This window comes from Nocardia sp. NPDC055321 (genome assembly GCF_053645575.1).
In genome coordinates this window covers 173015-288357 of record NZ_JBSHMS010000006.1, presented here as the reverse complement: position 1 = coordinate 288357, position 115343 = coordinate 173015, and the positions used below count along the sequence as shown (strand labels likewise).

Here is a 115343-nt window from a genome sequence, read left to right as displayed (position 1 = left end):
GAGCCGCGGTGCAGCAGGGTCGGCCTGCCCCACATGTCCAGTGGCCCGCTCGCGGCGGAGCCGGCGGGCGCGCCCGCGGCGGCGGCGACGACCGCGACCAGGGCGGCCAGTTCGATATCGGTGGGATTGCCCTTCAGAACCTGAACGATCGGCCCTGTGCTGGACTGTTCGGCATCGGCTACAGCCGTTTCGACCGCTTCTTCCGCCAGTCCATCGACGGCCAGATCCAGTTCGGCGGCGCGCAGTACTTCTTCGTCAGCCATGGTCGTCACAGCGCCAGTCCTCCTGTCCAATTGCCACGCGGGTAGCGCGGCGGGTTCACGGATGGTTGTTCGGATCCGCGAACGGTATTCGTTACGTCCCCCGAGGGGCGAGGGACGATTCCTACCATCTTTGCTCGGATGGGGCGATCTTGCGCGGTACGAGGGCCTCGGCACGAGCCGTACCGGGGCCCTGTCCACAGTGTGCGCCGCATACCGCGGTTATCGCCGATTCAGAGCGGAATGTTGCCGTGCTTCTTCGGCGGGAGGGTCACCATCTTGCGCTCGAGCAGCCGCAGCGCCGACACGATCTGGCCGCGGGTGTGCGAGGGCGGGATGACCGCGTCGACGTAACCGCGCTCGGCGGCCACGTACGGGTTGACCAGCGTGTCCTCGTATTCGTTCTGCAGTTCCAGGCGGAGCGCGTCGACGTCGGCGCCCTCGGCGGCGGCGTCCTTGAGCTGCTTGCGGTAGACGAATCCCACCGCGCCGGAGGCGCCCATGACGGCGATCTGGGCGGTCGGCCAGGCAAGGTTCACATCGGCGCCCATGTGCTTGGAACCCATGACGTCGTAGGCGCCACCGTAGGCCTTGCGGGTGATGATTGTGATCTTACCCACAGTGGCCTCACCGTAGGCATAGAGCAGCTTGGCGCCGCGGCGGATGATGCCGTTGTATTCCTGGCCGGTGCCCGGCAGGAAGCCCGGGACGTCCACCAGGGTGATGATCGGGATGTTGAAGGCGTCGCAGGTGCGCACGAAGCGCGCGGCCTTCTCCGAGGCGTCGATGTCCAGGCAGCCCGCGAACTGCGAGGGCTGGTTGGCCACGAAGCCGACGCTGCGGCCGTCGATGCGGGCGAAGCCGACGATGATGTTCATCGCGCGCTCGGCCTGGACCTCGAGGAACTCGTCGTCGTCGACCAGGGCACGGATGACCTCGTGCATGTCGTACGGCTGGTTCGGGGAGTCCGGGATGATCGTGTCGAGCGAGAGGTCGTCCTCGGTGAGGGACTCCTCGATGGCGCCGACGATCGGGTCCGACGCCGGGTGGCGCGGGGCCTCGGCGCGGTTGTTGCTCGGCAGGTAGCCCAGCAGGTCCTTCACGTAGTCCAGGGCGTCCTGCTCGCCGGAGGCCACGTAGTGGGCCACACCGGACTTCACCATGTGGGTCTGGGCGCCGCCCAGCTCCTCCATGGTGACCTCTTCACCGGTGACGGTCTTGATCACGTCGGGACCGGTGACGAACATCTGCGAGGTCTGGTCGACCATCACGACGAAGTCGGTCAGGGCCGGGGAGTACACGTGCCCGCCGGCGGCCGGGCCCATGATGAGCGAGATCTGCGGGATCACGCCGGAGGCCTGGATGTTGCGGTGGAAGATCTCGCCGTAGAGGCCCAGGGAGACGACGCCCTCCTGGATGCGCGCGCCGGCGCCCTCGTTGATGCCGACGAGCGGACGGCCGGTCTTGAGGGCCAGATCCATGACCTTGACGATCTTCTCGCCGTAGACCTCGCCGAGCGAGCCGCCGAAGACGGTGACGTCCTGGGAGAAGATGCAGACGTCGCGGCCGTCGATGGTGCCGTAGCCGGTCACCACGCCGTCGCCGAGCGGACGCTGGTTCTCCAGGCCGAAGTTGACGCTGCGATGGCGGGCCAGCGCGTCGAGTTCGACGAAGGAGCCCTCGTCGAGCAGGGCGAGGATGCGCTCGCGCGCGGTCATCTTGCCCTTGGCGTGGACCTTGTCGACGGCGGCTTCACCCATCGGATGCTGGGCTTCATCGAGCCTGTTCCGCAGATCAGCCAGCTTCCCGGCGGTCGTGTGGATATCTGGGGCGCCCGCCGACCCCGGCGAAGGCTGCTGCTGGACACTCGTCATGCCGGGGAGTGTAACCAGTACCAGTGCCGTCTGTTAATCCCGTAGGGGCTACTCACGAGTACGGTTATTGACTGACCGCCAGTAAAAAGGCGCAGGTGGGGCCCGGTTTCCGCGCCGCGCGCGACCGTTCTGCCGGAAAAAATTCGATACCCGGGGTCACCGGACCATCACCCCGCCGTGACCGGGTGTACAGCCCGGGCGCGACCTGATGAACCGGACGAACCCGGCGCGGAGAGCCTATCCGCGCCGGGCGTCCCGGGTGGTCGGTTTCGAAATCCCGGCCGGCGGACCGGGATTCGGCTCAGGACAGGACCCGCCCCAGGGCGGCGACGGCCTCGTCCAGTTCCTCGACGGTGACGGTGAGCGGCGGCCGGAAGCGGATACCGCGCTCCCCCGACCCCAGGATCAGCACCCGTTCCTCTTCCCGCATGCGCTCGACCACGGTGTCGCGCAGCTGTCCCGATTCGAGTGTGATCGCGCACATGAGCCCGCGCCCACGCGGTTCGGACACCCGCGGGTCCGCCGCGGCCAGCGCGGTGAGCCGGTCCAGCAGATGCGGCCCGAGCCGCGCGGCGCGCTCGACGAGACCTTCGCGGTCGATGACCTCGAAGACCCGCCGGGCCCGGACCATGTCGGCGAGATTGCCGCCCCAGGTGGAGTTGAGCCGGGAGCTGACCCGGAACACGTTGTCCGGCACCTCATCCACGCGCCCGCCGGCCATGATGCCGCAGACCTGGGTCTTCTTGCCGAAGGCCACCACGTCCGGTTCGACGCCCAATTGCTGATAGGCCCACATGGTTCCGGTGAGGCCGACGCCGGTCTGCACCTCGTCCATGATGAACAGGGCGTCGTTGGCGTGACACAGCTCCTGCACCGCGCGCAGGAACTCGCCGCGCAGGTGCCGGTCGCCGCCCTCGCCCTGGATCGGCTCGGCGATGAAACACGCTATGTCGTGCGGGTTTTCGGCGAAGGCGCGGGCGATCTGGTCGAGCGCGCGCCGTTCGGCGGCCTCGATGTCGGGATGGTCGGCGCCGACGTACGGGGTGTCGATCCGCGGCCAGTCGAACTTCGGGAAGCGCGCGGTCTTGACCGGGTCGGTGTTGGTGAGCGAGAGGGTGTAGCCCGTCCGGCCATGGAAGGCGCCGGTCAGGTGCAACACCTTGGTGCCGAGTTCCGGTGCGCGCCCGTGCATTTCGTTGTGCCGGGATTTCCAGTCGAAGGCCGCCTTGAGCGCGTTCTCCACCGCGAGGCCGCCGCCGTCGATGAAGAACAGGTGCGGGAGCCGGGGGTCGCCGAGGACGCGGGCGAAGGTGTCCACGAACCGTGCCATCTCCACGGTGTAGACGTCGGAGTTGCTGGGCTTGTTCAAGGCAGCGGCCGTGAGGTTGGACAGGAACCTGCGGTCCCCGACCAGAGCCGGATGGTTCATGCCCAGCGCCGAGGAGGCGAAGAAGCCGAACATATCCAGGTATGCCGTGCCGTCGCGGGCGTCGACCAGCCTGCGGCCACGCGATTTGCGTAGATCCAGGACCAGATCGAAGCCGTCCGCGAGGATGCTCGCGGACAGGATTTCGTGCACCCGGGCGGGGGTGACCAGTGGCGTTTCGGCTACCGCCCCGAGCCGATCGAGTTCGAGGGTCACCGCCCCAGCGTAAATGAATTTTTACGGTCTTGCCCGCAACTTCCGAAGTAATTACGGAAGAGACCTACTTGTCATAGAATGTCTGCAGAATGATGGTGCTTCGTGTCCGGACGTTGGCCGTCGCGCGGATTTCCTGCAGCAGCTGCTCCAGATGCCGGGGCGAAGCCACCCGCACCAGTAGCATGTAGCTCTCGTCACCGGCCACCGAATGGCACGCCTCGATGCCCGGGATGTGCTGGAGCAGTGCGGGTGCGTCATCGGGTTGCGAGGGGTCGAGAGGAGTGATCGCGACGAATGCCGACAGCAGCTGCCCGAGCGCTTCGGGATCCACGTTGGCGGTGTAGCCGCGAATCACCCCGCGCGCTTCCAGGCGCCGGACCCGGGACTGCACGGCGGACACCGACAGGTTGGCTTTCTCGGCCAGATTCGACAGGGTGGCGCGCCCATCGGCGATCAGCTCACGGATCAGCAAACGATCGATGTCGTCGAGTACGGGTTTCGCCGGTGTATCCGCCATCAGCGAAGGCTAACGCAGCGAACCGAACTCGTGGCCGGAACCCGGCACGCGGAGCCCTCGTTCCGGCCGATCTCACCGTCTCCGCGACTCTCCCGCACACCCGCGGCCCGCGTCGGCCGATCATCGGATTCGACGCGGACGCGCGAACTTCCGCCCGCGACCATGTACGGAGCTGCCCATGACTTCCGCGCTCACCGCCGACACCACCGGCGATCTACGCCTGCGCACCGCCGCGCTGCTGCACGCCCTCGGCGCGAAATCGCCTGAATCGGGCGCACTCTCGGTCCGTACGCCGATCACCGGCGGCGAGCTGGCCACCCTGCGACCGGACACCCCGGCGGAGGTGGACGCGGCGATCGAGCGCGCCGCGACCGCCTTCCGCGACTGGCGCACGGTGCCCGCGCCACAACGCGCCGCGGTCGTGCGCCGGCTGGCGCAGCTGCTCACCGAGCATCAGGCCGAACTCGGCGAACTGGTCACCCTGGAGGCGGGCAAGATCGGGGCCGAGGCGCGCGGCGAGGTCCAGGAGATGATCGACATCTGCGAGTTCGCCATCGGGCTCTCGCGCCAGTTGTACGGGCTCACCATGCCTTCCGAGCGCCCGGGGCACCGGCTCATGGAGACCTGGCATCCGCTCGGTGTGGTCGGGGTGATCTCGGCGTTCAACTTCCCGGTCGCGGTGTGGGCGTGGAACACCGCGCTGGCCCTGGTGTGCGGGGACACGGTGGTGTGGAAGCCGTCCGAGGCGACGCCGCTGACGGCGCTGGCGTGTCACACGCTGCTGCGCCGGGCGGCGGCCGATGTCGGCGCGGATCCGCAAGTGCACCAGTTGATTCAGGGCGGCGGCGAGATCGGCGAGCGCCTGGTGGACGATCCCCGGGTCGCGCTGGTGAGCGCCACCGGGTCGGTGCGCATGGGGCAGCTCGTCGCACCCCGGGTGGCCGCGCGCTTCGGGCGCGCGCTGCTGGAGCTGGGCGGCAACAACGGCGCGGTGGTGACGCCGTCGGCCGATCTGGATCTGGCCGCGCGGGCGATCGTGTTCGCCGCGGCGGGCACGGCCGGGCAGCGCTGTACCACGCTGCGGCGGCTGATCGTGCACGCCGATGTGGCCGGGCCGCTGCTGGATCGGGTGGCGGCGGCCTATCGCCAACTGCGCGTGGGCAATCCGCTGGAGGAGGGCGTGCTGGTCGGCCCGCTGATCAACGAGCGGTCCTACGCGGGGATGCGCGAGGCGCTGGAGCGGGCGCAGGCCGACGGCGGCGAATTGCTCTGCGGCGGCGAACGAGTGGAGGGACCGCACGCGGACGCGTACTACGTGCGCCCCGCCCTGGTGCGGATGCCCGCGCAGACGGCGGTGGTGCGCGAGGAGACCTTCGCGCCGATCCTCTACGTCCTCACCTACCACGATCTCGACGCCGCGATCGAGCTGCACAACGCGGTGCCGCAGGGCCTGTCGTCGGCGATCTTCACCACGAATCAGCGTGAGGCCGAACGGTTCCTGGGCCCCGACGGCTCGGACTGCGGCATCGCGAACGTGAACATCGGCACGTCGGGCGCGGAGATCGGCGGCGCGTTCGGCGGCGAGAAGCAGACCGGCGGCGGCCGCGAGTCCGGTACGGACTCCTGGAAGTCGTACATGCGCCGGGCGACCAATACGGTCAACTACTCGACCGAACTCCCACTGGCCCAGGGCATTCGGTTCGAGTAGAGCGCGAGTGCGGGGAGACCGGCTCGGGTGCATCGCGTCCCGTCGCCGGGATCGAGGTCGCGAGACTGTCCGCGCTGAGCCGGGCGCACGCACGTCCTGTCCTTCGGGACGACGTCGCGAAGTCTCCCCTGCCGACCGCCGCAGCGGGGCGGCCCGAACCCCCCGTGCGGTTCGGGCCACCGACGGACGCTGTCAGTCCTCGCTGATGGCGCGGATCTGGGCCTCGTAGCGGGCGCGGGTCGTCTCGTCCGCGGGGTGCAGGGCGCGGTCGCCGTTGAAGAGGCGGCGGACCAGGCGCACGGCGGCCTCGGGGGCGGCGGCCAGGGCCACCTCGACGGGGGCGAGGTAGTTGGGCACGGCGACTTCGGCTCGGCGGCTGCGCACGGTGCCGACGATGGCGGCGGCGACGTCCTCGGGGTCGACGGTGGGCAGACCGGCGCCCAGGGTCAGGCCCGAGGACAGGCGGGTGCGCACGGCGGAGGGCATGACGCAGCTGACGCTGACGCCCTGCGGTTCGAATTCCAGGCGCGTCGCCGCGGACAGTCCGACGGCGGCGAACTTGCTGGCGTTGTAGACCGCCAGGCCCGGGATCGGGACCTTGCCGGCGAGGGAGGCGACGTTCACCACGTGGCCGCGGCCGCGCTCGATCATGCCGGGGACCACCGCGCGCATACCGTGGATGAGGCCCCACACGTTGATGTCGATGCTGCTGCGGCCCACCGCGTCCGATTCCTCGAGGAACGCGCCGGCGGGCATGACGCCCGCGTTGTTGATCAGGATGTCGACGGCGCCGAAGTCGGCGACGACCTTGTCCCACTGGCCGCGATCGCGCACGTCGAGTTCGTAGGCGCGGCCGTCCAGCGCGGCCGCGGCGGCCTCGCCGGCGGCGAGATCCACGTCGGCGATGGCGATCCGCGCGCCCTTGGCGGCGAAGAGTTCGGCCGTGGCCTGGCCGATGCCGCGGCCGCCACCGGTGATCAACACCCGGGCGCCGTCGATATCGATTGCCGGATAGTTCTTTCCGAGAACGCTCATTGCTGACTCCTGTGTCGTGCGGGGGTGGCGTGCCGGGCACCGCGCAGGTGCGGGCGGGGCGCGGCGGGCTGCCGCCGGCGCGGGTGACTCATTCGAAAGCGGCCTGGGACAGCGCTTTCCGGGTGCTGACCAGACTGTGTTCGAAGGTGGCGCGGCGGCGGCGGCCGTCCATGAAGTTGGGTCCCATGACGGCGAGATCCTCGGCCGAGGCGCCCAGGTACAGCACCTTGGTTCCGGTCGCGCGCAGCTCGGCGATCTCGGCGTCGAGCTCGGCGCTCATGCGGTTTCGCAGCTGGCGTTCGAGGAAGTGCCCGGCGCCGGTGGCGGGCAGCCGCCCGGGCGAGGCCATGGGCGCGATGACGACGACCTCGTCGAGTTCGGCCGGGATGAGCAGATCGACCGAGGCGGTGGAGGCCGCGCCGCCGTCGATGAAGGTGCGGCCCGCGATCGGCACGGGCGGGAACCAGCCGGGCACGCCCCACGAAGCCCGCAGGGCCGCACCGAGACTCGCCTCGGGCGCGCCCGGGGAGCCGAAGGCCACGCGTTCGCCGGTGGCGTCGTCCATGGCGACCAGCCAGGTCGCCGGATGCGCGACCCAGCCGCCGCCCGGGTTCAGGCGGTCGGCGAGGCGTTGCAGCCAGCCGGGATCGCCGCCGCCGATCGGCAGCAGGCCGCTGCCCGCGGTGAGCAGGGCATGCCCGTTGCCGGGGCGGGCCAGCAGTTCGCGGGCCGCACGGCCGGGCGCGCCGAGTCGCGGGCGCGGCAGGGGCGGGAAACGCCCGGGTTCGCATCGCATGTGCGAGGTGAGGATGGGATCGGTCGAGGTGCCGTCCTGCATGGCGACCAGTTCGTCCACGCCGACGCCGCTGCCCAGCATGGTCAGCATTTCCGCGCCGGCCGAGGTGCCGATCATGACGTCCGCGGTGCGCGGATCCCAGTCCAGCACGTCGCGGGCGGCGGCCAGCGCCGCCACGATCCACGCCGCGCCCAGCGTTCCCCCGCAGCCGATGGCCAGGCCACGTCGCTGTGCCCCGTTCCTAGTACTCATGGTTTCAGACACTAGCAGTTTTTGGATACCGGCGGTATCCCGAATCCGGAGGTACATAGAATTGACCGCATGGCACGACTGACCCGGACCGAAACCCAGGCCCGTACCCGCGCTGACCTGCTCGCGACCGCCCGCGATCTATTCCTGACCGAGGGGTACGCCAAGACCAGCCTGGAACGGGTCGCCGAGGAGGCCGGGTACTCCAAGGGTGCGGTGTACTCGAATTTCAAGACCAAGTCCGCGCTCGGGCTGGAAGTGATCGAGCTGATTCACGCCACCAAGTTCAGCGAGGCCGGTGAGCTGCTCGAGGGCGGCGGCAGTCTCGACGAACGGCTCGAGCGATTCCGGCAGTGGGCCGAGCACACCCTCGGCGACGTGGGCTGGACCATGCTGGAATTCGAGTTCGCGATCGTGGCGCGCGAGGATCCGGCGCTGCAGGCCGGATTGGTCTCCAGCCTGTCGATCGTGCGCGGAGCCATTGCCGCGCAACTGCAATCGCTGGCCGACTCCATGGCCGTGCACCTGCCGCTGCCCGCCGAGGATTGCGCCAACGCGATCCTGGGTCTCGGTGTGGGACTGGGCATCATGCGCGCCATCGATCCGAGCATCTCGGCGCAGTTGATCACCGACGCGGTGCGCGGGATCTTCGTCGGATCGTTGCGCGTGGACGCGGTGCCGGGGACCTCGGGCGCGACGGCCTGACGCTCACGGGCGGAAGTGCAGCGTCCATTCCCCGCGGTAGTGCAGGCTGGTGATGTTCACCGGCGGAACGTCTATGCGCCAGAACGATTTCGCGGGCGCGTCCAGGGTCACCAGCAGGGCCGCGCGGATGACGGCCGGGTGGGTGATGGCGATGGTGGGTTCGCCGTGGGCGGCGATGTCGGCCAGCCACTCCCCCGTGCGCTCGATGACGTCCACGACCGATTCGCCGCCGTGCCCGCGATAGCTCGGGTCGGTCAGCCACAGGTACAGGTCCTCCTTGGGGACCGACATGAGCTCGCCGCCGCGCCAGGCACCGGCGTCGAGGTCGCGTAATCGGTCGTCCTCGGCGCCGAGCAGACCCATGAGCGCGGCGGTTTCGACGGTGCGGCGTTCGGGGGCGGTGAGCACGCGCGCGTCGTGCATGCGGCCCCGGGCGGAGACCGCGCGGCGGCCGGCTTCGGTGAGGGGTTCGTCCACCGGGAAGCGTGCCTTACGCATCGCCTCGGTCATTCCGTGACTGACCAAGTCGAGTCGAAGCACCTTCTGCACGGTTGGAAGCGTACGCGCGGGGTCGGCGGGCGTAATCCGATTGCCCGCCCTTCGCTCGGCTCGACCGACCGGTTCGCCGCCGTCACCGCCGGGAACGGCCGCGCCCGCCCCGGGCTGTCGGTGCCGGGGTGCAGACTGGGGCGATGGATCGGTTCTCTCCCGCGACCCGGCAGTGGTTCGACGGCGCGTTCCCCGCGCCGACGTCCGCCCAGCTGGGGGCCTGGCAGGCCATCGCCGCGGGTGAGCACACGCTGGTCATCGCGCCGACCGGCTCGGGCAAGACGCTGTCGGCGTTCCTGTGGGCGATCGACAGGCTGGCCACCCGGCCGCCGGAGCCGCCCGCGCCGGCCAGGACCGGGCGCGGGGCCCGGGGCAAAAAGGCCGAGGAGTCTGCGGAGACCGCGAAACGCACGACCTCTGTGCTCTACATCTCGCCGCTGAAGGCCCTGGCCGTGGACGTGGAGCGCAATCTGCGCGCACCGCTGGTGGGGATCACCCAGACCGCGAAGCGGCTGGGGTTGCCCGCGCCGGAGATCAGCGTGGGCGTGCGATCCGGTGACACCTCCCCGGCCGCGCGCAGGCTCCTGCAGCGCACCCCGCCGGACATCCTCATCACCACGCCCGAATCGCTGTTCCTGATGCTCACCTCGGCGTCGCGGGAGGCGCTGCGCGGGGTGCACACGGTGATCGTGGACGAGGTGCACGCCATCGCGGGCTCCAAACGCGGTGCGCACCTGGCGCTTTCGCTGGCCCGGCTGGACGTGCTGACCGAGCGGCCCGCCCAGCGCATCGGGCTGTCGGCGACGGTGCGCCCGCCCGAGGAGGTGGGCCGCTTCCTGGTGGGAGCCGCGCCCATCACCATCGTGCATCCGCCCGCGCCCAAGACCTTCGATCTGTCGGTGCGCGTTCCGGTCGCGGATATGACCGAACCCGATGCGGGCGGCGCGGATTCGGACCAGCCGGGGTCGATCTGGCCGCACGTGGACGAGGCCATCGTGGACCTGGTGCTCGAGCATCGGTCGTCGATCGTGTTCGCGAATTCGCGGCGGCTGGCCGAGCGGCTGACCGCACGCCTGAACGAGGAGTACGCGGGCAGGCTCGGCGAGCCGGTGGACACCGAGCACGCGCCGCCCGCGCAACTGGGGCCCTCGACCGAGGTGATCCACGGCGCGGCGCCGTTGCTGGCGCGGGCGCATCACGGGTCGGTGAGCAAGGAACAGCGCGCGATCATCGAGGACGATCTCAAGAGCGGGCGGCTGCGCTGCGTGGTGGCGACCAGCAGCCTCGAACTCGGAATCGACATGGGCGCGGTCGAATTGGTGGTGCAGGTGGAGGCCCCGCCGTCGGTGGCGAGCGGGTTGCAGCGGGTGGGGCGCGCCGGGCACCAGGTGGGTGAGATTTCGCGCGGTGTGCTGTTCCCGAAGCATCGCACCGATGTGGTGCACTGCGCGGTGGCGGCGCAGCGCATGGTCACCGGGCAGATCGAACGGCTGCGCATTCCGGCGCATCCCCTGGACATCCTCGCCCAGCAGACGGTGGCCGCGTGCGCCCTGGAGCCGATCGACGCCGAGACCTGGTTCGAGACGGTGCGGAGCACGGGCAGCTATGCGGCGCTGCCGCGTTCGGCGTTCGATTCGGTGCTGGATCTGCTCGCCGGCCGCTATCCCTCGGACGAGTTCGCCGAGCTGCGCCCGCGCATCGTGTGGGATCGCGACGCGGGCACCCTCACCGGCCGGCCCGGTGCGCAGCGCCTGGCGGTCACCTCCGGCGGCGCGATCCCCGATCGCGGCCTGTTCCCGGTTTTCATGGTCGGCGAGAAGGCTTCGCGCGTAGGCGAACTCGACGAGGAGATGGTCTACGAGTCGCGGGTGGGCGACGTGTTCGCCCTGGGCGCGACGAGCTGGCGGATCGAGGAGATCACCTTCGACCGGGTCCTGGTGACCCCGGCGTTCGGCCTGCCCGGCCGACTACCGTTCTGGCACGGCGATTCCCTCGGCCGCCCGGCCGAGTTGGGCGCGGCGCTGGGGGAATTCGTGCGTACGGCGGGCAAGGCCGTGGAACAGCACGCCAATTCGCGCGCCGGGCTCGACGGGTCCGTGGATCGGCGGCGGGAGCCGTCGACGCCCGTCGCCCTCGCCACCGCGATGGCGGAACTCGAGCTGGGTGACAGAGCGACGGACGTGCCCGACGCCGCCGACGCCCAGGTCTCGAAGCCTCGCGGCACGCGCGGGAAGAAGGCCGCCGCGGGTAAGGATGTGGGTGGCGCGCCGGTCACCGAGCTGGAGCGGGTCACCGCCGCGGCCGGGCTGGACGCCAACGCGACCGGGAACCTGGTGGCGCTGCTGGCCGAGCAGCGGGAGGCCACGGGGCAGCTGCCGACCGACAAGACGCTGGTGGTCGAGCGGTTCCGGGACGAGCTGGGTGACTGGCGGGTCGTATTGCACTCGCCGTACGGGATGCCGGTGCACGCGCCGTGGGCGCTCGCCGTGGGCGCGCGGTTGCGCGAGCGGTTCGGGGTGGACGCCGCTCCCACCGCGTCGGACGACGGCATCGTGGTGCGGTTGCCGGACACGACCGACGATCCGCCGGGTGCGGAGTTGTTCGTCTTCGAACCGGACGAGATCGACGACCTGGTGACCGAGCAGGTGGGCGGTTCGGCGCTGTTCGCCTCGCGGTTCCGCGAATGCTCCGCGCGTGCGCTGCTGCTGCCGCGCCGGGATCCGGGGCGGCGGGCGCCGCTGTGGCAGCAGCGGCAGCGGTCGGCGCAGCTGCTGGACGTGGCGCGCAAGTTCCCGGATTTCCCGATGCTGCTCGAGACCGTGCGCGAGTGTCTGCAGGACGTGTACGACCTGCCCTCGCTGCGGGATCTGCTGGGCCGCCTGGCCCGCAGGCAGTTGCGGCTGGTCGAGGTCGAGACCGCGACGCCCTCGCCGTTCGCGAATTCGCTGCTGTTCGAATACGTCGGGCAGTTCCTGTACGAGGGCGACAGTCCGCTCGCCGAGCGGCGGGCGGCGGCGCTGTCACTGGATTCGAGCCTGTTGGCCGAGCTGCTGGGGCGGGTGGAGCTGCGCGAGCTGCTCGACCCCGAGGTGCTCGCGCAGACCGAACGGGAGTTGCAGCGGCTCACCCCCGAGCGGCAGGCGCGCGACATGGAGGGGCTCGCGGACCTGCTGCGGCTGCTGGGGCCGGTGACCGCCGCCGAGGCGGCCGATCGCAGTCTCGAGGATCCGCGGCCGTGGTTCGCCGAGCTGGTGAAAGCCCATCGGGCGCTGGAGGTCTCGTTCGCGGGCTCGGCGTGGTGGGTCGCCGTCGAGGACGCCGCGCGCCTGCGGGACGCGCTCGGCGTGCCGCTGCCCATCGGTGTTCCGGCCGCGTTCATCGAACCGGTCGCCGATCCGCTCGGTGACCTGATCGGGCGCTACGCCCGCACGCACGGCCCGTTCACCCTGGCGGTGGCCGCCCATCGGTTCGGGCTCGGCACGGCCGTGGTCGCGACCGCGCTGCATCGGCTGCACGCCGAGAAGCGGGTGGTGGAAGGCGAATTCACGCCCGGGTCCACCGGCACCGAATGGTGCGACAGCGAGGTGCTGCGCCGCCTGCGCCGCCGGTCGCTGGCCGCCGCGCGCAAGGAGGTGGAGCCGGTCGCCACCGCGGCGCTCGGCCGGTTCCTGCCCGCGTGGCAGCACATCGGCACGGGTGAGCTGCGCGGCGTGGACGGTGTCGCCGCCGTCGTGGAACAGCTTGCGGGTGTGCCGATTCCGGCATCGGCCTGGGAGTCGCTGATCCTGCCCGCACGCGTGCGCGACTACTCCCCGGCGATGCTCGACGAACTCATGGCGACGGGTGAGGTGCTGTGGTCCGGCCACGGCTCCATCACCGCCAAGGACGGCTGGATCGCCCTGCATCCCGCCGAACAGGCGCCGCTGACCCTGCCCCCGGCCGACGCCATCGACCTCACCGAAGCCCAGATCAGCCTGCTCGTGGCCCTGGGCGCCACGGTGATCGGCGACGGGCAGAGCCTCGGCGCCGCGGCCGCGGCCGGCGGCAGCTCGTCGGCCGGTGCGTCCTCGCCGGGGGATTCGAACGATGTCGCTGCGCCGCAGGCCGACTCGGCGGTCGATCCCGGAAGCCTTGCCTCCGAAAATGATTCGGCGCGCGGCCGGTCGACAACGCACGGCGAGTCCGGATATCAGGTGGTGTCACCCGCCGGCGGTGGAGCGTATTTCTTCCGGCAGCTGCTGGAGGCTTCCGGTATCGAGGGCGAGAGCGCGGTGGTCTCCGCGCTGTGGGAGCTGGTGTGGGCCGGCTACGTGGCCGGTGACACCTTCGCGCCGGTGCGGGCCATGCTGTCCGGGACGACGCGAACCACCACCTCGCATCGCACCCCGCGCCGCGCCCCGCGGGGCCGGATGTATCTGCCGCGCACCGGGGTACCGGCGCGCACCAGCCCACCGAACACGGCCGGGCGCTGGTCCCTGCTGCCGGACCGCGTGTCGGACAACACGATCCGCGCGCACGCCACGGCCGACATCCTGCTCGAACGCTACGGCGTGCTCACCCGGGGCGCTGTGCAGAGCGAGGGCGTGACCGGCGGGTTCGCGCTCATGTACCGGGTGCTCACCGAGTTCGAGGATCGCGGCCGGTGCCGCCGCGGCTACTTCGTGGATTCGCTGGGCGGCGCGCAGTTCTCGACGACCGACGTGGTGGATCGGCTGCGCTCGTTCGATTCCGACCGCACCCCCGGCGAGGGCGAGCCGGCGGGTCGGGGGCTGGCCCTGGCCGCCTGCGATCCCGCGAATCCCTTCGGCGCGGCGCTGCCCTGGCCCAAGTCGGCGGCCGAGGGCGCGGGCCATCGCCCGGGCCGTAAGGCCGGCGCGCTGGTGGTCTTGGTCGACGGTGAGCTGGCGCTCTACCTCGAACGCGGCGGCAAGACGCTGCTCACCTTCACCGAGGACCCCGCCGTCCGCACCGCCGCGGCGGCCGAGCTCGCCGCCCTGGTCACCGGTCGTCGCGTGGATTCGCTCGTCATCGACCGCGTGGACGGGGAGTCGGTGCACGGCAACACGTTCGCCGATTTCCTCACCGGGGCCGGTTTCGCCGCCACCCCCAAGGGCTTCCGTCTCCGGAGCCGGCCGTGATCGGACAACCGAGCCGGCGGCCGGGAATCCGGAAGGACCGCCGTGCCCGAGGGTGACACGGTCTTCCTGGCCGCCGCGCGGCTGCGTACGGCCCTGGAGGGAAAGACGCTGACGCGCAGTGACTTCCGGGTGCCGCGCTACGCGACGCTGGACCTGCGCGGCCAGCCGGTGGAGAGCGTCGGCAGCTACGGCAAGCACCTGTTCGTCCGCACGCCCACCCTGAGCGTTCACACCCATCTGAAGATGGAGGGCACCTGGCGGGTGTACGAGCCCGGACAGCGCTGGACCAAGCCCGGATTCACCGCCCGCCTGATCCTGGGCGCCGAAGACGCGGAGGCCGTGGGCTTTTCGCTGGGCCTGGTGGAGGTGCTGCGCCGCGCGGACGAGCACACCGCCGTCGACCACCTCGGCCCCGACCTCCTCGGCCCGGCCTGGGATCCCGCCGAGGCGGTCCGCCGCCTGTCCGAACGCCCCGACCGCCCCGTCGGCCTGGCCCTGCTGGACCAGACGAACCTGGCGGGCATAGGCAACATCTACCGCAGCGAGGTCTGCTACCTCCGCCGCGTCCACCCCGCGACCCCCGTGGGCGACATCGACGACCTCACCGCCCTGGTGGAGGAGGCGCACCGCATCCTGCTGCAGGCGGTGACCACCCCGCCCCGCCGGGTCCTGGTCTACGGCCGCCAGCGCCAGCCCTGCCGCCGCTGCGGCACAGGCATAGTCGTCCACCTGCTGGCCGACGACCCCACCCTGGCCCGCGCCGATCGCGGCATCTACTTCTGCCCCCGCTGCACTCCCCCACCCGCGACCTGATCTCCGCTGCCGCTCCCGGCGGTCGCGTCGGCGGCGGCGTCGCCATCCATCTCCCGGCTCCCGAATGCCCCCGATTCCGGGGGCAGGCGTTCCCAATTGGGAACACACTTATTTCACCTACAGTCCGGGGATGTTCACGAAAGCCTCTCTCGCAACCGTGTTGGCAGCCGCCGCACTCACCTGCGGTGCGCATGCCGCGGCCGCCGCGCCGGCGGAATCGCCACGGCCGGTCGCCGAGCAGGCCGGCAGCAGCGGCAGCGCGTCCACCGGCAGCCTCGGGATCCTGCTCCCCGGCAACTTCGAGGGCGGCCTGACCGGCAGCGCCGGGATCGACGTGCCGATCGGACTCGTCGCGCAGCTGCTCACCTGCCGCCTGCCGGAGGCGCTCGGGTTCCCGCAGCTCTCGCAATGCCTGATCAAGGATTAGTCGCCGCCGGAGCGTGAGCCGCGACGTCCCCTGACCAGGCCGGGGCGGGCGAGATGCGGTACGTGACACCGCGATCGAGCAGGGCGTCCAGGAACGGCGCCGGGTCGAGTAGCTCCGCGGCGGCGAGTGGGCCCGCAGCGGCGAAGCCGGGGGTGAGGGTGTGGGCGGCCACGCGGGCCGCGATCGGGCCGGTGATGTCGAAGATGCCGGGGCCGGACAGGAGTGCCGTGTGAGTTCCGGACCGGGTGCGCAGGTGGGCCACCAGGTCGAAGCGGGTCGGATCGGCGTGCACCCGAGTCGGGGTGCCGGTCAGGCCCGCCGCCAGTATTCGTTCGACCAGTCCGGCCGCGGGGGTGTGGCGGGCCAGCGCGGCCAGGGTGCCGACGTGGGGAACCAAGCGGCCCAAGGGCTTTCGGATCAGGGTCGAGGTCGTCATCGAGGTGCGGACGCGCGCGACGTCGACGTGGCGGGGGATGGTGAGGACCTCGGGCGCGGGATACATGGTCACCCGGCGGGAGCCGAGCTCCGGGCCGAAGGAGACCGTGCGGGTCGCGGGCAGGCGGGTCACGTCCACGAATCCGTTGTCGTACTGGATCATCGGCTGCCCGATGCCTTCGAGGCGGTTGACGAACGCCGCGCCGCTGGGCACCCAGCCGGTGACGCGGTAGGCGATGTCGAGATCGTCGATCGGTCCCGCGTCCCGGGCCGCCAGCGCGACGAGCAGATCGCACAGGGTCGCGTAGTAGGCGCTGGCGGGCAGGAGCGCGACGCCGTTCACGGCGGCCGTCGTTCCCAGGGTGTCGAAAAGCCAGCGGATGGTGTGCTGTTCGCCCGTGATGTCCACGTAGTGACTACCGGCCGCCACCGCCGCGCGGGCGACCGGCGCGCAGGTCCGGGAGAAGGGTCCGGCCGCGTTCACCACGGTGCGCACGCTCGCGGCCAGGTCGTGCAGACCGGCGGCATCGTCGAGGCCGGCCACCACCGGCCGCACCGCGCCACCGAACTCGCCCGCCAGCTCGGTGAGCGCGTCCCGGGACCGGCCCGCCACGGTCACCTCGTGGCCCATCTCGACCAGTTCCCGGGTGATGAGCCCGCCGGTGTAGCCGGTCGCGCCGTACACCGCGATGCCGGTCCGTGCGTCACTCATCGTCGATACTCCCGTCGTTCCACGCGGCGGCGAGCCGCGCGGTGAGCGTGATGGCGTCCTCGACCGTCTCCCAGACGACATTCTCGATCGTGTCCGAGCGCAGGTGCAGGTTGCTGATCCACCCGTCCGCGTAGGACAGCAGCGAGATCGCTCGCATGCCCGCGTGCCTGGCGATGCTGGTGTCGCACACGTTGGGAAAGGTGACCGCCCGCAACTCGATACCCGTGCGCGCCGCGGCGGCGCGCGCGGCGTTCACGTCGCGCGCCGCGAGCCAGCCGGTCATGCCCTCGCGCCGGGCCACGACCAAATGTCCTCCGCTGCCCAGCGAGTCGAGATTGACCACGAGCGTCCTACTCGGATCGAGTGCCGCGCGCGCCTCCCGCATCCAGGCGACCATGCCGAGGTTTCCTGCTTCCTCCCCGCCGGGAAACAGGAGCACGACGTCGGTGTCCGGGTATTCGGCCGCCCGCAGCCCGCGCGCGAGTTCGAGCACGGCCGCGACCCCGGTGGCGTTGTCGTTCGCGCCGGGCGTGGTGTACGTCCGCATGGATTGCGCCATCGCCAGTCCGGCCCCCGCCAGAACGACCCGCGATCCCCTGCGAATCCACTTGGGGGACAAGGCCGTTGCCGCCATGGCGACGAGCGCGATGGCGTGACTCGGAACGGCGCGTCCCGTCCGGCTCGAGCGGCGGCGGTTCGCGGCGACCGTGCGCGGATGCCACACCATGCCGTTGTGCGCCGCGTCGTGATGCGCCACCAGCACCAGCGTGCGGCGCGCCGGACCGGTCGCCGGTATGCGCGCCGATACCGAGACGCCCCGCCCGGCGGGCAGCACGCGACGCAGCCACTGACCGCGCCCGCTGACCTCCAGCTCGTACGACAGCGCGACGCCGGCGTTCGCGATCCTGGCGGCGCGGCCGGATCGCGCCCCCAGCGCGAGCGCGGCGATCGTGTGCGCGAGATGCACCGGCGCCCACGATGTTTGCGCACGGAACGTGGAGAGGCGGACGTCGCCGGCGCCGAGCTCGCGCAACTGCCCGGCGATCCACTCCGCCGAACGCCGCTCCCCCGACGACCCGGTGCGCCGGTCCAGCGCCGTCAGCGCACCGACGGCCTCGACCAACCGCTGCCGCGGGGCGGTGGGTTCCGGTGGTGTGTCCGGCGGATCGAGCGCCGCCGTTCGCTGCTGGTCCGAGATCATGGCCTCACCCGTCGAATCGTCGTAGTCCCCTGTGCCACCCCGCATCCGGAGAGGCCGGGGCGGCACGGAGGTAGCCTCACAGACATGGGCGGGTCAGCACTTTCAGAAACGTGCCATCGGCCGGAGCGGCCGGTGATCTGGATTCGGCCGGACCAGGTCGGTTATCTGGGGCCGGCGTTGCGCATCGACGCGCACTCCACCTCCGTCGCCTGTCTGGCCGTCGGCCTGGACGCGCCGTTCGTGTTCCGCGCGCGGGACACCGGCGCGGTCACCGTGCGCAGCGCCTTCGCTCCCGCCCGGGTGGTGCACGCGGTCGAGGCGACCGAGGGCAGGCTGCTGTGCCTGCTCATCGACGCCGCGTCGACCCGGACCGCACGCTGCCGGGCCCGCATGCGGCGCACGATCGGGCCGTTCGGGTTCGAGCACGACCGCGAGCACGACCTCATCGCGGCGGCCACGGATCGGACGCTCGACGTCGATCGGGTGCTGCACAGCGCGGCGGGCATGGCGGCGGGCGCGATCGACGCCCGGATCGCCGCCGCCATCGAGCTGATCCGCGCCGATCCCGCGAGCGAGGCGAGCGCCACCGACACCGCCGCCGCCCTGGACCTGTCGCGGGCCTACTTCCTGCGCCTGTTCGCCGAGCACACCGGCACCAGCTTCCGCCGGTATCGGCAGTGGGCGCGGATACTCCATGTGGCGGAGGGTATTTCGGCGGGCCACGATCTGACCCGGTGCGCCGCCGACGCGGGGTTCTCGTCCCCGTCGCACCTGAGCGAGATCTTCCATCGCATGTTCGGGCTCTCGGCGACCGCCCTCGCGGGCACCGGCGTCCACCTCGATATCGAGATGAGCCGCGGCACGGTCGAGTCGGTCGCCTGAGCGGGGGCGATCACGCACCAACGCGCAGACCGCGCCCCGTGCGCAACGAACGCGCCCTTGCGATGAACTCGCAAGGGCGCGTGGCAAACACAGGGCGAAGCGGCGCGGGCGCTACTTCTCCGCGGGCACCGGGACCGGCTCCAGAATCCTCGGGCGAGGTTCGGGGGCGGCGGCGCGCAGGGCGTCGGCCGAGGCGTCGTCCTCCCGGGCCTGGGACTCGATCTCGGCGGTGACGCGGGCGTTGTAGGTCGCCACCTCGCGGGCGATGTCGGACTCGTCCCAGCCCAGGATGGGCGCCGCCAGGCGGGCGACCTGCTCGGCGCACTCCGCGCCGCGATGGGCGTACTCGATCGAGATGCGGGTCCGGCGGGCCAGGATGTCGTCCAGGTGCAGGGCGGCCTCGGCGGCCGCCGCGTACAGCACCTCGACCTGGAGGTAGCCGGGGGCGGCGGTGATCGGTTGCAGCAGATCGGGTTTGCCCTCGGCCAGGGCGAGCACCTCGTCGATGAGCGAGCCGTACCTGTTGAGCAGGTGCTGGATTCGGTACGGGTGGATGCCGTACTTCTCGGCCAGATGCGGCACCTGGTTCATGAGCGCGTGATACCCGTCGGCCCCGAGCAGCGGCACCTTGTCGGTGATGGTCGAGGGCACGTTGCGCGGAATGTCCTGCAGCGCTTCGTCGAGCGCGTCGTACGCCATGACCCGGTAGGTGGTGTACTTGCCGCCGGCGATGGCGACCAGCCCGGGCGCGATGCGCGCGACGGCGTGTTCGCGGGAGAGCTTGGAGGTCTGATCGCTCTCGCCCGCCAGCAGCGGCCGCAGGCCCGCGTAGACGCCGGTGATGTCCTCGTGCGTGAGCGGGGTGACCAGCACCGAATTGACCTGCTCCAGCAGGTAGTCGATGTCGTGCTTGGTCGCCGCGGGATGCGCCAGGTCCAGGTTCCAGTCGGTGTCGGTGGTGCCGATGATCCAGTGGTCGCTGTGCCACGGGATGACGAACAGCACCGAGGTCGGGGTGCGCAGGATCAGCGCGGTGTCGCTGGCGATGCGGTCGCGCGGAACCACGATGTGCACTCCCTTGGACGCGCGCACATGGAATCGGCCGCGCAGATGCGACAGCGCCTGGATCTCGTCGGTCCACACGCCGGTCGCGTTGATGACCACGCTGGCCTTGACCTCGGCGGTCCGGCCGTCCTCGCTGTCGTGCACCTTGACCCCGGTGATCCGGTCGGCCTCGCGCAGGAAGCCGACGACCTGGGTCGAGGTGCGGATGACCGCGCCGTAGTGCGCGGCGGTGCGCGAGAGCGTCATGGTGTGCCGGGCGTCGTCGACCACGGTGTCGTAGTAGGTGAGCCCGCCGGTGAGCGCGGTGTGCTTGAGACCCGGCGCCAGCCGCAGCGCCCCGGACTTGGTCAGATGATGCTGTCCGGGAACCGATTTCGCGCCGCCCATGGTGTCGTACAGGGTGAGCCCGGCCGCCACGTACGGCCGCTCCCAGCCGTAGTGGCTCAGCGGGTACAGGAATCGCAGCGGCTTGACCAGGTGCGGGGCCAGGGTGGAGAGGGAGAGCTCACGCTCGTGCAGGGCCTCGCGCACGAGACCGAACTCCATCATCTCCAGGTAGCGCAGGCCGCCGTGGAACATCTTCGACGAGCGGCTCGAGGTGCCCGAGGCCAGATCGCGCGCCTCCACCAGGGCCACCTCCAGACCGCGGGTGGCGGCGTCGAGCGCGATACCCGCGCCGACCACCCCGCCGCCGATCACCACGACGTCGAAGGTGTCCTTGCTCAGCCGAGCCCAGGCAGCTTCGCGCTGCTCGGGGCCGAGAAACTGTGATCGCGGGTGCTTCGCCATGCTCGACTCCTCCGGGCCGCGCCGTGTCCGACGACGTGGAATTGGTATCGATGACGCTCTCGGTCTCGGATCAGCTACTCGATAGCAACCGTAGTCCACGGCCGACACCGACCGTGCGACCCGCACCCCTGGTGTCCGCCGCCGCGCGCACCCCCACGATCGACCGGCCGACCCGCCCGGCGGGCAGGCGCGCGTCATCGCCACATCGGCGTGGCGGCGTCTAGTAGCCTGCTCGAATGCGTCGCTATGTGGCCGCCATCGATTCCGGCACGACCTCCAGCCGGTGCATCGTCTTCGATCACCACGGACTCATCGTGGGAGTCGCGCAACGCGAGCACGAGCAGATCTTCCCGCAGCCGGGCTGGGTCGAGCACGATGCCGAAAGTATCTGGCGCAACACCGAATCCGTCATCGCCGAGGCCCTGGACAAGTGCGGCATCACCGCGGCCGACGTGGCGGCGGTCGGTGTCACCAACCAGCGCGAGACCACCGTGGTGTGGGAGCGCGCCACCGGCAAGCCCATTCACAACGCCATCGTCTGGCAGGACACGCGCACGGCGGAACTGACCGTGGAGCTGGGCGGATCCGACGGGCCGACCCGCTACGCCGATCGCACCGGGCTGCCGCTGTCGACCTACTTCGCCGGGCCCAAGCTGCGCTGGATCCTGGACCGGGTGCCGGGGGCGCGCGAGCGCGCCGAGGCCGGCGAACTGTGTTTCGGCACGATCGACAGCTGGATGCTGTGGAACCTCACCGGCGATCACATCACCGACGTCACCAACGCCTCGCGCACGATGCTCATGGATCTGCGCACGCTGCAATGGGATTCGGCGATCTGCGCGGATTTCGGGATTCCGGAGGCGGTGCTGCCGCGGATCCGCAGCTCCTCGGAGGTGTACGGCGCGATCACCGGCACCGCGCTGGCGGGCGTGCCGGTCGCGGGCATCCTGGGCGATCAGCAGGCCGCCACCTTCGGGCAGGCGTGCCTGTCCCCCGGCGACACCAAGAACACCTACGGCACCGGCAATTTCATGCTCATGAACACCGGGGAGACGCCGGTGTTCAGCGAGCACGGCCTGCTCACGACCGTGTGCTACCGGCTCGGCGACCAACCCGCGGTGTACGCCCTCGAGGGGTCGATCGCGGTGACCGGATCGCTGGTGCAGTGGCTGCGCGACAACCTGGGCATGATCGCCTCGGCGGAGGAGATCGAACCGCTGGCGCACACCGTCGCCGACAACGGCGGACTGTACATCGTCCCCGCCTTCTCGGGCCTGTTCGCGCCGCGCTGGCGGCCGGACGCGCGCGGGGTGTTCGCGGGCCTGACCCGATTCGTCAATCGCGGGCACATCGCGCGAGCGGTGCTGGAGGCCACGGCTTTCCAGACCCGCGAGGTCATCGACGCCATGCGCGCCGACGCCGCCGCGCAACAGCTGGACGTGGCGAAGGTGACGCTCAAGGTCGACGGCGGCATGGTGTCGAACGAGCTGCTCATGCAGTTCCAGTCCGACATCCTGGACGCGCCCGTGGTGCGGCCCGTGGTCACCGAGACCACGGCCCTGGGCGCGGCGTACGCCGCCGGGCTGGCGGTCGGCTACTGGGCCTCCCCCGACGACATCCGCGCCAACTGGGCCGAGGACAAGCGCTGGACCCCCGGCATGGACGCGCAGACCCGCGAACACCTGCTGCACGAGTGGAACAAGGCCGTGGAGCGCACGTACGACTGGGCCTGAGCCCGCGAGTCCACCGCCCGCCAGATATCGCGCACACCGGACACCGTGGTGATGCCGGCCGCGCAGGCCGCGTCCGGCGTCAGACCTGGGCGGGCGTCGCGGCGCGGGCCAGGCGGCCGACCGCCTCGGTCAGCACGTCGGCGTCGGAGGTGGTGAAGCACAGGCGCATGGAGTGGCCGTAGTCGGTGTCGACGGCGAACGCCGCGCCCGGCACGTAGGCCACGCCCGCGTCCAGGGCGCGCGGCAGCAGCGCCTGCGTGTCGGTGCCGTCGGTGAAATCGACCCAGACGAACATGCCGCCCGAGGCGTCGGTGGCCACGACCCGGTCGCCGAAGGTCGCGCGGACCGCGCCGACCAGGGACCGGGCGCGGGCGCCGTACACCTCGCGGACCGAATTCACATGGGTGGCAAGCCAGTCGGTGTCGGCGAGCAGGTCGGCGGCGATCTGCTGGGTCAGCGCCGAACCACACAGGTCCGCGCCCTGCTTGAGCAGTTCCACCGCGCGGCACACCGCGGCGGGGGCCACCATCCAGCCCACGCGCAGGCTCGGCGCCAGGATCTTCGAGGCGCTGGACAGGCGAATCACGTTGGGCGAGTACGTGGCGACCGGCGCGGGCGCGGGTTCGTCGAACCACAGTTCGCCGTACGGATCGTCCTCGATCACCCAGAAGCCGTGCGCGGACGCGAGTTCGGCGAGTTCGGCCCGCCTGGCCGGGCTCATGGTGACGCCACCGGGATTGTGGAAGTTGCTCACCGTGTGCACCACCGCGGGGCGCTCGCCCCGCGCCAGCAGGTCGCGCAGCGCGTCCACGCGCATGCCCTCGGCGTCGAGCGGGACGGCCGCGATGCGCGCTCCCGCGGCCCGGAAGACCTGCAGCGCACCGACATACGCGGGGTCCTCCACCACGACCAGCGCGCCCGGGTCCAGCAGCACCTCGGACAGCAGCGAGAGCGCCTGCTGCGATCCGTGCGTGACGAAGACCTCGCCGACGGGCACCGCCCGCCCCAGTCGCCCGGATTCGCGCGCGGCGAGCACCTCCCGCAGCGGCCCCCACCCCGGCGACTCGGTGTACTGCAGTCGCCCGCTGTCCGCCAGCGCCGCCTCGGCCGCTACCGCGATCCGCTCCCGCGGCATGAGCGCGGCGTCCGGCAGCCCCCCGGCCAAACTGATGATCTCGGCGCGCGCGGTGAGCTTGAGCAGGTCACGAATGGCCGAGCTCTGCAGCCCGTCGAGCCGCCGGGACAGCGGTGGGGTGATCGCGGACATGGGACACCTCCGAGGAAAGCCGGGGTTTACGTTCTCCCACTGTGTCACACCGCTACCAGCATATGAAATTCGATTCCCACATAGTGATACACGAGACAAAGACGAAGGGCGCCCGGCACGATGCCGGACGCCCCTGCGCGGTGTCGGTGATCAGCGTTCGTCGATGGCGTAGATCAGGTGTTTGCCGTTGCGGGTCACCGTGGTGATGTACTGCTGGTAGACGTCGGTCGCGCCGTCGGGGCGGTAGACGGTGAGGTCGACCACGTAGGCCTCGGGGCCCATGGCGAAGATGCGCAGGCAGTGCATCGTGCCGACGGGGGTCGGGTCGATTCCCGCGGTCTGGATGACCTCGGCGGGCGAGACGTTCGGCGCGTCGGGGGCCACGAAGGACCGGGCCTTGGCGCCGTCGCGATCGATGTAGAAGGCGTGCTGGAAGCCCAGGATGGCGTCCACGCCCGCGGTCGTGCCGCCGGTGCCGTTGCCGATCGTGAGGCGGCCCTCGCGCTTGGCGGCGCAGCTCGGCGCGGCGGGCACGGTCACCGGCGCACCGGGCAGCGCGGGGGTGGTACTCGTCGCGGTCGTGGTCGCGGCCGCCGTCGTGGTCGGCGCGACCAGTGGATCGTTGTCGTCACCGCCACCGCGTGTCACGGCGACCACGATGAGCCCGGCGACGATCAGCACCGCGAGCACGCCGCCCACGATGGTCGAGATCCGGGCCCAGGGCAGCGACCCGTCCTCGTCGGACTTCGGCGCGGCGGCGGCCTTGGGGGTCAGTCGCTTGGCGATCGGATCGTCGGACCACGCCAGCGACTCCTGTTGCGGCGCGGGCTTCTTCGGGGTCAGCAGCTTGCCGATGGGGTCGTCGGCCCAGGCCAGGGACTCCTGCTGCGGTGCGCGCGATTCCGGCTTGCCGGACGGCATTCCGGCCTCGGCGTTGCGCAGCCACGCCGATTCCCGGCCCGCGTTCGCGGTCTTGATGCCGCCGCCGGTCGCCCACCCGGACGCCTTGGGCGCGGGCGGATCGGCCAGCGGGTGGCGCACGGTCTCCTCGGGACTGCCGCCGAAACCGTTGTCGTGCTGCGTGTCCGCGTACCACTGCGCATCCGGAGCGGTGCTCGAATCGGGCGCGCGATACTCCGGCGGGACGGCCGGGGTGGTCGGCGAGCCGTCGGCGGGCCGCCAGGCCAGCTCCGGGGCGGCGGGGGCGGGCGCGGGCGACCAGCCCTGCGCGCCCGCCTCGGAGCCGGCGCCGAACGCGCCGAACGCGGGCGGCTCGTATTCACCGGTGGGCGGGCCGAATTCGGTGTCGGCCGCACCGAATTCCGATGCCGGGGCGCCGAAGACGGTGGCCGCCTCGGACCCGGCCACGGGTGCGCCGAACACCGCGCCCGCGTCACCGGCCGCGGTGTCGAAGCGGACGGTGGGATCGGACGGCGCGACGTCGAACGCGGTCGTCGGATCGGCCCCGGTGGCGGGAGCGCCGAACTCCGACACCGGCGCCCCGAAGATCGTCTCGGCGCTCGGCCCGGTGACCGGCGGCCCGAATCCGGCGACCGGCGCGCCGAAGTCCGCGACGGCGGGCCCGAACTCGGGGTCAGCGGTCGAACCGGATTCCGGCTGCGCGCCACCCGATTCGGAGTGCTCCGCGCCCTCGGGCGCGGGTAGGGGCTGGGAGGGGTCCGCCGACTCGTCCTTGCCGGAAACCATCGCCCGTCCTTTCGCCACACACGCGTGGGGCGGTCGCTTCCGACCGCCCCACGCGACGACTCACAACTTCCACCGGCCCGTCATCGGACCGGACCCCACCCTCAGTACTGGACCGAGCCACCCACCTGGGTGGTCACGCCACCGAGGTCGGTCGTCTGCCCGGGAATATCGCCCACCGGGAGCCTACCAATCTGGCTCGCGGCTTCCAGGACCGTGGCGCCACCGGGCATCAGCCGGATGAAGTTCTCGGTCTCGGCCTTGGCGGCGTTGGCCGCCGCGGTGTCCAGGATGAACTCGAGCTTGCGGTCGTCGCCGCCGTCCGCGGTGGCGAACGCGGTGACCTTGATCTGGTTGCCCACGGTGAAGTCGAGGGCGACACCGGCCTCGCCGAGCCCACCGGGGGTGGTGTAGCCGATGGTGCCGACGTAGCCGTCGAGGTTGCTGAAGTGGTGCGTGTTGGCGGCCCAGCCCGGCAGGGTGGCCCCGCCGTCGACGGTCGCGCCGATCTCGGTGCGCGGACCGGTCATCTCGACGACCGGCGCGGCGGGCGCGGTCTCCACGACCGGGGCCTGCCACTGCGGCTTCGGGGTGACCGCGTCGTCACCGGTGAGGGTGTTGATCGCGGTATCGGGATCGGCGCCCTCGGTGCCGTCGATGACGAGTTCGGTCTCCGGCTCGGTGGTCCGGCCCGGCACCGTGGACTGGCCCGGATTCGTCAAGCCCGGTTGCGTCGACTGCTCGGGCTTGACCTCGACCTGGACCGGCACGGACTGACCGGGCACCGGCAGCGGCGCGACGCGCGGCGAGCTCACGCCCGGCTGCGCGACCTTGGGCTGGTTCGCCTTGGGATCGACCGACGCGGGCTCGGTGTCCTCGGTCTTGGTCTCGGGCTTCTCGGTCTCCGGCTTGGTGACGCCGGGCTGGCTCTGCTGCGGCTTGGTGTTGTTGTTCGGCACGCTCTCGGGCTTGGTACCGGGCACGACATCGGCCTTCTCCGGGACCGGCGCGACCTCGGGAGCAGGGTTCTCGTCGGTCGCGCCCGGCTGTACCGGCACCGACGGGGCAGCGCCCGGATCGGCGGGAGCGGCGTTCGCGGGGGCGCTCAACAGGCTCACCACGGCGGCCGCGGCAGCCAGCGGCAGCGAGGTGCTCGCCTTGATTCGATTCGGCTTGCGGTGCTTCACTTTTGGCTCGTTCCTTCGTCCCTCGTCCGCACGATCGGACGTGAACGACCGCGAGCTGCGCCCCGGCACTACGCCGGAAAGGGTTGACCCCCCGACAATCTCGCGACCGCCCGACCGATCGCTTCCCGTCGCGAAGTGAATCACACGGACCGAAATGGAGCAAGGCGACAGGGGTTATCGCCCGGAAAAGATCATTCGTTAATCGAGATCATCGTGCCGCATGAGCTGGCGTGCGGCCTCGGTCACAGAACCTGTCAACGAGGGGTACACCGAAAAGGTCTGGGCCAGATCGTTGACCGTCAGGTTGTTCTGCACCGCCAGGGCGATGGGCAGGATCAGCTCCGAGGCGATCGGCGCGACCACCACGCCGCCGATGACCACACCGGTGGCCGGGCGGCAGAAGATCTTCACGAAACCCCGTCGCAGGCCCGACATCTTGGCCCGCGGATTGGTGTTGAGCGGCAGCATGACCGTGCGCGCGGGCGTCTCCCCGTTGTCGATGGCGGTCTGGCTGACGCCGACGGTGGCGATCTCCGGTCGCGTGAAGACCGCCGAGGCAACGGTTTTCAGGCGAATGGGCTGCACGCCCTCGCCCAGCGCGTGGTACATCGCGATGCGGCCCTGCATGGCCGCGACCGAGGCCAGCGGCAGCAGGCCGGTGCAGTCGCCGGCGGCGTACACGCCGGTCGCCGTGGTGCGCGACACCCGATCGACCCGCAGGTAGCCGCCCTTGTCGAGCTCGATGCCCAGGCGTTCGAGACCGAGCTTGCCGGTGTTCGGCACCGAACCGACGGTCATCAGCGCGTGGCTGCCGGTGACCGTGCGCCCGTCGGACAGCTTCACCACGATGCCGTCCGCGGTGCGCTCGACCGCGTCGGCGCGCGCGTGCTTGACCAGCTCCACACCGCGTTCGGCCAGGGCCTCCTCCAGCACCAGGGCCGCGTCGGCGTCCTCGCTGGGCAGCACGCGGTCGCGGCTGGAGACCGCCTTCACCTTCACGCCCATCTCGGTGTACGCCGAGGCGAATTCGGCGCCGGTCACACCCGAGCCGACGACGACCAGGGTTTCGGGCAGCTCCTTGAGGTCGTAGAGCTGACGCCAGTTCAGGATGCGCTCGCCGTCCGGTTCGGCGCCGGGCAGCACGCGCGGGCTGGCGCCGGTGGCGATGAGCACCACCTCGGCCTCGATCACCTGCTGCTGCCCGTCCGCGCAAGTGGCCTTGACGAGGTGGGTGGCCAGATTCGGGGCCTGATCGATCAATTCGCCGTACCCGGCGATGATCTTGACCCCCGCCTGCTGCAGCTTGACCTTGATGTCCGAGGACTGGGCCTGCGCGAGCGCCTTCACGCGCGAGTTGACCTCGGCCAGGCGCACCTGGGCCTGCGAGTGGTGCACGGTGATGCCCAGGTCGCGAGCGCGGCGCAGATCGGTGCGCACACCGGTGGAGGCGATGAAGGTCTTGGACGGCACGCAGTCCCACAGCACGCACGCGCCGCCGATCCCGTCACTGTCGATCAGCGTTACCGGGGCTCCGTGCTGAGCCGCCACCAGTGCCGCCTCGTAACCGGCGGGGCCACCGCCGATGATCGCAATGCGGGTCATTGTCCCTCGCTTCATGCCTGGGCTCCGGGATCTCCGGCGCCGCCCCCACCACGTTATCCGCAGTGGTACGGACACCTCCGACCGCATCTGAAGACAGCTTCGTCACAATTTCGGGTGGTCCGGACGGCGATAGCGGCTGTTCCGGAGCAAACCGGCCAACTCACTCGAACCGCCCAGGATCGGGATCGGGAGTGGTTGCCGGTGATTGTTCGATAGTCTTCTATCGTGCCGATTTACGCCGCCTACGGATCCAACATGGATCCCGAGCAGATGCTCAAGCGCTGTCCGCACTCCCCCGTGTACGGAACCGGCTGGCTGGAGGGTTGGCGCCTGACCTTCGCCGGGGACGACATCGGCTGGGAGGGACCGCTCGCCACGGTGGTCGAGGAGCCCGGCTCCCGGGTCTTCGTCGTCCTGTACGACGTGCCCGGCGAGGACGAGGCCAGCCTGGACCGCTGGGAGGGCTCGGACTTCGGCATTCACAAGAAGATCCGGCTCCGCGTCACCCCCAACCAGGGCAACGCCACCGAACCCGTGCTGGCCTGGCTGTACGTCCTCGATGCCTACGAGGGCGGCCTACCCTCGGCCCGCTACCTCGGCGTCATCGCCGAAGGGGCCGAAAAGGCGGGCGCCCCAAGCGAATACGTTCACGCCCTGCGCACCCGCAACAGCAAGAACGTCGGCCCCGGCACCTTCGGCCTGAGCTGAGCCCCGCCCCTTAACTCCGAAATCCGGGCCGCGCCCACCGCACCGCCCGATCGAAACACCCACGTCCATAACCGAAGCCGGGTCCCGCCGAAAGGCGCGGCCCGGCTTCTTGCATCCGGCGGTGCGTCCCACGATCACCGCACCACGGTCCGGCGCCCCGGGCACGGTCACCGGGCCGGTCAACGCCCCTCATCCGAGCCCCGGGCGCGTCCGGTGCGCACGCCGGGCGTGGGTAGAGCCCCAACCATCAACCGCCGCCCCGCATTTCCCATACGAACTGCGCCGGGGCGCCCCAGCCAAGTGGGGCCCCGCGGTCTGTTGCGGGGAAAGATTAAGTCAGTACGAGTTAATCACCAAGTTGGTGATCAACCCCACCCCCACCGCGAGCGCGCGCTCGTCGATGTCGAAGGTCGGCTGGTGCAGGTCGAGCTGCTCGCCCTGCCCGGACCACACACCCAGGCGGGCCATGGCCCCCGGCACCTCCTCGAGGTACCAGGAGAAGTCCTCGCCGCCGCCGGACTGCTGGGTGTCGGCGAGGGCGTCGGGGCCGACCTCCCGGATCGCGTCCTCGAACATGCGCACGGCCAGTTCGTCGTTGACGACCGGCGGGACGCCGCGCTTGTAGTTGAGCTGGTAGCGCACCCCGGTCGGGGCGAGCAGGCCCTCGACGATCTCGCGGACCAGCGGCTCGAGCAGCGACCAGGTCGCGTGATCGCCGGTGCGAACCGTGCCGGTGAGCATGCCGGTCTGCGGAATCGCGTTGGGCGCCTTGCCCGCCGACACCGCGCCCCACACCATCACGGTGCTCGTGCGCGGATCGATGCGGCGGCTCAGCAGACCGGGCAGGCCGGTGATGACGGTGCCGATGGCGTAGACCAGATCGCTGGTCAGGTGCGGGCGCGAGGTGTGCCCGCCGGGCGAGTCCAGCACCAGCTCGACCGTGTCGGCGGCCGAGGTGATGGCCCCGACCCGGATGCCGACCCTGCCGACCTCGAGCCGGGGGTCGCAGTGCAGCGCGAACATGCGCGACACATCCTCCATGGCGCCGGCGGCGACCATGTCGATCGCGCCGCCGGGCATGACCTCCTCGGCGGGCTGGAACACCAGCCGCACGCCGACCGGCAGGTTCGGGACCTCGGCCAGCGCCAGGGCGGTGCCGAGCAGGATGGTGGTGTGCGCGTCGTGGCCGCAGGCGTGCGAGACGCCGGGCACGTTCGAGGCGAAGGGCAGACCGGTGTACTCCTGCATGGGCAGGGCGTCCATGTCCGCGCGCAGTCCGATGCGCGGGGTGTCCGGTCCGATATCGACGATCAGGCCCGTGCCGCTGGGTAGTTTGCGTGGTTCCAGACCGGCCTTGACCAGCCAGGACTCGAGGAACTCGGTGGTGCCGAACTCGGCCCGCGAGAGTTCCGGATTGGCGTGGATGTGCCGCCGCCAGGAAATCAGATCATCGGCGTGCTCGGACAGCCACGCGTCCACCGCATCTCGACCACTCATCTCGCCCATTTCGACGTCCATCACACCCATGTCGACCCCCACCGAGCTGCCCGCCGCGACGTCAGCGGCTCCCTGCGCCACGCAGGCAGCCGCTAGTGATCCCGTGGTGGCCCGTGTGGACTGGCCGGTTGTGCTCACCGAATGTCCTCCTGTCGCTGAAACTGCCGTTGACTGACGCGTTCCGACAACCTGTCCCTGTGAAATTCGTCGCCTGCGATCTGTATCGCGGTGCGGGCCAAAGCCGTTGCCCCGTCGATGACAGCCAGATCGGCGGAGGCGTTCACGGCCGCGGCGGCGAACGCGGGCTGATGCGTCACCGCACCCCCGGCGTCGATGCCGATAACGGGGTGAATACCGGCGATGACGTTGGTGACATTGCCCATATCCGTGCTGCCCAGCGGTCGTGCTGCCTCGAGTTCCGGGGCTATGGGCTCGCGTCCGAGTTCGCGAATCTGCTCGCGATAGGCACACAGTAGTGCGCTGTCGGGCGTGAGCTCGGTATATGTCGGCGCGAGCTTGCGGATTTCGTGTGTGCATCCGGTCGCCAGCGCTCCCGCCTCGAAACAGGCCGACGCGCGTTGCATCAGATCGTCCAGGGCCGCGGAGTCGACTGCCCGTAGGTAATACAGCAGTTCCGCATGGCCGGGCACGATGTTCGGGGCGATACCACCCGTGGCGACTATACCGTGGAGTTGCTGTCCGGGCAGGAGATGTTGGCGTAGCAAACCGAGCGCAACTTGAGCGACGGTGACCGCGTCCCCGGCGTTTCGCCCGTGCTGCGGCGCGGCGCTCGCGTGGGCTTCGCGGCCGCTGTAGGACACCGACAGATCCGCCAGGGCGAGCGACCGCGCACCCACGATGTCCTCCGGACCGGGGTGGATCATCATCGCCATGGCCAGGTCGTCGAAAACGCCACGGTCGAGCATCAGGACCTTGCCGCCGCCGGATTCCTCGGCGGGCGTGCCGAGCAGCTTCACGGTGATGCCGCAGGCGTCGGCGACCTCGGCCAGACCGAGCGCCGCGCCGACCGCCGCGGCCGCAATAATGTTGTGCCCGCAGGCATGTCCGATTTCCGGCAGGGCGTCGTACTCCGCGCAAATACCGACCACCAGGTCTCCGTGGCCGAATTCGGCGGTGAAGGCGGTGGGCAGATCGGCGACGCCGGTCTCGACGCGGAATCCGCGCTCGCGCAACGGCTCGATGGTCTTGGCGACGCTGCGGAACTCCTCGAACGCCAGCTCGGGTTCGGCGTGGATGGAATGCGACAGGTCGAGCAGCCGCTCGCGGGCCGCGGCGATGGCGGCGTCCACGGCGGCGAAGCGATCCGCGTACGCGGCGGCGGGGGTGGGCACAGCGGTCAGCGCCGGCACGAACGCATCGTGCCGACCGCTCGGGGCCGACGACCGACGGTCGTCACCGCTGCGCGCTGGTGGCATGACACACAGTCAACCACTGTCCAGCAACCCCGCAACTTCGACGCACAGCTACCTACCGTTAACTGGCAAACGCAAGAGGTCGTCCGCACCCGAGCGTGGCACGCCGGATGCGGACGACCGGTAACTCAACTCGGGCTGAAGCCCAGGTTCTCCGGGGTGGTCTCCACGGCCAGGCCGGCGAGCGCGCGCTGATGCAGGGCCAGCTTGATGACCTGCAGGTTCGGCTTGCGGTTGCCCTTGAGGGCGTCGGCCTGCGCGATGGCGGTGGGCAGCAGGGCCTCCACATCGGCCTTGGCGTCCACGATGCGGGCGGCGATGGCGTCGTCGGCGCCGTAACGGCGGCCGGTGGTCATGGCCTCGACCGCGACCTGGTTGATCAGGCGCTCGGTGACGAGGGCGTTCATGGCGACGGTGAAGGGCATGCCCAGGTGCACCTCGGGCAGGCACCAGAAGCCGCGATCCGCGCGCATGATCCGGAAATCACAGGAGGTGGCGAGCATCGCGCCGGCGCCGAACGCGTGGCCGTTGACCGCGGCGACGGTCGGGGTCGGGAACGCCAGCAGGCGGCTGTACAGCGAGTGCACGCGGTCCAGGTACCAGCAATTCCGATCGAAATTGCCGAACAGCCAATCGGTGTCGAGACCGTTGCTGAAGAACTTGCCGTTGGCGGTGACGACCAGCGCGGCGGGACCCTCGGACGCCTCGACCTCGTCGAGCAGGGCGTGGACCTCGGTGATCCAGTCCGGATGGAAGCGATTCTCGCTGTCGATGTTTTGTCCCTCGGCGCCGAGGTACAACACGAACACGTCCCCATCACGCTTCAAAAAAGGCATATGCGCAGCGTAGCGCTGGCGCTCCGATTTGCTACCGATGGGTAGCAAACTCGGCCCGAGGTCTGTGGATCACCATCCGGACCAGTGCGGTGATCGTTTCCAAGGGTGACAATTGATCTCGAAAGGTCGGGGTAACTCGTCGGGTACGCCCAAAATGGGAGTATCAGCTAACCGGAGGCACGCGAATGGGACGATCTACGGCACCTGGCCCGGCGCTGAAGTCTCGGGGAGGCGGGGGAGCTAGTGTGGGCGACATGCTTGCCGAGCGGGCCGCTCAGGCCATTGCGGAACGAACCGGAGTACCCACGCACCCGGTCGCGGTAATTCTCGGATCGGGCTGGCAGGAAGCCGCCCTGGAGATCGGCGATCCGAGCGCCACCCTCCCCATGTCCGAACTGCCGGGTTTCGAATCGCCCACGGCACTGGGACATCAGGGCACCATCCACTCGGTCGCGGTCAACGACGCGCCGGTGCTGTTGCTCATGGGACGCCAGCATCTCTACGAGGGCCACGAGCCCGCGCAGGTGGTGCACAACGTCCGCACCGCGATCGCGGCGGGCGCGAAGACCATCGTGCTCACCAATGCCGCGGGCGGTATCCGGGACGGACTCTCGGTCGGCGAGCCGGTGCTCATCTCGGACCACCTCAACCTGACCGGGCGCACCCCGCTCACCGGCGCCGACTTCGTGGACCTGGTCGATGCCTGGGATCCCGAATTGCGCGCGCTGGCAAGGGAAGTCGACCCGACGCTCACCGAGGGCGTGTACGCGGGGCTGACCGGTCCGCAGTACGAGACCCCGGCCGAGATCCGCATGCTGCGCACCATCGGGGCCGACCTGGTCGGCATGTCGACCGTGCTGGAGGCCATCGCCTGCCGTGCCGCGGGCGTGCGCGTGCTCGGCATCTCGCTGGTCACCAATCTGGCCGCCGGGGTCACCGGCGCGCACCTCTCGCACGCCGAGGTGCTGGCCGAAGGACAGGCCGCCGCACCGCGATTGGGCAAGCTGCTGCGCGGCGTGCTCGAACGCCTCTAGGGCGGCCCGGGGTGCTGCGCTTCGGAACCGCCGGGCTGCGCGGTCCACTTCAGGACGGCCCGGACGGCATGAACGTGGGCACGGTCGCGCGCGCGAGCGCGGGCATCGCCGACTGGCTGCGCGAGCGCTGCCTGGGTGGCGGGCTGGTGATCGTCGGCCGCGACGCCCGGCACGGGTCCGCCGACTTCGCCACCGTCACCGCCGAGGTCTTCGCGGCGGCGGGCTTCTCGGTGCTGCCCCTGCCGCGCCCGCTGCCCACCCCCGTGGTGGCGTTCGCGGTCCGCGAGCTCGGCGCGGTGGCCGGGATCCAGATCACCGCCTCGCACAACCCCGCCACCGACAACGGCTACAAGGTCTACCTCGACGGCGGCTCCCAGCTGATCCCGCCCGCCGACGCCGAGATCGAGGCCCGCATCGAGGCGGTCGGCGACCCGATCCTCCGCGCCGATCCCCTGCCGACCGCCCCACCGCCGGAACGACTTTCGCTCCCCGCCGGCGCCGCGGTGGCCGATATGGGCGAGGAGATCGTGCGCCGCTACCTCGCCCGCGTCGCGGGTCTCCCGGCCCGCCTGGGCGGGTCCGGCACGAGCCATTCCGCCGCGCGATCCTCGACCCCGAAGGCTCCGCTCGCCGACGATGGCGTTCGCTCACCCGGAACGCCGCGAACCGAACTCGACGATGCACGCGGTGCGGGTCACCCCGCCGCGCACGACTCGGATTCGCCGAAACACCGAGCTCTTCCGGTTACCGACGTCGGCGGCACCGCGCCGGCCGACTCCGGACTCCTCGTGCCGCGCAGCGGGATTCGTATCGCCTTGACCGCCATGCACGGGGTCGGCGGCGAGTTGGCCGTCGCGGCCTTGCGGGCGGCGGGGTTCGACGACGTGCACGTCGTGGCCGAGCAGTTCGAGCCGGACCCGGACTTCCCGACGGTGTCGTTCCCCAACCCGGAGGAGCCGGGCGCGTCGGATCTGTTGCTGGAGCTGGCCGAGCGGGTCGGGGCCGACGTGGCCATCGCACTGGACCCGGACGCCGATCGGTGCGCGGCCGGGGTGCCGGGGGCGCACGGGTGGCGGATGCTGCGCGGCGACGAAACCGGCGTGCTGCTCGGCGATTTCGTGTTGCGGTCGGCGGCCCCGGACTCGCTCGTGGCGACCACGATCGTGTCCTCGCGACTGCTGGGCGCGCTGGCTCCGGCACGCGGCGCGCGCTACGCCGAGACGCTCACCGGGTTCAAGTGGCTCGCGCGAGCGGGCGACGGACTCGTGTACGCGTACGAGGAAGCCATCGGGCACTGCGTCGATCCGGCCGCTGTACGCGACAAGGACGGCATATCGGCCGCGGTCGCGGTGGCGGAGCTGGTGGCGCGATCCAAGGCCGCAGAACGGACGCTGGACGATCTTCTCGACGATCTCGCCGTCGAGTTCGGGGTGCACGCGGGCACCCAGGTCTCGCTGCGGCTGGCCGATGCCGCCGAAGCGGCCGCGGTGGTCGAGCGGCTGCGCGCCGATCCGCCCGCCGAGATCGCCGGGGAGAAGGTGATCTGCACCGACATGTCCCAGCTCAGGGGGCGAATGCGGACGGACGCCCTGGTCTTCGAAGGGCCCGCACTGCGCCTGGTCGTGCGGCCCTCGGGGACCGAGCCGAAGCTCAAGTGTTACCTCGAAGCCGTCGTCCCGGTCGCCTCTCCTGGAGCATTAGCCTCCGCGAAGGCCACTGCGGCCCACATACTCTCGGGTAGTAGGAGTTTCTGCGAGAAGCTGTGAGGTGTCCCGTGGGCGAACTGCACTGCACCCATTGTGGGAGTGAGAACCTGGAGCCGGGTTTCCTCGATGACGCGGGTGATTCCGCGCCCGGCTACACCCGCTGGATACCCGGCCCGCTCGAGATAGGCATGTTCGGCGGCGCGAAAAGGATAGGCAAGCCCAGGATCTCGGTGCTCGCGCACCGCTGCCGGGGCTGCTCGCATCTGGAGCTCTTCGCGCCGAAGTAGCCGCCAACCGCGGTCAGCGGGGGCCGAACTGCCGGTCCCCCGCGTCGCCGAGCCCGGGCACGATGAACGCGTTCGAGTTCAGGCCGCGGTCGACCGCAGCCGTCACCAGGCGCAGCGGATGGCCCGACTTCTCCAGCGCCGCAATGCCTTCCGGGGCGGCGACGACGCAGATGACGGTCAGGTCCGTGGCCTTGCGAGCGGCGAGCAGATCCAGGGTGTAGACCATGGAGCCGCCGGTGGCGAGCATGGGATCGAGCACGATGACGGGCGTCTGCGACAGGTCCTCGGGCAGCGATTCCATGTACGGGGTCGGCCGGTGCGTCTCCTCGTCGCGGGCGAGGCCGACGAACCCGATGCGCGCGTCCGGGATGAGGTTCTCGGCCGTCTCCACCATGCCCAGCCCGGCCCGCAGCACCGGGACGAGCAGCGGCGGCGCGGACAGCATCGTGCCCTCGGCGGCGGCCACGGGGGTGGCGATCGGGAAGCGGGTGACGGGCGCATCGCGCATCGCCTCGTAGACGAGCAGGCCGGTGAGATCGCGTAGCGCCGCGCGGAAGGTGGGATTGCTGGTCTGGACGTCGCGCATGGTCGTCAGCAGAGCGGCGGCGAGCGGGTGGTCCACGATGTCGGTGCGCATAGGAAAACGATAGGTCAGCACCCACATTCGAGGTCGGGGCCGTGCGAATTTCGCGCACGACCGGAACCGATGCGCCCCGCCGCCCGTCCATACACACGACGGACCGATTCCAGCGACGGCACGACAGGGGTTGCCATGACACGGTTTTCGATCGATCCCCACGGCCTCACCGCCTACTCGCGCACGGCCATCGGCATGGCCGCGCACCTGAGCACCGCCGCGACCCGGGCCGCCGCGGCCGACCCCCTCCTACTCGCCCCGGCCCTGGGTATCGCGGGCGCCGACTTCCTGGCCGCCTACCGCGCCGCCCACACCACCCACCTGTCCACCCTCACGTCCCTCACCACGGCCCTGACCAGCATGGGCGCCGCGAGCGGCACGGCAACGACGGCCTACGCCGCCACCGATTCGACCTACGCCGCGGCCTTGGCCGCCACCGCACCGGAGGACGTGCCGTGAACACGGCCCTCGCGCGGCAGTCGGGCGGCACACCGCGGATCCGCACGGGCGCATCGACAGCGCACGCGGCCGCGGACGGATCAGGTCGCGCCGTCCGACCATTCACAGAACGTCGCGGCCGTGCGCGCTGGGCTGGACGTGGTCCGAACTGCTCGGCCGATCGCGTGGCCCGCTCAGCCGATCGGAAACGCGGGGCGGGCAGAGGGGTGCCCGTGAGCGCGGAGTCGGATGTGGCCGGTCCGGCCGGGCCGATCGCGGGGTCGGTTTGGAGACCCGGGGCGAAGCGAGCGGAGGTGGGTCCGTGAGCCTGGAGTTGGATGTGGCCGGGCTGGCGCGGCCGATCACGGGGTTGATGGAGAGCCTCGGCAGCGGGGACGTCGCGGCGGCGGTGGCCGGGCTGCGGGCGGGTTCGGGGGTGGTGGACGAGGTGATCGGGGCGGGCCGGAACGGGATCGACGGAATGTACGCCGCGTGGCGGGGCGAGGGCGGTGACGCGGCCATGGGCACCGCGCTGCGGGTGCAGACGTGTGCGGCGACGGTCGCGGATCGGGGGGTCGAGATGGCGGCGGTGCTCGAGCGGGTCGGGTGCGCGCTGGCCGCGGGGCAGCGGGAACTGGCGGAGATCCTGCGATCGTTCCTCGACTCGGCGGACAGCGTCGACCGGGCCGGGGTGACACCCGCCGGGATCGCGATCGTGGTGGGGTCGGCGCTGGACCACTCGGGCCGGGCGCTGCAGGTGGCCGAGCGGGTGCGGACCGAACTGGCCGACGAGACCGCCGCGATGCGCGAATTGATCCCGCCGCCACCCGTTCCCGCGCCCGCGGCCGGGACGCCGGAGCCGGGCGCGGCGGCACCCGGATCGGGTGGGCCCGCCGCCTCGGAGGCCGGCACCGTCGCGGCCGCGGCCGGCGACTCGGGCGGGCAACCCGGTCCCGCCGCGCTCGCCGCCGGCGGGCAGGCGCTCGAGTCCACCGCGGGTCTCGCGAGCGGGCTCTCGACCGTCCCCGCGTCGGTGGGCGACGCGCCCGCGTCCGCCCCGCCTTCAACCGGCGAAACGCACGCCGCCGGGACCGGGGTGCTGCTCACCCTGCCCGACGGCAGTACCGTGGAGGCCCCGAACCAGCGGGCCGCGGACGCGGTGCGCAACGCCCTGAGCGAGCTCGGCACGCCCTACGTCTGGGGCGGCACGACACCCGGCGCCGGACTCGATTGCAGCGGGCTCACGCAGTGGGCGTACGCCGAAGCGGGTGTGCCGCTGCCCCGCCTGGCACAGGAGCAGGGACAGGGACACGCGCAGATCGGTCCAGGGGACTTGATGCCCGGTGATCTCGCGGTGTGGGACGGGCACGTGGCCATGGTGATCGGCAACGGTCAGCTCGTCGAGGCAGGCGACCCGGTACAGATCGGCCCGATTCGAACGGAGAACAGCGGAATGAGTTTCCTCGGCTTCTATCGGCCCACCGCATGAGCGCGCCCCGTATTCCCGCCGTCACCGTCGCGGCGAGCGGCAATCGCGCGGGCACGGTGACCGTCCACGCCACCGACCAGGGCCTGCCCGTGGAGATCCACTTCGAACGCGATGAATACCGTTACGGCGCACAGGCTCTGGCCGACGAGATCCTGCGCCTGACCAAGCGTTCGGCCATCGTCGCCGGCTCCCGGCGCCGCGAGGCCCTGGCCGAAGCCGGCATCCCCGCCGACATCCTGGACCGGCTCGGCCTGCCCACCCGGCAGGCCGCGGTCGACGAACTGGACCGCCTGGACGACGCCGACACCGGCCCGGCCGGCTGGACGAGGCGATCATGAGCGACCCGATGGACGCGCTGGTCAACGACGTAGCCACCCGATTGGATGCCCTCGAAACCGCCCTCGACGGCCTGAGCCGGGTACGCGGGCGCTTCGGCTCCCCCGACGGCTCGGTCACCGCCGAGGTCGACGGCGAGGGCGCGCTCACCGGCCTGTGGCTGGCCGAATCGGTGACCACGCGCCCACCCGCGGACGTGGCCCGGCTGATCCTGTGGGCGTGCGGGGAGGCGGCCGCCGCGGCGAGCGCGCGCCGCGCCACCGTCCTGGCCCGATTGAACGCCGCGATCGTGCCGGGAAATGTTGGGGGCGGCCCGGATAGTGCCTGAGGCAGCCACTAGATAGGCTTCCGGTCATGGCTTCTGGAGACATCGTCCCGATCGCGCTCGGCCTCACCAAAGGCGATCTCGTCACCCTGTGGGCACCGCGCTGGCGAGACGGTGACGATGAGTGGCAGGCGTTCCTCGGATTCGAGGAAGACCTCTACGGTTTCGACTCCGTGGCGGAGCTCGCCGCGTTCATCCGTTCCAGCTCCGACAACGATCTGGTCGACCATCCGGCGTGGAAGATCATCGCCGGACTGTCGGCCGCCGAACTCGAGCCGGAGGAGCAGTTCGTCTTCGACCTCGTCGGCGTGCCCGAACTGGCGGCGGACGACCCGGACCCGGAGATCATCTCCGAGCTCGAGGAGACCCTCGACATGGTCCGCAACATCGGCGAGGTCTGCGACCTCGACGTGGTGACCAAGTTCTTCGGCTCCCACCCGGTGCTCGGCGCGCTGCCCAGCGGCGTCAGCGTCTTCGCCGGCAAGGAGGGCCAGGAGCTCTGGGACCAGATCGGCGCGGCCATCAACAAGGATTGGGACGCGGTCCTGGACGCCATCGACTCGGTGGTCGAGATCCCGGACGTGGACGCCGACGCGGTGGCGGTCGCGGAGGCGGAACTGCTTGCGGCGGAAGAGAACGTTGTCGACGCCGAGGACGCGGCCGACGGTGACGAGGACAACGAGTTCGAGACCGTCGACCTCACCAAGCGCGACGAGGACGACGACGAGGGCGAGCCCTCCTTCTGGCACGGGGTCGGCATCGACCCGGTCAAGATCATCACTTCGGACGGCACCTGGTTCACCCTGCGCTGCTACGTCGACGACGAGCCGCTGTTCCTGGGCACCGAGGGTTCGATCACGGTCTTCGGCTCCGAGCGCGCGCTGGCCCGCTACCTCGCCGACGACCACGAGCACGATCTGGCCCGGGTGAGCACCTACGGCGAGATCCAGTCCGCCGCGGTGGACGGCGCGCTCGAGGTCGAGGTGGACGAGGAGAACGTCTACGTGCTGCCCGGCATCGCCGAGGATCTGGCCGCGGGCCCGAAGTCGGTCGACACCGACCAGCTCGACCTGGCCGTCGAATTGTTCACCGACGCCGCCGATTACGCCGACGACGACGCGGTGGAACGCGCCCTGGCCGGTTCCAACCCGCTGGGCTGGTACGTCTCCTACCTGCTCAACCCGGACCCGAGCCGGATGGCCCCGAACCCGCCCTTCGCGGCCGAGGCCGAGGCGTGGCGCGTCCTCGAGGTCGCCTTCGAGGGCCGCCTCACCAAGGGCTGAGCGAGACGAGAACCGAACGCCCGCGGCCTCTTCCACGTGAAGGGGCCGCGGGCGTTTCGCCGCAACGGGACCGCCGCACCCGGCTCAGCCGATGAGCACCGCGTAGCCCGGCTTGATCACCTCGTCGATGAGCTTCAGGCGATCCGGGAACGGGATGAAGGCCGACTTCATCGCGTTGATGGTGAAGCGTTCCAGATCGCTCCAGCCGTAGCCGAAGGTCTGCACCAGCTTCTCCATCTCCTGGCTCATGGTCGTGTCGCTCATCAACCGGTTGTCGGTGTTGACCGTGACCCGGAAACGCAGGCGCGCCAGCAGATCGAAGGGGTGCTTGTCGAGGGAGGGCACCGCGCCGGTCTGCACGTTCGAGGACGGACAGAGCTCGAGCGGAATTCGCATGTCCCGCACGTAGTTCGCGACCCGGCCCAGCCGCGGGCCGTCCGCCGAATCGGTGATGTCGTCGGTGATGCGCACGCCGTGCCCGAGCCGATCGCAGCCGCAGAACGCCAGCGCCTCGTGAATGGACGGCAGGCCGAACGCCTCCCCGGCGTGAATGGTGAAATGCGCGCTGTTGGAACGCAGGTACTCGAAGGCGTCCAGGTGCCGGGTGGGCGGGTACCCGGCCTCGGCGCCCGCGATGTCGAAACCGCCGACGCCGCGATCGCGGAATCGCACGGTGAGTTCGGCGATCTCGCGGCCGCGCGCGGCGTGGCGCATGGCGGTGAGCAGACAGGTCACCCGGATCGGCGTGCCCGCCGCGGCGGCGATCGCCTCGCCCTCGCGGAAGCCCTCGAGGGTGTGCTCGACGACCTCGTCCAGGGTGAGCCCGGCCTCGAGATGCTGTTCGGGAGCGAACCGCACCTCGGCGTAGACGACGCCGTCGGCGGCGAGGTCCTCGGCGCATTCGCGGGCGACCCGGCGCAGGCCCTCGGGCGTCTGCATCACGGCGACGGTGTGCGCGAAGGTTTCCAGATACCGTTCGAGCGAGCCGCTGTCGGCCGCGTCGCGGAACCAGGTCCCCAGGGATTCGGCGTCACCAGCCGGTAGCTGGTCGTATCCGCAGTCGCGGGCGAGCTCCAGTACCGTCGCGGGCCGCAACCCGCCGTCCAGGTGATCGTGCAGGACCGCCTTGGGCGCCTGGCGGATCGCAGCGAGTGTGAGGGGCGTCGGTCCAGTCATGTAGAAACGGTAGCCGCATTTGCGTTCTGCGGCATGGCAGTTGGCATGCGTGCACCGGCGATTAGGCGTGTCGTTGCCCATACGTTGCTGATCGAGTGAAGATCTTCACCTGTCAGCCACATGCGATGCCGTTGCCGTCCCGGTCGAGTCGGCGGTTGTAGCCGGGTTGCCCGACCAGCAACGGAGCCTTGCCCGCCTGCCGAACCTCGTGGCAATTGGCGTAATACGGATAGGGCTGCGACCGCGAGGTGCTCGGCGGTGAATTGTCTATGCGCGGTTCGGCGGACGCGGATCCGGCGAGTCCGGCGGCCGGCAGCGTGGCGAGGCCGAGGGCCACCGCACCGAGCACCGCCGCCGCCCGGGCGCGCGATCGAACATCGGAAGTACGGTTCACCGCATCCAGGCTAGGCCCGCGCCGGAGCGTTCGCCGTGCGTCGGCGGGGGCGATCGAGCGGGGTCGTGGCCGGTTCCACCGGCCCGCGCGCGAGCACGAGCCGACCCGCTCAGGCGGTGATCCGGCCCAGCACCAGCGGTTGTTCGGTTACCTCGGTATCCGCCGCGCCGATGGTGAAGGCCGCGCCCAGCGATTCGAGCACGGCGGGCAGCACATCCGGGGTGTCGGTGTGCAAAGTCAGGAGGGGTTGACCGGCGGTGACGGAATCGCCCGGTTTGAGGTGCATTTCGATACCCGCGCCGAGTTGCACCGGATCGCCCTGCCGGGCCCGGCCCGCCCCGAGCCGCCACGCCGCGACGCCGATGTCCATGGCGTCCAACCGGGTCAGCACGCCCGTCGCGGGAGCGCGCAGGGTTTCCACGTGCCGGGCGCAGGGCAGCTGCGCGTCGGGATCCCCGCCCTGGGCGCTGATCATGGCCCGCCAGTGGTCCATGGCCCGGCCGTCCGCGAGCGCGTCGGCGGGATCGATGCCGTCGATTCCGGCCTGGGCGAGCATCTCCCGGGCCAGGGTCAGGGTCAGCTCCACCACGTCCGCCGGGCCGCCGCCGGCCAGCACGTCCAGCGATTCGGCCACTTCCAGGGCGTTGCCCGCCGTGCAGCCGAGCGGGGTGTCCATGGCGGTGAGCAGGGCGACGGTACGCACGCCCGCGTCGGTGCCGAGTTCGACCATGGCCGTGGCCAGCTCGCGCGCCTGCGCCAGTTCCTTCAGGAACGCGCCACGTCCGACCTTCACGTCCAGCACCAGCGCGGCGGTGCCCTCGGCGATCTTCTTGCTCATGATCGAACTGGCGATGAGCGGAATGGATTCGACGGTGCCGGTGACGTCACGCAGGGCGTAGAGGCGTTTGTCGGCGGGCGCGAGGTCGGCCCCGGCCGCGCACACGACCGCGCCGGCGGCCGGATCGGTGAGGATCTCGCGCATGCGGGCCACCGGGATGTCGGCCTGCCAGCCGGCGATGGCCTCGAGCTTGTCGAGGGTGCCGCCGGTGTGGCCCAATCCGCGCCCGGACAGCTGCGGCACCGCCGCGCCGCACGCGGCTACCAGCGGCGCGAGCGGCAGCGTGATCTTGTCCCCGACGCCGCCGGTGGAGTGCTTGTCCACCGTGGGCCGGGGCAGATCCCGAAAGTCCAGCCGCCGCCCGGAGGCGATCATGGCCGCGGTCCAGCGCGCGGTCTCGCGCCGGGTCATGCCCCGCCACACGATGGCCATCGCCAGCGCGGACATCTGCTCGTCGGCGACCGCCCCGCGCGTGAACGCGGCCACCACCCAGTCGATCTGGGAGTCGCTGAGCTCACCCCCGTCGCGCTTGGCCCGGATCACCTCGACAGCCGAGTGCACAGTCACCCCACCACCCTTACACGCCTCGGGTGCCGCGTCAGGTTGATCGTCCGGGCCGCGTCGCGGCGGGGTCACAGTTGGCCGGCGGCCAGATCGTCCGGCCCGAAGGCGTCGGGCAGCAGAGCGCTCAGCGGCCGGGGCCCGGCGCGGTGATCGATGAGCACCTCGGCGCCGCCGTGCTCCAGCAGGATCTGGCGGCACCGCCCGCAGGGGGTCAGGATTTCGGCCCGGGAATCACACACCGAGACGGCCAGCAACCGCCCCCCGCCGGACGAAATCAAGTTACCGACCAGTACGCATTCGGCACACAGGCCCAGTCCGTATGAGATATTTTCCACATTGCAGCCGCTCACAATGCGGCCGTCAGCGGTGAGAGCGGCAGCCCCCACGGGGAATCTCGAGTACGGTGCATAGGCATTCCGCATGACTTCGGATGCCTTGGCGCGCAATGCATTCCACTCAATATCGGGCATATCGGACCATCCTTCCACGGGCATGCTTACACCCGCACGGAAGCCGTTTTACCGGGCCTCGAAAATCAGGAAAGGCAAACCTAACTCAGCGAATTTACGGCCAACGAGCGGCACGCCGAATTAGTTCCGTCCAACCGCTGGGATTAGAGTTCACGACAGATCGGTTCAGGTTCCCGACAGCGGGCCTGCAGCACTGCCACCGGACGGCGATTCCGGCTGTGAGCTGGTGTTATCGACAGTCCAATGGCTCCGCGCCGGATCTGACCGGGTCCATCAACGACGTTGGAGGCACCGCACTCTATGACCACGCTAGAAGCTCCGGCCAAGCCGAAGCGATCCTTGTACCGAGGCGACCCCGGAATGTGGTCCTGGGCTCTGCACCGCATAACCGGCGTGACGATCTTCTTCTTCCTGTTCGTCCACGTCCTCGACACCGCCCTCGTGCGGGTCAGCCCGGACACCTACGACCAGGCCATCGAGACCTACAAGACCCCGCTGGTCGCTCTCATGGAGATGGGTCTCGTCGTCTGCGTGCTGTTCCACGCGTTCAACGGCATCCGGGTGATCCTCGTCGACTTCTGGTCGCAGGGCCCGCGCTACCAGCGGCAGATGCTCTGGGTCGTGCTCACGATCTGGATCCTCGTCGCGGGCGCCGGCATCGGCCGCCAGTTCTTCTACCTGCTGACGGAGCACTGATCATGACCGCACCTGTCCTGGGCAAGTCCTACGATCGCCCCGCCAGCCTGGACGCGCCCCGCGCTCCCCGCCGCGCCGGCGGCAGCAACTTCGAGAAGTACGCGTGGCTGTTCATGCGTGCCTCGGGCCTGCTGCTCGTCATCCTGGTCATCGGCCACATGACGATCATGCTGATGATCGACGGCGGCGTGCAGCGCCTGAACTTCGCCTTCGTGGCCGGCCGCTGGGCCAGCCCGTTCTGGCAGATCTGGGACCTGACCATGCTGTGGCTGGCCCAGCTGCACGGCGGCAACGGCATGCGCACCGTGATCGACGACTACGCCCGCAAGGACTCCACCCGCTTCTGGCTGAAGTTCCTGCTGGTCGTCTCGATGATCCTGGTGATGGGCGTGGGCACCTACGTCATCTTCACCTTCGACCCCAACATCACAGGTTAGGAACAGGCCGCCCCGAATGAGTGAGCACAGCGAACGAACCACCGGTGCTGAGTCACGTCCCGTTCAGGAGCACCGCTACGACGTCGTGATCGTCGGTGCCGGCGGCGCGGGCATGCGCGCGGCCATCGAGGCCGGGCCCCGCGTCCGCACGGCCGTCCTGACCAAGCTCTACCCGACCCGCAGCCACACCGGCGCGGCGCAGGGCGGCATGTGCGCCGCCCTCGCGAACGTGGAAGAGGACAACTGGGAGTGGCACACCTTCGACACCGTCAAGGGTGGCGACTACCTGGTCGACCAGGACGCCGCGGAGATCATGGCCAAGGAAGCCATCGACGCCGTGCTCGACCTGGAGAAGATGGGCCTGCCGTTCAACCGCACGCCCGAGGGCAAGATCGACCAGCGTCGTTTCGGCGGGCACACCCGTGACCACGGCAAGGCCCCCGTGCGCCGCGCCTGTTACGCCGCCGACCGCACCGGTCACATGATCCTGCAGACGCTGTACCAGAACTGCGTCAAGCACGACGTGGAGTTCTACAACGAGTTCTACGTGCTCGACCTGGTGCTGACCGAGGGCCCGAACGGCCCCGTCGCGACCGGCGTCGTCGCCTACGAGCTGGCCACCGGCGATCTGCACATCTTCCACGCGAAGTCGATCGTGTTCGCCACCGGCGGCTCGGGCCGCATGTACAAGACCACCTCCAACGCCCACACCCTCACCGGTGACGGCATGGCGATCGTGTTCCGCAAGGGACTCCCGCTGGAGGACATGGAGTTCCACCAGTTCCATCCGACGGGCCTGGCCGGCCTGGGCATCCTCATCTCCGAGGCGGTCCGCGGCGAGGGCGGCATCCTGCGCAACGCCTCCGGCGAGCGGTTCATGGAGCGCTACGCGCCCACCATCAAGGACCTCGCGCCGCGTGACATCGTCGCGCGCTCGATGGTGCTCGAGGTGGCCGAGGGCCGCGGCGCGGGTCCGAACAAGGACTACGTGCTCATCGACGTGACCCACCTCGGCGAGGACGTCCTCGAGGAGAAGCTCCCGGACATCACCGAGTTCGCCCGCACCTACCTGGGCGTTGACCCGGTCAAGGAGCCGGTGCCGGTCATGCCGACCTGCCACTACGTCATGGGCGGCATCCCGACCCGCATCCGCGGCGAGGTGCTGCGCAACAACACCGACGTGGTCCCCGGCCTGTACGCCGCGGGCGAGTGCGCGTGCGTCTCGGTGCACGGCTCCAACCGCCTGGGCACCAACTCGCTGCTGGACATCAACGTGTTCGGCCGGCGCGCGGGCATCGCCGCCGCCGAGTACGCCCAGCGCGCGGAGTTCGTCGAGATGCCGGAGAACCCGGCGCAGATGGTGCAGGACTGGCTCGCGCTGATCCTGTCCGACCACGGCAACGAGCGCGTGGCCGACATCCGCACCGAGCTGCAGGCCACCATGGATGCCAACGCGGGCGTGTTCCGCACCGAGGACACCCTCAAGCAGGTCCTCACCGACATCCACGGCCTCAAGGACCGCTACAGCCGGATCACCGTGCAGGACAAGGGCAAGCGCTACAACAGCGACCTGCTCGAGGCCGTCGAGCTGGGCTTCCTGCTCGAGCTGGCCGAGGTCACCGTGGTGGGTGCGCTGAACCGGAAGGAATCGCGCGGCGGTCACGCCCGCGACGACTACCCGAACCGCGACGACACCAACTACATGCGCCACACCATGGCGTACAAGGAGAGCCCGGAACTGATCTCCGAGATCCGGCTCGACTACAAGCCGGTCGTGCAGACCCGTTACGAGCCGATGGAGCGTAAGTACTGATGACTGCCACACTCGAGAAGCCGGCCTCGCAGAAGCCCGCTCCGGTGCCCGAGGGCTCGGTCATGATCACCGTCAAGGCCGCGCGCTTCAATCCCGAAGACGGCCAGGGCCAGCACTGGGACGAGTTCAAGGTCCCCGTGCTGCCGACGGACCGCTTCCTGAACGTGCTGATCTACATCAAGTCCTACCTGGACGGCACGCTCACCTTCCGCCGCTCGTGCGCGCACGGCGTGTGCGGCTCGGACGCCATGCGCATCAACGGCGTCAACCGGCTGGCCTGCAAGCTCCTGATGAAGGACATGCTGCCCAAGAACGGCAAGGATCTGACGATCACCGTCGAGCCCATCCGCGGTCTGCCCGTGGAGAAGGACCTCGTGGTGAACATGGAGCCGTTCTTCGACGCGTTCAAGGCGGTCAAGCCGTACCTGATCACGCGTGGCAACGAGCCGACCATGGAACGCATTCAGTCTCAGCACGATCGGGCGCGCTTCGATGACACCACCAAGTGCATCTTGTGTGCCTGCTGCACCACCTCGTGCCCGGTGTACTGGAGCGACGGCAGCTACTTCGGCCCGGCCGCGATCGTGAACGCGCACCGCTTCATCTTCGACAGCCGTGACGAGGGCGCCCGCGAGCGCCTGGACATCCTGAACGACGTCGAGGGTGTGTGGCGCTGCCGCACCACCTTCAACTGCACCGACGCGTGCCCCCGCGGCATCGAGGTCACCAAGGCGATCCAGGAAGTCAAGCGCGCCCTGCTGTTCGCGCGCTAGACGGCCCGGGGCCACCGGGGTTCGCACGAGCCCTGAACCCGAAAACGAGGCCGCCCGTATCTCCGGATACGGGCGGCTTTTCTCGTTCACACGCCTGTCGACCAGGCAGATTCACCGTATCGAAAGAGCTGTGGGGGAAAGATGTCGTACCACCGTCACCGAGGCGCACGAGCGCTCGCCCGCGTGCGAGCGGCGGGTCTGGGCGCGCTGCTGGTTGTCGCGGCCGCGTGTACCGGGTCGCAGGAGCAGGCCGCCGCGCCCGACCTGTCGAAGTTCGAGCGGCAGTCCCTGGAATGGGGCTCGTGCCAGGACTTCTCGCAATTCGGTAAGGAACTCGTCGAGGCCGGTCTGCAGTGCGCCCGGATCACGGTGCCGCTGGACTACGACCGGGCCGACGGGACGACCGCGCAGATCGCGCTGTCCCGCCTGCCCGCGCGCGGTGAGCGCATCGGCGCGCTGGTCACCAATCCCGGCGGTCCGGGTGTGTCCGGGCTCGGCATGCCGCTGATGTTCGCGGAATCCGAACTCGCGCAGCGCTTCGACCTGGTCGGGATGGATCCGCGCGGCGGTGGGGCGTCCACGCCGAAGGTGGTGTGCCGGACGGCGGAGGAGTTCGCGGCCGAGCGCGCCGACCTGGACCTGGACTACTCCCCCGCCGGTATCGCGCAGACCGAACAGGAGAACCGGGACCTGGTCGCCGACTGCGTGCAGCGCAGCGGCGCGGAACTGCTCGCGAACGTCGGAACCATCGACGTGGCACGGGATCTCGACATCGTCCGGGCCGTTCTCGGCGACGCGAAGCTGACCTTCGTCGGCGGGTCGTACGGCACCCGGATCGGCTCTACCTACGCCGAGCTGTTCCCGGATCGGGTGCGGGCCATGGTGCTGGACGGCGCGGTCGATCCCGAGACGAACATCATCGACCCGGTCAACAGCAGTCTGAGTTTCCAGCGGGCCTTCGAGACGTACGCGGCCGACTGCGTCGCGAAGTCCGCCTGCCCGCTCGGCGACGACGCGAGTCCCGCGAGAACGAGTGTGGCGCTGCGGGATCTGATGCGCCCGTTGATCGATCGCCCGGCGACCACCGCCGACGGCCGCGAACTCGGATACCGTGACGCTGCCAGCGGCGTACTCAATTCGCTGTACAACCCCGCGAGCTGGCCCGGTATCACCAAGGGCCTCGGCGAGCTGCGCCAGGGCCGCGGCGACACCCTGCTCGCGATCGCCGATTTCATGGAGACCCAGATCGGCCTGGAGCGCGATCATCAGCAGGCCGTGCTCTGCCTCGACGACACGCGTGTCCCGGATCGCACGGCCGCGGCCGACCTGGCGCGGGAGGCGAACGCGGTCGCGCCCGCCTTCGACGACGGCCGTCCCACCGACACCGCCCCGCTCGGTGTGTGCGAGTTCTGGCCCAGCGAACCCAGTTCCGTCCCGCACCGGCTGGACGTGACCGGTCTGCCGAAGACCGTCGTGATCTCCACGACCGGCGATCCGGCGACCCCGCATCAGAACGGGATCAATCTCGCCCGGGCGCTCGGCGCCACGCTGATCACCTTCGAGGGGACCCAGCACGGGGTGTTCGGCACCGGCACGGCCTGCGTGGACACACCGGCGATCGAGTACCTGATCAGCCTCACCGCCCCGGCCGACGGGCTCGTCTGCAAGTCCGCCTGATCGCGCGTTTCGAACCGGAACACCCGGGCCGCCCGGATCTTTCGATCCGGGCGGCCCGTCGCGTCAGCGGCCGGGCCTACTTCGGCAGGCGTGCCAGCGCGTTCTCCGCGACGGCCTGCGCCACGGCGGGGTCGTTGCTCATGACGCCGATGATCGGGAGCTGGGTGATCGCGCGGTTGCCCCAGACGCCGGGGAACTCGTCGCCGACGATCACGTCGATGAAGGTGTCGCCCTGGTGCTCGGAGCGGTAGCCCACGTAGTCGCCCAGGCGGATCTCCTGCTTGTCCAGGGTGATCAGGTCGCGTTCGCGATTCTCCAGTGAGATGAGGGTGGAGGCGCCGTCGACGGTCAGGTAGCAGCTGTCCAGAGTCTGTTCCTGCCAGTCGAACTCGACCTTGCGACTCGCCTGCAACTCGTCCAGCCCGACGCACGGCGACCGCAGGCTCGACAGCACGGTGACCGTGGTGGCCGGCGAACTGCCCTGTGCCGGATGCTCGTTCCACCGCTGGATGATCCCGGGCACCAGCTCGTCACCGGTGGCGCAGGGGTCCGCGGCCCGGTCCATCTCCACCGAAACCGTCACGCCGAGACCGCCGTCCAGCGGGATGCGGTAGTCGCACTCGGTCTGCACGAGCTGATCGCGCTGCGCGGCGGGCACGGTCTCGCGGATGTCGACCCGGTGCACCTGCCGGTCCTCGATCTCCACCACGTTCCCGTACTTGAAGGTCTCCACCTGCGGGGCGAAGCCGATGCGCACGTCGAGGTCGATCCGCCCGTCCGGCCCGCCGGTCACGACGGCGGAACAGTTCGTGGTCATGGACGAGGTGCCCAGGACGACCTCGGGCCCGAGGGTGCGCAGCCGGCCCGCGTCGAGCAGGGCGCAGGGGTCCACCTCGCGCGCCCAGCCGATCGTCTCCGGGCGTGAATCCCCCGGCGGCGCGGCGGCATCGGCCTTCGCACCCGACTTCGCGTCGTCCCCGCACGCGACGGCGGTGCACAGCAGCACCGTGACCAGGACAAGCAGTCTTGACACCAACGAATCCCCTCGTTCGATCGAACACGGAAGAGCCAGGCCCGAGCAGCCTATGCGGATGCCCGCGCGCCCCCGCAGCGAGCTACCCGGCACGCGGGCGTTCCGATCGCCACGCCGGTGCGCACACGCCGGGCGGGCGGCGGCGGGCGTTGCCCGAAGGTGCGCTCGCTGCCTATCAGTACCCCCGCCACTCCGCGTTCAACCGGCGACTTCTCCTGCTCGGCTTGGCAATCTGCGCAGCTGTGCGGGTGTTTGTTGTCGGTTTGCCGTACGGGTGCTTGCATCGACGTATGTTCACCGAGGCCCAGCTGTACTCGCCGGTGACCAAGGACGTCGACGGCGATGTCACCGTGCACCTGAGCGACGCGCACCCCGGCGTGCACGATCGCGCGTATCGCGAGCGCCGCAACGCGATCGCCGCGCTGGCCCTGGACTACCGCCCGGGCTCCCCCGTGCCCCCGATCGCCTACACCGATGCCGAGCAGGGGGTCTGGCGGATCGTCGCCGCCGAGCTCGCCCGCAAACGTGAGCGCTACGCGTGCGCGGAGGTGAACACCGCGGCCGCGCGCCTCGGCCTGCCCGCCGATCACATCCCCCAGCTCGCCGAGGTCTCGGAGAAGTTGTTCCCGCTCAGCGGATTCCGCTACGTCCCCGCCGCCGGACTGGTCCCGCTGCGCACGTTCTTCGGATCCTTCGCGGATCGACTCTTCCACTCCACCCAGTACATTCGTCACCACTCCGCGCCGCTGTACACCCCCGAGCCCGATGCCGTGCACGAGATCCTCGGCCACGCAACGCAATTGGCGAGCCCGCGGTTCGCCGCGGTCTACGCGGCCGTCGGCGCGGCGGTGGCCCGCCTGGAGACCGAGCGGGCGCTCAAGTTCCTGGCCGACGTGTTCTGGTTCTCGATGGAGTTCGGCGTGGTTCGCGAGAACGGTGAGATCCGTTGCTACGGCGCGGGACTGCTGTCCTCGTACGGGGAGATCGAGGAGTTCCGGCACGCCGAGCTGCGCCCCCTGGACATCGCGGAGATGGGGAACGCGGTGTACGACATCACCCGCTACCAGCCGGTGCTGTATCGCGCGGAGTCGATCGCCGAGATAGAGGACACCGTGGGCGGCTTCTTCGCCGCGATGGACGACGACGCACCGCTCAGAGCCGCATCCCGGATTCCAGGAAGGCGATGACCCGGGCGATGGACGCGGGATCGAACGGATCGCTGTCCATCAGCACGGCTTTGGCGGCTCCGATCAGGGCGCCGGCCAGCGCCCGCACCTCGAAGTCCGCGGGCGTGCGCCCGGCCCGCTCGGCCACCAGTTCCGCGACCATGTCGACGTTGCGATCCATCTCCAGCGCCAGCACGCCCCGCAGTTCCGGGACGGTGCTGACGAAGCTCGCGCGCTCGCGTTCGAAGGCGAACTGCGCGGGGTCGAGCGATCCGAACGACTCCACGGTGGCGCGCCGGAACGCCTCGAGGGCGGAGAGCTCGGGCGGCTGGGCCCGAAACCGCTCCATCATGATCGGGTCCAGGTCGTCGGCCAGGACCACCTGTTCCTTGGACGGGAAGTAGCGGAAGAAGGTGCTCGGGGAGATCTCGGCGGCGTCGGCGATCTGTTCCACGGTGGTGGCCGCGTAGCCCTGCTCGCGGAAGAGCCGGAAGGCCTCGAGCCGGATGGCCGAGCGGGTGCGCTCCTTCTTGCGTTCGCGCAGCCCGGGCCGGGCCCGGACCGCGGGTTCCCCGGCCGGTTCGGGGACCGACCGGGACCGGGTGGACTCCGCGTGGATGGACTCAGCCGACATGTACCGATTGTGCAGCATCGGGCGTGGCCGCCGGCCCGGCCGGTGCCCGGGTGAGCAGGGCGGCCAGGACCATCGCGCCCAGGCAGACCGCGGCGCACACCCACAGCATGGCGCTCATCCCGTTCATGAAGGCCGACTGCACGTGGGCCAGCAGTTCCGCATCGCCGAGCCGATGGGCAACGCCCACACCGGCATTGACGCCGTCGTCGACGGGCGGCCGGTTCGCCGCGCCGAGTTCGGCGCGGTACCGGGTGGACAGCACCGTGCCCAGTACCGCGACGCCGATGGTGCCCGCCGCCTGGCGCAGCGCCTGCAGCAGCGCGGATCCCGACCCGGCGCGTTCGGCGGCGAGTTCGCCCATGGCCAGGCCCATGGCGGCGGGCATGACCAGGCCCATGCCCGCGCCGAGCAGGGTGAGCGCGGTGGCGGCGATCCCGTACCCGCTGTCGGCGGTGAGCAGCGCGGCCAGCGCGAGCCCGCCCGCGAGCAGTGCGAATCCGCCGGTGAGCACCACGCGCAGCCCCGCCCGGGGCAGCAGCGCGTCGACCACCCGGCTGCCGACGATGAGACCGCCGATGAGCGGCAGCAGACGCAGGCCGCTGCCGAGCGCGTCGGCGCCGAGCACGGCCTGGAAGTACTGCGGCATGGTGAAGAACAGGCCGAACATGGCGAAGTTGACGACGATCATATAGACGGTGCCCCAGCGGAATCCGGACGCGGCGAAGAGTCCGAGGTCGATCAGCGGATGCGCCGCGCGACGCTGCCACAGCACGAACGCGGTCAGCAGCGCGGCGCCGCCGGCCACCGCGGCCCAGGCCGGTCCGTCGCCCCAGCCCTGCTCGCCGAACCGGATGAATCCGTAGGTGAGACCGAGCATTCCGAGCACGGACAGCGCGACGCCGGGCAGATCCACCCGAATGGCGGTGGCGCTGCGGGATTCCGGCACCAGCAGCGCGACGGCGGTCGCGCCGATCGCCACCATGGGCACGTTGATCAGGAACACCGAACCCCACCAGAAGTTCTGGAGCAGCCACCCGCCCACGATCGGGCCGAGCGGCAGGCCGATGGCGGTCGAGGTGATCCAAATGGTCAGGGCGCGTTGGCGATCGGCGGGGTCGGGGAACAGGCCCGGCAGGATCGCCATGGACAGCGGCATCATGGCCGCGGCGGCGAGTCCGAGGACCGCGCGGGCGGCGATGAGCTGACCGGACGTGCCGGCGAAGGCGCAGGCCAGCGAGGCGGCCCCGAACAGCAGCAGCGCGGCCAGCAGCAGCTTCTTGCGCCCGTAGCGATCGCCGAGCGCGCCCGCCGGGAGCATGACCGCGGCCAGCGCGAGGGTGTACGCGCTGCTGAACCACTGCAGCGCGCCGGTGCCCGCGTGCAGATCGACGGCGAGGGTGGGCAGCGCGACGGTGAGCACGGTGACGTCGAGCCCGATGGTGAGCATGGCCACGGCGAGCGCGCCGAGTGCCAGCCAGCGCTTCGAAGCCGAATCATTCATGACAGTCCCTATCAGTTGAGAACAACTAGATAATGAGAGAGTCTCTCAAATTAGAGAGACTGTCAAAACTTGACGTGTCACTGAGTCACCGCGGCCCGGGCGGCCCATGCTCGCCCGGCAAGACGTTTCAGCGAGCCGCTGTTACCGTCATCCGGTCCGTTTTCAACGCGACTACCGCACAACAGGTCTGGATCTTTGAGGCTCTAAATGACTGAAAACGCAACAGAACCCGTGACGACACCACTGCACCTGCAGGGTCGTGACGCCGTAATCGCCGCTGCCGCACCGGAAGAGTGGCGCGACGGGGTTCCCGACTATCACCTGAGCTCGGTCGTCATGCCGGTCGAGCGAACCACCGACCACGCGCCGGACTCGCTGGAGTTCATCGTCGAGGAACTCGTGAAGGTCTTCGAGATGGAGGTCTCGCACAAGAAGGACCCCGCGACGTGGGTCTCGCTGGTCGCCGAGCACTACCGCGGGCGGGTCAACGGGGGCGAATGGCAGGACTCCGAGGAGTTCGCGCGCATCGGCTCGTACAACATCCTGATCGGCGAGAACCCGTACTACCCCGGCGGCGAGACCTTCGAGTCCTCGCACCACATCTTCCACACCGCCTTCCCGGGCGGCTTCTTCTGGGAGGTGCTCGAGGTGCTGTCCGGGCCGCCGACCGTCACCTTCAAGTGGCGGCACTGGGGCCGGTACACCGGCGAGTACAAGGGCCACGAGCCCACCGGCGAGATGATCGAGATGACCGGCATCACCATTGCCAAGGTCAGCGATGACCTGCGCATTCTTGAGCTCGAGCACTTCTACGACAACAACCGGCTGCTCGGTCCGCTGGCCCACGGCTGCCCGGTGACCAAGACCTCCTGACCCATCGAACTTTCGCGCGTGCCCACAGCCCCGGGCGCGCCGCCCCACGGTCCCGCGTTCCCGGGGCCGTTCGCACCGGTCGCCCCGCCGCACAGCCCGCGGCGGGGCGACTCGCACTTCCCGTGCGGAACGCATCGGTCGCAGTCACCGTGCGGGATGCGCCGAGGTGCACGCACCGCGCGGACCGCTCGGCTCTAAGCTCGTCCGCGATGAGCATCCGCAGGCATTCGCGCCATGACCAGAGTCCGGCCCATCGCCGACCACGTCGGCATCGCTCCGCTTCCGGCGGCACCGCCCTGCTCGCCGTGGCGCTGACAACGGCCACCCTGACCGTCGCTTCCGCGCCGCTACCGGCGGCCAGAGCCCAACCTCCCACCACCACAACGCCGTTCACCACGCCCGATACCGACGACTGCCCGAACCGGACCACACCCCCGCCACCGATCGACCTGTCGGAGGTACCGCGCCCCGGCCGGACATCGCCCGCGCCGCTGCCGATTCCGTCCCCGCCCATCGGCGGCAAGAGTCTGGGTTCGTGCGGGGTGATCCGGCCCGCGGGCGCACCGCAACCGCCGGAGGGGATTTCGGCGACCGCGTACCAGGTGTCCGATCTCGACACCGGCGAGGTGCTGATCGCCAAGGACCCGCACGGCCGCTACCGTCCGGCGTCCACCATCAAGGTGCTGCTGGCCGCGGTCGCGCTGCGCACCCTGGACCTGAACAAGGTGGTGATCGGCACCCAGGAGGACGCCGACGTGGACGGGACCCGGGTGGGTATCGGACCCGGCGGCCGGTACACCAACCGGCAGCTGTTCCAGGCGCTCATCATGGCCTCGGGCAACGACGCCGCGCACGCCATCGCCGCCCAGCTCGGCGGCGACGACGCGGCGGTGGCCAAGATGAACGATCTCGCGGAGCGGTTGCAGGCCAAGGACACTCGCGCGGCCACGCCGTCGGGCCTGGACGGGCCGGGCATGAGCACCTCGGCCTACGACCTGTCGGTGGTGTTCCGCGAGGCCATGTCGATCCCGCTGTTCGCCGAACTGATCCACACCGAGGAGGTCGACTTCCCGGGCTACGGCGCGGATCCGAAGAATCCGGCCGCGACCGAGCACCCCGGCTACCCCATCGCGAACGACAATCTCCTGCTGTTCAACTACGACGGCGCGATCGGCGGCAAGACCGGATTCACCGACGACGCGCGCCAGACCTTCGTGGCCGCGGCACAGCGCAACGGCCGCAGGCTGGTGGTCACCCTGCTCAAAGCCGATGTGCGGCCGTACCGTCCGTTCGAGCAGGCCGCCAAACTGCTCGACTACGGCTTCGCGCTGCCGTCGGGCGCGAGCGTCGGCGAGCTGCCGGAGGCGAACACCCCCAAGGTAGCGACCTCGACGGCGGCGCTGGCGACCCCGCCCAAGCCGGTCGCGGCCGATGTCGACGACGCCGGTGGGCGGCGCGACGATCTGCGCGTGACCCTCATGGTCGGCGGGATCATCCTGGTGCTGTTCCTGCTCGCGGGTGCGCGCCAGATCCACCAGCGCCGCTACTAGCGGCGCGGGTCAGCGCCGCCGCAGCACCGAAACCAGTGCTCCCGCAACGGCGCCCGCGCCGAACAGCGCCGCGCCCGCGCCGGCCGTGAGCCCGGAGATCGACACCCGGGGCTCGATCACGGCCGGGGCGGGCGGCGGGATGTCGGCCGGCAGATCGTTCTCCGATGCGGTGGCCGCCCACGCGGTGGCGAACAGGATGATCCGCGCAGTGAAGTAGCTGAACACCATGAGGCCGATGATCGGGCCGAAGGTCACCCCGGCGGGGCCGTTTACGACCGACCGCAGCACCAGCGACGAGAGTTGTTTGAGCAGTTCGAACACCACCGCCGCGATCAGCGCCGCACGGGCCGCGCTGCGCAGGGTCACCGGGTGCCGGGGCATGCGGGCGATGACCCACACGAACACCGCCCAGTTCGCGAGCACGGCCAGGATCAGGGACAGCACGGTCAGCAACGCCGTGATGCCCGGCGCCTCGGAGATCTCGAACCTGCGCAGCAGCGTGCGAATGAGGCCGCTCGAGGCCAGCACGGACAGGCCGAGCGAGACGCCGATGGCCAGGAACAGGCCCACCATGGCCAGCAGATCCGAGAGCTTGGTCAGCGCCCAATTGCGGTCCTGGACAGGCTGTTCCCACTGTTCGGTGAGCGCGGCCCGCAGGTTCGCGATCCAGCCCAGACCCGCGTACGCGCCCGCCAGCAGGCCGACGATGCCCACGCCCGCGCGGGAGTCGACCGCCTGGGTGATCAGGTCGTTGATCTGATCACCGGCCGCGCCGGGAATGTTCTCGACGATCTTGGCTTGAATCTCGTTGAGCAGCTCCGGATCTCGCGCCAGCACGAAGCCGGCGACCGCGAATCCCACCATGAGCAACGGGAACAACGAGAGCACCGTGAAGTAGGTGATACCCGCGGCGTAGTAGTCGCCGCGCTGCCGCTGGTACCGCCCGGCCGCCCGCACCAGGTGGTCCAGCCAGTGGCGCCTGCGGATCTCCCGCTCGATGCGCGCCCTCGTCTTGTCGAACACCGCTCACCTCCACCGAACACCAGGTCAGATCGATCACTCTTCCATCCCCCCGGCCGGGTCGTCGCCAGGTGCACCGGCGCGGCGATTGTGACGCGTGCCCGGCCCCGGGCGCCTTTCGTGGAATACCCACGCGGTGGGTCGTGACACCGCCGGGCGTGACACAGCCGGGCGCGGCAGCATCGGGCGCGGCAGCATCGGGCGCGGCAGCATCGGGCGCGGCAGCATCGGGCGCGGCAGCATCGCCGACACCGTGAACGGCGTCGGCAAACCCCTTGAGACGCGGCCGACGGGCGGATCGACCCTGACCGACTTCGGCGACGGCGTGGTCAGCGGAACGGCGGCCGCGCTCGCCGCCCGCGTTCCGCCGACGCGTGGAATGTCCGGGTTCCGGGACGGGTTCGGGTACCGCGGGTTAGCGTGATGACCTTGGTCCGCCCGCCCCGACGACCGGAGACCGCCCGCGTGAAAACCGCACTCCTGACCTTGGCCCTGACCGCGAGCGCCGTGCTCGCCATGCCCGGCGCGGCCGCCGCGCCGGCGAGCGACTTCGACCTGCAGGCGCATCGCGGCGGGCGCGGGCTGGTCGTGGAGAACACGCTGCCCGCGTTCGCGCACGCCCTGGAACTGGGCGTTTCGACCCTCGAACTCGATATCGGCATCACCGCCGACGGGCGCGAGGTCATCACGCACGACGCCGCCGTCGACGGCGGCAAGTGCGCCGACACCGGACCCGTGACGCCCGGCGATCCGCAGTTCCCCTACGTCGGCAAGTTCATCAAGGACCTGACTTTCGACCAGGTCCGCACCCTCGACTGCGGATCGAAGGCCCAGGCGGACTACCCCGGCCAGCGGACCGCGCCCAGCGCGCGGATGCCCACCCTGGACGAGGTGTTCGCCCTCGCCGACGACCGCGGGGCCGACACCGTGCGGTTCAGCATCGAGTTGAAGAACGATCCGGCGGCCCGCGAGACCGCGCCGCGCGAGGTGTTCGTCGCGCGCGCTATCGCCGAGATCGACCGGGCGGGCATGCGCGAGCGCGCCGCGATCCAGAGCTTCGACTGGGGCACGCTGATCCGGGTGCACGCGGCCGATCCCGGCCTGCGGCTCTACGCGCTCACCGAACCCACGAAGGTGTACCCCTTCTCCCCCTGGCTGGGCGGCCTGGACATCGCGCGATTCGGCGGCAGCCTGGCCCGCGCCGCGAAGTCCTTCGGCGCGGCCGCGCTCTCTCCGCTGTACGCGCTGCCGCCCAGCGGTTCGGCGAGTCTGCCTCTGGTGACCCGTGATTCGGTCGCCGAGGCGCACGCCGCGGGGATCCTGGTCGTGCCGTGGACGGTCAACGAGCCCGGCGCGATGCGCGCGCTGCTGGACACGGGCGTGGACGGGATCATCACCGATTACCCGGATCGGCTACGCGCGGTGCTCAGCGACCGGGGTATGCCGCTGCCGCCGACGTATCCGGCGCGCTGACCCGGCCGCCCCGCCGGGAACCGGACCGATGGGGCAGTTGGTAGCGAATCTCCCAGCGCACCTTATCTTTTCGCGCGTCATCGCGAAGCCGGCGGGCCGGCATTGGATCGCCCGCCGAGGCGAGGTCCGGCCCCGCTTCGAACCCCGCCGCCGGTCCGCGGCGAGCGGCGGGTTCGCCCCGCCGGCGGGCCTTGCGCGGACGACCCGGTTCAGTGGACCCCGGCGTTCGACTCGGCCGTTCCGAAACGACCGAACGCCCGCGGACTTTCCGCGGGCGTTCGGGTAGGCGCCGATCAGCGGGCCAGCAGGCCGATCCGGTCGTACACCTGGGCCAGGGTCTTGCTCGCGACCTCGCGGGCCCGGTCCGCGCCGGCGGCGAGGATGCGGTCCAGCTCGGTCTGATCTGACATGAACTCGTTCACCTTGGCCTGCAACGGCGTAACGAACTCCACCAGGGCATCGGCGGTGGCGGCCTTGAGGTCGCCGTAGCCCTTGCCCGCGAAGTCCTGTTCCAGGGTGACGATCGGGGTCTCGGTCAGCGAGCTCAGGATGACCAGCAGGTTGCTGACGCCCGCCTTGTGCTCCGGGTCGTAGCGGATCTCGCGCTCGGTGTCGGTGACGGCCGAGCGGATCTTCTTGGCCGAGACCTTGGGATCGTCGAGCAGGTTGAGCAGGCCCGCGTCCGAGGAGGCGGACTTGCTCATCTTGGCGGTGGGATCCTGCAGGTCGTAGATCTTGGCGGTGCCGGTGACGATGTGCGGCTCGGGCACCACGAAGGTCTTCTTGTACCGGGTGTTGAAGCGCTGGGCCAGGTTTCGGGTCAGCTCCAGGTGCTGGCGCTGATCCTCGCCGACCGGAACCAGCTGCGGGCGGTACAGCAGGATGTCCGCGGCCATGAGCACCGGGTAGGTGAACAGCCCCACGGTGGCGTTCTCCGCCCCCTGCTTGACCGACTTGTCCTTGAACTGGGTCATGCGGCTGGCCTCACCGAAACCGGTGAGGCAGTTCAGAACCCAGGCCAGCTCGGCGTGCTCGGGCACCTGGCTCTGCACGAACAGCGTCGACTTCTTGGGGTCGACGCCCAGGGCCAGCAGCTGCGCGGCCGAGATCTTGGTCCGCCGGCGCAGTTCCTTGGGATCCTGCGGCACGGTGATGGCGTGCAGGTCCGGGATGAAATAGAAGGCGTCGTAGTCGTCCTGCAGGCGCACCCAGTACTGCACCGCGCCGAGGTAGTTCCCGAAGTGGAACGAATCGCTGGTCGGCTGGATCCCGGAGAGGACCCGCTGCTTGCGGTCGGCGGAGGGTGCAGGACTCGACATGGTTCCGATCTTTCCATGCCGGTCGAGCGGAATTCCGGGCGGTAGGCGCTGTCCGCGCCCACCGCCGCGGCGGGTGTTTCAGCCCGCGCGAGCCGCGAGCGAGCGCGGATCCACCCCCGGCATACTCGGCCGCCCGGAGTTCACCAGCTTCTGTTCGCGGCGGGTGGCCAGGCGGTAGAGCGGGTAGCTGGGCCCGGTCAGGGTGCCGCGCAGCAGTTTCGGGGCCAGCGGCGGGGACAGGTGTGCGGTGCGCACGGCCTGGGCGAGGCCGCGGCAGGCGATCTCCTCGCGGATTCCCCAGGTCAGGCCGTACATCTCGCGGATGCGCGGGGGCAGGCTGCCCTGCACCAGCAGGTTGAAGCCGCCGAGGGCCTGCTGCACGGGGACCGGCATGGGATAGGGCACCTGCTGGCCCATCAGATAGCCGCCGACGACCCTGGCCTCGTCGGTGAGGAAGACCTCGTCCGAGGCGAGATAGCCGTCGAAGACCCGGCGGAATTCGGGGTAGCTCGCGGGCGCGGCGTCGCGCGGCATGCCGAACAGTTCACCCCAGCGCACGTAATCCTGGTACAGCCCTTCGCGTTCGGTCGCGGTGAGCCTGCGGACGAGCAGATCGTGCATGACCTCGGCGGAGTCGAAGGTGAAGGCCATGGTCATGAACATGAGTTGCGGATCGTGCGCGGAGTAGCGGGTGCCGGCCGGGTGGTGGCTGCCCGCGTCCTCGGGCAGTCCGCCCTGGACCTTGGCGTGTCGCTTGTGGGTGAACGCGCGCGCCCGGTCGGCCTCCTCCTTCGTGCCCAGCGACACCGCTTCGAAGAGCCGTCCGGTGAGCGCGAGCCGGGTGTAGGGGGTGGTCCGGTGCTGGGTGTTCTCGGCGGTGCCGACGTAGAGCAGCGGGTGCACGGCCCCGATCACCAGTGCGCGCTGACCGTAGGTGAGCCCCACCGCGCGCTTGCGCATCACGCGCCGAATCATCGAGTCATCGGAGAAGTATCCGGTATCCGACCGTGCAGGCATCGTTGCCTCCCGAAGCAGTGTGTGATGCGAACCACCACATCTGGAAAAAGAGTCCCCCAGATTCGAGAATCTGGCAAGACCTACCCCCAGAACTGCGCCCGTGCCAGAATCGATCCGTGACCGGGCAACGCACGTACGGCGGAATCTCCGCGGCGCAGCGCCGCGCCCAGCGCCGCGCGGCCCTGCTGGACGCGGCCCTGGACATCCTCGGCGCGCACGGCGTCGACAAACTGACGGTCGCCGCCCTGTGCACCGGCGCGAACCTCAACGAGCGCTACTACTACGAGAATTTCGACGGCCGCGACGCGGTGCTGTCGGCCCTGTTCGACGCCATCGCCGAGGAGCTGGCCGGGACCCTGATCCTGGCCCTGCACACCGCCCCCGCCGATTCCCGCGCCAAGGCCCACGCCGCCATCACCGCCGGCGTCCACGTCCTGACCGACGACCCCCGCAAGGCCCGCGTGGCCCTGGTGGTGAGCTCGGCGACCCCCGAGCTCCGCACCCGCACGGTCCACACGGTCCGCGCGTTCGCGAACATGGTCGCCGCCGAAGGCACCGACTTCTACAACCTCACGCCCCCAACCCCCAACCCCGCCATCACCTTCCGTGCGACCTACCTGGTAGGCGGCCTGATCCAGACCCTGGCCGCCTGGCTCCAGGGCGACCTCCCCATGACCAGGGACGAGCTGATCGATCAGACGACGGACGTCTTCGTCCTGCTGGGCGAGGACCTCGCAGCACAGCTGCGCGGTCGCTAGGTGTCACTGCCTGCCGAACAGCGGCAGAGGACCGCTAGCGCAGATGTTCGGTTGTGCGCCTGCCAATTGCGGCGCTGAGGGCGTCGAGTTCGGCTAGAACATCCGTGGCGGCCCAGATTCGGTTGCGCTTGCTCTCCGAGAGAACTTCGAGGATGCCCAGGTCGGTCAGTTTGTTCAGGACGCGGTACGTGCTGGCGTCGGCGGTGCCGAGGAGCTGTTGTGCGGTGTCCGCGTTGAAGATCGGTACATCGAGAAGGACCCCGAGGAGCGTCTCCTCGCCGGATTTCGCCCGTGGGCGAGCGAGTTCACGCCAGCGCGACGGCAATTCGGCGAGGGCCCGCGCTGACTCCTCGGACGCCTCACTGGCGTATACCGCTCCCGCGGACAGGTATTCGACGAACTCGTCGACATGGCCGGCGCGATAGGAGTTCAGATACTCGAAGTAGCGACCGGTATCCGCGAGCATGGCGGACGCCAATGGAATCGTGACGGTTCGAGTGAGTCCGCGGCGGCGCAGGATCGCACTGATGAGTGCCCGGCCGATGCGGCCGTTGCCGTCGGTGAAGGGATGGATGGATTCGAACTGGGCGTGTGCGAGGGCTGCCTGCGCGAGGATAGGCAGATCATCCCGATTGGCGAAGATGAGGAGGTCTTCCACCAGTTCGGGGACCAACTCCGGCGGAGGCGGTATGTGGGCAGCGTCGATCGGTGTGTAATCGCTGCCACCGATCCAGTTCTGGACATCGCGCAGACGGCCGGCGTCACGGGCCGTGTAGTAATCCGGCTCCATCAGCAGCCGGTGCGCGGTCAGCAGGTCGCCGAGGGCTATCGGCCCGGATCCCGCCGCCTTCACCATGGCGAGCAACGCCTTGACCGCCGCGAGTTGCGATTTCGCCTCGTCCCCCGCCTTTCCGCCCGCAACCGCCTTACCGAAGGCTCGCCAGCCCGCGTCGATGTGCTCGATCTTCGAGGAGGCGACCGATTCGCTGCGCAGTAGAAAGTCCGCCAGGGGAGCAAGGTGCTCGCCGCAGCCGGCTTCGAGGCGAGCGATCGCGATCAGTGCCGCCTCGTGTGTCCGCGCAACCATCCCGGTCGGGTTGTAGTCGAGGTCGGCGATGGGAGGCGGGATCGACACCGTGATTCGGTCGAGGGTGCGGTCGGCGCGTGAACCCTGGCGCTGACGTGGCGCCCACGCCCGATCCTCGGTGCGATGCGGCGGCCAGCCCATGTCCCTCCTTCGAAAATAACCGAGACTAAGCGTTCATATATTTCAGTTTATACCGATAAGTAGAAATACAGAGTCCTTGTTCTCGTTTTCCGCATCCAAACGAGCGCGAAGGGCCGCGCAGCCCGCCTTGCAGGCGCGGAGGATGCGGGGTCCGCACCGCCTACAACTCGCGGCGGTCCCAGTCGAGGGTGGTGGCGGGCAGGCCGGGGACCTCGCCCTGCAGGATCACGCGGAAGGTGGTCTTCAACGGGGTCCAGTAGGCGGCGCAGTCGGTCATGGCGGCGGCGAACCAGGCGAGCTCGGCGGGCTGGTCGGCCAGCAGATCGGGGGCGTTGCGGACCAGCAGGACGTAGCCGTCGGCCTCGCCCAGGGACTCGGCGAGGTCGCGGAGGCACTCGTCGAAGGCGTCCTTGTTCGCGCCGAAGTAGTAGGGGAACTGCAGGGCGGCGGCGAACTCGTCGAAAACACCTGCGACGGTCCGCATTCGGGGGGCGCGCAGCTCGCGGGAGACGTAGGTACGGGGCAGGGCGTAGCGCAGGCCGCTGAAGTCGGGGGCCTGCACCCGCAGCGCGCCCAGCACCGGGTCGGCGGGCCGGGACAGGAACTGCGACAACGAGATCGGGGTGGCCATCAGCGCATCCTCGTGAAGGTGTCGTAGTGGTCGGCGGTGTACCAGGCGGAGCCGTCGCTGCCGGTGACGATGCGTTCCGCGCCCCGGTCCTGGCCCCGCCGTTTGGGATTCACATCCCACTCGCGATAGCTGATGTTCTTGCCCGCGGCGTCGCGCGCGGGCAGCGCCCGGTTGCGATTGAAATAGGTGTCCCCGCCGCGCGTTCCGGGCGCGCCCGCCGAGTCCGGCCAGCGCCCCGCGTCGATCTCCACGAGCGTCAGGTAGGCCCGGTCCGGCACCCCCGCGACCTTGGCGGGCGCGGAGGCGCTCGGCTGCCCGACCGCGCCCGGGTTCGACGGCTTCGGCGCGGCCGTCGAGGTCGCCGCGGGCCGGGCGTCCCCGCCCCGGTCCACGCTGTCGTTCCCGCGCGCCAGCAACAGCGCGAGCAACACCAGCGCCACCGCGCCGCCCAACAGCAGCCACGCGCGCACCCGCGGCGAGATCGTCACCGGTACTGGACCGTCACGGGCGCGTGGTCGGACCAGCGCTCCGCGTAGGTGGCGGCCTTCTCCACCACGGCCTGCTTCGCGCGGCCGGCGATGTCGCCGCGGGCGAGCTGGTAGTCGATCCGCCAGCCGGCGTCGTTGTCGTAGGCGCGACCGCGGTAGGAGTGCCAGCTGTATGGGCCCGGCACGCCCGGGTGCAGCTCGCGGACCACGTCCACGTACCCGGCCGCGAGCATCGCGGACACCCACGCCCGCTCCCGCGGGAGGAAGCCGGAGTTCTTGACGTTGCCCTTCCAGTTCTTGATGTCGAGCTCGGTGTGCGCCACGTTCCAGTCGCCCATGATCACGAAGTCGCGGTCGATCCCGGTCATCCGCGCGCCGACCTCGTCGAGGAACCGGTACTTCTCGTCCTGCATCGGGGTGTCGGCCTCGCCGGTGTGCACGTAGACGCTCGCGACGGTCAGCTCGTCGAAATCGGCCTCGATGTAGCGCCCGATGCTCGCGAATTCGGTTCCGGGAACCCAGTTTCCGTCCACCATGACCCCGGGCCCGATCCGCACCGCGTCCGGCTGCCTCCGGGACAGGATCCCCACACCCGCGCGCCCCTTGATCCCGGGTTCGGCGTGGCTCAGATACCACCCGGCATCGAGCGCGGGAGCCAGCACGCTACGCGTTTGCTCCTCGGTCGCCCGGGTCTCCTGTAGGCAGACGATATCGGCCTCGGTGACAGCCAGCCAGGCGAGCAGACCCTTGGGGGCCGCCGCGCGAACTCCATTGACGTTTACCGTGCTGAGGATTTTGGGCACCCTACGACCGTACAATGCCGCTATCCAACCTTCTCCGTGGACATCGAGGTCCAGGAAGGGGTGATGACGATGACGTCAGGCACCGCCAAGCCCGCCACCCCGCTCGCCCCCATGCGCGCATTGCACACCGGTTCCGGTGATCCACTGCTCCTGCTGCACGGGTTCATGATGTCCCCGCACTGCTGGGAGGGGGTCGCGGAGCGGATGGCAAGCCATTGCGAGGTGTTCGCTCCCGCCTTCACCGGCCACTGGGGCGGCCCGGAGTTCGAGGGCTGGTACCTCGATGTCAGTGCCCTTGCCGATCGAGTCGAAGACCAATTGGACGAGATGGGCTGGCGCACCTGCCATATCGCGGGCAATTCGCTCGGCGGCTGGGTGGGTTTCGAACTCGCGCGCCGCGGCCGGGCCCGCACGCTCACCGCTATCGCCCCCGCCGGTGGCTGGCAAACCCCCTCCGCGCTGCAGGTGAAGGTCGGCCTGAAGTTCCTGTCGCTGGTGCCGGTGGTCGAGGTGGGTAGACGCCTGCCGAACGCCATCGCCTTCAGCGCCCCGGTGCGCTCGGTGGTGTCGCTGCTGCTGAGCAAGAACGGCGCCGCGGCCCCGCGCCGCGCGGTCGAGGCCGCCATCACCTCGGCCATGAACTGCCGCGCCATGCTCCCGATGATCGCCGGCGCGTTGCGCGCCCCCGATCTCGAGGACATGTCGGACCTGAAAACCCCTGTGCGCCTGCTCATGTGTGAGAACGACCGGATCATTCCGTACCAGACCTATGCTCGTCGTTTCCTGCAGGAACTGCCCGAGTCCGCGGATCGCATCCTGATCCACGACGTCGGCCACGTCCCCATGCTCGAGGCCCCCGATCGTATTGCCACCCTGATCGCCGAGCACGTCTACGCGAGTCGCACTCGTTTGCGCGCGGTCTGAATTCCCCAAGCGCCCCACCGGATCCCGTTCGCTCCTAGGATCGAACGGGCAAGGATAGCCAGAGTAGGTCCGGGTCGGACAGGGGTGATTTTCAGATGAGTGTGCAACCGAAGGTCGATCAGACACAGCCGAGTGTCGCGCGCGTCTACGACTACATGTTGGGCGGTAAGGACAATTACGCGGTCGACCGCGAGGTCGGCGATTTCTTCTTCAAGGATCTGCCCGGGTCGGTGGCGATCGTCTACTCCAACCGCCAGGCCCTGGTGCGCGCGGTGGACGAGATGGCCCGGAGCGGTATCGACCAGTTCCTGGACATGGGCAGTGGGCTGCCGACGGCGGACAACGTGCACCAGGTGGCGCAGCGGGTGAATCCGGAGGCGCGCGTGGTGTACGTCGACAACGATCCGATCGTGCTCGCGCACGGCCGGGCGCTGCTGGCCACCCAGGACACCACGGCGGTGATCCAGGCCGACCTGACCGAGCCCGAATCCATCCATCACAGCGAGGAAGTCGAGCGGCTCATCGATTTCAGCCGCCCGGTCGGCGTCATCTTCAGCGCCATCCTGCATCACCTGAACGACGAGGAGAAGCCCGCCGACCTGGTGCGCTACTGGGCCGATCTGGCGCGGCCCGGCAGCCCGTTCTACATCTCGCACTTCCGCACCGGCCAGAACGAGGAGACCAAGGCCGCGGAGGACAAGCTCCAGGCCACGTTCGGTCGCGGCCGCTGGCGCACCGACGCGGAGATCGCGGGCCTGTTCGGCGATCTCGACATGGTCGCCCCCGGGGTGGTCCCGGCGGCGCTGTGGCATCAGGAATCTCAGGGCGACATGACCCGAATCGGCGCCCACGTCCAGGAATTGACGGTGTGGGAGGAACTGATCGGGTCCGCGATGGCCCGTAAGCCCTAGCGGGCTACTCCGGCGGCGGTGGGACGGGCGCGCCCCGCGGCGGCGGTATCTTCGGGTATCGCCGCGCGCCCGCCGCCACCGGTTCCCCGAGAGGATCCGGCAGCGTGGACACCCCCAGTTCGGCGTCGCGCCGGGCGCCCGGATCCCAGCCCGCGGCAACCACTTTCGTCTGCATCACGATCGCGGCGAGCAGAATCACCGCGCCGATCGCGAGCGCCGCCACCACCGCGCCCCAGCCGCCGAGCTTCGCCGCGGTGCCGATGGCCGTGCCGAACCAGCCGTAGTCGGCGTCACCGAACGTCGTGTTCTCCTCGCCGAAGGGCCCCAGCACCCGCAGCAACAGCGCGGGCAGGAACGTGATGAGCACGCCGTTGACGAACGCGCCCGCGATCGCGCCCCGGCGGCCGCCCGTGGCGTTGCCGTACACGCCGGCCGCGCCGCCGGTGAAGAAGTGCGGCACCAGCCCGGGCAGCACGAGGGTCAAGCCGAACAGCGGATTGAAGATCCAGGTCAGCAGTCCCAGGCTGACCAGTCCGCCGACGAAGCTGGAGATGAACCCGAGCAGCACCGCGTTCTGCGCGTACGGGAACACGATGGGCGCGTCCAGCGCGGGCACCGCGCCCGGCACCACGCGCGCGGCGATGCCCTGGAAGGCGGGCACCAGCTCGCCCAGGATCGTGCGCACGCCGAAGAGGATGACCGCGACCGCGATACCGAACTGCAGGCCCTGGCTCACCGATTTCATCAGGTAGTTCCCGATGTTCGTCGCGCCGTCCGGGAACGCCCGGTACGCCTCGTCCGCCCCGACGCGCACCAGGAAGATCACCGCCAGGACGAGGTAGAGCAGCACCATCGACAGCGCCGTGGCCACCATCGAATCGCGCAGGAAGCGCAGGCCCTCCGGCAGATTCATCTCCTCGGTGCTGCGGCTGCGCTTGCCGACGAGCTGACCGGTCGCACCGGCCGCGACGTATCCGGCGGTCCCGAAGTGCCCGATGGCCACGTCGTCGCCGCCGGTGACCCGCCGCGTCCACGGCTGGGCCAGCGCGGGCAGCGCCACCATGACGATGCCGAGCAGAATGCCGCCGGTGAGCACGACCACCGGCGTGGAGAATCCGGCCACCGCCAGCACCATGGTCAGCAGCGTGGCCATGAACAGCATGTGATGCCCGGTCAGGAAGACGTAGCTCAGCGGCGTGAACCGGGCCAGCAGCAGGCTGATGGCGAAGCCGAGGATCATGAGCCAGGTGACCTGCGCGCCGTATTCGGCCTGCGCGATGGCCACGATCGCCTCGTTGGTCGGGATGACGCCGTGCGCGCCGAGTGCGCCCTGGATCATGATCCCGAGCGGTTTCAGCGACAGCACCACCAGCCCCGCGCCGGCCCCGATGAGCAGGAAGCCGAGGGTGGCCTTGATGGCCCCGCCCACCACCTGCCCGGTGGATTTGCGCAGCGCGATCAGCCCGACGGCGGTGATGATGCCGATGAGATACGCGGGCTGACTGAGGATCTCGTTGACGATGAACTGGGCTATGGCCAGGACGACGTTCACGGGGCTCGCCTCCTACACGTCGAAGAGGTCGCGCAGGATGCGGTCGACTTCGGCGGTGCTGGTGAAGTTCTCCACAACCCGCACCGGAATTCCCATGTCTCCCAGTGTCTTCGCGATCTCCCCGGAGGTCAGCACCGCGACGGCCTCCCCCGCCTTGCCCTTGGCCGAAATGGTGTCGGTCGCTTCGACATCGACGTAGGACGACCATTTCCAGCGGTTGAGCACCTTCTCCAGGGTGCTCTTGAGAAACAGGCTGGTGCCGACGCCGTTGCCGCACACGGTGAGTATCTTCACCGGTCCCGACGCCGGGTGATCACCGGAAGCCGTTGTGGTGGAAAGCTTCTCGGATTCGGCCGCGTCCTCACCGGTGATGAGCCGGCGCAGTTCCCGGGCCGTCGCCACCGCCCGCAGCCGCTCGTCCGCACCGGGTTCGAGCAGCAGCCGGGCGAGCGCGGCCATGGCGTCGGTGTGCACCTCGGAGTCGGTGGCCGCCAGCGCCACCACCAGATCCACCGGGTCGTTGGGGCTGCCGAACTCGACCGGCTCGCGCAGTCGCACCCACGACATACCGGTCCGTGACACCGCGGGCGAGGGTCGCGCGTGCGCGAAGGCGAATCCGGGCGCGATGACGATGTACGGCCCGTTCTCCTCCACGTTGCCGATCATCTCGGCGGTGTACTCGTCCGTGGCCACGCCGGTGGCGGTCAGCAAGCTTCCGGCGGCGCGAATCGCCGCGCGCCAGTCCGGGGCCGGTACATCCAGCTGGATCGCGTCTTCGGGCAGCAGGTCCGACAGCGATGTCATGCCCGAATAGTCGCAGATTTTCCCGTCCAGCTACCGGAGGGCACACCGCAGGTTTCCACCACCGATTCACCGCGGTCGTCCGCGGCGCTCATCGCCCACTGCCCGGCGTCCGCCAAGGCCCGAGAACCAGCACGTCACCCCACGTCGCGGCTCGCGCCACCCACCCGCCGGTCCGCGAAATCGGCCAGCAGCTCCGCGATTCCGGCCGGATCGTCCAGCTGCGGGCAGTGCCCGGCGCGCGGGAGCACGATGAACTCGCTGCCCGGCAGCAGCCGATGCAGCGCCGCCCCGGCCCGCACCGGAATGATGCGGTCCCGGCGGCCGTGCACGATCCGGACCGGGCAGGACACGGGATCATCCGCGTAGCCGCCCACCGATTCCTGCGCGAAGCGAATCGCGTTCTCGGCCAGCCAGGCCACCTGCGCGGAGCTGCCGTACTTCTCGCGCCACATCGCGATGAGCGCGCGATCGGCCGCACGCGGGTCACCCCACAGCGCCAGCCGCGCGAACACCGAGATGCCCCCGCGCAGTAGCGGCGCGGGCATGCACGTCCGGTGCAGTACCCGCGCGGCGGCGGGCGCGATCCGGCCGCGGGCGAACCGTGCCAGCCAATCATCGGACAGCAGCGGCTCGTCGAGGGCGCAGACCCCGAGCACGAGACCCGGATTGCGCTGCGCCGCCCGCAGCGAGATCGCCACCCCGAGCGAATTACCCACCAGCACCACCGGTCCGGTCGACGCCAGCATCGCGTCGGCGAAGGCGTCCAGCTGCGGCAGCAGCGGACCCGGTGCGAACGGATCGGTCACCCCGAACCCCGCCATGTCGACCGCCACCGCGGCCCGCCCCCGAGCGTGCATCCCGGCGAGCACGCCCCGCCAGGTGTCGGCGGAATCGGCGAACCCGTGCAGCAGCACGAAGCGCGGACCGCCGCCCGGCACCTCCAGCACGCGCGTCCGGAACTCCCCGAACCACTGCGATCGTTCGGTGATCTCGCCGCCGAGGGCGGCCCACGGTGACGTCATTGTCACTCTCTCTTCACGAAATCCGTTGCTGTGCGGTTGTTCCGGTAACCGGGTCGCGCCGGCGAGCACATCCCGCGCGACCCGGTGGCCGGCTCACTTGCCGAGCAGCCCCTTGGCGACGTGCGTCACCTGGATCTCGTTGCTGCCCGCGTAGATCATGAGCGACTTGGCGTCCCGGGCCAGCTGCTCGACGTGGTACTCCGCCATGTAGCCGTTGCCGCCGAACAGCTGCACCGCCTCCATGGCGACCTCGGTGGCGATCTCGGAGCTGTACAGCTTCATGGCCGAGGCCTCGGCCAGTGACGGCGGCTTGCCCGCGCGGCCGCGTTCGAGAATGTTGAAGACCATGTTCTCGACGTTGATGCGCGCAACCTCCATCTTGGCCAGCTTCAACTGCACCAGCTGGAAACGCCCGATCTCCTGACCCCACAGCTTGCGAGTCTTGGCGTATTCCACCGAGAGCCGGTGACATTCGTTCACGATGCCCAGCGCCATGAACGCGACGCCGATGCGCTCGGCGGTGAAGCTCGACCGGGCGCTCTCCCGGCCGTCGCCGCCCTTGTGCTCCTCGGTCTCCCCGAGCAGCCGGTCCTTGGACAGGCGCACGTTGTCGAAGAACAGCTCGCCGGTGGGCGAGGCGTGCAGACCCATCTTCTGGAACGGCTTGCCCTGGGTGAAGCCCTCCATGCCCTTGTCGAGCACGAAGGTCAGCACCTTGCGATCGCGCTTGTCGGTGCCGTCACCGTCGTCGAGCTTGGCGTAGACGATGACCACATCCGCGAACGGCCCATTGGTGATGAAGGTCTTCTGCCCGTTGAGGATGTAGTCCTCACCGTCGCGGCGCACATAGGTCTTCATCCCGCCGAAGGCGTCCGAACCCGAGTCCGGTTCGGTGATCGCCCACGCCGCGACCTTTTTCATGGTCACGATGTCGGCGAGCCAGCGCTCCTTCTGCGCGAGCGTGCCGCGCGAGAGGATGGTGGTCGCCCCGAGCCCGATGCTCACGCCCATGGCGGTCACCAGCCCCATGCACACCCCGGACAGTTCGCTGATGAGCACCGCCATCATCGATTCCTGGCCTGCGAACGGACCGCCGTCCCCCGAGGAACCCTCCTTGCGCTCGGGCAGCGGCTCGCCCGCGGCCAGGGCCGCTTCGCGCTTGCGCTGGCGGGCCAGCAGTTTCCCGATCGCGTCGCCGCCCAGCGCGTCGATGCCGAAGTCGCTGAACAACTTTCGAATAATCGGATACGGCGAGATCTCACCGCTGTCGAGACCGGCCAGCTGCGGGCGGATCTCCTTGTCGATGAAGCCGCGCACCGCGTCGCGGATCATCTCGTCGGTTTCGGACCATTCGAACATCGTTGTTCTCCAGACGGTTTCGCTGTCGGGGGTGCGATCGGGACGGTACGACTCAGGGCAGGCGGGCGGCGATGTCGTCGATCAGCCACGGACCGTCGGTCTCGATGGTCTTCACGTCGTGCCAGCCCGCGAGCTCGGAGATGGCCCCGCCCTGCACCGCGAACACCTTGCCGGTGATCGGGCACTTCTCGGTGGCCAGGTAGGCGACCAGCGGGGAGATGTTGGCCGGGCTGAAGGCGTCGAAGGCGCCCTCCTCCAGATCCGCGACCTCGGCGGCCATCATCTCGCCCATGCCCGGCGTGGCCAGGGTCAGGCGGGTGCGCGCGATGGGCGCGATGGCGTTGACGCGCACGCCGTAGCGGGCGAGTTCGTCGGCCGCGACCAGGGTCAGCGCGGCGATGCCCGCCTTGGCCGCACCGTAATTGCCCTGCCCGGCGTTGGGAACGGTCACGCCCGAGGCGGACGCGGTGTTGACCACCGCCGCGTTCGGCTGGTTACCTGCCTTGGACTGGTCCTTCCAGTACCCGGCTGCGTGGCGCAGCACCGCGGCGTGCCCCTTGAGGTGCACCGCGACGACAGCGTCCCACTGCGCCTCGTCCATGCCCGCGATGAACGCGTCGCGCAGGATCCCGGCGTTGTTGATCACCGCATCGAGGCGGCCGAACTCCGAGACAGCCTGATCGATCAGGTTTTTCGCGCCGGCCCAGTCGGCGATGTTGTCGGTGTTCGCGACGGCGCGACCGCCGGCGGCCACGATCTCGTTCGCGACCTCCTGCGCGGGGCCGACGTCGACGCCCTCGCCGGAGTTGCTGCCGCCCAGGTCGTTCACCACGACCGCGGCGCCCTCGCGCGCGAACAACAGTGCGTGCTCACGGCCGATACCGCGACCGGCGCCGGTGACGACGGCGACCCGTCCTTCGAGCAATCCCATGAATCTCTCCTGTCCAGCAAGTCTTTTCGCGAACGGCGTCACCCCGCCGACGCCGTTCGAAGGTGTCAATCCGCGATGTCGGCGCGGCCGTCGCTCAACACGACGTCGTCCCCGCGCAGCGTGCGGAAGGCGTAGGTGGTGACCCCGTCGGCGGAGTCGAGCTTCCAGAGCTGGGTCCGCAGGTCGTCGCCGGGGAACACCATCTTCGAGAACCGGACCGCGAAGCGCCGCAGCCGCGCCACATCCGAGCCCGCGACCTCGGTGAGCACGCCCCAGGACGACATGGCCATCGTGCACAGCCCGTGCGCGATGATGCCGGGCAACCCGGCCTCCTTGGCGACGTCGTCGTCCAGATGCAGCGGCACCGGATCACCCGAGGCGGGCGAATACCGGTACGTCTGATCGAGATCCACGTGCGCCGCCGCCTCGGCCACCGGCGGCAGGTCGGCCAGCGCGGCGTCGAAACGGTGCGCGGGTGCGCCGTCGCCGACCCGCAGACCGGCGTTCACGCCGCGGAAGAACGCGGTCAGATACTGCTCGTTGACCAGTTCGCCGTCCTCGGCACGGGTTTCGATGAGGATGGTGATGGTCGAGCCGTTGTCCCTGCCCTCGAACCCGATGGCCTTGGCGCGCGAGACCAGCGTCTCGCCGGGCCGGATCGGACGGTGGAAGTGAAAGTCCTGCTCGCCGTGGACGACCCGGCCGAAGATGTCCATCGGCACCACGTCGATGACCGGCACCATCATGGCGTCGAACACCGGGACGATGGCGAACACGGGCGAGGCGATCTCGCCCTTGCGGTGCGCCTCGATGGGATCATTGGTGGCGGCGGCGTATTCGGCCAGCCGTTCCGCCGTGACCTCGAAACGCTCTTCGTCGGACCAGGTGTTCAGGCCCGAGGCATCGAATTCGATGGGGGTGCCCGACATCTCAGGCCGCCGCGGCCAGCGAGTCGAGGGCGGTGAGGGTCTTGTCGAGCTGGTTCAGCCCGTCCTTCTCCACCGCCTTGCCCAGCGCGCCCTTGATGAGCGCGCCCTCGAAGTCACCGGCGACCGCGAAGTTGCTGCCCTCGCCCGCGGGGGTGATGTCGAAGGTGAACTGCACCTTCACCCCGGCCATGCCGGTTCCGCTGAGCACCAGGCGATTCGGGGCCTCGACGCTCTCGACCTTCCAGACCATCTTGTTGGCCATGCCGAGCATGACGACCTTGGCGGTCAGCACCGCACCTTCGGACAGCACGGCCGGCGCGTCCTCCATCCAGCGCTCGTGGATGCTGAACCACTTGTCCCAGGTCTGCGGATCGGAGACCACGGCCCACAGGGCGGCGGGGCCGGCGGTCAGGTCGCGGCTGGCTTCGATGTGTCCCATGTGAAAACTGCTCCTCGTCGAGTAGATCTGTGTCGGTTGGTGTTTCGCGACGCGCTCAGCGGTCCGCGCGCTGGTAGGCGGTGATGACGGCCGCGCCGCCGAGCCCGATGTTGTGCTGCAGGGCGGCGGTGACGTTGTCCACCTGCCGCTTGTCTGCGGTGCCGCGCAGCTGCCAGGTGAGCTCGCTGCACTGCGCCAAACCCGTTGCGCCCAGCGGATGTCCCTTGGAGATCAGGCCGCCCGAGGGATTGACGACCCACTTGCCGCCGTAGGTGGTGGCCCCGGCGTCGATGAGCTTTGCCGCCTCGCCCTCGCCGCACAGGCCCAGCGCCTCGTACAGCAGCAGTTCGTTGGCGGAGAAGCAGTCGTGCAGCTCGATGACCTGGAAGTCCTCCGGGCCCAAACCCGCCTCGGCGTAGACCTTCTCGGCCGCCTGGACGTTCATGTCGTAGCCGATGAGGTTCTTGGCGGTGCCGTCGAAGGTGGAGGCATAGTCGGTGGTCATGGTCTGGCCCACGATCTCCACCGCCTGCGCGGCCAGGCCGTGCCGATCCACGAAATCCTCGCCGGCCAGGATGGCCGCGCCGGAACCGTCGGAGGTCGGCGAGCACTGCAGCTTGGTGAGCGGGCTGTAGATCATCCGCGCGTTCAGGATGTCGTCCAGCGAGTACTCGTCCTGGAACTGGGCATACGGGTTGTTCACCGAATGCCTGTGGTTCTTGTGGCCGATCTTGGCGAAGTGCTCGAGCGTGGTGCCGTACTTCTCCATGTGCTCGCGCCCGGCCGCGCCGAACATCCACGGGGCCACCGGGAACAGCACCTCGGAGATCTCGGCGAGGGCCATGACGTGCTTGGCCATCGGCTGTTCGCGATCGTCGTAACTCGAGCCCAGCGAGCCCGGCTGCATCTTCTCGAAGCCCAGGGCCAGGGTGCAGTCGGCGAGCCCGCCGCGGATCGCCTGGGCGGCGAGGTAGAGCGCGGTCGAACCGGTGGAACAGTTGTTGTTGACGTTCACCACCGGGATGCCGGTCATGCCGAGCTCGTACACCGCGCGCTGACCGGAGGTCGACTCGCCGTAGACGTAGCCGACGTAGGCCTGTTCGACCTCGCGGTAGTCGATACCGGCGTCGGCGAGCGCCTTGGTGCCCGACTCGCGCGCCATGTCCGGGTAGTCCCAGTTGCTGCCGTCCTCGTTCTTACGACGGCCCGGCTTCTCGAACTTCGTCATTCCGACGCCGACTACGTACACCTTGTTCGCCATCGAACTCCTCCCATCACGCTGCTGTGCTCGAACAGAAACAAACATACAGAGATGTATGTAAGCACACAAGGGTGCGGTTCCCAGCTGGATTCGAAGCCGATCATGGGCGCGCGTCAGCGCCGGAATGCGAATACATACATTCCGGGATGCATGAGCAAACGAACAGCGCCCGGGCCGTTCGCCCGGGCGCCGCGAGAAAGTGTCGTAGCCGGCTGGAGGTCAGTCGGCGATGACCAGACCCGGCAGCGACGCCGCCGCGATCACACGCAGATGCGCCGAGGCGCGCCGCCAGCGCCGCAGCGCCCGCGCCGGATCCGGCTCGATGAAGCTGGACACCAGAATGCCGCGCAGGGCGTCCATGGCGGTGTAGAGGAAATCGCGAGCATCCTTGCGGTACACCTCATCCGGGACGTACCGGGACAGCGCCATGAGCACCGCGTTGTTCACGAACGGCTCGACCTTGCCCATCTCCCGGGCCAGCACCGGATCGGTGCGCCCGGCCACCCACAGCTCCATGGCCGCGATGAACAGCGGGCCCTGATGCAGCTCCCACAGGAAATCCAGCATGGTGGCGATGGAGTCCGCGCCGTCCTTGATGCGCCCGATCTCCAGCATGGCGGCCTCGGTGCGGCGCTGGGCCAGATGACTGATGGCCGCGACCACCAGATCGGTCTTGGATCCGAAGTGGTGGACCATGGCCCCGCGGGTCACGCCCGCCCGTTCGGCGACCCGCGGCGTGGTGGTGCCCGCGTACCCGAACTCGACCAGACACTCGATGGTCGCGTCGAGCAGCCGCACCCGCATCTCGCTGCTGCGCTGCTCCTGGGTCCGGCGGGGTTGCTTCGGCGCCGCGGTCGTGGTCATCCCTGGATCGTACACTTACATACAAGAGTGTATGTAAACGAGACCGCTCCCGGTCAGGCGCTCCGGCGCGCGACCCACAGGGTGACGCTGAACAGCAGCACGCCCGCGACGGCCAGGAGCGTACCGACGACGGCCGGGGCGGTGTAGCCGAAGCCGGCCGCGATCACCAGGCCGCCCAGCCACGCCCCCGCCGCGTTGGCGATATTGAGGGCCGCGTGATTGAGCGCGGCGGCCAGGGTCTGGGCATCGTGCGCGACATCCATGAGCCGGGTCTGCAGGGCCGGGGCGAGCGCCGCGCCGGACGCGCCGACGAAGAAGGCTCCGGCCGCCGCCGTGAACGGATTGTGCGCGGCCGCAACGAAACCCGCCAGGATGAGCACCATGAAGATCAGGCCGCCGAGAATCGCGCGGTCGACGCCGCGATCGGCGAACACGCCGCCCAGGATGTTGCCCGCCACCATGCCGAGCCCGAAGAGCATGAGCACGATGGGCACCAGGCCGACCCGCATTCCGGCGACATCGGTGAGCGTGGTGGTGATGTAGGTGTAGACCGCGAACATGCCGCCGAAGCCGACCGCGCCCACCAGCAGGGTGAGCAGCACCTGCGGGCGCCGCAGCGCACCCAGCTCGGTCCGCGGGTCGGTAAGGCGAATCCCGTGCAAGTGCGGCACGAAACGAGAAATAGCGGCGACGGTGGCCGAACCGATGATGGCGACGACCACGAAGGCGTCCCGCCAGCCCAGATGCTGACCGAGCCAAGTGGCGCTGGGAACGCCGACAACATTGGCGGCGCTCAAACCCAGCATAACCGCCGCTACCGCCTTGGCCCTTTGGCCCACCGGCGCCAGGGAGGCCGCGGCCAGCGACGCGACGCCGAAATACGCGCCGTGCGGCAGGCCCGAAACGAAGCGCGCCGCGGTCAGCGTCGCGAAGCTCGGGGCGAGCACGGTGGCCACGTTTCCCACGGTGAAAGCCACCATGAGCCAGATGAGCAGCTTCTTGCGATCGACCCGCGCGGCCATCGCCGCGATCACCGGCGCACCGACGACCACGCCCAGCGCGTAGGCGGAAACCACATGCCCCGCAACCGGTTCGGAGACGTCCATGGCTCCCGCGATATCGGGCAGCAAACCCATGGTGACGAACTCGGTGGTCCCGATCCCGAATCCGCCCAGCGCCAGCGCCAGCATCGCCGCGATCGGCCACCGCCGCTCGTTCTCCGGAGCAGCGGCCACCGCCGTCTCGGGCGCAGCGGCCACCGCCGTCTCGACCGCCACATCCCCGCCGGGCACAGAGTTAGCCATGAACGTGGGCAACACCCCGGCGCATCTCCCCCATCCCGCTTTCGGCGTGAGCCCACTCACCCGCGGGGATCAGGCACACGAACGCCCGGCGAGCGCGACGCGATCGGGTACGGCGTGGCCCGGGCGACAGCCCGACTCTCGGGACGAACGTCACGGGCCGCGGCACGACGGGCACGGCCCGGTACCGCGGCGGGCACCGAACAGTGCCTCAGCGCGAGGCGGCGCCGGCCGACTCGAAATGCTCCACGAGCAGCCGTGCGGTGTCCTCTGGCGCTTCCTCGGGGATCCAGTGCGAGACGCCGGGCAGGATCTCGAGCCGGAACGGGCCGTCCACGAACCGCTCGGTGAGCCGCACGCCGCTCTCCAGCACCGCTTGGTCCCCGCTGCTCCAGATCTGCAGGGTCGGGACCGCGACCCGGGCGGTGAGCACGCGCGGGGAGGACAGCAGCATCGCGCGGTACCAGTGCAGGCCGCCGCGGGCGATCGCGCGGTCGCGCACGCGGTCAGAATCGCGGCGGATGTGTTCATCGGTCTGGCCCAGGTCACCCAGGATCCGGCGGAAAATGCCGGTCCGCAGGGTCAATTCGGGCAGCAGCGGCACCTGGAAGGCGTACATGTACCAGGACGCCACCACCTGGCGGCTGGTGAGCACCGCGCGCGCGAACGCTCCGGGATGCGGAATCGACAGCGCCGCCATGGATTTCAGGCCGCCCTGTCCGGATCCGGCGACGACCCAGGCCAGCGCCGCGCCCCAGTCGTGCCCGACCAGGTGCACCGGCCGCCCGATCTGCTCGGTCATGGCCGCGACGTCCCCCGCGAGCTCCCCGAGCCGGTACTGCCACCGCCAGCGCGGCGCCGCGCTGGCCACCGAACCCCGCAGGTCCGGCGCGAAGGTCCGGTACCCCGCCGCGTGCAGCAGCGGCGCGACCGCGTCCCAGCTCCGCGAGTCCTGCGGCCACCCGTGCAGCAGCAGGACGGGTTCGCCGTCCAGCGGCCCCGAGTCGATGACCGGGAATACCAGCTCTCCCCGGCGAAATTCCGAAATACGAACGGCTACGTCGGTCCCCATTGACCTGCACCTCCAGCGCTCCGGCAATACCGCTTCAGCCTGGCACATGGGCCACAGTGTGCGCTACCGCAAGTAACAGATAAATCTCGCCATTATCGTCTGCCCTGCGCGGCGGCCGCGGCCACGAGCGTCTTGCGCAGGCCCAGCACCCCGGCGAGCGCGAGCACGGTGACCAGCACGAAGCCGCCGCCGAGAATCAGCGGAATCTGAGCCGCGTCCGCACTCGTCAGGCAATCCCCGCGTTCGTCGGGCCCGCACCTGCGGCCGTCCGCCCGCGCCGCCAGGACGAAACACAGCACGGTCATCCCCAGCGATGCCACCGCGAGCACCCACCCCAGCCGAATCCACAGCCGATACCGCGGCGGCAGTGCGCGAACCTTACCCATGCCCAGTTCTTATCACCCGCAACGGAATCGCGGGTATCGCCGTGGTCCGGACGCCGAAAACAGTTCGGGCACCCGCTGTTCCGCGTACTCGCGGAGGCAGGTGCCCGGATGCTCGGCGCGATGGTTCCGGCCGGGACGATCGGTCCCGGCCGCCATCGTTTCGCCGCTGCGCCGCTGTTCACGCCGGCGCGACTTCTACTCGGACATCGATGACGTCCTGCTTCCGTCCGGCGAGGTGATCCCTCACGTTCCGAAAGTCTTGCGCCCCGGGCCTTCCGGAGAATTCCGGGCGCCCGAGAATCTTACGCCCCGGACCCCGGCAACCGCCGAATCCGGAGATGTCACCCGCCTAGCGCAGGGTGCGGGCCAGGTTGGCGTCCAGCACGCCGAGGAACTCCTCGGTGGTCAGGTAGCCCTGGTCGCCGCCGACGAGCAGCGCGAGATCCTTGGTCATCTGGCCGTCCTCGACGGACTTGATGACGACGTCCTCGAGGGTCTGCGCGAAGCCGACGACCTCGGGGGTGCCGTCCAGCTTGCCGCGATGAGCCAGGCCACGGGTCCACGCGAAGATCGAGGCGATCGGGTTCGTGGAGGTGGGCTTGCCCTGCTGGTGCTGGCGGTAGTGCCGGGTGACCGTGCCGTGCGCGGCCTCGGCCTCACAGGTGCGGCCGTCCGGGGTGAGCAGCACCGAGGTCATCAGGCCCAGCGAGCCGAAGCCCTGCGCCACGGTGTCGGACTGCACGTCGCCGTCGTAGTTCTTGCAGGCCCAGACGTAGCCGCCCTCCCACTTGAGCGCGGAGGCGACCATGTCGTCGATGAGCCGGTGCTCGTAGGTCAGGCCCTGAGCGTCGAACTCGTCCTTGAACTCGTTCTGGTACACCTCTTCGAAGGTGTCCTTGAACATGCCGTCGTACGCCTTGAGGATGGTGTTCTTCGTGGAGAGGTACACCGGGTAGTTCTGCTGCAGACCGTAGTTCAGCGAGGCCCGCGCGAAGTCCCGGATGGACTCCTGGAAGTTGTACATACCCATGATCACGCCGCCGTCTTCGGGCATGCGCACGACCTCGTGCTGGATCGGCTCGGAGCCGTCCTCGGGCGTGAAGGTCAGGGTGACGGTGCCCGCCTGGTGCACCTTGAAATCGGTGGCGCGGTACTGATCGCCGAAGGCGTGGCGGCCGATGATGATCGGCTTGGTCCAGCCCGGAACCAGACGCGGCACGTTGGAGATGATGATCGGCGCACGGAAGATGGTGCCGCCCAGAATGTTGCGGATGGTGCCGTTCGGCGACCGCCACATCTTCTTGAGGTCGAACTCCTCGACGCGGGCCTCATCCGGGGTGATGGTCGCGCACTTCACGCCGACGCCGTGTTTCTTGATGGCGTTGGCCGCGTCGACGGTGACCTGATCATCGGTCTTGTCGCGGTACTCGATGCCGAGGTCGTAGTACTCGAGGTTCACATCGAGATACGGGATGATCAGCTTGTCCTTGATGAACTGCCAGATGATCCGGGTCATCTCGTCGCCATCGAGCTCGACGACAGTCCCTTCAACCTTGATCTTGGACATGGACTTCGTGTCCTCCTAGGAAGGTGGTGCTCCCATTGCACGGCCAGGTGAGCACGCTTGTGAGCGGGGACCCCGGCTGTTCAACAAACAACGTATATGCCCGGCGTTTCCTACGGGGCCTCTGGTACCAGGTCCGCATTCCGGAGCGCCAAGCAATACGAGCGTACTGCTGGTGGGAACCTCACCGCGCGGGCAGCCCCCGCTGTGCGGGACCGCGCCCTCAGTTACCGGCGAGTAGGAGCCACGTCACGTCCCGCGTGAATCGGTATCACCGCGGGTTCGGGCGTTCCGCCGCTCATCCGCCGGAAGCGTCGAACAGCGGGCGTGGGTCGGCTGCTCGGCGCGGCCGGACCGGGCAGCGCGGCCGAGCCGTCACGCCGTGACTCCACCGGCGACGCACGCGGCCGGTGAGCCGGCAACGCCACTGGCGGATCGCGCTCAACGCCCGGGCGGGGGCATCAGGGCGAGCTGCGCCGCGACGGCGGCCGCCACGTCGGCCGCTCGCGTGCGGTGCGACGCGGCGGCGGCTCTGTCGCCGAGTGCGGTCGCCAGTTCGGCCAGCATGGCGTCCACGGGGCCGTACACCACCGAACCGGTGTCCAGGCCCGCCATCGTGCCCGCGCGCGGCAGCATGTCGCGGTAGCACTCCGCGATCGCGGCGCTGTCGCCCAGCCCGAGGGCGGCCCGCGCGCGGAAGCTCGCCATGACCGACCAGTAGTGGTCGCGCTTGACCGGTGCCGCCGCGTCGAACACCGTCCGGGCCCGGTCGGCATCGCCCGCGTCGAGCAGGGCCGCCACGTAGGGGTACACCATGGCGTGCGGGGCGACCTCGTACACGCGGGCCAGGGGTTCGGCCAGCGCCGACAGATCCCCGCGCGCCCAGCCGAGCATCATCCCGGAGACGAGCAGCAGTTCGGGGCCGTTCGCGGTGCCCGAGGCGATCATCTCCGCGCTGCGTTCGGCATAGACGCGTTCGGCGGTGTCCAGGTCGCCGTGCAGGACGGCGAGCACCGCGGAGAACAGCGAGAGCACCGTCAGCATCTGGTTCAACTGGCCGCCGGTCGCGCACTCCAGCCCGCGTTCCACCTCGGCGCGGGCCCGCAGGAGATCGTTCGACCCGCAGGCGATGAGGCAGCCCAGGAAGTGCGCGACCGCCTGGAACTCGACCAGTCCGGCGGCCGTAGCGACGGTGAGCAGTTCGGCGGTCAGCGATTCCCGCTCGTCCCACAGCTCCGGCCCCAGCGCGAGGAAGGCCCTGGCATTGAGTGCGGCACACAGCGATTCGGCGTCGCCCAGCGCCCGCGCGGTGAGCACCGCCTCGGCCGCGGCCGCCCGGGCGAGCGGGTCGTCGTCGCCCTCGACCTCGAACACCAGCGCCGTCAGCAGCCGCACGCGGTCGCCGGGCGCCAATTCCCGGGCCAGCGCGGTCCGCAGCGCGTCGATCATCCGGGCGTCGGGCAGCCGCTTGTCCCGGGTCTCCCAGATCACCGGCGCCCGCCACGAGCCGAGCGCGCACGCGATCGGGTCGCGGGCGGGGTCCGGCGCGAGGTGCGCGGCGTCGGCTCGCTCGCGGACGCGGTCCAGGTGAGCCGCGATGATCGGCGGCGTGGGCGCGCCGAGCACCGGGGATGCCGACTCCCAGTCAGCGGGTGCCGGCGACCGGCAGGGATCGGACGACCCGCGCGCGGTCTCGACGCGCGGCACCCCCGACAACGAGGGCTCGGATGGCCCTGCGGACTCACGCGGCGCGCGCGGGTCCCCCGACAACCGGGGCTCGAACGACCCCTCGGACCAATCGAGCGGAGCGCGAGCCACAGCGTGGGCATCCGGGCGATCGACCTGATACGCGCCGGTCGTGGCGTCCGGCAGATCGCGCGCCGATTCCGTTGTCCCGGGAGGGCTTTCGCCGAGGGACTCCGCCAGAGTGAGAGCCCGGTGACGCAGGGACCGGGCGGCCGCGTCGTTGCCACCGTGGGCCAGCGCGCCCACCAGTTCGCAGCGGGCCTCCAGGATGGCCGTCCCGGCGGCCCGGTCGGAGCCGTCCTCGGGGTGACCGGCGAGGGCGTGCAGTTCCAGGGCGGCCTGCCACAGCGGCGCGGCCTCGGCGAAGGCCCGGCGGGCAGCGCTGTGCCGGGCCGCGGTCACCACGTGGCCGAGAGCGGCTTCGGGACGCACGGCGTCGCCACCCGCCAGCGCGTGATGGGCGAGCGCGTGCACATCGGGCGCCGCCGCCCGCGCCGCCACCCGCAGGGCGTCCCCGTGCATCCGGGCGCGCCGCAACGCCGGAATCCCGGAGTAGACGGCATCACGAATCAGCGCGTGCCCGAACCGGATTCGACGCCCTTCGGTACGTAACAGCCCCGCCGCCACGACCGTGTCCACCAGATCGACCAGCGCGTCCTCGTTCTCGTCGAGCAGCAGCGGCAGCACGCCGAACTCGGCGGCCTCGCCCCACACCGCCAGCAGCCGCAGCATCCGCGCCGCCGCGTCCGGCAGCCGGGCGATCCTGCGGTGCAACACATCCCGCACCCCCGGCGGCACCCCCAGCAGATCACCTTCCGCCGCCGCGAGTTTCGCCAACTCGACCACGAACAGCGGGTTACCCCCGGTTCGCGCGCACACCAGCCGCACGGTGTCCTCGTCCAGCCCGGTGAGCCCCGCCCCCTCCGCGACCGCCCGCACCGACCCGGCGTCCAACCCGCCCAGCTCACACCGCCCCACGGTCACCGCAGCCAATGCCGCCGAGGTGGCCCGTATCTCGTCCCGCACCTCCGACCCCCGCACCGTGACCGCGAACAACACCGGTGTCCCCGCCGTCCAGGCCACCACCTGCCGCAACATCTGCAGGGTCGCCCCGTCCGCCCGGTGCACGTCCTCCACCACGACGACCACCGGCTGCCGCCGCCCCCACCACGCGCACCGCCCCGCCACCGTCCGAGCCAGCCCGAACGCGGTGTCCCCGGCCGCCCGGCGATCCGAGTCGATTCCTCCGCCCAGCGAACGAGATCCCGAATCTCGAACCGCGCGTGCGATGTTTCGATCCGCGCGAGTGCGCTCCGGCTCTTCGTCGCTGGAGGCGAATCCGTCACCACACGCACTCGTCTCCGCACCGCCGGCATTCGAGGTCTCACCGGCGACCTCCGGAGCCGGGTACGACGGACCGATCGCCTCCCCGCGAGCCCACACAGCTGTGACGGGGGTCGGCCTTGTCGACTCCAACTCGGCTGCCACATAGGACAACTCGTCGTGGATCTGCTGCCAGGCCCAGCCGGCCGGTGCGCCGTCGACCTCCGGGCAACTGCCAACCGCCACCCGCCAGCCCGACTCGGACAGGTCCCCGATGACCGAACCGACGAGGGTCGACTTGCCCGCTCCCGCTTCACCTTCGATCCAGACGAGCCGCGCTCCACCCCGGGCCGATTCGCGGGCGGCGGCATGTAGGACGGCGCGCTGCGCTGTGTAGCCGACCATCGCACCCGGACGCACACGTAGGCGGTCTCCGAACGAGGCGGTGGAGTCCGCCGAGCCGGCGCTGGAATTCGAGGAAGTGGACGGCGACGCCGACCGGTTCGGCGAGTCGATGGTTTCGGAAAACGTCCCGGGCGGACCTGGCGACTCCGCAGCGGTGACCGAGGTCGACTCGGCGCTCGGCGCCTCGATCGCGTGCGGGATCGTGAGATCCCGTGCCTGCGGGGTGGAGTATTCCGATTCCGGGTGGACTGCGCGGCCCGGCGTGGTCGCGGCTCCCTGCTCCGGAAGGACGGGGATCGACAGCTGTCCGGGCACCGGCGACTGCGCGGTGGCGGGTCCCGGAGGCGCGGGGGCACCGAGCGGTGTAGCGAGATGCGGCTCCGGGCGCGCCGCGACGGGATCCGAAACCTGCTCGAGCCCGGGCGGACTCGAAGCCACGCGGATGGTCGGCGGTGCGGCGGGGTCGGCCGTCTCTCGAGCCGGGCCCGCCGGCACCCGGGGTGCCGACTGCGGCAGCAGGGCCGGATCGTGGGCCAGGATCGCCGACTCGAGGGCGCGCAGGGGCGGGCCGGGGTCTATGCCGAAATCGGCGTGGAGGGTGGTGCGGGCGCGGCGCAGGACGGCCAGGGCCTCGAGTTGGCGGCCCTGGCGGTAGTGGGCCAGGGCCAGCAGGCGGACGGCTTCCTCGCGGCCGGGTTGTTCGTGGAGCAGGCGGGGCAGGGTGGCGGCGACGTCGCCGGGGCGGCCCAGGTCCAGGGCCGCCTGGGCGCGCTGTTCCATTGCGGTCCAGCGCATATCGGTGACGCGGGTGATCTCGGCGGCGGCCCAGGCGGCATCGGCGCAGGCGGCGTAGGCCGGGCCGCGCCACAGGGCGAGCGCGGCGTCCAGGAGACGGTGGCGGGCGTCGGGGTCCGTGTGGCCCGCCGCGTCGGCGAACAGTCGCTCGAAATGCCAGACGTCGACCGCCGTGGCGGGCAGCTGGAGCGCGTAGCCGGGGGCCCGCGACACCACGACGCGGGCGGGCGACCGGGCCGGACGTTCGGGTTCGAGCGCGCGCCGCAGGTGCGAGATGTGCGCCTGCAACGACCCGGCCGCCTTCGGCGGCGGCGCGCCCGCCCACAGATCGTCGATCAGCCGGTCGGCCGACACGACCTCCCCGCCCGCCGCCACCAGCCGCGCCAGCACCGCAGCCTGCATCGGCCCGCGCAGCACCGCGGGCCGCCCGTCCACCCGGACACCCAGCGCCCCGAGCAGTTCCACGATCACCACGGCTGAAGCATCGCGCGCCCAGCCGATTTCGCAACCTCAACGTCTTCAAGCTCGAGGTCGATTCCCCCACGGAACCGGCATCACTCAGGAACTCATCGCCACCCGCGGCGTGCTCGCATCCGTCCCCCGCAGCGCCCGCACCCCGGCGAACGCCACGACGAGGCCCACCGCGATCGTGCCGGGAATGATCCACAACCCCTCCGCGCCCGGCAGCCCTTCGGCCGCACCCATCACCAGCACCGACACCACGAGCACCGCCGCCGCGGGCCGGGCGAGCAGGGTGTTCGGGGCCGCGAACGCGCAGCCGGCCAACAGCAGGAAGCCGACGAGGAAGCAGGCCGCGAGCGGCCCGTTCACCGGCATGGCCGCGGTCTCGATGGCGTGCTGTTCGTGATGGGACAGCCGGGGCGCCACGAACGCCTCGTGATATCCACCGATCGGAATGGCCACGGCCAGACCGGCATACAGCAGCGCGCGGGTGACAGCGGCCAGTCTCGCGATGCCCGGCCGCCCGAGCGAGCGCCAGGCCGCGGTCACCAGCGGCAGCCCGGCGGCCATGAGGACCGCGCCCGCGCTGAAGCTCACGTGCGCCGCGACCCAGGTCGCCGCCTGCTCGGCCTCCTCGGAGTGCCGCAGCGGGTGCAGTGCGTTGCCGATCGCGAACAGCACACCGCCCCCGATCAATGCGTATGCCCGCCAGCGGAAGTCACTGTCGGCCGGTAGTTCAGTGGTGATGCTCATGCGCCCACCATGAACCGCCACTGTTGACCACGACTTGCCATCGACTTGCGGCTCGCCCCGTCACGGCGCGAATCCGTGACGGGGCGAGGGATCTATGCCCACGGGCCTCTACCATCGAAGACCGGCGCCGACCTCAGACCCCCACGTGCACCGGGCGCTCCGACCCCTCGAGCAGGCTCGACGGCTTGTCCCGAATCATGAAGGCGATCACCGGGATCGCGATCACGAAGAACACCGCGCCCAAATAGAAGGCCACGTCGTAGCTGTGGATCGCGGCCCGTGCCGCCAGGTTGTCGACCGTCGGATTGTCGGTGGCGTACCGCTCCGCGGCCTGCACCGCGATCGTGGTGAGCAGCGCGACGCCGATGGACCCGCCGACCTGCTGCGCGGCGTTGAGCAGCGCACTGGCCACACCGGAATCCTCGTCGTCGACCTGGTGCAGCGCGGTGGTCTGCATGCAGACGAACAGTGGGCCCATGCCGAGCGCGATCAGCGTCATCGCGGGCAGCACGAGCGCGGCGTAGCTGGAACCGAAGTCCAGTTGCGCCATGTAGACGAGCCCGGCCGCCCCGAGCACAGCACCGGCCAGCATGAGCGGGCGCGGCCCGAGCTTGGGCAGCAGCACGCTGGTGATGCCCGCGGAGATGGTGATGCCCAGTGGGAACGGCATGAACGCGAAACCGGTCTTCAGCGCGGAGTACCCCAGGGTCATCTGCATGTAGAAGCTCAGGTTCAGGAACATGGCGAACATGGCGATCGGCACCAGCAGCGCCACGAGGAACGACCCGCCGCGGTTGATCTCACCCGGAATACGCAGCGGCAGCAGCGGATTCGAGCTGCGATATTCGATGACGACGAACAGCGCCAGCAGCACCGCGCCGCCGGCGAGCAGCCCGAGGGTCGAGACGGCCAGCCAGCCGTCCTCGGCGGCGCGGCTGAAGCCGTACACCACCGCGATCAGGCCGAGGGTGCAGGTGATCGCGCCCGGCAGGTCGTATCCGCCGGTCCGCGGGGCCGGTACGTCCCGGACCACGAAGGCGAGCGCGCCCAGCACGGCGAGCAACGCGATCGGGGTGTTCACCAGCAGGCACCAGCGCCAGCTGGCGTACTCGGTCAGCGCGCCGCCCGCGATGAGGCCGATGGCCGCGCCGCCCGCCGAGACCCCGGCGAAGACGCCGAACGCCTTGGCTCGCTCCTTGGCCTCGGTGAAGGTCACCGACACCAGGGACAGCGCCGCCGGGGCGAGCAGCGCCGCGAACGCGCCCTGCAGACCACGTCCGGCGAACAGCTGTGCGCCGTTCTGCGCGAGCCCGGCCAGTGCGGAGGCCAGTGCGAAACCGACCAGGCCGGCGATGAAGACGCGCCGGCGGCCGAGGTAGTCCGCCAGCCGCCCGCCGAGCAGCAGCAGTCCGCCGAAGATCAGCGTGTACGCGGTCAGGACCCACTGCTTGTTGCCGTCGCTGATGCCCAGGTCCTGCTGGGCGAAGGGCAGCGAAATCGTGACGATGGTGGCGTCGAGCACCACGATCAGCTGCGCGACGGCGATGACGCCGAGAGCCCACCATCGTGCGGAATTTTTTGTCTCACTTGATATTTCGTCAGGTTCGAGCGTTGCCGTCCCGCCGGTCATGCCTACTCCTCGTTTGCTCCGAACAGCCGAGCTCATCGTGGCACTCCCAGACAATTGGCGTCAAGAGAAAAATGTCCGACTGCGACAGTTGGCGTCCATGGACATGATTTCTCCGGTCCGCGCTACCATCGGGGCATGTTCGAGCCGTCATCGCCGACCGCCCGCACCGGCCTGCGCGAGCGCAAGAAGCAGCAGACCCGTACCCGGGTCATCGACGTGGCGCTGCGCCTGTGCGACGAGCACGGCTTCGACACCACCACCGTGGAACAGATCGCCGACGCCGCCGACGTCTCCCCGCGCACGGTGAACAGGTATTTCGACAGCAAGGAAGACATCGTCATCGCGCCGATCGAGGACTTCGGCGGCACGCTGGCGGACAACCTGCGCCGCCAGCCGATCACCGGGAACGAGCTGCAGGCGCTACTGAACAGCTACCTGGAGATGATCGAGGGCATCATCGACCGCGACGAACCGCTGCCGTTCCGCTGGTTCCAGCAGATGCAGAACATCATCAGGCACTCCCCCGCCGTGCGCGCCCGCAGTCTCGACGCCGCGGACTACAAGATGCGCGAGACCTCGACCGTGCTCGGCGAGCGGCTCGGCACCGACCCGGACGCACTGCCGGTGCGGCTGATCACCGGCACCTGGCACGCCATCATGCGCGCGGGCGTGGAGTGCGAGGCCGAGCTCGGCAGTTTCGAGGGCGTGCTCGCCGACTCCGCGCGCGCCATGGCCGACGCGGTGGTCACCGCCTATCACGAGTTCGTCCGTATTTGCGCCGTTCCGACTGTGGGTAACCCCATTGCCGACATCGCGGCCGAGCACCGTTAGAATCCCGAAACAGGTCAAGAGCATCAGCGCCAAGCCCCGGCTCGCTGATCGGCAACCCTCCAGCTGCGGTGGGGTGCTCCGGGTGAAGACCGGGCGCTCGAAGGCCGAGCGCAAGCGCACTGTAGGAGGCACCGAGATGTGTTGTTGTCGAAGCCAATTCGCCTTCCGATAACCCAAGCCTTCCGCCGTATACGGCGATTCTTCCTGGAGCAGTAATCATGAGTGACTCGACCGCGCCCGCTGCCAACCTCGATCCCGCGAACTGGTCCTTCGAGACCAAGCAGGTGCACGCCGGGCAGGCCCCCGATCCGGCCACGGGCGCACGCGCCCTGCCGATCTACCAGACGACCTCGTACGCCTTCCGCGACACCGATCACGCCGCGGCACTGTTCGGCCTGGCCGAGCCGGGCAACATCTACACCCGCATCATGAACCCCACCCAGGACGCGGTGGAGCAGCGCGTGGCCGCCCTCGAGGGCGGCGTGGCGGCGCTGCTGGTGTCGTCGGGCCAGGCCGCGGAGACCTACGCGATCCTGAACGTCGCCGAGGCCGGCGACCACATCGTGTCCAGCCCGCACCTGTACGGCGGCACGTACAACCTCTTCCACTACTCGCTGCCCAAGCTCGGCATCGAGGTCAGCTTCGTCGAGGATCCGGACGACCTGGCCCAGTGGGAAGCGGCCGTCCGCCCCAACACCAAGGCGTTCTACGGTGAGACCGTCGCCAATCCGAGCAGCTCGATCTTCGACATCGAGGGCATCGCGGGCGTGGCGCACGCGGCCGGCGTTCCGCTGATCGTGGACAACACCGTCGCCACCCCGTACCTGATCCAGCCGCTGAAGCACGGCGCGGACATCGTCGTGCACTCGGCGACCAAGTACCTGGGCGGGCACGGCTCCGCGGTCGCGGGCGTGATCGTGGACGGCGGCACCTTCGACTGGACCGTGACCGACGCCGACGGCAAGCCGCGGTTCCCGGGCTTCACCACCGCGGACCCCAGCTACCACGGCGTGGTCTTCGCCGACCTGGGCGCACCGGCGTACGCGCTCAAGGCGCGCGTGCAGCTGCTGCGCGACCTCGGCGCGGCGGTATCGCCGTTCAACGCCTTCCTGATCAGCCAGGGCATCGAGACGCTGAGCCTGCGGGTGGAGCGGCACGTGGCCAACGCCCAGGCGGTGGCGGAATTCCTGAGCGGGCAGGACGCGGTGGAGTCGGTGTACTACGCCGGTCTGCCCAACTCCCCCTGGTTCGAGCGCGGCAAACAGCTGGCACCGAAGGGCGTCGGCGCGATCGTCTCGTTCGAGCTGGCCGGTGGTGTCGATGCGGGCAAGAAGTTCGTGGACGCGCTGGTGCTGCACAGCCATGTCGCTAACATCGGGGATGTGCGCTCGCTCGTGATTCATCCGGCTTCGACCACCCACTCCCAGCTGACTCCCGAGGAGCAGCTCGCGTCCGGCGTCACCCCTGGTCTGGTGCGTTTGGCCGTGGGTATCGAAGGTATCGACGACATCCTGGCGGATTTGCGCGCGGGACTGATTGCGGCAGCGAGCTGATAGTGAGCATTGAATCGAGCACCTCTCGTCCAGCGGCGGATCTCTTGCTGCCGCCGCCCGACGGGACGCTCTGCACCATTGCGATCGGGGAGGTCCGGCTCGAGAACGGCGCTGTCATCCCCGACGTGAGCCTGGCGGTGCAGCGGTGGGGCGAACTCTCGGCGAACGCGGATAACGTCATCCTCGTCGAGCACGCCCTCACCGGCGATTCACATGTGGTCGGCCCCGCCAACGTGCAGCACGCCCAGCCCGGCTGGTGGGACGGCATCGTCGGCGAGGGCGCGGCGGTGGACACCCGCGAATGGTGTGTCATCGCCACCAACGTCCTGGGCGGCTGCAAGGGCAGCACCGGACCAGCGTCCCTCGCCGCGGACGGAAAGCCCTGGGGCGCACGCTTTCCCGAGATCAGCATTCGCGATCAGGTGACCGCGGAGGCGCAGCTGCTCGATCTGCTCGGCATCTACCGGCTGGCATCGGTGGTCGGCGGGTCGATGGGCGGCATGCGCGTGCTGGAGTGGATGGCCGGCTATCCCGAGCGGGTCGGGTCGGCCCTGGTGCTGGCGGTGGGCGCGCGTGCCACCGCCGATCAGATCGGCACCCAGACCACCCAGATCGCGGCCATCCGGTCCGATCCGAACTGGCAGGGCGGGGCGTATCACGGCACCGGGACCGCGCCGATGTCCGGCATGGGCATCGCGCGCCGGATCGCGCACCTGACCTACCGGACCGAGGCCGAGCTCGACCACCGCTTCGAGAACCATGCCCAGGGCGACGAGAACCCCTGGGACGGTGGGCGTTACGCGGTGCAGAGCTACCTGGAGTACCAGGCGGACAAGCTCATCTCGCGGTTCGATCCCGCCACCTACGTCCTGCTGACCGAGGCCATGAACCGGCACGACATCGGCCGCGGCCGCGGCGGCATCGAGGCGGCGCTGGGCGCGATCACGGTGCCGTGCGTGGTCGGCGGCGTGGACTCGGATCGGTTGTATCCGTTGCGAACCCAGCAGGAACTGGCGGATCTCCTACCCGGCTGCAAGGGGCTGGAGATCGTGCGTTCCCGGGACGGGCACGACGGATTCCTCACCGAGACCGAAGCGGTGGGCAAACTCATGGTGCAGACCATGGAGCTGGCCCGGGCCGCACGCCGTTAGTTGCGGTACCGAAGCTCAAAACAAATGATCCCCCGGGAGCGCTGCTGCCGGGGGATTGCTGTGTCGAGGCTCAGACCTCGGTGAGGCGGCGGCCGAGTTCTCGGCGCAGTACTTCTTGGGCGGGCAAACGGTGCAGGACGCGGAGTACCGCGGGACGTAGTTCGCGCTGTTCCTCGAGCGAGAGCAGGCCGACCAGATCCCGCAGATCCATGTCATCGAAGGTCGCTGTCATGCCTATACATTACGTGGACGACGCGACTTCGTCCCGTAATTGGTACCGGGGTTACGGAGCCGTCACCCTAACGAAACCGACAGTGCGTCAGGATAATTCGTACGAAACAGACATGACTCGTGGTACCCGCAAGGCTAGGTGACACCGAGGCTGTTGATGGTCGCCGCCAGCACGATGATGGCGCAGCCGAGCACCGCCAGCCACGTCACGTCGAAAGGTTTGCTGCGCACCGCCAACAGCCCCACGCGCTCGGTCGGCAGCAGTAGCCGGAAGGCAGCCGCGAGCAGTGTCGCGCCGCCGAAGAAGAAGGTTCCGCGGCGCCACCGGTCCCAGGCCAGGAAGACCACGGCCACCACCAGCACCAGTGCGATCAGCACCATGGGCAGGTTGTCCCGCAGCGCCTGTCCGATACGGCTGCTGCGGCTCTCCGGGGCGGCATGGGCTGCACTCACGCCCGGAAGCTTAGCCGGACCGCTCGCATCGGGCTTCCCCGCCGCCACGCGCACGCACCGGCCGCGAACAGTACGGTTCTCTTGCTCTGCGATGCTGGTGGGCGTGTTCCATCTTGTGTTCTTCTCCCCGCGCATCCCGCCCAACACCGGCAACGCCATCCGGCTCGCCGCCGGGACGGGCTGCCAGTTGCACCTGATCGAACCCCTGGGCTTCGACCTATCCGAGCCCAAGCTACGCCGGGCGGGCCTGGACTACCACGACCTCGCCTCGGTGACCGTGCACCAGAACCTGGCCGCCGCATGGGATTCCATAGCCCCCGCCCGCGTCTTCGCCTTCACCGCCGCCGCCACGACCCGCAACACCGACATCACCTACGCCGACGGCGACGCCCTCCTGTTCGGCCCCGAGCCGACCGGCCTCCCCCCGGAGGTCCTGTCCGACCCCCGGGTCACCGCCCAGCTCCGGATCCCGATGCTGCCCGGCCGCCGCTCGATGAACCTCTCGAACGCCGCCGCCGTCGCGGTGTACGAGGCCTGGCGCCAACAGGGCTTCCCGGGCGCGGTGTAGTGACATTCGGCGAGGTGAGCGGTCTACTGGCGGAACGGCCGCGCGATAATCAGGACGAAACCGTCCCCAGCGCGTAAACCCCGGGAGGCTGCGGAGATGCCTGATTACCCTGATGACGTGGCCATCCCGCATGCGCAACCGGAACTGCCGGAATTCATGACCTGGGAAGAACTCGAGCGACTTCCGGAGGAGATCGCCGAGCAGATCGAACTGTGGGACGGACGCGTGGTGTGGCTACGACGCGGTCCCGCCGAGCATCAGACTTTCACCAACCTGATGTGGAGCGGCCTGAGGACGTGTGCGCGCGACGCGATGGCGCATCAGCCGGAGCAGTGCTGGAAGGCAACGACCGAGACGAATGTCTTCCTGGGACAAACTGGGAAGTCCAACTACCTGACCCCGGATTTCCTTGTCCATCGTTGTCTCGATCACCCCTACCAGGAAGTGCGCGCATCCGACGCGTTGCTGGTGGGAGAAGTGCTGTCCCCCTCCAACACTCAGTCCGATGTCGAGGCGAAGAAGAGCCGCTACGCGAGCGCGGGAATCCCCTGGTACTGGGAAGTCCAGCTGGCCACGGAGGCCAGCGCCGTCGCGAGGGTCCGTGCCTTCGGCCTGCAGACCGCGCCGGCGGTACTCCCGGAGGGCGTGCGCCCCCTGCACACGAGCAACTACATCCTCGCCGGCGAATGGTTCCCCGCCGACACCGACGGCATCGACTTCGACTTCCCCTTCCCGATCCACATCCCCTGGTCCGAACTGGAGTACTAGCTCCGGCGCCCGCACGTCGGTTCCGCTCGGGGCGTCGCCGTGGAACGTGGTGGCGCGGTAGGGTGGCGGGGGTTCGGATCCGCAACCTCGTCGCAGGCGCAAGATCTCCGTTGATGTAGCCGGAGGAATTGTCGTGCGCGGAATTACATTGGTGACCGTCGGAGCCGGGGACAAGAGCGCGGGGTGCAGCCCCACCGGGATCGTGGGGCGGTGGCTGGCCCGGGAGCTGCTCGACGCCGGGGTGCGGGTGCGGGTCGTGGCCGAGGCGGGGCAGCTCGGGGAGTGGCCGGACGCGGTGGAAGTGGTCGAGGGGTCGATCACGCGGCCGGAGCCGGCACCGGGGATATTCGACGGGGTCGACGCCGTTTTTCTCGCCGGGGCGCGGGCCGCGACCGTGGGGCGGGTGCTCGCCGGGGCGTGGGAGGCGGGGGTCGGGCGAATCGTGCTGCTGTCCTCGCACGGGGCCGAGCACGAGGCGGCGTATCCGCCCGAGACGTGGTTCTGGCTCGCCATCGAGCGGGCGGTCGAGGCGTCGGGCATGGCGTGGACCCACATCCGGCCGTCGGCGGTGATGGGGTCGGTGCTCGAAGGAACCTATCCGGCAACGGGTTCGGACTGGGCGGAGACCATCGCGGCCGAGAACACCGTGCGGGAAGCGTTTCTCGGGACGGGGCACTACCCCTTCATCCACGAACGCGATCTGGCGGCGGTGGCGGCCGCGGCGCTGTGCCGCGACGGGTACGAGGGAATGCTGTTGGAGGCGGTGGGATTTCCGGTGAGTACACGATCCCGGGTGCGGGACATCGCCGACGTGCTCGGGCGGGACATCACCGCCGTGGAGCTGACTCCGCGGGAGAGCCGCGCCGCCTGGCGCGCACGCGGGTGGCCGGACGACGGTATCGACGTGACCCTGTTCGCACTCCAGGAGTACGGCGTTCACTTCGACGAGCTCACCCGCTGGACCGCCGAGCAGCGCCCCACGGTCCCGGAACTGATCGGCCGGCCGATGCGCACCTACCGGGACTGGGTCGCCGAGCACGCCGCGCTGTTCGACCCGGTTCCGGATCGAGCGCGGCGCCACCGTGCGTAGGCGGCGCCGCACATCGAAGTCCCGCTCCTTCGCCGAGTTCGCCGCTCAGTCGTCGACTTCGAACCGTTTGAAGCGGGAGGTGGCCCCGGCGGCCAGGCGGACGGCGGTCTTGGGGACGCCGTAGTGGGCGGCCAGCAGCTCGATGGCCGCCCGGTTCGCCTTGCCCTCGACGGCGGGGGCCCGGACGTAGAGCTGGAGCGTCCCGTCGGGGAGGGCTTCCACCAGGGGACCCTTCTTGCTGTTGGGTTTGATGACGGCCCGGACCACGGTGGGCATGGCGGCGCTCCTTTGCGAGATCCGAGGGAACCGCTCGATTCTCGCGGGTGGTCCGGGCCGGCGGGCGCGCGGGTCAGGAACGGACGGCGGTGGCGTCCACCTCGAACTTCATCCCCGGCAGGGCCAGGGCGGCCACGCCCGCCAGGGTCTGCGCGGGCGGGCGATCACCCCAGATCTCGGCGATCTTCTTCCCGAGTACGGTCAGCTTGTCCAGGTCGTGGTCGACGATGAAGGTACGCAGTTGCGCCACGTCGGCGTAGTCGAGACCTACCGCGCGCAAAGCCTTTCCGAGATTGGCGAAGGCATTGCTCACCTGGGTGGCGAAATCGGTATCGCCGGTGTGCCCCTGCGCGTCGGAGTCGTACTGACCCGCGATGAACACCAATTCACCACTCACACGGGCGATATGGCTGTAGCCGAAGCCGGTCGGGTCGTGCAGTTCGGCGGGGTTGACGAGTTCGATGCTCACGATGTGCTCCTCGATGCGGTGGTACGGATGCCAACACCGGGATGACGACGAGCCCATCCGCACCGTGACACGCGTTCGCTGTCAGCGGAAGTCGCGCGAGCGCGCCTCGATGCGCAGATCCATCCGCTGCACGTGATCGGCCACCACAGTGACCGCGCCCTCGGCGTTCTGCACCCGCCCCCGCACGAGCAGCGCGGGCGCGGTCTGCACGAGCCGGCGATAGCGCGCCCACAACCCCACCGAGCAGACCACGTTCACCATCCCGGTCTCGTCCTCAAGATTCAGGAAGGTGACACCGGCCGCGGTGGCGGGCCGCTGCCGGTGCGTGACCGCGCCGCCGACCAGCACCCGGGTGCCGTCCCGCACCCCGAGCAGCTGATCGGCGGGCACCACGCCGAGCGCGTCGAGCCGCTCGCGCAGGAACTCGGTGGGATAACTGCCGGGCGAGACCCCGGTGGCCCACACGTCCGCCGCCGCCAGTTCCAGCGCGCTCATCCCGGGCAGCGCGGGCGCGTCCACCGCCGCGCCCATGCCGGGCAGCCGATCGGGCCGCTCTCCCGCCGCCGCGCCCGCCGCCCACAGCGCCGCGCGCCGGGTGCCGCCGAGACTGCCGAGCGCCCCCGCCGTGGCGAGCGCCTCGGCCTGCGGAACGGTCAATTCCACTCGCCCGGTGAGGTTTCGGAACGAGGTGTACGGCCCGAGCTCCCGTGCGGCCACGATCTGCTCGGCGAGTTCGGTCCCGATGGTGCGCACCGCGCCCAGCCCGAGCCGCACCTGCGTACCGCCCGCCGCCAGGGTCGCCTCGGCGAGCGAATGATTGATATCGGGCCCGTGTACCACCACCCCGTGCCGGCGCGCGTCGGCCACCAGCGACTGCGGCGAGTAGAACCCCATGGGCTGCGCCCGCAGCAGTCCCGCGCAGAACGCCGCCGGATGATGCAGCTTGAACCACGAGGAATAGAACACCAGCGAGGCGAAACTCTGCGAATGGCTCTCCGGGAAGCCGAAATTCGCGAACGCGTACACCTTCTCGTAGATGCGGTCCGCGATCTCCCCGGTGATCCCGTGCAGTTCGCGCATCCCCGTGTAGAAACGCTCGCGCAGCCGTTCCATCTTCTCCGGGGACCGTTTGGACCCCATGGCCCGGCGCAGCTGATCGGCTTCGGCGGCGGTGAATCCGGCGATGTCGACGGCCATCTGCATGAGCTGCTCCTGGAACAGCGGAATGCCGAGCGTGCGCTCGAGCGAATTCTCCAGTGCCGGATGGTCGTAGACGACCTTCTCCCTGCCGTTGCGCCGCCGGATGTAGGGGTGCACCGAACCGCCCTGGATCGGCCCGGGCCGGATCAGCGCCACCTCCACCACCAGGTCGTAGAAGTTGCGCGGCTTCAAACGCGGCAGGGTCGCCATCTGCGCCCGCGATTCCACCTGGAAGACCCCGACCGAGTCGGCGCGGCACAGCATGTCGTATACGGCGGCTTCGGTGAGATCGAGCTGATGCAGCTCCACCGTCTCGCCCTTGTGCTCGCGCACCAGGTCGATCATGTAGTGCAGCGCGGAGAGCATGCCGAGCCCGAGCAGATCGAATTTCACCAAACCCGCTGCCGCGCAATCGTCCTTGTCCCACTGCAGCACGCTGCGCCCCGGCATCCGCGCCCATTCGGTCGGGCACACGTCGGCGATGGGCCGATCACAGATCACCATGCCGCCGGAATGAATACCCAGATGCCGTGGCAAACCCTCCAATTCACCGGCCAGCCCGAGCACGTCCGCCGGAATGTCGGTGTGCTCTTCCTCGGCCACCCCGGTCCACCGGCTCACCTGTTTGCTCCAGGCGTCCTGCTGTCCGGGCGAGAACCCCAGCGCGCGTGCGGCATCGCGCACCGCCGACCGCCCGCGATAGGTGATCACATTGGCCACCTGCGCGGCGTACTCGCGCCCGTATTTGGTGTAGACGTGCTGAATCGCCTCTTCCCGGCGATCGGATTCGATATCGACGTCGATATCGGGCGGCCCGTCGCGCTCGGGCGCGAGGAAACGTTCGAAGAGCAGTTTGTTGGCGACCGGATCGACATTGGTGATGCCGATGGCGTAGCAGACCGCGGAATTGGCCGCCGAACCCCGGCCCTGACACAGGATGTCATTGGTGTGGCAGAAGTCCACGATGTCGTGCACCACCAGGAAGTACCCCGGGAACTTCAGGTCGGCGATCACCCGGAGCTCGTGTTCGAGCTGGTCGTACGCCCGCGGATTGCCCGCGCGCGGACCGTAGCGCCGGGCCGCGCCCATCATGGTGAGCTCGCGCAGCCACGAGTCCTCGTCGTGCCCGGGCGGTACGTCGAACGGCGGCAGCTGCGGCGCGATCAGTCTCAGGTCGAAGGCGCATTCCCGCGCCAGCGCAACGGCATTGGCGACCGCGCGCGGGCATTCGGCGAACAGCCGCGTCATCTCCGTGCCCGAGCGCAGGTGCGCGCCGCCGGTGGGCGCGAGCCAGCCCGCCATCTCGTCCAGGCTGGACCGCGCGCGAATGGCGGCCAGCGCCATGGCCCGGCGGCGATGCGGCGGTGCGGCGAAATGCGCTCCGGTGGTGGCGAGTACGGGCAGCCCGAGCCGATCGGCGAGGGCGATCAGCCGGGCGTTGCGTTCGTCGTCCTCGGGAATGCCGTGGTGGGTGAGCTCCACGCTGACGTGCTCGTGGCCGAATCGTTCGACCAGTTCCCGCAATTCGGCCTCGGCGGCGGCATCGCTCTGCTGCAGCGCCTGGCGCACCGTGCCTTTGCGGCAGCCGGTGAGAATGTGCCAGTGCCCGCCCGCGGCGGCGGTGAGCCGGTCCAGGTCGTAGCGCAGGATGCCCTTCTCCCCCGCCGCCATGTGCGCGGCCGCCATCTCCCGGGACAGCCGGCGGTAGCCCTCCTGCCCGCGCGCCAGCACCAGCAGGTGCGGTCCGGCGGGATCGGGCGCGCCGGTGCGCGGCGCGGAGTCCCCGGTCTCCTCGCCGGCGCGGTCCCGGCCGCGGCGGCCGCCGCGCGGGGCGAGGTGCGCGCCCGCGCGGGCGGCGGTGCCCAGGGACAGTTCCGCACCGAAGACGGTCGGCATCCCCCATTCGCGGGCGGCCTCGGCGAAGCGCACCACCCCGTAGAACCCGTCGTGATCGGTGAGCGCGAGTGCTTCCAGGCCCAGGCGCACCGCCTCCTCGACCAGTTCCTCGGGCTGGCTGGCCCCGTCCAGGAAGCTGTAGGCGGAGTGGGTGTGCAGTTCGGCGTACGGCACGCCGGGCCCGGCCGCGCGGGCCAGTGCGCCCGCTTCGTACTTCTCGCGTTTGCGGGACCAGGCCGGGCTGTCGCCGCCGTCGCCCTCGATCTCGCGGGCGGGTGCGGGCCTGCCGGAGAGCACGCGTTCGAGTTCCGACCAGGTCGGCGGACCGTTGTGCCAGCCCACGGTCCCTCCTTTGTCTCGATCGTGCCCGAGTGTCGAACATACATTCGATCTTCCGAAGCATTGCAGGAGACCCAACCGAACGGTCTGTAAATGCCGAATCCGGCGTGTCCGCCACCCGCCCCGGACAGTTGCGAATCTCCTGCCCCGCCACCCTGGTCACGAAACTTACTTTGAAGTAAGTTCTAGGCAAATCGAATCCCGAGGGAGCAGCGATGAGCGATACCGCCGCCAACAACAACGGCTACCTGTCCCGCCGGCGCGCCGGTCGCGATCTGACCGGCAAGCACGTTGTGATCACCGGCGCCTCGTCCGGCATCGGGCGCTCGGCCGCCCTCGCGGTCGCCGAGAAGGGCGCGGTGGTGCTGCTGCTGGCCCGCCGCGAGGACGAACTGGACGCCGTGGTCGCGGAGATCCGCGCGGCGGGCGGGCAGGCGCACGGCTACCAGTGCGATGTCACCGATCCGGAATCGGTGGACCGGGCCGTCACCCTGCTGCTGGCCGCGCACGATCACGTGGACATGCTGGTCAACAACGCCGGGCGCTCGATTCGCCGCGCGGTGCACCGCTCCACCGATCGCATGCACGATTTCGAGCGCACCATGGCGGTGAACTACTTCGGCGCGGTCCGCATGACCCTGGCCCTGCTGCCGCAGATGCGCGAACGCAAGTTCGGGCACATCGTGAACATCTCCAGCGCGGGCGTGCAGGTCGCGTCCCCGCGCTTCGCCGCCTACCTGGCCAGCAAGGCCGCCCTGGACAAGTTCGCCGAGGTGACGGCGATCGAAATGCTCTCGGACAACGTCACTTTCACCACCATCCACATGCCCCTGGTGCGCACCCCCATGATCGCGCCGAGCGGCGATCAGGGCTCACCCGTCCAGTCCCCCGAGTGGGCCGCCGCCCTCATCGTGCGCGCTCTGAGCGAGCGCCCGCGCCGGATCGACGTCCCCCTGGGCACCCTGGCCGAGTACGGCCAGATGTTCGCCCCGGGCATCAAGGAGCGCGTCCTGCACCGCTACTACCGCTCGATCGGCGACTCCCCCGCCGCCAAGGGCGAAGTGGCGCCCGACGCCGAAACCGAGGACGCGAACATCGAAGAGCCACAACGGCATCGCCGCACCACTCCGACGGTCGTCCGGGTCACCGGCACCGCCCTGCGCAAGGCCGCCCGGCTGGTACCCGGCACCTACTGGTGAACCGCGAACCCCCGCACTGCGTCAGACGCATTCTCGCCACCCGCTGACCCGGGCACGCTCCGATCCCGGCGGGCCGCCGGTCACCTTTCACACCAGTCCGCCTGGCGCCGCCCACCATCCGTCGCCGACGCCGGTGGGATCCACGCCACACACGATGGATTTCGACCCGGGGCGTGCGACGGTACGGCTGCGGTGGCTCAGTCCTGTTCCAGCACCAGCGATTTCAGCTCACTGCGGGATTCGACCCGAGGCGCACGGCGAAACGGCTGCCGTGGCTCAGTCCTGTTCCAGCGCCAGCGATTTCAGCTCACCGCGGGAGACGACGCCGAGTTTCGGGTACGCCTTGTACAGGTGATGACCGACCGTACGCGGGCTCAGGAACAGCTGGGCGGCGATGTCGCGGTTGCTCATGCCCTGGGCGGCGAGCCGCACGATCTGGAGTTCCTGCGGGGTGAGGGCGGCGAGTACCCCGGTCGCGGCGCGGGTGGCGGCGCCGACGCCGAGTGCGCCGAGTTCGGTGCTCGCCCGGGCCGCCCACGGTGCGGCGCCGAGGCGTTCGAAGGTCTCGAGTGCCGCGGCCAGCGGCGTTCTGGCGTCGGCCTTGCGGCGGTTGCGGCGCAACCACTCCCCGTAGAGCAGGTGGGTGCGGGCCTGCTCGAAGGGGCGCCCGCCCAGCTCCACGGCGGTCCGGTAGTACCGCTCGGCCTCCGCGTCCGGGCTCAGCAGCGCGTGCGCGCGGGCGGCGAGCGCGGCCACCCACGGCTGCCCCGACAGCTCGGCCCACCGGTCCAGACGTTCGAGCGCGTCACCCGCGCGGCCCGGATCACCCAGTCGCACCGCTGATTCGATGAGATCGGGCAGCGAGCGCAGGCCGATCACCATGTGCCGGGCGGGTTCCCGGGTCAGGATCTCGAATCTGGCCAGCGCGCTGTCCACCCGGCCGTATCCGAGGTCGAGCAGCGCCAGCGCGGCGTGGGCCCAGCTCGCGCCGGGAGCGTCCGCGCCGCCGAACCGCTCGGACACCGATTCCGCGGCGGCCGAACGGCATTCGGCCTCGCGACCGGCGAGCGCGGCGAGGTAGGCGAGCATGGCCGTGTGCTGGCCGACCCAGTGCTCCTGCCCGATGTCGCGGGCGATCCGGGCACCTTCGGTCGCGATGACCAGGGCCTCGCGCGGCCGGCCGAGGAACGTCTCGGCCTCGGACCGGAAGAACAGGAGGGTGGGCAGCGGGCCGATCCGGCCCTCGTCACGGCAGGCGGTGATCAGTTCGCCGACCAGTTCGGCCACCTGGTCGTCCTGCCCGACCACCAGGCCGACGCCGGACAGCTGCACCAGATCGCTCACCTCGGCCCCGGTGGCGCGAGCCCGGTCCGCGGTCTCGTGCAGCGGTGCGCTGTAGCGGCCGTGCACCCCGGCCAGGACGTAGGCGGTGCTGTGGGCCAGCGAGTTGTCCACGGGCAGCGCCAGTGCCGAGAGCCGGTCGGTGACCTCGCGAAGTTCCGCCGCGCCCAGATACCAGGCCGTGTGGACCGCGACCAGCAGGATTCGGGCCGCGAGCAGCGGTTCCGCCCGCGCCGCGTCGGCCGCCGCGACCAGTCGCCGGTGCGCCGGAAGCTGTTTGCCCGCACCGAATTCCGCGCGTCCGCGAATCAGGTCGAGGCGGGCGGCCAGGGCGGGCTCGGCGGTCTGGGCCGCCGCGCGCCCGGCCAGCCGGTCCGCCACGTCGTACAGGCCCGCCTCACCGGCGGTTTCGGCGGCGCGCACCAGCCGGTGCACCTTCGCCGCGCGGTCCGCGCTGAGCGCGGCCGCGCGTTCGTACGCGGCGACCGCACCGTGAAAACCGTTGCGGGCCCGGGCCCGGTCGGCGGTGGCGGCCAGCTCAGCGGCGATGTCCTCGTCCGGGCCGGTGGCCGCCGACGCCCGGTGCCAGGCCCGCAGGTCCGCGTCCTCGGGCCGGTCCAGGGCGGCGGCCAGGGCGCCGTGCGCGGCGAGCCGCTGGGCCAGCGGGGCGCCCCGGTAGACCGCCGAGCGCAGCAGCGGATGCCGGAAGGCGAGCGTCCGGCCGTCGGTGTGCACGAGACCGTCCTCCTCGGCCGGTTGCAGATCACCGATACCCGCGCCGAGAGTCGTAGCCGCGCGCAACAGCGGGTCGAGCTCGCTCGCCCCGGCCGCGGCCGCGACCAGCAGCAGGGTGCGGGTGGGCGCGGGCAGTCGGCTGACGCGCCCGTGAAAGGCGACCTGCAGGCGCTGACTCAGCGGCAGCGGATTCGGCCCGGCGTCGTCCGGTTCCACGGCCAGCACCGCGGGCAGTTCCCGCAGCGCGAGCGGATTGCCGCCCGCCTCGGACAGCAGCCGATAGCGCAGCGCCGGGGTCAGATCCGGGGTGGCGGCATCGACCATGGCGGCCGCCGCGTCCTGCCGCAGCGCCGGCACCTCGAGTTCGGGCAGCCCCGGAGCCGGGAAATCGGCTGCCCCGGTACGGGTCGCGAAGATCAGCACGATGCCCTCGGCCTCGACGCGGCGGGCGACGAAGAGCAGGGTGTCCGCGGTCGCGCGGTCCAGCCAGTGCGCGTCGTCGATCAGGACCAGTAGCGGTCCGTCGGCGGCCTGTTCGGCGAGCAGCGAGAGCACCGCCAGGCCGATCAGCAGTTGATCGCCGGCATGGTGCTCGCCGAGTCCGAACGCGCCGAGCAGCGCCGCCCGCTGCCGCTCGGGCAGCGCGTCCACCAGCGGCAGCGCCGAGCGCAGCAGCAGATGCAGTCCGGCGAAAGGCAATTCGGCCTCGGATTCGACGCCCGCGCCGCGCACGCACGGCACACCGCGCGCGGCGGCGTGGTCGAGCAGCGCGGTCTTGCCGATGCCGGCTTCGCCGCGCAGCACCAGGGCCCCGCTGCGCCCGGCCCGCGCCGCGTCGAGCAGTTCGTCGATGCGGAGCTGTTCTGCCTGGCGTCCGTAGAGCATTCGCCCACCGTATCCGGGCCCCGAGCACCGCCCCGGAAAGGCCGGACCGATCGGACATCCGGGGGTACCGGCGGAGCCCGGATCGACCTACGTCATCGGTCGCGAAAAGTACTTATGGATGACTGATTCGGGCACCCCCGCCCCCGTCATAACTTTGTTCCAGAGCGCGACACAGCGCCGAGAAAACAAGGGAGACGGCAATGAACGACCTGGTCACGCAGTACCTGGAGATCTGGAACACCACCGACGCCACCGCCCGCGCGGCCGCCATCGACGGACTGTTCACCGACGAGGTGCGCTACGTCGATCCGCTCATGGACGTCACCGGCCGCCGCGCCCTGGACGCCGGAATCGCCGCCGTGCAGGCCCAGTTCCCCGACATGGTGTTCCGCCTGGCGGGCCCGGTGGACGGCCACCACGAGCAGGTGCGCTTCACCTGGGAGCTCGGCCCGGCCGAGGGGCCCGCCCTGGTCGTCGGCTTCGATGTCGCCACCCTCGAGCACGGCCGGATCGCCGGCGTGTACGGCTTCCTCGACAAGGTTCCCGCCGCCGTCTAGCTCCGCCCTCCTTGTCAAAACCCTTATTCGGAAAGAAGTTTCGCCATGACCACCACCACCGCCCCCACCTACCTGTCCACCCTGCTCGCTCGCGGCGACAAGCTGCTGCGCACCTCGCTCCGCCTGGACGCCGTGGTCACCGGCGCCAACGGCCTGGCCTACCTGGCCCTGGCGGTGCCGCTGGAATCGCTGCTGGGCCTGGACCGGACGTACGGCCTCGCGATCGGCGCCTTCCTCACCCTGTTCGCCCTCGCGGTCACCGCGACCGGCGCGACCAAGACGATCAATATGGCCGCCGCCCGCACGGTCATGGCCCTGAACGCGGTCTGGGTCGTGGTCAGCGTCGCCACCGCCGTCGAGGGCACCCTGGATCTCAACGTCGCGGGCACCGTCTGGACCCTCATGCAGGCCGTGACGGTCGGCGCCTTCGCCGCCCTGCAGTACCTGGGTCTGCGCAAAGCCCGGTGATCGAGCGCCACGGCACCCGGCAACGCGGAGATCCGAAAGTCCTTGCACGACAACGAGAACGGTCCCGGCCCAGTGGGCCGGGACCGTTCGGTCGTTTCCGAACCGGACGGCTACGGATTGATCATGAAGTTGACGATGAGCGAACTCACCATCTCCGGCATGCCGTTGTTCTGTCGCTCCGCCGCGGTCACCACGTCGTAGTGCCGGTAACCGGGCACGATCTTCGTGTTGGCCGGGAGGATGCCGCCGTACCCCGCGTTCTGCAACGGCGAATCACCGGCCAGGACGGTGAGATTGCGCGAACGCGCGGGTGTGCTCTGCCAGCGATCCCCGTGCAGCAGGAAGTTCAGGATGCCGCCCGTACGGTTCTGCAGTTGCTCCAGCTCGCCGCTGCGCCCCACGCCGAGCGCGAAGACCATATCGGTGATCAGGCGCAGCGGGGTGTACAGCTCGAACGAATCCGCGTGTTGCCAGCCAGGATTCATCGCGTGCGCCATCTCGCGGATGTCGGTGACCTCGTGATCGCGATCGGTGAAGTTGCCGCGCACCGGATCGAGGCCGTCGATGGTCGACGCACCCACCTGATCGTAGTTCTTCCACCCGCACAGCTGGTTCCGGTCCGCCGGGGTGTAGTTCTGACCGAAGCCCAGGCGCAGCGGGATGATGAACAGGTTCGGTCCCAGGATCGGCACCGAGGCCAGGCCGTTGGGCGCCGGATAGGTCTTGCCCGTCGTCGCGCAGTCGTAGAACCCGACTCCGGCCTGCAGCACCCACTGCGAGGAGTTCTGGTCGAAGAGCATGCCGAAGGCCGTGGTGTTGGTGGTCCGGAAGTCACGCGGCAGGTTCGCGCCGGTGAACAGATCCAGGTAGTCCTTGGCGTAGAAGATGCGCATCCACGGCTCGGTGCGCAGATCCGTCGGCGCGAGCGTCCGCAGATCGCTTTCCTCATCGGGCCTCTGGTCCGCGGCCATCGCCGCCAGCTGATAGGTGTTCAGCACCTCGCTGGCCGCGATCACCGGCAGCTGCCCGACGCCGAGACCGTTCTCGGCCAGCAGATCGATACCGGTCTTCAGCACACCGCCGACCGTGGACAGCAGCGCGTCCAGCGGCGGCACGCCCGATATTCCCGCCGGGTCGCTCATGGCGAACCCGTCCAGCGACACCCCGCCGCCGCCGCACAGGCTATAGCCGGCGTCCTGCACGGTGGCGGGATTCTTGTCGAAGTCCCAGGCCAGCATGGGACCGACCAGGAACGCGCCGAGCGAATGCCCGCCGCAGTGGCTCTTACCGCGCGAAGCCGGGTCGGGCAGCAGGAATTCGATCGCCACCCGCCAGTCGTCCATGGTCAGTGCCAGGCCGTACTCGCCGATGTAGCCGAGTGCCAGGGAATCCTGATAGCGGTAGGTCTTCCCGTCGATCGCCCTGCCGCCGAAGTAGTAGTCCGCCGCGACCCGGTAGTCCCCGGCTTTGTCCGCGGCCTCCCAGCCGGTGCGGTCCTCGGCGCAGTTGGAGCGCCGGTCCAGCGAGATGTACTCGACGAACTTCCCGGCCGCGGCCGCCTTGCGAACGACCTGCGGGCCTTGCGAATTCAGGTTGCCCGCACCGGAGAAGAGGCCGGGCTGCATGCTCAGCACGGCATCCGCGTCGACGGTGTGCTCCGGGCCCTGCTTGGACCGGTAGCGCACGAACGAGATCCAGTCGCACGCCTCGGGATGCGCCATGGTGGAGTACGGGCTCGGGTAGTGCAACCGGACGTAGGTCGCCTCGACATCGTCGCCGAGGTAGGGATCTCCGGTGATGGGCGTGACCGTCGAGGAATCCGCGCCACCCGGAACCACCGGGTCGGCAACCGATTTCGGAATGGTCAGGCCGGTGACTATCAGTACCGCACTGACCGCCAAGGGAATTCCCATGGACAGCCCGAGTCTGATCCGCCTGGTGAGCGACATCGCCCCCCGCTTTCGGTTCGCAGTGATGATGGGTTCGCCTGTCATCGCAGGCTCTTCACGAATTCGGCCAGGGTCTGTGCGCTGGCGTCGGGCTTGCCGTCGTTCTGCACTCGGGCCGCGCCGATGGTGTCCACGTGGCTGTAGCCGGGCAGGGTGACCACCTGGGCGGTGGGCGGCGGCGGGACCACCATGCCGGCGCCCTGTTGCACGAAACCGTCACCGGCGTAGGCGATGTACATGGGCTTGGTGCGCGCCGTGTTCGCGTAGCGCAGGCCGGTCATGTCGCCACTGCGCGCGCCGCCGTAACCCGCGCCGATATCGATGAAGATCCGGGAAGGGAAGTAGGTCTCCCAGTACGCGTAGGGTCCGCCGGTGCCGAGTTGCCGTGCCGCGTCCCGGATATCGGAGGTCTCGTGGTTCGGGGCGGTGTAGGGGATCCCGCGCACGTCGTCGTAGTTCCGCCAGGTGTAGAGCGCGGTGCGATCGGTCGGCCGCACCCGTGTCTGCGGGCCGGCGACCGCGCGCAGGAACCCGCCCATGAGCGGAATCTGGGTGACCGAACCCGGAATCGGGAAGACCTTCTCGGTCACCGGCCCGCCGTCGAGAGCGCCGACACCCTGGTGGAACATGGCGAAATTGCCCGAGTTGTTGTCGATGAACAGCCCGAGCAGGGCCTCGTTGGTGAATCGGAAGTCGCGAATGTTCCTCGAGCCGTCCGCGCCGTTGGTGGCGAAGCCCGCCACCGATCCGGAGAACATGTAGTCGAGGCTGATCTCGAGGTCGAGATCGCGCGGAAGGTGCGCCAGCAGTTGGCTTTCCGCCGTCGGATCCAGGTGCGCGGCCAGCCCGGCCAGGCGGTAGATCATGAAGGTGCGCGCGCCGATGACCGGCACCGAGGTCAGTGAACGCGGCAGCACCCCGATGTTGGCGACGGCCTTCACCACGTCGTTCGTCGGTCCGACAATGGCATTGGTGACATCGCTGAAGAACGGGGTGTTCTGGATGGCCACCGGATCGGAGGTGATCATCGTGTCCTGCGCGGCGAAGGCGGCGCACTGGTTGTAGCCCGCGTCGGCGGTGGTCGCCGGGTTGCCGTCGAAATCCCAGTCCGAGAAGAATCCGGTGACCAGGCCGCCCAGCGAGATTCCCGTGCACACGTACTTCTGCTGGCGCACAGCCTGATCCGGGATCTCGAACAGCATCATCTCGTACTGGTCGCGAATGATGCGTTCCATGCCCATGGCGTCGAGCACCGCGAGATCGTGCGACTCCTTGAAGCCGCCGAACACCCGACCGTCGAGCGGCTTGCGATTGAAGTAGTAGTCGACCGCGTCCAGGTAGTTCCCGCTGCGCAGGGCGTAGTCGAAGCCGAAGGTCTCGTCGAGGCAGGAACTGCGCCGCGCCAGCGCCCAGAACTCGACGTGCTGCCCCAGCGCTCGCGCGGCGGCCACGGTATTGGCCGCGACGCTGTCGTTGTTGACCGCGCCGCCGATGGCGCCCGGCTGCTGGACGATCACGTTGTCGGCGTCGCGAGAGTCGGCGGGCCCGTCCACCGCGCGGTAGCGCAGATACCCGGCGCGATCGCAGGCCGCCGGGTGCGGGGCGGCGTTCGCGGGCAGCGGCAGCGCATAGGTGACCTGGGAGACGACGACCCCGTCGCGGGTTTCGAGCACGCGCTCCTGCCGGTCGGCGGCACCGCTGACCGGGATCGGCTCCTGCGCCGTGGCGACGAACGCGGGCAACACCGCACTCACCACCGCCGCGGTGACGGCCAGCACGGCCGCGCGCCGCGCGTTCCCCCGGGCCGGACGACCCCGGCGGGTACTGACAACCGATGCCACGACCGGCCTCCTTCACATGTGTCCCAGATGGAATGACCAAGGCACGGTGTGACCGCTGACCTCGATGCCCGGCCCAGCACACCACCCGCGTTACCGAGGTCACCATTGGCATATGCGAGAAATTTTCGATTGGCAGCAGTGCAAGTGCTCAACCGTCTGAGACATGGCCTGGTCAGGCCGCTGATCCGGTTACCGGGGGCACCTCGCCCGTCCCCCATCCGGGCTCGAAACGGATGTACCTGCCGACCGGAGATTCGCCGCGATGCCGCGCCCGGTTTCGAACGCACCCGACGGCGGCGATCGCACTCGGTGGCAGCGACAGATCGCTCGATGCGCATATTTTCATTTGGCAGATTGTCGGATTTGCCCGAAAAGGCCACGGCCGCAGCCCGAAATCAGTCGAGCGCGCGAACCTCGTCCACGACGAGCGCCGTCACCGGCTTGGGTGCGGCGCCGCAACTGGCCTGGCGCGGGGCGTAGCTCACCGACCGCGTGGTGACGAGCCAGGTGCGTCCGCCGGGGTGGCGCACCAGGGCCGCGCCGGCGAAAGTGGCCGGGTCGGCGGCGATATCGACGTACTCGGGCGCCGGGGTCACCGTCAGCTCGACGCCGCTCACGCTCGGCACGGGATCGATGCTCGCGGGATCGGCATGCGGCGCAACGGGATCGGCGCGCAGTTCGGCGGACGGCGTACCGGAGGCGGTTCCGCCGCGGCCTTCCTCGGCGAGATACCGGCGGACGGCGACTTCCGCGATCTGCTCGACCGGCGAATAGCAACTGCGGCCGCGCAGCCCGGTCAGCGAGATCTCGCCCCGGTCGGTGGCGTCGAGCATGGCGCGGGCCGACGCCTCGTCGAGGCGGCCGTAGGTCAGGCCGGTGGGGAGCAATACCACGGCGGGCGCGAAGCGATGGCCGCCGGTGTGCGAGCACTCCCAGACCCGGCCGGGATGCGCCGCGGCCAGCCCGGCGGCGATGGGGCGGCCCAGGCGCGCACAGCACTGATCGCGTTTTCCGTGCGCGCAGACCAGAACCAGCGGATCGGTCACGGCCGCACCGATTCCCGGCGGCGGGCCGTTCACCAGACTCAGATCCAGGTCGAAGAGCTGGGTCAGGTCGGTGATCTCGAGCCGCTCGCACCAGGAGCCCTCGGGCCGGGAACTCGCGAGCAGAACCGTTCGCGCACCGGTGAATTCGTTGCGGCCCGGCCGACGGATGAGCGTCGGCCGCACCCGCGCGGCCTTGGTGCGCACGGCGAGTTCGGCGGTGATCTCCGGGCCGAGCACCTCGTCGCCGATGACATCGCGGCCCCACGCCCCGGGTTGTTCGACGCACAGCCAGCCGGTGACGCGGGTGGCGCTGCCCGGCAACGGAACCTCCAGGGCCGCGGTCGAGCACGGCAGCCCCTCGAACGACACCGGCCCGACGCCGGGCGGACTCGATAGGCCCCCGGGTGAACTCATAGCGGTTGCCCGGCGGCGAGTTTGCCGATGAGCTGCTCGAGCCGGCGGGCGCGGGTCTCCGGGCGCACGGCGCTGCCGAGGTGATAGCCGACGGTGACGCGGGCCTGGGCGGGCAGGGTGTCGAAGAAGGCCGCGGCCTCGGGGTTGGCGTCCAGGGCGGCCTGGAAGTCCTCCGGCAGGTCACGGTCGCGGCCGTAGGCGGTGGCCCAGCGCCCGTCCTCCTTGGCGCGGTCGATCTCGGCCTGCCCGGCGGGGTGCATGAGGCCCTGCTCGATCAGTTCCCCGGCGATGCCCACGTTGCGCTGCGACCAGGGACTGCGCCGGCGGCGCGGGGTGAAGCCGCGCAGATGGAAGTCCGCGTCGTCGGCGCGCCGGGCCTGCCCGTCGATCCAGCCGAAACACAGGGCCTGCCGCAGGGCGCCGTCGTAGTCGAGGGAGAGGTGACCCGTCCCCTTCTTGGCGAATTTCACCCAGATGCCGTCGACCGCGGCGTGGTTGGCCGTCAGCCACTCCCGGAACGACTGCTCATCGGCAAAGAACAGCGTAGGGCGCTCAAGTGCGGACACCGGTTCACTGTAGATACCGGTCGGCGCGGTCCGTCGGGTACCCGACGGTACGACCGGCGCGGACGGGGCCGGGCGGGGGCGAGAACGGGGAGAACGCTCGGTTTCCTCAGTGCCCGAGGAACGGCAGCACCGCCGACTCGAATTCGTGGTACCGATCGCGATGGATGCTGTGCCCGCAGGCCACGGCCCGCACCGTGAACTCGGGCACCGCGGCCCGCATGAGCTCGAGCTTCGCCGGATCGACCATGCCGCCGGGCCCGCCCCGCAGGAACAGGGTCGGCGCGCTGATCCCCGCCAGGCCCTCCCACCACTCCGGATAGGGCTTGCGGAACTGTTCCAGGGCCGTGCCCGTCATCGAGCGGTCGAAGGCCAGCACCGCGCGCGGATGCCGAATCGCGCTACTGGTGGCGTGCCACAGCTCCGGCAGCGAGGGCAGCCTGCGCGTGAACGTCACCTGCTCGTCGCCCGACCGCAGGGGCAACGGCTGTTCCTCGATCACCAACCGCCGCACCAACTCCGGCCGTTCCATGGCGACCCACGACGCCGCGTACCCGCCCAGCGAATGCCCCACCAGATCGACCCGCCCCACCCCCAGCCGCTCGCACAGCCGCAGCACGTCCGCGCCGAACTCCGGAAACAGATACGACCCCGCGTGCGCGCTGCGCCCGTGCCCGCGCAGGTCCGGGATGATCACCCGCCGCCCGAGCTTCCCGAGCCGCCCCGCGAACCGGTCCCAGGTGTGCCCGTCCCCGCCCATCCCGTGCACCAGCACGACCGGCACGGCGTCGTCCCCCGCGGCCCCCGAATCCCGATAGGCGATCGACACGTCACCCACCATGACCCTGCTGACCGTATCCACGAGGATCCAGCGTACGGACCGCCCGACCCCCGCGCCGCCGCTTGTGTGCCGAATTACCTGGTTGGGTGGATTCGGTTCGGTACCGCCCCGCTCGCCGCCGTACCACCGCCCGGGCATCACCCGGACGAACCGGGATCCCGGAGGGGCGCGGGAGGCTGCGCCGAGGGATGCCGCCGGTACTCATGGTGATGCGACGCCGCTCGCCACCGGCTGCGGCGGGAATCCGGGCCGCCGTGGGCCGATGACTACGGCGTCAGCACGAGGCGGCCGCGCAGTCCACCCGCGGCGAGGCGATGGTGCGCCTCGGCCGCGCGGTCCAGGGGCAGGGTGTCGGCCACCCGCAGGGTGAGGTTCGCGGCGGCGAGGGTCGCGAGGGCGGGACCGTCCGCGCTGATCCATTGCCGGTGAACCGTGATGCCGCGCAAGGGAATCGGGGGCGGTCCACCCATCACGGTGACGAAAGAACCGCGGGTGCGGACCGCGGCGAGCGCGTGGATGCCCGCGCCCGCGGTGTCCAGCGCGGCATCCACGCCGCCGGGAATCAGGTGCCGGATTCGGGCGGGCAGGTCGGGGGTGGCGCGGTCGATGATCCACTCGGCGCCCAGGTCGCGCAGGAACGGCGCGTCCGCGGCGCCGGCGGTCGCGGCGACGCGCACCCCCCGGCGGACCGCGAGTTCCACGGCGAAACCGCCGACCGCCCCCGCACCGCCGGTGACCAGCAGCGTGCTGCCGGGGACCGGATCGAGCAGGGCCAGCGCCTGCGCGGCGGTCAGGCCGTTCAACGGGAGGGTGGCCGCCGCGGCGGCGGGAACGCCGGGCGGGGCGGCGGTCACCGCGCTCGCGTCGAGGACGATGTACTCGGCGTACGCGCCGGAGGAGGAGTCGAGCAGATCGCGCAGTCCGATCACCGATCGGCCCGGTGCGAGGCCGCGCACCCCGGGACCGAGACGTTCGACGACACCCGCGACATCCCAGCCAAGACCGGTGACCGGGCGGGGCGCCATCAGACCGGCGCCGGCCAGGGCGCCCGAGCGGGTGGCCAGGTCGACGGGGTTGACCGTGGCCGCCTCGACGCGAATCAGGACCTGCCCCGGACCCGGCTCGGGGACCGGAACCTCGATCGTCTCGAGCACCTCGGCGCCCCCGTAACCGCGCGCGACCACCGCGCGCATCATCGTGTTCGTCGTCATGCGCACCAGTGTCGGAGTGCTACTCTCCGAAAGGAAGTGGGCACTTTCGGGTGCGTAGGGAACCTCGAGGAGTGGCCTGTGCCGACTCGCACCGCCGAGCAGCAGCGCGCCGCGGCCGGGGCCGCCTACGACGCCTATCTCGCCGAATGCCCGGCCCGCCACCTGCTGGACCGCATCGCCGACAAATGGGTGAGCCTGGCCGTCACCGCGCTCGCCGACGGCCCGCAGCGCTACGGCGAGCTGCGGCGCCGCCTGGCCAGCGTCAGCCAGAAGATGCTCACCCAGACCCTGCGCAACCTCGAACGCGACGGCCTGGTCACCCGAACGGTCACCCCGGCGGTGCCGGTGCGCGTCGACTACGAACTGACCGCCCTCGGCCACTCGCTGCTGCCGGTCATGCGGACCATCAAGGCCTGGGCCGAAGACCACATGGACGAGGTCCACGCCGCGCGCACCCGGTACGACGCGGACGACCGGAGACCTTGACCGGCAACGGTTCCGGCGGCGCGCCCGTTCACTCGTACAGACCCTCCACATGCCAGATCCCGTCGTAGCCCAGCAGGAGCAGGGCGCGTTCGTCCTCGTCCAGGAGCACCTGGGCGCGGGCCGCGGGCGGGTGCTCGGGGTGGTGAACCCACCAGCGGTCGTCCAGGGGCCACGGCCCGGCCCAGCCGATGAGGGCCCAGGTGCGAGAGCCCCAGTGCAGGACGGCGGGATCGGCGGTGAACAGGCCGCGGTCGGTCACCCAGACCGGCTCGCCGCCGGCGGTTTCCAGGCGGACCTCGGGGCGGGTGGCCCAGACCACGGTCGGAGCCGGTTCCGGGAGGCGACCGGGCCAGGGCTGCGCCGGGTCGGCGGCGGGCACGGGCTCGTCCCCCAGGTTGACCATGGTGATGCGCTCGCCGGGGCCGCGGCCGCCGCTGAGCACGCCCAGGCGAACGGCGTCCCCGCCGAGCAGACCCTGCACGCGCACCAGGGCGCGGCGGGCGCGCTCCTCGTCCTCGCCGACCCCGCCCCACAGCCCGAGCTGCAACGCTCCGGCGGCGACCACCTCGATGGGCTCCAGGCGCAGCAGCACGATGGGATCGGGTGTCTCGTCCCAGATCTCGTGTTCCGCGGTGTCCGGCACGTCCGGCCGCTCGGCGCGCAGCCGCCGGGCGCGATCCAGGGTGCGGCGGGTGAGCCAGCCGTCCAGCTGCCAGCGCACGCGGTCGGCCGTGCTGTCGGGGGTGAGGGGTTCGGCGCAGCGCCAGATGCGGGAAAGCTGTTCGCCGGACTCGGTTTCCGCGTAGATGGACAGGCGGGTGCAGGCCGAGGAGGCCGCGGCCAGTGCCTCGTGCAGGCGGGTCGCGAGCAGGCGGCCCGCGAAGGCGGCGGCGTCGACGCGTTCGATCGGCGGCTCGCAGCGGTGCTCCACGGTGAGATCCGGGGCGGGGGTCTGCGCCGACGGCGGGCGCTCGGGTTCCGCACGCGCGCAACGATGCGCCGTGATGGCGTCCCGACCGAAGCGGGAGGACACCTCCACCGGGGTGAGCGCGGCGAAGTCGCCGATCCGGCGTAAACCCAAGCGGTGCAGCAGATCCACCAGCTCCGCCCGTTCCGGCGCGGCCAGCGCCGGTTCCACCGACAGCTCCGAGACCGGGAGCGGCGCAAGGAATTCCGCACCCCGGTCCACGGGCACGATGACGCCCCGGCGCGCGGCGAGCACCGCCGTGGAGAGCTCGTCGGCGATGCCGATCTGACACTCCACCCCGGCCGCCGCCACCGCGTCCACCAGCCGCTCGGCCGCCGCCTCCTCCGAGCCGAAGAACCGCGCCGCGCCGCGCGCCGCCAGGATCAGCAGCCCGGGCCGCAGCACCTCCACGCCCGGCACCGTCGCGTCGACCGCCGCCACCACCGCCTCGAACAGCCGCGCGTCCCGATCCGGATCGTCCTGTGCCACCAGCAGATCCGGGCACCGTCCCTGCGCCTCCCGCCGGCGCAGCCCGCGCCGGATGCCCTCCGACCGCGCCACCGCCGAACACGCGACGACCCGATTCGCGGAGAACACCGCCACCGCCCGCGTCACCGGCGCACCGGCCTCGGCCGCCGCCGCGACGGCGGGCCAGTCCTGGCACCACACCGCCAGCACCCGCGATCGCCGCGCCGTCACGGCCGGCTCCGCTCGGGCGAGACGGATCCGCCGCCGAACCGAAAAACCGCGCGCCGCAGCACGATCGGGACCGACCGGTCCGGCCGGGCCGCGTCGAGGCCGCTATACCGCGGCACGACCCACGCCACCGTCAGGAAACGGCATGCCGGACCACGCTCGGGATCGCGGCGTCCGGCGCGCCGGACGCCGCATCGCTCACCGGATTCGTATCCACCCACTCCACGCGGCCGTTGCTCGGGCACAGGGCCAGATAGCCCTGCCTGGCCTGCGCCGACCGCCCGTGCACCGAGACGTTCAGCCGCACCGTGCGCAGCCGCCCGCACCCGCGCCCCAACCCGCTGTATCCGGCGACGTGGGTGTCGATCCGCAGCACCGGACCCGCCCACGAACCGCCCGTCACCACCAGCGTCGACCCCTTGCTGCGCGCCCGCGCGGTGAGCACCCGGGTGCGCGACATCGGCACCGAAGCGCCGTTCAACCCGAGTACCACCAAATCGAGGCCATCCAGCAAAACGGAGGCAACCTCCAGTGGGTCGGATCCGGGGTCGGTGACGACGGCCAATCGATCCAGCCGCGCGCCCATTTCGGCCGCCGCGAGCAAGCCCAGCCGCGGCAACCCGACCACCGCGGCATGACCGCCGGCCCCGGTGACAGCGGCCAGCAAACCGGAAAGCAGCGAACTCGCGCCCGTATAGGCGACCACCGAGCCCTTGGCCAAACCGCCTTCGGGCAAAAGACTTTCGAGCGCGGACGGCACCGGCAACGCCTCCCGCCGCACCTGTTCGGCGAGCCGTCGCGCGCCCTCACCCCCGCCGCTCGCGGGCGTCGTCCCCGGCGCCGCCACCGCCGCGACCGTCCGGCCGTTGCCCACCGACGCCGAGAAACCCACCGCAACCTGCGGCGCGCCACCCCGCATCGGCATCCGCGCGGCCGCACCCGCACCGCGCGCCGGAACAGCCGCCATCCGCCGTCGCAGCTCCGCCAGCTGCGCCTGCTTCGCGTCCTCCGCCGAATCCATCTAACGACCACCTCTCCCAACGCTGGGGGACCCACAACTCCCGGGAGCTCGCACGAAACCGCGCCCCCGAACCACCACGGGTCCGAGCCGGATAGTCAGCACCGATTCAGCAACCAAGAATACTCGAACATACGTTCTATTCATGCACAGTAGAACTCGAGCCCTGACGCGCGTCAAGAGGACAGTGGCGCAAACCTCGAGCGCGAGGGTGCCGCAAACCACGAGTTTCGAACCAGGCCAGTCAGGATGGTTTTCCGCTACCCTGCACCCGTGACCGAACGCCCCCGTCCCATCGTCGGCCCCGACTACCTGGTCGCCGGCCGCTACCGTCTCCAGTCGAAGCTCGGCGGCGGTGGTATGGGCGCCGTGTGGCTGGCGACCGACCGCCTGCTGCACCGCGATGTGGCCATCAAACAGGTGCTGACGACCTCCGGCCTCGACGAGGAAGAGGCCCGCGAGGTACGCCAGCGCATCATGCACGAGGGCCGGGTGGCCGCCAAGCTCTCGCACGAGCACGCCATCGCGGTGTACGACGTGGTCCTCGAGGCCGGTGAACCCTGGCTGATCATGGAATACCTGCCCTCGCGCAGCGTGGCCAAGGCGCTCTCGCTCGCGGACACCCTCTCCCCCATCGAGGTCGCGCAGATCGGCGCGCAGGTCGCCGACGCACTGGCCGCCGCGCACGCCGCGGGCATCGTGCACCGCGACATCAAGCCGGGCAACATCCTGGTCGCCGATCGCGGCGACGAGGTCGGCATGGTCAAGCTCAGCGACTTCGGCATCTCCAGCGGCGCGGGCGACGCCGACGACGTGAGTGACGTCATCACCGGCACCCCCGCCTACCTGCCGCCGGAGGTGGCGCGCGGCATCCAGCCCAGCGCCGCCAGCGACGTATTCTCGCTCGGCGCAACGCTGTACACCGCGATCGAGGGTCAGCCGCCCTACGGATTCGACGACGACAGCGGTGTGATCGTGGAGCGCGCGGCCATGGCGCAGATCATTCCGCCCACCCGCAGCGGTCCGCTCACCAACGTCCTGCTGCACATGATGGAGCCCGCGCCGCAGCGCCGCCCCACCATGACCGAGGCCCGCAACGAAATCCTCACCGCCGCATTCGGTCCCGGCACCGCGCCCTACATCCTCGGCGCACCCGTGCGCACCGAGGACGGCACCATTCCGGCCTGGGCCGCCCGCAACTCCGCCGCCGGCCTGCGCAGCCCGAACTCCACCCCGC

102 protein-coding genes and 1 riboswitch (2 of these 103 running past the window's edge) are annotated in these 115343 nt (G+C 70.2%); of the genes, 40 read left to right on the top strand and 62 right to left on the bottom strand.

What is annotated here, in order from left to right; genetic code table 11:
* The 4 genes from ACWIGI_RS12555 to ACWIGI_RS12540 form a co-directional block, all read right to left on the bottom strand.
* On the bottom strand, positions 1-263 hold the 5' portion of the coding sequence (locus ACWIGI_RS12555) for an acyl-CoA carboxylase epsilon subunit (RefSeq protein ID WP_454202572.1). Its footprint begins 52 nt before the window's first position; 263 of the gene's 315 nt are visible here — the first part of the coding sequence; its start codon is at positions 261-263; the stop codon falls past the left edge of the window.
* Between the two features lie 230 nt (positions 264-493).
* Positions 494-2134 (bottom strand): acyl-CoA carboxylase subunit beta, encoded by a 1641-nt coding sequence (locus ACWIGI_RS12550; protein ID WP_454202482.1) that lies wholly within the window; start codon positions 2132-2134, stop codon positions 494-496.
* 301 nt (positions 2135-2435) lie between these two features.
* Positions 2436-3776 carry an L-lysine 6-transaminase gene (lat, locus tag ACWIGI_RS12545; protein ID WP_454202481.1) on the bottom strand — a complete coding sequence of 447 codons (1341 nt, stop codon included), beginning with the start codon at positions 3774-3776 and terminating at the stop codon, positions 2436-2438.
* Between the two features lie 64 nt (positions 3777-3840).
* Positions 3841-4293: an Lrp/AsnC family transcriptional regulator gene (locus ACWIGI_RS12540; protein ID WP_354990430.1), complete on the bottom strand. Its 453-nt coding sequence runs from the start codon at positions 4291-4293 to the stop codon at positions 3841-3843.
* Positions 4294-4471: 178 nt separating this feature from the next.
* Here ACWIGI_RS12540 and amaB point away from each other — a divergent pair, with 178 nt between their 5' ends.
* Positions 4472-6001 carry an L-piperidine-6-carboxylate dehydrogenase gene (gene amaB / locus ACWIGI_RS12535; RefSeq protein WP_454202480.1) on the top strand — a complete coding sequence of 510 codons (1530 nt, stop codon included), beginning with the start codon at positions 4472-4474 and terminating at the stop codon, positions 5999-6001.
* A gap of 192 nt (positions 6002-6193) precedes the next feature.
* Here amaB and ACWIGI_RS12530 read toward each other — a convergent pair whose 3' ends face one another.
* Positions 6194-7036, bottom strand: a complete 843-nt coding sequence (locus ACWIGI_RS12530; RefSeq protein ID WP_454202479.1) for an SDR family oxidoreductase — start codon at positions 7034-7036, stop codon at positions 6194-6196.
* 88 nt (positions 7037-7124) lie between these two features.
* Positions 7125-8084 (bottom strand): patatin-like phospholipase family protein, encoded by a 960-nt coding sequence (locus ACWIGI_RS12525; RefSeq protein WP_454202478.1) that lies wholly within the window; start codon positions 8082-8084, stop codon positions 7125-7127.
* Positions 8085-8153: 69 nt separating this feature from the next.
* Here ACWIGI_RS12525 and ACWIGI_RS12520 point away from each other — a divergent pair, with 69 nt between their 5' ends.
* On the top strand, positions 8154-8786 hold the full coding sequence (locus tag ACWIGI_RS12520; protein ID WP_454202477.1) for a TetR/AcrR family transcriptional regulator: 633 nt from the start codon (positions 8154-8156) through the stop codon (positions 8784-8786).
* A 3-nt stretch (positions 8787-8789) separates the two neighbouring features.
* Here ACWIGI_RS12520 and ACWIGI_RS12515 read toward each other — a convergent pair whose 3' ends face one another.
* Entirely contained in the window at positions 8790-9335 is a 546-nt protein-coding gene (locus tag ACWIGI_RS12515; RefSeq protein WP_454202476.1) for a histidine phosphatase family protein, read from the bottom strand.
* Between the two features lie 143 nt (positions 9336-9478).
* Between ACWIGI_RS12515 and ACWIGI_RS12510 the strand changes: the two genes are divergently transcribed.
* The 3 genes from ACWIGI_RS12510 to ACWIGI_RS12500 all read left to right on the top strand — a co-directional run bounded on the left by ACWIGI_RS12510 (position 9479) and on the right by ACWIGI_RS12500 (position 15713).
* On the top strand, positions 9479-14473 hold the full coding sequence (locus ACWIGI_RS12510) for an ATP-dependent helicase (RefSeq protein WP_454202475.1): 4995 nt from the start codon (positions 9479-9481) through the stop codon (positions 14471-14473).
* A 42-nt stretch (positions 14474-14515) separates the two neighbouring features.
* On the top strand, positions 14516-15286 hold the full coding sequence (locus ACWIGI_RS12505) for a DNA-formamidopyrimidine glycosylase family protein (RefSeq protein ID WP_454202474.1): 771 nt from the start codon (positions 14516-14518) through the stop codon (positions 15284-15286).
* 130 nt (positions 15287-15416) lie between these two features.
* Entirely contained in the window at positions 15417-15713 is a 297-nt protein-coding gene (locus ACWIGI_RS12500) for a hypothetical protein (RefSeq protein ID WP_454202473.1), read from the top strand.
* Here the strand turns inward: ACWIGI_RS12500 and ACWIGI_RS12495 are convergent.
* Both ACWIGI_RS12495 and ACWIGI_RS12490 read right to left on the bottom strand, forming a co-directional pair.
* Positions 15703-16860: a saccharopine dehydrogenase NADP-binding domain-containing protein gene (locus tag ACWIGI_RS12495; RefSeq protein WP_454202472.1), complete on the bottom strand. Its 1158-nt coding sequence runs from the start codon at positions 16858-16860 to the stop codon at positions 15703-15705. The genes ACWIGI_RS12500 and ACWIGI_RS12495 overlap by 11 nt on opposite strands.
* Positions 16853-18106 (bottom strand): M28 family peptidase, encoded by a 1254-nt coding sequence (locus ACWIGI_RS12490; protein WP_454202471.1) that lies wholly within the window; start codon positions 18104-18106, stop codon positions 16853-16855. Before ACWIGI_RS12490 ends, ACWIGI_RS12495 begins: the two co-directional genes overlap by 8 nt.
* Positions 18107-18193: 87 nt before the next feature.
* On the opposite strand from ACWIGI_RS12490, the gene ACWIGI_RS12485 reads away from it, so the two are divergent.
* Positions 18194-18943 carry a helix-turn-helix domain-containing protein gene (locus tag ACWIGI_RS12485; RefSeq protein ID WP_454202470.1) on the top strand — a complete coding sequence of 250 codons (750 nt, stop codon included), beginning with the start codon at positions 18194-18196 and terminating at the stop codon, positions 18941-18943.
* A gap of 111 nt (positions 18944-19054) precedes the next feature.
* Here ACWIGI_RS12485 and glpD read toward each other — a convergent pair whose 3' ends face one another.
* The gene (gene glpD / locus ACWIGI_RS12480) at positions 19055-20797 is read right to left on the bottom strand and encodes a glycerol-3-phosphate dehydrogenase (RefSeq protein ID WP_454202469.1); all 1743 of its coding nucleotides are present in this window, start codon (positions 20795-20797) and stop codon (positions 19055-19057) included.
* Positions 20798-21033: 236 nt separating this feature from the next.
* Here glpD and glpK point away from each other — a divergent pair, with 236 nt between their 5' ends.
* Positions 21034-22530 carry a glycerol kinase GlpK gene (gene glpK / locus ACWIGI_RS12475; RefSeq protein ID WP_454202468.1) on the top strand — a complete coding sequence of 499 codons (1497 nt, stop codon included), beginning with the start codon at positions 21034-21036 and terminating at the stop codon, positions 22528-22530.
* A gap of 79 nt (positions 22531-22609) precedes the next feature.
* Here glpK and ACWIGI_RS12470 read toward each other — a convergent pair whose 3' ends face one another.
* The 4 genes from ACWIGI_RS12470 to ACWIGI_RS12455 form a co-directional block, all read right to left on the bottom strand.
* Positions 22610-23797, bottom strand: coding sequence for an aminotransferase-like domain-containing protein (locus ACWIGI_RS12470; protein WP_454202467.1), 1188 nt, complete (start codon positions 23795-23797; stop codon positions 22610-22612).
* A 150-nt stretch (positions 23798-23947) separates the two neighbouring features.
* Entirely contained in the window at positions 23948-25504 is a 1557-nt protein-coding gene (locus ACWIGI_RS12465) for a hypothetical protein (RefSeq protein WP_454202466.1), read from the bottom strand.
* A 101-nt stretch (positions 25505-25605) separates the two neighbouring features.
* Complete coding sequence (locus ACWIGI_RS12460) at positions 25606-26688, bottom strand: hypothetical protein (protein ID WP_454202465.1); 1083 nt, start codon at positions 26686-26688, stop codon at positions 25606-25608.
* 198 nt (positions 26689-26886) lie between these two features.
* Entirely contained in the window at positions 26887-28290 is a 1404-nt protein-coding gene (locus ACWIGI_RS12455) for an NAD(P)H-quinone dehydrogenase (RefSeq protein ID WP_454202464.1), read from the bottom strand.
* 225 nt (positions 28291-28515) lie between these two features.
* Between ACWIGI_RS12455 and ACWIGI_RS12450 the strand changes: the two genes are divergently transcribed.
* Positions 28516-28998 carry a gamma-glutamylcyclotransferase gene (locus tag ACWIGI_RS12450; protein WP_354990412.1) on the top strand — a complete coding sequence of 161 codons (483 nt, stop codon included), beginning with the start codon at positions 28516-28518 and terminating at the stop codon, positions 28996-28998.
* A 336-nt stretch (positions 28999-29334) separates the two neighbouring features.
* Here the strand turns inward: ACWIGI_RS12450 and ACWIGI_RS12445 are convergent, their stop codons facing one another.
* The 3 genes from ACWIGI_RS12445 to ACWIGI_RS12435 all read right to left on the bottom strand — a co-directional run bounded on the left by ACWIGI_RS12445 (position 29335) and on the right by ACWIGI_RS12435 (position 32764).
* Positions 29335-30495: a M20 family metallopeptidase gene (locus ACWIGI_RS12445; protein ID WP_454202571.1), complete on the bottom strand. Its 1161-nt coding sequence runs from the start codon at positions 30493-30495 to the stop codon at positions 29335-29337.
* Between the two features lie 134 nt (positions 30496-30629).
* Positions 30630-31865 carry an amidohydrolase gene (locus tag ACWIGI_RS12440; RefSeq protein WP_454202463.1) on the bottom strand — a complete coding sequence of 412 codons (1236 nt, stop codon included), beginning with the start codon at positions 31863-31865 and terminating at the stop codon, positions 30630-30632.
* Between the two features lie 191 nt (positions 31866-32056).
* Complete coding sequence (locus ACWIGI_RS12435) at positions 32057-32764, bottom strand: enoyl-CoA hydratase/isomerase family protein (protein WP_354991120.1); 708 nt, start codon at positions 32762-32764, stop codon at positions 32057-32059.
* A 185-nt stretch (positions 32765-32949) separates the two neighbouring features.
* Between ACWIGI_RS12435 and ACWIGI_RS12430 the strand changes: the two genes are divergently transcribed.
* From ACWIGI_RS12430 to ACWIGI_RS12420, 3 genes are read left to right on the top strand one after another with little or no spacing between them, the layout of a single operon-like run.
* Entirely contained in the window at positions 32950-33798 is an 849-nt protein-coding gene (locus ACWIGI_RS12430) for a purine-nucleoside phosphorylase (RefSeq protein ID WP_454202462.1), read from the top strand.
* A gap of 11 nt (positions 33799-33809) precedes the next feature.
* Positions 33810-35564 carry a phospho-sugar mutase gene (locus ACWIGI_RS12425; protein WP_454202461.1) on the top strand — a complete coding sequence of 585 codons (1755 nt, stop codon included), beginning with the start codon at positions 33810-33812 and terminating at the stop codon, positions 35562-35564.
* A gap of 8 nt (positions 35565-35572) precedes the next feature.
* Complete coding sequence (locus ACWIGI_RS12420; protein ID WP_454202460.1) at positions 35573-35791, top strand: hypothetical protein; 219 nt, start codon at positions 35573-35575, stop codon at positions 35789-35791.
* Positions 35792-35804: 13 nt separating this feature from the next.
* Here ACWIGI_RS12420 and upp read toward each other — a convergent pair whose 3' ends face one another.
* Entirely contained in the window at positions 35805-36428 is a 624-nt protein-coding gene (gene upp / locus ACWIGI_RS12415; protein WP_454202459.1) for a uracil phosphoribosyltransferase, read from the bottom strand.
* Positions 36429-36563: 135 nt separating this feature from the next.
* On the opposite strand from upp, the gene ACWIGI_RS12410 reads away from it, so the two are divergent.
* The 5 genes from ACWIGI_RS12410 to ACWIGI_RS12390 all read left to right on the top strand — a co-directional run bounded on the left by ACWIGI_RS12410 (position 36564) and on the right by ACWIGI_RS12390 (position 40299).
* Positions 36564-36887, top strand: coding sequence for a type VII secretion target (locus ACWIGI_RS12410; RefSeq protein ID WP_454202458.1), 324 nt, complete (start codon positions 36564-36566; stop codon positions 36885-36887).
* A gap of 301 nt (positions 36888-37188) precedes the next feature.
* Positions 37189-38355 carry a C40 family peptidase gene (locus ACWIGI_RS12405; RefSeq protein ID WP_454202457.1) on the top strand — a complete coding sequence of 389 codons (1167 nt, stop codon included), beginning with the start codon at positions 37189-37191 and terminating at the stop codon, positions 38353-38355.
* Entirely contained in the window at positions 38352-38693 is a 342-nt protein-coding gene (locus tag ACWIGI_RS12400; RefSeq protein ID WP_454202456.1) for a hypothetical protein, read from the top strand. Before ACWIGI_RS12405 ends, ACWIGI_RS12400 begins: the two co-directional genes overlap by 4 nt.
* Positions 38690-39019 (top strand): YbaB/EbfC family nucleoid-associated protein, encoded by a 330-nt coding sequence (locus ACWIGI_RS12395; protein WP_454202455.1) that lies wholly within the window; start codon positions 38690-38692, stop codon positions 39017-39019. Before ACWIGI_RS12400 ends, ACWIGI_RS12395 begins: the two co-directional genes overlap by 4 nt.
* A gap of 26 nt (positions 39020-39045) precedes the next feature.
* The gene (locus ACWIGI_RS12390; protein ID WP_454202454.1) at positions 39046-40299 is read left to right on the top strand and encodes a primosomal protein; all 1254 of its coding nucleotides are present in this window, start codon (positions 39046-39048) and stop codon (positions 40297-40299) included.
* Positions 40300-40383: 84 nt separating this feature from the next.
* Here ACWIGI_RS12390 and ACWIGI_RS12385 read toward each other — a convergent pair whose 3' ends face one another.
* The 4 genes from ACWIGI_RS12385 to ACWIGI_RS12370 form a co-directional block, all read right to left on the bottom strand.
* Complete coding sequence (locus ACWIGI_RS12385) at positions 40384-41475, bottom strand: adenosine deaminase (RefSeq protein ID WP_454202453.1); 1092 nt, start codon at positions 41473-41475, stop codon at positions 40384-40386.
* A gap of 112 nt (positions 41476-41587) precedes the next feature.
* The gene (locus tag ACWIGI_RS12380) at positions 41588-41869 is read right to left on the bottom strand and encodes an excalibur calcium-binding domain-containing protein (protein ID WP_454202452.1); all 282 of its coding nucleotides are present in this window, start codon (positions 41867-41869) and stop codon (positions 41588-41590) included.
* 109 nt (positions 41870-41978) lie between these two features.
* Complete coding sequence (locus ACWIGI_RS12375) at positions 41979-43268, bottom strand: thymidine phosphorylase (RefSeq protein WP_454202570.1); 1290 nt, start codon at positions 43266-43268, stop codon at positions 41979-41981.
* A 71-nt stretch (positions 43269-43339) separates the two neighbouring features.
* Positions 43340-43741, bottom strand: a complete 402-nt coding sequence (locus ACWIGI_RS12370) for a cytidine deaminase (RefSeq protein ID WP_454202451.1) — start codon at positions 43739-43741, stop codon at positions 43340-43342.
* A 300-nt stretch (positions 43742-44041) separates the two neighbouring features.
* On the opposite strand from ACWIGI_RS12370, the gene sdhC reads away from it, so the two are divergent.
* The 5 genes from sdhC (at position 44042) to ACWIGI_RS12345 (ending at position 49137) form a co-directional block, all read left to right on the top strand.
* Entirely contained in the window at positions 44042-44437 is a 396-nt protein-coding gene (gene sdhC / locus ACWIGI_RS12365) for a succinate dehydrogenase, cytochrome b556 subunit (RefSeq protein ID WP_454202450.1), read from the top strand.
* 2 nt (positions 44438-44439) lie between these two features.
* Positions 44440-44874 carry a succinate dehydrogenase hydrophobic membrane anchor subunit gene (locus ACWIGI_RS12360; RefSeq protein WP_354991132.1) on the top strand — a complete coding sequence of 145 codons (435 nt, stop codon included), beginning with the start codon at positions 44440-44442 and terminating at the stop codon, positions 44872-44874.
* Between the two features lie 16 nt (positions 44875-44890).
* Positions 44891-46687: a succinate dehydrogenase flavoprotein subunit gene (gene sdhA / locus ACWIGI_RS12355; RefSeq protein WP_454202449.1), complete on the top strand. Its 1797-nt coding sequence runs from the start codon at positions 44891-44893 to the stop codon at positions 46685-46687.
* Positions 46687-47460: a succinate dehydrogenase iron-sulfur subunit gene (locus ACWIGI_RS12350; RefSeq protein ID WP_454202448.1), complete on the top strand. Its 774-nt coding sequence runs from the start codon at positions 46687-46689 to the stop codon at positions 47458-47460. Before sdhA ends, ACWIGI_RS12350 begins: the two co-directional genes overlap by 1 nt.
* A gap of 183 nt (positions 47461-47643) precedes the next feature.
* Positions 47644-49137: an alpha/beta hydrolase gene (locus tag ACWIGI_RS12345; protein ID WP_454202447.1), complete on the top strand. Its 1494-nt coding sequence runs from the start codon at positions 47644-47646 to the stop codon at positions 49135-49137.
* Positions 49138-49213: 76 nt separating this feature from the next.
* On the opposite strand, the gene ACWIGI_RS12340 is transcribed toward ACWIGI_RS12345, so the two are convergent.
* Positions 49214-50170 (bottom strand): hypothetical protein, encoded by a 957-nt coding sequence (locus tag ACWIGI_RS12340; RefSeq protein WP_454202446.1) that lies wholly within the window; start codon positions 50168-50170, stop codon positions 49214-49216.
* A gap of 290 nt (positions 50171-50460) precedes the next feature.
* On the opposite strand from ACWIGI_RS12340, the gene ACWIGI_RS12335 reads away from it, so the two are divergent.
* On the top strand, positions 50461-51357 hold the full coding sequence (locus tag ACWIGI_RS12335) for a phenylalanine 4-monooxygenase (RefSeq protein ID WP_454202445.1): 897 nt from the start codon (positions 50461-50463) through the stop codon (positions 51355-51357).
* On the opposite strand, the gene ACWIGI_RS12330 is transcribed toward ACWIGI_RS12335, so the two are convergent.
* Together ACWIGI_RS12330 and ACWIGI_RS12325 are read right to left on the bottom strand one after the other, a co-directional pair.
* Complete coding sequence (locus ACWIGI_RS12330) at positions 51323-51970, bottom strand: acyl-CoA-like ligand-binding transcription factor (RefSeq protein WP_454202444.1); 648 nt, start codon at positions 51968-51970, stop codon at positions 51323-51325. The genes ACWIGI_RS12335 and ACWIGI_RS12330 overlap by 35 nt on opposite strands.
* On the bottom strand, positions 51960-53471 hold the full coding sequence (locus tag ACWIGI_RS12325) for a DHA2 family efflux MFS transporter permease subunit (protein WP_454202443.1): 1512 nt from the start codon (positions 53469-53471) through the stop codon (positions 51960-51962). The genes ACWIGI_RS12330 and ACWIGI_RS12325 overlap by 11 nt, the downstream gene beginning before the upstream one ends.
* A gap of 207 nt (positions 53472-53678) precedes the next feature.
* Here ACWIGI_RS12325 and ACWIGI_RS12320 point away from each other — a divergent pair, with 207 nt between their 5' ends.
* Both ACWIGI_RS12320 and ACWIGI_RS12315 read left to right on the top strand, forming a co-directional pair.
* Positions 53679-54344: an ester cyclase gene (locus tag ACWIGI_RS12320; RefSeq protein ID WP_454202442.1), complete on the top strand. Its 666-nt coding sequence runs from the start codon at positions 53679-53681 to the stop codon at positions 54342-54344.
* Between the two features lie 209 nt (positions 54345-54553).
* The gene (locus tag ACWIGI_RS12315; protein ID WP_454202441.1) at positions 54554-55894 is read left to right on the top strand and encodes a D-alanyl-D-alanine carboxypeptidase family protein; all 1341 of its coding nucleotides are present in this window, start codon (positions 54554-54556) and stop codon (positions 55892-55894) included.
* 9 nt (positions 55895-55903) lie between these two features.
* On the opposite strand, the gene yhjD is transcribed toward ACWIGI_RS12315, so the two are convergent.
* The gene (yhjD, locus tag ACWIGI_RS12310; RefSeq protein ID WP_454202440.1) at positions 55904-56917 is read right to left on the bottom strand and encodes an inner membrane protein YhjD; all 1014 of its coding nucleotides are present in this window, start codon (positions 56915-56917) and stop codon (positions 55904-55906) included.
* A 133-nt stretch (positions 56918-57050) separates the two neighbouring features.
* On the opposite strand from yhjD, the gene ACWIGI_RS12305 reads away from it, so the two are divergent.
* Both ACWIGI_RS12305 and ACWIGI_RS12300 read left to right on the top strand, forming a co-directional pair.
* Positions 57051-57338, top strand: a complete 288-nt coding sequence (locus ACWIGI_RS12305; protein ID WP_454202439.1) for a hypothetical protein — start codon at positions 57051-57053, stop codon at positions 57336-57338.
* 41 nt (positions 57339-57379) lie between these two features.
* Entirely contained in the window at positions 57380-58387 is a 1008-nt protein-coding gene (locus tag ACWIGI_RS12300; protein ID WP_454202438.1) for a glycerophosphodiester phosphodiesterase family protein, read from the top strand.
* Positions 58388-58680: 293 nt separating this feature from the next.
* On the opposite strand, the gene trpS is transcribed toward ACWIGI_RS12300, so the two are convergent.
* Positions 58681-59706 (bottom strand): tryptophan--tRNA ligase, encoded by a 1026-nt coding sequence (gene trpS, locus ACWIGI_RS12295; RefSeq protein ID WP_454202437.1) that lies wholly within the window; start codon positions 59704-59706, stop codon positions 58681-58683.
* Between the two features lie 78 nt (positions 59707-59784).
* Positions 59785-60723, bottom strand: coding sequence for an oxygenase MpaB family protein (locus tag ACWIGI_RS12290; protein WP_454202436.1), 939 nt, complete (start codon positions 60721-60723; stop codon positions 59785-59787).
* Between the two features lie 116 nt (positions 60724-60839).
* Here ACWIGI_RS12290 and ACWIGI_RS12285 point away from each other — a divergent pair, with 116 nt between their 5' ends.
* The gene (locus ACWIGI_RS12285) at positions 60840-61481 is read left to right on the top strand and encodes a TetR/AcrR family transcriptional regulator (RefSeq protein WP_454202435.1); all 642 of its coding nucleotides are present in this window, start codon (positions 60840-60842) and stop codon (positions 61479-61481) included.
* Positions 61482-61515: 34 nt separating this feature from the next.
* Here ACWIGI_RS12285 and ACWIGI_RS12280 read toward each other — a convergent pair whose 3' ends face one another.
* The 4 genes from ACWIGI_RS12280 to ACWIGI_RS12265 form a co-directional block, all read right to left on the bottom strand.
* Positions 61516-62709, bottom strand: coding sequence for a Fic family protein (locus tag ACWIGI_RS12280; RefSeq protein ID WP_454202434.1), 1194 nt, complete (start codon positions 62707-62709; stop codon positions 61516-61518).
* 160 nt (positions 62710-62869) lie between these two features.
* Complete coding sequence (locus ACWIGI_RS12275; protein ID WP_454202433.1) at positions 62870-63340, bottom strand: barstar family protein; 471 nt, start codon at positions 63338-63340, stop codon at positions 62870-62872.
* Positions 63340-63828 carry a ribonuclease domain-containing protein gene (locus tag ACWIGI_RS12270; protein ID WP_454202432.1) on the bottom strand — a complete coding sequence of 163 codons (489 nt, stop codon included), beginning with the start codon at positions 63826-63828 and terminating at the stop codon, positions 63340-63342. Before ACWIGI_RS12270 ends, ACWIGI_RS12275 begins: the two co-directional genes overlap by 1 nt.
* Positions 63825-64631: an exodeoxyribonuclease III gene (locus ACWIGI_RS12265; RefSeq protein ID WP_454202431.1), complete on the bottom strand. Its 807-nt coding sequence runs from the start codon at positions 64629-64631 to the stop codon at positions 63825-63827. Before ACWIGI_RS12265 ends, ACWIGI_RS12270 begins: the two co-directional genes overlap by 4 nt.
* A gap of 63 nt (positions 64632-64694) precedes the next feature.
* Here ACWIGI_RS12265 and ACWIGI_RS12260 point away from each other — a divergent pair, with 63 nt between their 5' ends.
* Both ACWIGI_RS12260 and ACWIGI_RS12255 read left to right on the top strand, forming a co-directional pair.
* Positions 64695-65555, top strand: coding sequence for an alpha/beta fold hydrolase (locus tag ACWIGI_RS12260; protein ID WP_454202430.1), 861 nt, complete (start codon positions 64695-64697; stop codon positions 65553-65555).
* Between the two features lie 95 nt (positions 65556-65650).
* On the top strand, positions 65651-66466 hold the full coding sequence (locus ACWIGI_RS12255) for an SAM-dependent methyltransferase (RefSeq protein ID WP_454202429.1): 816 nt from the start codon (positions 65651-65653) through the stop codon (positions 66464-66466).
* A gap of 4 nt (positions 66467-66470) precedes the next feature.
* On the opposite strand, the gene ACWIGI_RS12250 is transcribed toward ACWIGI_RS12255, so the two are convergent.
* From ACWIGI_RS12250 to ACWIGI_RS12175, 16 genes are all read right to left on the bottom strand, one after another.
* Positions 66471-68018: a PTS ascorbate transporter subunit IIC gene (locus ACWIGI_RS12250; protein ID WP_454202428.1), complete on the bottom strand. Its 1548-nt coding sequence runs from the start codon at positions 68016-68018 to the stop codon at positions 66471-66473.
* A gap of 12 nt (positions 68019-68030) precedes the next feature.
* Positions 68031-68822, bottom strand: coding sequence for a PTS sugar transporter subunit IIA (locus ACWIGI_RS12245; RefSeq protein WP_454202427.1), 792 nt, complete (start codon positions 68820-68822; stop codon positions 68031-68033).
* Between the two features lie 134 nt (positions 68823-68956).
* Complete coding sequence (locus tag ACWIGI_RS12240) at positions 68957-69844, bottom strand: alpha/beta fold hydrolase (RefSeq protein ID WP_454202426.1); 888 nt, start codon at positions 69842-69844, stop codon at positions 68957-68959.
* 93 nt (positions 69845-69937) lie between these two features.
* Complete coding sequence (locus ACWIGI_RS12235; RefSeq protein WP_454202425.1) at positions 69938-71203, bottom strand: acyl-CoA dehydrogenase family protein; 1266 nt, start codon at positions 71201-71203, stop codon at positions 69938-69940.
* Positions 71204-71255: 52 nt separating this feature from the next.
* Complete coding sequence (locus tag ACWIGI_RS12230) at positions 71256-72134, bottom strand: SDR family oxidoreductase (protein ID WP_454202424.1); 879 nt, start codon at positions 72132-72134, stop codon at positions 71256-71258.
* A gap of 65 nt (positions 72135-72199) precedes the next feature.
* A complete protein-coding gene (locus ACWIGI_RS12225; RefSeq protein ID WP_454202423.1) occupies positions 72200-73063 on the bottom strand; it encodes a MaoC/PaaZ C-terminal domain-containing protein in 864 nt (287 codons plus the stop codon).
* Between the two features lies 1 nt (position 73064).
* Positions 73065-73502, bottom strand: coding sequence for a type II toxin-antitoxin system Rv0910 family toxin (locus tag ACWIGI_RS12220; protein WP_454202422.1), 438 nt, complete (start codon positions 73500-73502; stop codon positions 73065-73067).
* 55 nt (positions 73503-73557) lie between these two features.
* Positions 73558-74763 (bottom strand): lipid-transfer protein, encoded by a 1206-nt coding sequence (locus tag ACWIGI_RS12215; protein WP_454202421.1) that lies wholly within the window; start codon positions 74761-74763, stop codon positions 73558-73560.
* 219 nt (positions 74764-74982) lie between these two features.
* Positions 74983-75627, bottom strand: coding sequence for a TetR/AcrR family transcriptional regulator (locus ACWIGI_RS12210; RefSeq protein ID WP_454202420.1), 645 nt, complete (start codon positions 75625-75627; stop codon positions 74983-74985).
* Positions 75628-75680: 53 nt separating this feature from the next.
* On the bottom strand, positions 75681-76931 hold the full coding sequence (locus ACWIGI_RS12205) for an MFS transporter (protein ID WP_454202419.1): 1251 nt from the start codon (positions 76929-76931) through the stop codon (positions 75681-75683).
* A gap of 208 nt (positions 76932-77139) precedes the next feature.
* Positions 77140-78000 carry an alpha/beta fold hydrolase gene (locus ACWIGI_RS12200; RefSeq protein WP_454202418.1) on the bottom strand — a complete coding sequence of 287 codons (861 nt, stop codon included), beginning with the start codon at positions 77998-78000 and terminating at the stop codon, positions 77140-77142.
* 92 nt (positions 78001-78092) lie between these two features.
* Entirely contained in the window at positions 78093-78386 is a 294-nt protein-coding gene (locus tag ACWIGI_RS12195) for a hypothetical protein (protein WP_454202417.1), read from the bottom strand.
* 349 nt (positions 78387-78735) lie between these two features.
* Positions 78736-79953, bottom strand: a complete 1218-nt coding sequence (locus ACWIGI_RS12190; RefSeq protein ID WP_454202416.1) for an NADP-dependent isocitrate dehydrogenase — start codon at positions 79951-79953, stop codon at positions 78736-78738.
* A gap of 438 nt (positions 79954-80391) precedes the next feature.
* A complete protein-coding gene (locus tag ACWIGI_RS12185) occupies positions 80392-84693 on the bottom strand; it encodes a BTAD domain-containing putative transcriptional regulator (protein WP_454202415.1) in 4302 nt (1433 codons plus the stop codon).
* A gap of 84 nt (positions 84694-84777) precedes the next feature.
* Positions 84778-85434, bottom strand: coding sequence for a hypothetical protein (locus ACWIGI_RS12180; protein WP_454202414.1), 657 nt, complete (start codon positions 85432-85434; stop codon positions 84778-84780).
* 133 nt (positions 85435-85567) lie between these two features.
* A complete protein-coding gene (locus ACWIGI_RS12175) occupies positions 85568-87064 on the bottom strand; it encodes an MFS transporter (protein WP_454202413.1) in 1497 nt (498 codons plus the stop codon).
* Between the two features lie 135 nt (positions 87065-87199).
* Here ACWIGI_RS12175 and ACWIGI_RS12170 point away from each other — a divergent pair, with 135 nt between their 5' ends.
* From ACWIGI_RS12170 to metX, 3 genes are all read left to right on the top strand, one after another.
* Entirely contained in the window at positions 87200-87895 is a 696-nt protein-coding gene (locus ACWIGI_RS12170; RefSeq protein ID WP_454202412.1) for a TetR/AcrR family transcriptional regulator, read from the top strand.
* A gap of 12 nt (positions 87896-87907) precedes the next feature.
* Positions 87908-88018: riboswitch (SAM riboswitch) on the top strand.
* A gap of 95 nt (positions 88019-88113) precedes the next feature.
* Positions 88114-89448, top strand: coding sequence for a bifunctional o-acetylhomoserine/o-acetylserine sulfhydrylase (locus tag ACWIGI_RS12165; RefSeq protein ID WP_454202411.1), 1335 nt, complete (start codon positions 88114-88116; stop codon positions 89446-89448).
* 2 nt (positions 89449-89450) lie between these two features.
* Entirely contained in the window at positions 89451-90599 is a 1149-nt protein-coding gene (metX, locus tag ACWIGI_RS12160; RefSeq protein WP_454202410.1) for a homoserine O-acetyltransferase MetX, read from the top strand.
* A gap of 70 nt (positions 90600-90669) precedes the next feature.
* Here metX and ACWIGI_RS12155 read toward each other — a convergent pair whose 3' ends face one another.
* Both ACWIGI_RS12155 and ACWIGI_RS12150 read right to left on the bottom strand, forming a co-directional pair.
* Positions 90670-90831 (bottom strand): hypothetical protein, encoded by a 162-nt coding sequence (locus ACWIGI_RS12155; RefSeq protein ID WP_454202409.1) that lies wholly within the window; start codon positions 90829-90831, stop codon positions 90670-90672.
* 134 nt (positions 90832-90965) lie between these two features.
* Complete coding sequence (locus ACWIGI_RS12150) at positions 90966-91211, bottom strand: DUF3017 domain-containing protein (protein WP_454202569.1); 246 nt, start codon at positions 91209-91211, stop codon at positions 90966-90968.
* A gap of 175 nt (positions 91212-91386) precedes the next feature.
* Between ACWIGI_RS12150 and ACWIGI_RS12145 the strand changes: the two genes are divergently transcribed.
* From ACWIGI_RS12145 to ACWIGI_RS12135, 3 genes are all read left to right on the top strand, one after another.
* Entirely contained in the window at positions 91387-91851 is a 465-nt protein-coding gene (locus ACWIGI_RS12145; protein WP_454202408.1) for a tRNA (cytidine(34)-2'-O)-methyltransferase, read from the top strand.
* A 156-nt stretch (positions 91852-92007) separates the two neighbouring features.
* The gene (locus ACWIGI_RS12140) at positions 92008-92619 is read left to right on the top strand and encodes a Uma2 family endonuclease (protein WP_454202568.1); all 612 of its coding nucleotides are present in this window, start codon (positions 92008-92010) and stop codon (positions 92617-92619) included.
* A 133-nt stretch (positions 92620-92752) separates the two neighbouring features.
* On the top strand, positions 92753-93709 hold the full coding sequence (locus tag ACWIGI_RS12135; RefSeq protein ID WP_454202407.1) for an SDR family oxidoreductase: 957 nt from the start codon (positions 92753-92755) through the stop codon (positions 93707-93709).
* A gap of 45 nt (positions 93710-93754) precedes the next feature.
* Here ACWIGI_RS12135 and ACWIGI_RS12130 read toward each other — a convergent pair whose 3' ends face one another.
* From ACWIGI_RS12130 to ACWIGI_RS12120, 3 genes are all read right to left on the bottom strand, one after another.
* Entirely contained in the window at positions 93755-93985 is a 231-nt protein-coding gene (locus ACWIGI_RS12130; protein ID WP_454202406.1) for a DUF167 domain-containing protein, read from the bottom strand.
* 73 nt (positions 93986-94058) lie between these two features.
* Entirely contained in the window at positions 94059-94454 is a 396-nt protein-coding gene (locus tag ACWIGI_RS12125) for a RidA family protein (RefSeq protein ID WP_454202405.1), read from the bottom strand.
* Positions 94455-94535: 81 nt separating this feature from the next.
* Positions 94536-97892, bottom strand: a complete 3357-nt coding sequence (locus ACWIGI_RS12120) for an error-prone DNA polymerase (protein ID WP_454202404.1) — start codon at positions 97890-97892, stop codon at positions 94536-94538.
* Between the two features lie 212 nt (positions 97893-98104).
* On the opposite strand from ACWIGI_RS12120, the gene ACWIGI_RS12115 reads away from it, so the two are divergent.
* The gene (locus ACWIGI_RS12115; RefSeq protein ID WP_454202403.1) at positions 98105-99088 is read left to right on the top strand and encodes an SDR family NAD(P)-dependent oxidoreductase; all 984 of its coding nucleotides are present in this window, start codon (positions 98105-98107) and stop codon (positions 99086-99088) included.
* 276 nt (positions 99089-99364) lie between these two features.
* On the opposite strand, the gene ACWIGI_RS12110 is transcribed toward ACWIGI_RS12115, so the two are convergent.
* A complete protein-coding gene (locus ACWIGI_RS12110) occupies positions 99365-102049 on the bottom strand; it encodes an AAA family ATPase (protein WP_454202402.1) in 2685 nt (894 codons plus the stop codon).
* A 200-nt stretch (positions 102050-102249) separates the two neighbouring features.
* Here ACWIGI_RS12110 and ACWIGI_RS12105 point away from each other — a divergent pair, with 200 nt between their 5' ends.
* Positions 102250-102606, top strand: a complete 357-nt coding sequence (locus ACWIGI_RS12105; protein WP_454202401.1) for a nuclear transport factor 2 family protein — start codon at positions 102250-102252, stop codon at positions 102604-102606.
* Positions 102607-102651: 45 nt separating this feature from the next.
* Positions 102652-103074 carry a hypothetical protein gene (locus ACWIGI_RS12100; protein WP_454202400.1) on the top strand — a complete coding sequence of 141 codons (423 nt, stop codon included), beginning with the start codon at positions 102652-102654 and terminating at the stop codon, positions 103072-103074.
* A gap of 110 nt (positions 103075-103184) precedes the next feature.
* On the opposite strand, the gene ACWIGI_RS12095 is transcribed toward ACWIGI_RS12100, so the two are convergent.
* The 6 genes from ACWIGI_RS12095 to ACWIGI_RS12070 all read right to left on the bottom strand — a co-directional run bounded on the left by ACWIGI_RS12095 (position 103185) and on the right by ACWIGI_RS12070 (position 110939).
* The gene (locus ACWIGI_RS12095) at positions 103185-105023 is read right to left on the bottom strand and encodes a hypothetical protein (RefSeq protein ID WP_454202399.1); all 1839 of its coding nucleotides are present in this window, start codon (positions 105021-105023) and stop codon (positions 103185-103187) included.
* A 41-nt stretch (positions 105024-105064) separates the two neighbouring features.
* Positions 105065-106864, bottom strand: a complete 1800-nt coding sequence (locus ACWIGI_RS12090) for a hypothetical protein (RefSeq protein ID WP_454202398.1) — start codon at positions 106862-106864, stop codon at positions 105065-105067.
* Positions 106865-107259: 395 nt separating this feature from the next.
* Complete coding sequence (locus ACWIGI_RS12085; protein ID WP_454202397.1) at positions 107260-108324, bottom strand: sucrase ferredoxin; 1065 nt, start codon at positions 108322-108324, stop codon at positions 107260-107262.
* Entirely contained in the window at positions 108321-108890 is a 570-nt protein-coding gene (locus ACWIGI_RS12080) for a YdeI/OmpD-associated family protein (RefSeq protein ID WP_454202396.1), read from the bottom strand. Before ACWIGI_RS12080 ends, ACWIGI_RS12085 begins: the two co-directional genes overlap by 4 nt.
* 106 nt (positions 108891-108996) lie before the next feature.
* Positions 108997-109728: an alpha/beta fold hydrolase gene (locus ACWIGI_RS12075; protein ID WP_454202567.1), complete on the bottom strand. Its 732-nt coding sequence runs from the start codon at positions 109726-109728 to the stop codon at positions 108997-108999.
* Between the two features lie 266 nt (positions 109729-109994).
* A complete protein-coding gene (locus tag ACWIGI_RS12070) occupies positions 109995-110939 on the bottom strand; it encodes an alcohol dehydrogenase catalytic domain-containing protein (RefSeq protein WP_454202395.1) in 945 nt (314 codons plus the stop codon).
* Positions 110940-111017: 78 nt separating this feature from the next.
* Between ACWIGI_RS12070 and ACWIGI_RS12065 the strand changes: the two genes are divergently transcribed.
* Positions 111018-111425: a winged helix-turn-helix transcriptional regulator gene (locus ACWIGI_RS12065; protein WP_454202394.1), complete on the top strand. Its 408-nt coding sequence runs from the start codon at positions 111018-111020 to the stop codon at positions 111423-111425.
* A gap of 28 nt (positions 111426-111453) precedes the next feature.
* Here the strand turns inward: ACWIGI_RS12065 and ACWIGI_RS12060 are convergent, their stop codons facing one another.
* Both ACWIGI_RS12060 and ACWIGI_RS12055 read right to left on the bottom strand, forming a co-directional pair.
* A complete protein-coding gene (locus tag ACWIGI_RS12060; RefSeq protein WP_454202393.1) occupies positions 111454-113091 on the bottom strand; it encodes a DNA polymerase Y family protein in 1638 nt (545 codons plus the stop codon).
* Between the two features lie 130 nt (positions 113092-113221).
* Positions 113222-114109: a hypothetical protein gene (locus tag ACWIGI_RS12055; RefSeq protein WP_454202392.1), complete on the bottom strand. Its 888-nt coding sequence runs from the start codon at positions 114107-114109 to the stop codon at positions 113222-113224.
* 246 nt (positions 114110-114355) lie between these two features.
* Between ACWIGI_RS12055 and ACWIGI_RS12050 the strand changes: the two genes are divergently transcribed.
* A protein-coding gene (locus tag ACWIGI_RS12050; RefSeq protein ID WP_454202391.1) for a serine/threonine-protein kinase crosses the window boundary here: on the top strand, positions 114356-115343 show its 5' portion. 167 nt of this gene lie beyond the right edge of the window; only the first 988 of its 1155 coding nucleotides appear in the window; its start codon is at positions 114356-114358; its stop codon lies beyond the right edge, outside the window.

Excerpts from the sequence above, each read along its gene's own strand:
- ACWIGI_RS12225 (WP_454202423.1), bottom strand. The coding sequence starts at position 73,063 with ATGTCGGGCACCCCCATCGAATTCGATGCCTCGGGCCTGAACACCTGG.
- ACWIGI_RS12360 (WP_354991132.1), top strand. The coding sequence starts at position 44,440 with ATGACCGCACCTGTCCTGGGCAAGTCCTACGATCGCCCCGCCAGCCTG.
- ACWIGI_RS12395 (WP_454202455.1), top strand. The coding sequence starts at position 38,690 with ATGAGCGACCCGATGGACGCGCTGGTCAACGACGTAGCCACCCGATTG.
- upp (WP_454202459.1), bottom strand. The coding sequence starts at position 36,428 with ATGCGCACCGACATCGTGGACCACCCGCTCGCCGCCGCTCTGCTGACG.
- ACWIGI_RS12495 (WP_454202472.1), bottom strand. The coding sequence starts at position 16,860 with ATGAGTGACGCACGGACCGGCATCGCGGTGTACGGCGCGACCGGCTAC.
- ACWIGI_RS12280 (WP_454202434.1), bottom strand. The coding sequence starts at position 62,709 with ATGGGCTGGCCGCCGCATCGCACCGAGGATCGGGCGTGGGCGCCACGT.
- ACWIGI_RS12550 (WP_454202482.1), bottom strand. The coding sequence starts at position 2,134 with ATGACGAGTGTCCAGCAGCAGCCTTCGCCGGGGTCGGCGGGCGCCCCA.
- ACWIGI_RS12210 (WP_454202420.1), bottom strand. The coding sequence starts at position 75,627 with ATGACCACGACCGCGGCGCCGAAGCAACCCCGCCGGACCCAGGAGCAG.
- ACWIGI_RS12115 (WP_454202403.1), top strand. The coding sequence starts at position 98,105 with ATGAGCGATACCGCCGCCAACAACAACGGCTACCTGTCCCGCCGGCGC.
- ACWIGI_RS12520 (WP_454202477.1), top strand. The coding sequence starts at position 8,154 with ATGGCACGACTGACCCGGACCGAAACCCAGGCCCGTACCCGCGCTGAC.
- ACWIGI_RS12055 (WP_454202392.1), bottom strand. The coding sequence starts at position 114,109 with ATGGATTCGGCGGAGGACGCGAAGCAGGCGCAGCTGGCGGAGCTGCGA.
- ACWIGI_RS12510 (WP_454202475.1), top strand. The coding sequence starts at position 9,479 with ATGGATCGGTTCTCTCCCGCGACCCGGCAGTGGTTCGACGGCGCGTTC.
- amaB (WP_454202480.1), top strand. The coding sequence starts at position 4,472 with ATGACTTCCGCGCTCACCGCCGACACCACCGGCGATCTACGCCTGCGC.
- glpD (WP_454202469.1), bottom strand. The coding sequence starts at position 20,797 with ATGGCGAAGCACCCGCGATCACAGTTTCTCGGCCCCGAGCAGCGCGAA.
- ACWIGI_RS12165 (WP_454202411.1), top strand. The coding sequence starts at position 88,114 with ATGAGTGACTCGACCGCGCCCGCTGCCAACCTCGATCCCGCGAACTGG.
- glpK (WP_454202468.1), top strand. The coding sequence starts at position 21,034 with ATGCGTCGCTATGTGGCCGCCATCGATTCCGGCACGACCTCCAGCCGG.
- ACWIGI_RS12465 (WP_454202466.1), bottom strand. The coding sequence starts at position 25,504 with ATGGTTTCCGGCAAGGACGAGTCGGCGGACCCCTCCCAGCCCCTACCC.
- ACWIGI_RS12390 (WP_454202454.1), top strand. The coding sequence starts at position 39,046 with ATGGCTTCTGGAGACATCGTCCCGATCGCGCTCGGCCTCACCAAAGGC.
- ACWIGI_RS12205 (WP_454202419.1), bottom strand. The coding sequence starts at position 76,931 with ATGGCTAACTCTGTGCCCGGCGGGGATGTGGCGGTCGAGACGGCGGTG.
- sdhA (WP_454202449.1), top strand. The coding sequence starts at position 44,891 with ATGAGTGAGCACAGCGAACGAACCACCGGTGCTGAGTCACGTCCCGTT.
- ACWIGI_RS12325 (WP_454202443.1), bottom strand. The coding sequence starts at position 53,471 with ATGAATGATTCGGCTTCGAAGCGCTGGCTGGCACTCGGCGCGCTCGCC.
- ACWIGI_RS12470 (WP_454202467.1), bottom strand. The coding sequence starts at position 23,797 with ATGTCCGCGATCACCCCACCGCTGTCCCGGCGGCTCGACGGGCTGCAG.
- ACWIGI_RS12195 (WP_454202417.1), bottom strand. The coding sequence starts at position 78,386 with ATGGGTAAGGTTCGCGCACTGCCGCCGCGGTATCGGCTGTGGATTCGG.
- ACWIGI_RS12370 (WP_454202451.1), bottom strand. The coding sequence starts at position 43,741 with ATGCCCGATATTGAGTGGAATGCATTGCGCGCCAAGGCATCCGAAGTC.
- ACWIGI_RS12315 (WP_454202441.1), top strand. The coding sequence starts at position 54,554 with ATGAGCATCCGCAGGCATTCGCGCCATGACCAGAGTCCGGCCCATCGC.
- ACWIGI_RS12175 (WP_454202413.1), bottom strand. The coding sequence starts at position 87,064 with ATGACCGGCGGGACGGCAACGCTCGAACCTGACGAAATATCAAGTGAG.
- ACWIGI_RS12070 (WP_454202395.1), bottom strand. The coding sequence starts at position 110,939 with ATGACGACGAACACGATGATGCGCGCGGTGGTCGCGCGCGGTTACGGG.
- ACWIGI_RS12490 (WP_454202471.1), bottom strand. The coding sequence starts at position 18,106 with ATGCGGGGTGGCACAGGGGACTACGACGATTCGACGGGTGAGGCCATG.
- ACWIGI_RS12255 (WP_454202429.1), top strand. The coding sequence starts at position 65,651 with ATGAGTGTGCAACCGAAGGTCGATCAGACACAGCCGAGTGTCGCGCGC.
- ACWIGI_RS12240 (WP_454202426.1), bottom strand. The coding sequence starts at position 69,844 with ATGACGTCACCGTGGGCCGCCCTCGGCGGCGAGATCACCGAACGATCG.
- ACWIGI_RS12335 (WP_454202445.1), top strand. The coding sequence starts at position 50,461 with ATGTTCACCGAGGCCCAGCTGTACTCGCCGGTGACCAAGGACGTCGAC.
- ACWIGI_RS12260 (WP_454202430.1), top strand. The coding sequence starts at position 64,695 with ATGACGATGACGTCAGGCACCGCCAAGCCCGCCACCCCGCTCGCCCCC.
- ACWIGI_RS12105 (WP_454202401.1), top strand. The coding sequence starts at position 102,250 with ATGAACGACCTGGTCACGCAGTACCTGGAGATCTGGAACACCACCGAC.
- ACWIGI_RS12170 (WP_454202412.1), top strand. The coding sequence starts at position 87,200 with ATGTTCGAGCCGTCATCGCCGACCGCCCGCACCGGCCTGCGCGAGCGC.
- sdhC (WP_454202450.1), top strand. The coding sequence starts at position 44,042 with ATGACCACGCTAGAAGCTCCGGCCAAGCCGAAGCGATCCTTGTACCGA.
- ACWIGI_RS12085 (WP_454202397.1), bottom strand. The coding sequence starts at position 108,324 with ATGAGTTCACCCGGGGGCCTATCGAGTCCGCCCGGCGTCGGGCCGGTG.
- ACWIGI_RS12245 (WP_454202427.1), bottom strand. The coding sequence starts at position 68,822 with ATGACATCGCTGTCGGACCTGCTGCCCGAAGACGCGATCCAGCTGGAT.
- ACWIGI_RS12385 (WP_454202453.1), bottom strand. The coding sequence starts at position 41,475 with ATGACTGGACCGACGCCCCTCACACTCGCTGCGATCCGCCAGGCGCCC.
- ACWIGI_RS12320 (WP_454202442.1), top strand. The coding sequence starts at position 53,679 with ATGACTGAAAACGCAACAGAACCCGTGACGACACCACTGCACCTGCAG.
- ACWIGI_RS12445 (WP_454202571.1), bottom strand. The coding sequence starts at position 30,495 with ATGAGTGGTCGAGATGCGGTGGACGCGTGGCTGTCCGAGCACGCCGAT.
- ACWIGI_RS12275 (WP_454202433.1), bottom strand. The coding sequence starts at position 63,340 with ATGGCCACCCCGATCTCGTTGTCGCAGTTCCTGTCCCGGCCCGCCGAC.
- ACWIGI_RS12180 (WP_454202414.1), bottom strand. The coding sequence starts at position 85,434 with ATGAGCATCACCACTGAACTACCGGCCGACAGTGACTTCCGCTGGCGG.
- ACWIGI_RS12150 (WP_454202569.1), bottom strand. The coding sequence starts at position 91,211 with ATGGTGCTGATCGCACTGGTGCTGGTGGTGGCCGTGGTCTTCCTGGCC.
- ACWIGI_RS12350 (WP_454202448.1), top strand. The coding sequence starts at position 46,687 with ATGACTGCCACACTCGAGAAGCCGGCCTCGCAGAAGCCCGCTCCGGTG.
- ACWIGI_RS12130 (WP_454202406.1), bottom strand. The coding sequence starts at position 93,985 with ATGCCCACCGTGGTCCGGGCCGTCATCAAACCCAACAGCAAGAAGGGT.
- ACWIGI_RS12455 (WP_454202464.1), bottom strand. The coding sequence starts at position 28,290 with ATGACCCGCATTGCGATCATCGGCGGTGGCCCCGCCGGTTACGAGGCG.
- ACWIGI_RS12075 (WP_454202567.1), bottom strand. The coding sequence starts at position 109,728 with ATGGTGGGTGACGTGTCGATCGCCTATCGGGATTCGGGGGCCGCGGGG.
- ACWIGI_RS12095 (WP_454202399.1), bottom strand. The coding sequence starts at position 105,023 with ATGTCGCTCACCAGGCGGATCAGACTCGGGCTGTCCATGGGAATTCCC.
- trpS (WP_454202437.1), bottom strand. The coding sequence starts at position 59,706 with ATGTCGAGTCCTGCACCCTCCGCCGACCGCAAGCAGCGGGTCCTCTCC.
- ACWIGI_RS12500 (WP_454202473.1), top strand. The coding sequence starts at position 15,417 with ATGTTCACGAAAGCCTCTCTCGCAACCGTGTTGGCAGCCGCCGCACTC.
- ACWIGI_RS12190 (WP_454202416.1), bottom strand. The coding sequence starts at position 79,953 with ATGTCCAAGATCAAGGTTGAAGGGACTGTCGTCGAGCTCGATGGCGAC.
- ACWIGI_RS12430 (WP_454202462.1), top strand. The coding sequence starts at position 32,950 with ATGGGACGATCTACGGCACCTGGCCCGGCGCTGAAGTCTCGGGGAGGC.
- ACWIGI_RS12140 (WP_454202568.1), top strand. The coding sequence starts at position 92,008 with ATGACCTGGGAAGAACTCGAGCGACTTCCGGAGGAGATCGCCGAGCAG.
- ACWIGI_RS12525 (WP_454202478.1), bottom strand. The coding sequence starts at position 8,084 with ATGAGTACTAGGAACGGGGCACAGCGACGTGGCCTGGCCATCGGCTGC.
- ACWIGI_RS12110 (WP_454202402.1), bottom strand. The coding sequence starts at position 102,049 with ATGCTCTACGGACGCCAGGCAGAACAGCTCCGCATCGACGAACTGCTC.
- ACWIGI_RS12330 (WP_454202444.1), bottom strand. The coding sequence starts at position 51,970 with ATGTCGGCTGAGTCCATCCACGCGGAGTCCACCCGGTCCCGGTCGGTC.
- ACWIGI_RS12410 (WP_454202458.1), top strand. The coding sequence starts at position 36,564 with ATGACACGGTTTTCGATCGATCCCCACGGCCTCACCGCCTACTCGCGC.
- ACWIGI_RS12230 (WP_454202424.1), bottom strand. The coding sequence starts at position 72,134 with ATGGGATTGCTCGAAGGACGGGTCGCCGTCGTCACCGGCGCCGGTCGC.
- ACWIGI_RS12530 (WP_454202479.1), bottom strand. The coding sequence starts at position 7,036 with ATGAGCGTTCTCGGAAAGAACTATCCGGCAATCGATATCGACGGCGCC.
- ACWIGI_RS12215 (WP_454202421.1), bottom strand. The coding sequence starts at position 74,763 with ATGGCGAACAAGGTGTACGTAGTCGGCGTCGGAATGACGAAGTTCGAG.
- ACWIGI_RS12235 (WP_454202425.1), bottom strand. The coding sequence starts at position 71,203 with ATGTTCGAATGGTCCGAAACCGACGAGATGATCCGCGACGCGGTGCGC.
- ACWIGI_RS12540 (WP_354990430.1), bottom strand. The coding sequence starts at position 4,293 with ATGGCGGATACACCGGCGAAACCCGTACTCGACGACATCGATCGTTTG.
- ACWIGI_RS12220 (WP_454202422.1), bottom strand. The coding sequence starts at position 73,502 with ATGGGACACATCGAAGCCAGCCGCGACCTGACCGCCGGCCCCGCCGCC.
- ACWIGI_RS12290 (WP_454202436.1), bottom strand. The coding sequence starts at position 60,723 with ATGCCTGCACGGTCGGATACCGGATACTTCTCCGATGACTCGATGATT.
- ACWIGI_RS12155 (WP_454202409.1), bottom strand. The coding sequence starts at position 90,831 with ATGACAGCGACCTTCGATGACATGGATCTGCGGGATCTGGTCGGCCTG.
- ACWIGI_RS12100 (WP_454202400.1), top strand. The coding sequence starts at position 102,652 with ATGACCACCACCACCGCCCCCACCTACCTGTCCACCCTGCTCGCTCGC.
- ACWIGI_RS12400 (WP_454202456.1), top strand. The coding sequence starts at position 38,352 with ATGAGCGCGCCCCGTATTCCCGCCGTCACCGTCGCGGCGAGCGGCAAT.
- ACWIGI_RS12435 (WP_354991120.1), bottom strand. The coding sequence starts at position 32,764 with ATGCCTTTTTTGAAGCGTGATGGGGACGTGTTCGTGTTGTACCTCGGC.
- ACWIGI_RS12200 (WP_454202418.1), bottom strand. The coding sequence starts at position 78,000 with ATGGGGACCGACGTAGCCGTTCGTATTTCGGAATTTCGCCGGGGAGAG.